The organism is Ensifer sp. B1-9, assembly GCF_050474445.1.
Classification (GTDB): Bacteria; Pseudomonadota; Alphaproteobacteria; order Rhizobiales; family Rhizobiaceae; genus Ensifer.
This window is the reverse complement of sequence record NZ_JBCHVG010000018.1, coordinates 1-115,343: the sequence shown is the minus strand read 5'-3', so window position 1 is coordinate 115,343 and position 115,343 is coordinate 1. Positions and strand designations below refer to the sequence as shown.

General features: G+C 62.7%; 97 protein-coding genes (1 of these 97 running past the window's edge). 48 read left to right on the top strand and 49 right to left on the bottom strand.

The window, feature by feature from the left end; genetic code table 11:
• Positions 1-708, top strand: the 3' portion of a protein-coding gene (locus ACQ5BM_RS29330; protein WP_429818875.1) for a lytic murein transglycosylase. Its footprint begins 114 nt before the window's first position; only the last 708 of its 822 coding nucleotides appear in the window; its start codon lies off the left edge, out of view; it ends in the stop codon at positions 706-708.
• Between the two features lie 69 nt (positions 709-777).
• Here the strand turns inward: ACQ5BM_RS29330 and ACQ5BM_RS29325 are convergent, their stop codons facing one another.
• Together ACQ5BM_RS29325 and pdxY are read right to left on the bottom strand one after the other, a co-directional pair.
• Positions 778-1,431: a carbonic anhydrase gene (locus ACQ5BM_RS29325; protein ID WP_429818893.1), complete on the bottom strand. Its 654-nt coding sequence runs from the start codon at positions 1,429-1,431 to the stop codon at positions 778-780.
• 129 nt (positions 1,432-1,560) lie between these two features.
• On the bottom strand, positions 1,561-2,442 hold the full coding sequence (gene pdxY, locus ACQ5BM_RS29320) for a pyridoxal kinase PdxY (protein WP_429818872.1): 882 nt from the start codon (positions 2,440-2,442) through the stop codon (positions 1,561-1,563).
• A 285-nt stretch (positions 2,443-2,727) separates the two neighbouring features.
• Between pdxY and ACQ5BM_RS29315 the strand changes: the two genes are divergently transcribed.
• Both ACQ5BM_RS29315 and ACQ5BM_RS29310 read left to right on the top strand, forming a co-directional pair.
• On the top strand, positions 2,728-7,521 hold the full coding sequence (locus ACQ5BM_RS29315) for an NAD-glutamate dehydrogenase (protein ID WP_429818891.1): 4,794 nt from the start codon (positions 2,728-2,730) through the stop codon (positions 7,519-7,521).
• Between the two features lie 185 nt (positions 7,522-7,706).
• Positions 7,707-9,134 (top strand): MFS transporter, encoded by a 1,428-nt coding sequence (locus ACQ5BM_RS29310; RefSeq protein ID WP_429818870.1) that lies wholly within the window; start codon positions 7,707-7,709, stop codon positions 9,132-9,134.
• Positions 9,135-9,191: 57 nt separating this feature from the next.
• Here the strand turns inward: ACQ5BM_RS29310 and purH are convergent, their stop codons facing one another.
• The 4 genes from purH to htpX all read right to left on the bottom strand — a co-directional run bounded on the left by purH (position 9,192) and on the right by htpX (position 15,194).
• Positions 9,192-10,802 carry a bifunctional phosphoribosylaminoimidazolecarboxamide formyltransferase/IMP cyclohydrolase gene (gene purH, locus ACQ5BM_RS29305; protein WP_429818868.1) on the bottom strand — a complete coding sequence of 537 codons (1,611 nt, stop codon included), beginning with the start codon at positions 10,800-10,802 and terminating at the stop codon, positions 9,192-9,194.
• 125 nt (positions 10,803-10,927) lie between these two features.
• Positions 10,928-12,634, bottom strand: coding sequence for a heparinase II/III family protein (locus ACQ5BM_RS29300; protein WP_429818865.1), 1,707 nt, complete (start codon positions 12,632-12,634; stop codon positions 10,928-10,930).
• 191 nt (positions 12,635-12,825) lie between these two features.
• Positions 12,826-14,235, bottom strand: a complete 1,410-nt coding sequence (locus ACQ5BM_RS29295; protein ID WP_429818863.1) for an RsmB/NOP family class I SAM-dependent RNA methyltransferase — start codon at positions 14,233-14,235, stop codon at positions 12,826-12,828.
• Positions 14,235-15,194 carry a zinc metalloprotease HtpX gene (gene htpX / locus ACQ5BM_RS29290; protein WP_429818861.1) on the bottom strand — a complete coding sequence of 320 codons (960 nt, stop codon included), beginning with the start codon at positions 15,192-15,194 and terminating at the stop codon, positions 14,235-14,237. Before htpX ends, ACQ5BM_RS29295 begins: the two co-directional genes overlap by 1 nt.
• Positions 15,195-15,318: 124 nt before the next feature.
• On the opposite strand from htpX, the gene ACQ5BM_RS29285 reads away from it, so the two are divergent.
• Positions 15,319-15,519, top strand: coding sequence for a DUF1674 domain-containing protein (locus ACQ5BM_RS29285; protein WP_429818858.1), 201 nt, complete (start codon positions 15,319-15,321; stop codon positions 15,517-15,519).
• A gap of 168 nt (positions 15,520-15,687) precedes the next feature.
• On the opposite strand, the gene acs is transcribed toward ACQ5BM_RS29285, so the two are convergent.
• The gene (gene acs, locus ACQ5BM_RS29280; RefSeq protein WP_429818855.1) at positions 15,688-17,637 is read right to left on the bottom strand and encodes an acetate--CoA ligase; all 1,950 of its coding nucleotides are present in this window, start codon (positions 17,635-17,637) and stop codon (positions 15,688-15,690) included.
• A gap of 226 nt (positions 17,638-17,863) precedes the next feature.
• On the opposite strand from acs, the gene ACQ5BM_RS29275 reads away from it, so the two are divergent.
• The gene (locus ACQ5BM_RS29275) at positions 17,864-18,565 is read left to right on the top strand and encodes a DUF1013 domain-containing protein (RefSeq protein WP_429818853.1); all 702 of its coding nucleotides are present in this window, start codon (positions 17,864-17,866) and stop codon (positions 18,563-18,565) included.
• Between the two features lie 75 nt (positions 18,566-18,640).
• Here the strand turns inward: ACQ5BM_RS29275 and ACQ5BM_RS29270 are convergent, their stop codons facing one another.
• The gene (locus tag ACQ5BM_RS29270) at positions 18,641-19,027 is read right to left on the bottom strand and encodes an ectoine synthase (protein WP_429818851.1); all 387 of its coding nucleotides are present in this window, start codon (positions 19,025-19,027) and stop codon (positions 18,641-18,643) included.
• Between the two features lie 138 nt (positions 19,028-19,165).
• Between ACQ5BM_RS29270 and ACQ5BM_RS29265 the strand changes: the two genes are divergently transcribed.
• Positions 19,166-20,035, top strand: coding sequence for a LysR substrate-binding domain-containing protein (locus tag ACQ5BM_RS29265; protein WP_429818849.1), 870 nt, complete (start codon positions 19,166-19,168; stop codon positions 20,033-20,035).
• Positions 20,036-20,080: 45 nt separating this feature from the next.
• On the opposite strand, the gene ACQ5BM_RS29260 is transcribed toward ACQ5BM_RS29265, so the two are convergent.
• A complete protein-coding gene (locus ACQ5BM_RS29260; RefSeq protein ID WP_429818847.1) occupies positions 20,081-21,988 on the bottom strand; it encodes a propionyl-CoA synthetase in 1,908 nt (635 codons plus the stop codon).
• 190 nt (positions 21,989-22,178) lie between these two features.
• The gene (locus ACQ5BM_RS29255) at positions 22,179-22,838 is read right to left on the bottom strand and encodes a YggS family pyridoxal phosphate-dependent enzyme (RefSeq protein WP_429818845.1); all 660 of its coding nucleotides are present in this window, start codon (positions 22,836-22,838) and stop codon (positions 22,179-22,181) included.
• 225 nt (positions 22,839-23,063) lie between these two features.
• Between ACQ5BM_RS29255 and leuS the strand changes: the two genes are divergently transcribed.
• Genes leuS through holA form a run of 3 tightly spaced genes read left to right on the top strand, consistent with a single transcriptional unit; the run spans position 23,064 to position 27,257 of the window.
• Positions 23,064-25,691, top strand: coding sequence for a leucine--tRNA ligase (gene leuS, locus ACQ5BM_RS29250; RefSeq protein ID WP_429818842.1), 2,628 nt, complete (start codon positions 23,064-23,066; stop codon positions 25,689-25,691).
• Positions 25,678-26,211, top strand: coding sequence for an LPS assembly lipoprotein LptE (gene lptE / locus ACQ5BM_RS29245; protein ID WP_429818840.1), 534 nt, complete (start codon positions 25,678-25,680; stop codon positions 26,209-26,211). Before leuS ends, lptE begins: the two co-directional genes overlap by 14 nt.
• An 11-nt stretch (positions 26,212-26,222) precedes the next feature.
• Positions 26,223-27,257: a DNA polymerase III subunit delta gene (holA, locus tag ACQ5BM_RS29240; protein ID WP_429818838.1), complete on the top strand. Its 1,035-nt coding sequence runs from the start codon at positions 26,223-26,225 to the stop codon at positions 27,255-27,257.
• 196 nt (positions 27,258-27,453) lie between these two features.
• Here the strand turns inward: holA and ACQ5BM_RS29235 are convergent, their stop codons facing one another.
• The 8 genes from ACQ5BM_RS29235 to hemE all read right to left on the bottom strand — a co-directional run bounded on the left by ACQ5BM_RS29235 (position 27,454) and on the right by hemE (position 36,543).
• Positions 27,454-28,344, bottom strand: a complete 891-nt coding sequence (locus tag ACQ5BM_RS29235; RefSeq protein WP_429818836.1) for a ParB/RepB/Spo0J family partition protein — start codon at positions 28,342-28,344, stop codon at positions 27,454-27,456.
• A gap of 35 nt (positions 28,345-28,379) precedes the next feature.
• Positions 28,380-29,174, bottom strand: coding sequence for a ParA family protein (locus ACQ5BM_RS29230; protein WP_429818834.1), 795 nt, complete (start codon positions 29,172-29,174; stop codon positions 28,380-28,382).
• A 15-nt stretch (positions 29,175-29,189) separates the two neighbouring features.
• Complete coding sequence (gene rsmG / locus ACQ5BM_RS29225) at positions 29,190-29,831, bottom strand: 16S rRNA (guanine(527)-N(7))-methyltransferase RsmG (RefSeq protein WP_429818832.1); 642 nt, start codon at positions 29,829-29,831, stop codon at positions 29,190-29,192.
• Entirely contained in the window at positions 29,828-31,711 is a 1,884-nt protein-coding gene (gene mnmG, locus ACQ5BM_RS29220; protein WP_429818830.1) for a tRNA uridine-5-carboxymethylaminomethyl(34) synthesis enzyme MnmG, read from the bottom strand. The genes rsmG and mnmG overlap by 4 nt, the downstream gene beginning before the upstream one ends.
• A 100-nt stretch (positions 31,712-31,811) precedes the next feature.
• Complete coding sequence (gene mnmE, locus ACQ5BM_RS29215) at positions 31,812-33,140, bottom strand: tRNA uridine-5-carboxymethylaminomethyl(34) synthesis GTPase MnmE (RefSeq protein WP_429818828.1); 1,329 nt, start codon at positions 33,138-33,140, stop codon at positions 31,812-31,814.
• A gap of 372 nt (positions 33,141-33,512) precedes the next feature.
• Positions 33,513-34,778, bottom strand: coding sequence for a transcription termination factor Rho (gene rho / locus ACQ5BM_RS29210; protein WP_089044254.1), 1,266 nt, complete (start codon positions 34,776-34,778; stop codon positions 33,513-33,515).
• A 194-nt stretch (positions 34,779-34,972) separates the two neighbouring features.
• A complete protein-coding gene (hemJ, locus tag ACQ5BM_RS29205) occupies positions 34,973-35,515 on the bottom strand; it encodes a protoporphyrinogen oxidase HemJ (protein ID WP_429818826.1) in 543 nt (180 codons plus the stop codon).
• Positions 35,512-36,543, bottom strand: a complete 1,032-nt coding sequence (gene hemE, locus ACQ5BM_RS29200; RefSeq protein WP_429818824.1) for a uroporphyrinogen decarboxylase — start codon at positions 36,541-36,543, stop codon at positions 35,512-35,514. The genes hemJ and hemE overlap by 4 nt, the downstream gene beginning before the upstream one ends.
• A 407-nt stretch (positions 36,544-36,950) precedes the next feature.
• Here hemE and ACQ5BM_RS29195 point away from each other — a divergent pair, with 407 nt between their 5' ends.
• The 5 genes from ACQ5BM_RS29195 to dnaQ all read left to right on the top strand — a co-directional run bounded on the left by ACQ5BM_RS29195 (position 36,951) and on the right by dnaQ (position 40,658).
• Positions 36,951-37,772 carry a pyruvate, water dikinase regulatory protein gene (locus ACQ5BM_RS29195; RefSeq protein WP_429818822.1) on the top strand — a complete coding sequence of 274 codons (822 nt, stop codon included), beginning with the start codon at positions 36,951-36,953 and terminating at the stop codon, positions 37,770-37,772.
• 143 nt (positions 37,773-37,915) lie between these two features.
• Positions 37,916-38,515: a Maf-like protein gene (locus ACQ5BM_RS29190; protein WP_429818819.1), complete on the top strand. Its 600-nt coding sequence runs from the start codon at positions 37,916-37,918 to the stop codon at positions 38,513-38,515.
• On the top strand, positions 38,508-39,365 hold the full coding sequence (locus ACQ5BM_RS29185) for a shikimate dehydrogenase (protein WP_429818817.1): 858 nt from the start codon (positions 38,508-38,510) through the stop codon (positions 39,363-39,365). The genes ACQ5BM_RS29190 and ACQ5BM_RS29185 overlap by 8 nt, the downstream gene beginning before the upstream one ends.
• Positions 39,365-39,961, top strand: coding sequence for a dephospho-CoA kinase (gene coaE / locus ACQ5BM_RS29180; protein ID WP_429818815.1), 597 nt, complete (start codon positions 39,365-39,367; stop codon positions 39,959-39,961). The genes ACQ5BM_RS29185 and coaE overlap by 1 nt, the downstream gene beginning before the upstream one ends.
• Complete coding sequence (gene dnaQ, locus ACQ5BM_RS29175; protein WP_429818813.1) at positions 39,954-40,658, top strand: DNA polymerase III subunit epsilon; 705 nt, start codon at positions 39,954-39,956, stop codon at positions 40,656-40,658. The genes coaE and dnaQ overlap by 8 nt, the downstream gene beginning before the upstream one ends.
• A gap of 62 nt (positions 40,659-40,720) precedes the next feature.
• Here the strand turns inward: dnaQ and secB are convergent, their stop codons facing one another.
• Together secB and ACQ5BM_RS29165 are read right to left on the bottom strand one after the other, a co-directional pair.
• The gene (gene secB, locus ACQ5BM_RS29170) at positions 40,721-41,224 is read right to left on the bottom strand and encodes a protein-export chaperone SecB (RefSeq protein WP_429818811.1); all 504 of its coding nucleotides are present in this window, start codon (positions 41,222-41,224) and stop codon (positions 40,721-40,723) included.
• A 170-nt stretch (positions 41,225-41,394) separates the two neighbouring features.
• Positions 41,395-41,901: an FxsA family protein gene (locus ACQ5BM_RS29165; protein ID WP_429818809.1), complete on the bottom strand. Its 507-nt coding sequence runs from the start codon at positions 41,899-41,901 to the stop codon at positions 41,395-41,397.
• Between the two features lie 235 nt (positions 41,902-42,136).
• On the opposite strand from ACQ5BM_RS29165, the gene ACQ5BM_RS29160 reads away from it, so the two are divergent.
• The 5 genes from ACQ5BM_RS29160 (at position 42,137) to gyrB (ending at position 47,464) form a co-directional block, all read left to right on the top strand.
• Positions 42,137-42,841, top strand: coding sequence for a Tim44/TimA family putative adaptor protein (locus tag ACQ5BM_RS29160; protein ID WP_429818888.1), 705 nt, complete (start codon positions 42,137-42,139; stop codon positions 42,839-42,841).
• 15 nt (positions 42,842-42,856) lie between these two features.
• Positions 42,857-43,960, top strand: coding sequence for a murein transglycosylase A (gene mltA, locus ACQ5BM_RS29155; protein WP_429818807.1), 1,104 nt, complete (start codon positions 42,857-42,859; stop codon positions 43,958-43,960).
• Positions 43,953-44,519: a Smr/MutS family protein gene (locus ACQ5BM_RS29150; RefSeq protein ID WP_429818805.1), complete on the top strand. Its 567-nt coding sequence runs from the start codon at positions 43,953-43,955 to the stop codon at positions 44,517-44,519. Before mltA ends, ACQ5BM_RS29150 begins: the two co-directional genes overlap by 8 nt.
• The gene (locus ACQ5BM_RS29145) at positions 44,516-44,893 is read left to right on the top strand and encodes a helix-turn-helix domain-containing protein (protein ID WP_429818803.1); all 378 of its coding nucleotides are present in this window, start codon (positions 44,516-44,518) and stop codon (positions 44,891-44,893) included. The genes ACQ5BM_RS29150 and ACQ5BM_RS29145 overlap by 4 nt, the downstream gene beginning before the upstream one ends.
• Before the next feature lie 135 nt (positions 44,894-45,028).
• Complete coding sequence (gyrB, locus tag ACQ5BM_RS29140) at positions 45,029-47,464, top strand: DNA topoisomerase (ATP-hydrolyzing) subunit B (protein ID WP_429818801.1); 2,436 nt, start codon at positions 45,029-45,031, stop codon at positions 47,462-47,464.
• A 59-nt stretch (positions 47,465-47,523) separates the two neighbouring features.
• Here gyrB and ACQ5BM_RS29135 read toward each other — a convergent pair whose 3' ends face one another.
• The gene (locus tag ACQ5BM_RS29135; RefSeq protein WP_429818799.1) at positions 47,524-48,120 is read right to left on the bottom strand and encodes a nitroreductase family protein; all 597 of its coding nucleotides are present in this window, start codon (positions 48,118-48,120) and stop codon (positions 47,524-47,526) included.
• A gap of 259 nt (positions 48,121-48,379) precedes the next feature.
• Between ACQ5BM_RS29135 and gabD the strand changes: the two genes are divergently transcribed.
• Together gabD and hpaI are read left to right on the top strand one after the other, a co-directional pair.
• The gene (gene gabD, locus ACQ5BM_RS29130; RefSeq protein WP_429818797.1) at positions 48,380-49,834 is read left to right on the top strand and encodes an NADP-dependent succinate-semialdehyde dehydrogenase; all 1,455 of its coding nucleotides are present in this window, start codon (positions 48,380-48,382) and stop codon (positions 49,832-49,834) included.
• Between the two features lie 247 nt (positions 49,835-50,081).
• Complete coding sequence (hpaI, locus tag ACQ5BM_RS29125) at positions 50,082-50,888, top strand: 4-hydroxy-2-oxoheptanedioate aldolase (RefSeq protein ID WP_429818794.1); 807 nt, start codon at positions 50,082-50,084, stop codon at positions 50,886-50,888.
• On the opposite strand, the gene ACQ5BM_RS29120 is transcribed toward hpaI, so the two are convergent.
• Entirely contained in the window at positions 50,882-51,970 is a 1,089-nt protein-coding gene (locus tag ACQ5BM_RS29120) for a mannitol dehydrogenase family protein (protein WP_429818792.1), read from the bottom strand. The two genes, hpaI and ACQ5BM_RS29120, sit on opposite strands and share 7 nt — an antisense overlap.
• Positions 51,971-51,989: 19 nt before the next feature.
• Positions 51,990-52,868, bottom strand: a complete 879-nt coding sequence (locus tag ACQ5BM_RS29115) for an FCD domain-containing protein (RefSeq protein WP_429818790.1) — start codon at positions 52,866-52,868, stop codon at positions 51,990-51,992.
• Between the two features lie 224 nt (positions 52,869-53,092).
• On the opposite strand from ACQ5BM_RS29115, the gene ACQ5BM_RS29110 reads away from it, so the two are divergent.
• The 9 genes from ACQ5BM_RS29110 to ACQ5BM_RS29070 all read left to right on the top strand — a co-directional run bounded on the left by ACQ5BM_RS29110 (position 53,093) and on the right by ACQ5BM_RS29070 (position 63,665).
• Positions 53,093-54,598, top strand: coding sequence for a UxaA family hydrolase (locus ACQ5BM_RS29110; protein ID WP_429818788.1), 1,506 nt, complete (start codon positions 53,093-53,095; stop codon positions 54,596-54,598).
• 39 nt (positions 54,599-54,637) lie between these two features.
• Positions 54,638-55,657 carry an aldo/keto reductase gene (locus ACQ5BM_RS29105; protein ID WP_429818786.1) on the top strand — a complete coding sequence of 340 codons (1,020 nt, stop codon included), beginning with the start codon at positions 54,638-54,640 and terminating at the stop codon, positions 55,655-55,657.
• A 165-nt stretch (positions 55,658-55,822) separates the two neighbouring features.
• Positions 55,823-56,812: an ABC transporter substrate-binding protein gene (locus tag ACQ5BM_RS29100; protein ID WP_247959324.1), complete on the top strand. Its 990-nt coding sequence runs from the start codon at positions 55,823-55,825 to the stop codon at positions 56,810-56,812.
• A 94-nt stretch (positions 56,813-56,906) separates the two neighbouring features.
• Positions 56,907-58,460 (top strand): sugar ABC transporter ATP-binding protein, encoded by a 1,554-nt coding sequence (locus tag ACQ5BM_RS29095; protein ID WP_429818783.1) that lies wholly within the window; start codon positions 56,907-56,909, stop codon positions 58,458-58,460.
• Between the two features lie 136 nt (positions 58,461-58,596).
• Positions 58,597-59,574, top strand: coding sequence for an ABC transporter permease (locus ACQ5BM_RS29090; RefSeq protein ID WP_429818781.1), 978 nt, complete (start codon positions 58,597-58,599; stop codon positions 59,572-59,574).
• A gap of 32 nt (positions 59,575-59,606) precedes the next feature.
• The gene (locus ACQ5BM_RS29085) at positions 59,607-60,629 is read left to right on the top strand and encodes a zinc-binding alcohol dehydrogenase family protein (protein WP_429818779.1); all 1,023 of its coding nucleotides are present in this window, start codon (positions 59,607-59,609) and stop codon (positions 60,627-60,629) included.
• A gap of 343 nt (positions 60,630-60,972) precedes the next feature.
• On the top strand, positions 60,973-62,247 hold the full coding sequence (gene phaZ, locus ACQ5BM_RS29080; protein WP_429818777.1) for a polyhydroxyalkanoate depolymerase: 1,275 nt from the start codon (positions 60,973-60,975) through the stop codon (positions 62,245-62,247).
• A gap of 145 nt (positions 62,248-62,392) precedes the next feature.
• Complete coding sequence (locus ACQ5BM_RS29075; protein ID WP_429818775.1) at positions 62,393-62,812, top strand: DUF2852 domain-containing protein; 420 nt, start codon at positions 62,393-62,395, stop codon at positions 62,810-62,812.
• A gap of 100 nt (positions 62,813-62,912) precedes the next feature.
• Entirely contained in the window at positions 62,913-63,665 is a 753-nt protein-coding gene (locus tag ACQ5BM_RS29070) for a M48 family metallopeptidase (protein WP_429818773.1), read from the top strand.
• Between the two features lie 16 nt (positions 63,666-63,681).
• Here the strand turns inward: ACQ5BM_RS29070 and ACQ5BM_RS29065 are convergent, their stop codons facing one another.
• Positions 63,682-63,876, bottom strand: a complete 195-nt coding sequence (locus tag ACQ5BM_RS29065; RefSeq protein WP_429818771.1) for a YqaE/Pmp3 family membrane protein — start codon at positions 63,874-63,876, stop codon at positions 63,682-63,684.
• Between the two features lie 157 nt (positions 63,877-64,033).
• Here ACQ5BM_RS29065 and ACQ5BM_RS29060 point away from each other — a divergent pair, with 157 nt between their 5' ends.
• The 5 genes from ACQ5BM_RS29060 to ACQ5BM_RS29040 all read left to right on the top strand — a co-directional run bounded on the left by ACQ5BM_RS29060 (position 64,034) and on the right by ACQ5BM_RS29040 (position 69,171).
• Positions 64,034-64,708 (top strand): phosphoribosylanthranilate isomerase, encoded by a 675-nt coding sequence (locus ACQ5BM_RS29060; RefSeq protein WP_429818768.1) that lies wholly within the window; start codon positions 64,034-64,036, stop codon positions 64,706-64,708.
• The gene (gene trpB / locus ACQ5BM_RS29055) at positions 64,705-65,925 is read left to right on the top strand and encodes a tryptophan synthase subunit beta (protein ID WP_173517972.1); all 1,221 of its coding nucleotides are present in this window, start codon (positions 64,705-64,707) and stop codon (positions 65,923-65,925) included. The genes ACQ5BM_RS29060 and trpB overlap by 4 nt, the downstream gene beginning before the upstream one ends.
• A 4-nt stretch (positions 65,926-65,929) precedes the next feature.
• A complete protein-coding gene (trpA, locus tag ACQ5BM_RS29050) occupies positions 65,930-66,769 on the top strand; it encodes a tryptophan synthase subunit alpha (RefSeq protein ID WP_429818766.1) in 840 nt (279 codons plus the stop codon).
• A 50-nt stretch (positions 66,770-66,819) separates the two neighbouring features.
• On the top strand, positions 66,820-67,734 hold the full coding sequence (accD, locus tag ACQ5BM_RS29045) for an acetyl-CoA carboxylase, carboxyltransferase subunit beta (RefSeq protein ID WP_429818763.1): 915 nt from the start codon (positions 66,820-66,822) through the stop codon (positions 67,732-67,734).
• A gap of 93 nt (positions 67,735-67,827) precedes the next feature.
• Complete coding sequence (locus ACQ5BM_RS29040) at positions 67,828-69,171, top strand: bifunctional folylpolyglutamate synthase/dihydrofolate synthase (protein WP_429818761.1); 1,344 nt, start codon at positions 67,828-67,830, stop codon at positions 69,169-69,171.
• A 92-nt stretch (positions 69,172-69,263) separates the two neighbouring features.
• Here ACQ5BM_RS29040 and trxA read toward each other — a convergent pair whose 3' ends face one another.
• The 12 genes from trxA to chvI form a co-directional block, all read right to left on the bottom strand.
• A complete protein-coding gene (gene trxA, locus ACQ5BM_RS29035; RefSeq protein ID WP_057252049.1) occupies positions 69,264-69,587 on the bottom strand; it encodes a thioredoxin in 324 nt (107 codons plus the stop codon).
• A gap of 86 nt (positions 69,588-69,673) precedes the next feature.
• Positions 69,674-73,240 carry a double-strand break repair helicase AddA gene (gene addA, locus ACQ5BM_RS29030; protein WP_429818758.1) on the bottom strand — a complete coding sequence of 1,189 codons (3,567 nt, stop codon included), beginning with the start codon at positions 73,238-73,240 and terminating at the stop codon, positions 69,674-69,676.
• Entirely contained in the window at positions 73,230-76,418 is a 3,189-nt protein-coding gene (addB, locus tag ACQ5BM_RS29025) for a double-strand break repair protein AddB (RefSeq protein ID WP_429818756.1), read from the bottom strand. Before addB ends, addA begins: the two co-directional genes overlap by 11 nt.
• A complete protein-coding gene (locus ACQ5BM_RS29020; protein WP_429818754.1) occupies positions 76,415-77,146 on the bottom strand; it encodes a nucleotidyltransferase family protein in 732 nt (243 codons plus the stop codon). Before ACQ5BM_RS29020 ends, addB begins: the two co-directional genes overlap by 4 nt.
• A gap of 10 nt (positions 77,147-77,156) precedes the next feature.
• Entirely contained in the window at positions 77,157-78,668 is a 1,512-nt protein-coding gene (gene tsaE, locus ACQ5BM_RS29015; RefSeq protein WP_429818885.1) for a tRNA (adenosine(37)-N6)-threonylcarbamoyltransferase complex ATPase subunit type 1 TsaE, read from the bottom strand.
• Positions 78,668-81,148: an ATP-binding protein gene (locus ACQ5BM_RS29010; RefSeq protein WP_429818751.1), complete on the bottom strand. Its 2,481-nt coding sequence runs from the start codon at positions 81,146-81,148 to the stop codon at positions 78,668-78,670. Before ACQ5BM_RS29010 ends, tsaE begins: the two co-directional genes overlap by 1 nt.
• A gap of 305 nt (positions 81,149-81,453) precedes the next feature.
• Positions 81,454-82,854 (bottom strand): adenosylhomocysteinase, encoded by a 1,401-nt coding sequence (gene ahcY, locus ACQ5BM_RS29005; protein ID WP_429818749.1) that lies wholly within the window; start codon positions 82,852-82,854, stop codon positions 81,454-81,456.
• Positions 82,855-83,020: 166 nt separating this feature from the next.
• Positions 83,021-83,311, bottom strand: coding sequence for an HPr family phosphocarrier protein (locus tag ACQ5BM_RS29000; RefSeq protein ID WP_336171437.1), 291 nt, complete (start codon positions 83,309-83,311; stop codon positions 83,021-83,023).
• On the bottom strand, positions 83,311-83,712 hold the full coding sequence (locus tag ACQ5BM_RS28995) for a PTS sugar transporter subunit IIA (protein WP_065774303.1): 402 nt from the start codon (positions 83,710-83,712) through the stop codon (positions 83,311-83,313). Before ACQ5BM_RS28995 ends, ACQ5BM_RS29000 begins: the two co-directional genes overlap by 1 nt.
• A 156-nt stretch (positions 83,713-83,868) precedes the next feature.
• Positions 83,869-84,327 (bottom strand): HPr kinase/phosphorylase, encoded by a 459-nt coding sequence (locus ACQ5BM_RS28990; RefSeq protein ID WP_429818746.1) that lies wholly within the window; start codon positions 84,325-84,327, stop codon positions 83,869-83,871.
• Positions 84,324-86,111 carry a stimulus-sensing domain-containing protein gene (locus ACQ5BM_RS28985; RefSeq protein WP_429818743.1) on the bottom strand — a complete coding sequence of 596 codons (1,788 nt, stop codon included), beginning with the start codon at positions 86,109-86,111 and terminating at the stop codon, positions 84,324-84,326. Before ACQ5BM_RS28985 ends, ACQ5BM_RS28990 begins: the two co-directional genes overlap by 4 nt.
• A 205-nt stretch (positions 86,112-86,316) precedes the next feature.
• Positions 86,317-87,042: a two-component system response regulator ChvI gene (gene chvI / locus ACQ5BM_RS28980; protein ID WP_429818741.1), complete on the bottom strand. Its 726-nt coding sequence runs from the start codon at positions 87,040-87,042 to the stop codon at positions 86,317-86,319.
• Between the two features lie 324 nt (positions 87,043-87,366).
• Here chvI and ACQ5BM_RS28975 point away from each other — a divergent pair, with 324 nt between their 5' ends.
• The 5 genes from ACQ5BM_RS28975 to ACQ5BM_RS28955 all read left to right on the top strand — a co-directional run bounded on the left by ACQ5BM_RS28975 (position 87,367) and on the right by ACQ5BM_RS28955 (position 91,250).
• Positions 87,367-88,977, top strand: a complete 1,611-nt coding sequence (locus tag ACQ5BM_RS28975; RefSeq protein ID WP_429818739.1) for a phosphoenolpyruvate carboxykinase — start codon at positions 87,367-87,369, stop codon at positions 88,975-88,977.
• A gap of 114 nt (positions 88,978-89,091) precedes the next feature.
• Positions 89,092-89,526: an alternative ribosome rescue aminoacyl-tRNA hydrolase ArfB gene (gene arfB / locus ACQ5BM_RS28970; RefSeq protein WP_173517987.1), complete on the top strand. Its 435-nt coding sequence runs from the start codon at positions 89,092-89,094 to the stop codon at positions 89,524-89,526.
• Between the two features lie 77 nt (positions 89,527-89,603).
• Positions 89,604-90,077, top strand: coding sequence for a peptidoglycan-binding protein LysM (gene lysM / locus ACQ5BM_RS28965; protein WP_429818737.1), 474 nt, complete (start codon positions 89,604-89,606; stop codon positions 90,075-90,077).
• A 2-nt stretch (positions 90,078-90,079) separates the two neighbouring features.
• Positions 90,080-90,535, top strand: coding sequence for a hypothetical protein (locus ACQ5BM_RS28960; protein ID WP_429818883.1), 456 nt, complete (start codon positions 90,080-90,082; stop codon positions 90,533-90,535).
• A 103-nt stretch (positions 90,536-90,638) separates the two neighbouring features.
• Positions 90,639-91,250: an alpha-ketoglutarate-dependent dioxygenase AlkB gene (locus ACQ5BM_RS28955; RefSeq protein WP_429818735.1), complete on the top strand. Its 612-nt coding sequence runs from the start codon at positions 90,639-90,641 to the stop codon at positions 91,248-91,250.
• Positions 91,251-91,327: 77 nt separating this feature from the next.
• Here the strand turns inward: ACQ5BM_RS28955 and coaA are convergent, their stop codons facing one another.
• The 7 genes from coaA to hisB form a co-directional block, all read right to left on the bottom strand.
• The gene (gene coaA / locus ACQ5BM_RS28950) at positions 91,328-92,323 is read right to left on the bottom strand and encodes a type I pantothenate kinase (RefSeq protein WP_247959311.1); all 996 of its coding nucleotides are present in this window, start codon (positions 92,321-92,323) and stop codon (positions 91,328-91,330) included.
• The gene (locus tag ACQ5BM_RS28945; RefSeq protein ID WP_429818731.1) at positions 92,320-92,643 is read right to left on the bottom strand and encodes a phosphoribosyl-ATP diphosphatase; all 324 of its coding nucleotides are present in this window, start codon (positions 92,641-92,643) and stop codon (positions 92,320-92,322) included. The genes coaA and ACQ5BM_RS28945 overlap by 4 nt, the downstream gene beginning before the upstream one ends.
• A gap of 15 nt (positions 92,644-92,658) precedes the next feature.
• A complete protein-coding gene (hisF, locus tag ACQ5BM_RS28940; RefSeq protein WP_429818729.1) occupies positions 92,659-93,435 on the bottom strand; it encodes an imidazole glycerol phosphate synthase subunit HisF in 777 nt (258 codons plus the stop codon).
• A gap of 4 nt (positions 93,436-93,439) precedes the next feature.
• Complete coding sequence (gene hisA, locus ACQ5BM_RS28935) at positions 93,440-94,177, bottom strand: 1-(5-phosphoribosyl)-5-[(5-phosphoribosylamino)methylideneamino]imidazole-4-carboxamide isomerase (RefSeq protein ID WP_429818727.1); 738 nt, start codon at positions 94,175-94,177, stop codon at positions 93,440-93,442.
• Between the two features lie 28 nt (positions 94,178-94,205).
• Positions 94,206-94,856 (bottom strand): imidazole glycerol phosphate synthase subunit HisH, encoded by a 651-nt coding sequence (hisH, locus tag ACQ5BM_RS28930; protein WP_429818725.1) that lies wholly within the window; start codon positions 94,854-94,856, stop codon positions 94,206-94,208.
• Positions 94,856-95,326, bottom strand: coding sequence for a DUF2628 domain-containing protein (locus ACQ5BM_RS28925; protein WP_429818723.1), 471 nt, complete (start codon positions 95,324-95,326; stop codon positions 94,856-94,858). Before ACQ5BM_RS28925 ends, hisH begins: the two co-directional genes overlap by 1 nt.
• A 136-nt stretch (positions 95,327-95,462) precedes the next feature.
• Complete coding sequence (gene hisB, locus ACQ5BM_RS28920; protein ID WP_429818721.1) at positions 95,463-96,071, bottom strand: imidazoleglycerol-phosphate dehydratase HisB; 609 nt, start codon at positions 96,069-96,071, stop codon at positions 95,463-95,465.
• A gap of 293 nt (positions 96,072-96,364) precedes the next feature.
• Here hisB and hslV point away from each other — a divergent pair, with 293 nt between their 5' ends.
• The 5 genes from hslV (at position 96,365) to ACQ5BM_RS28895 (ending at position 101,342) form a co-directional block, all read left to right on the top strand.
• Entirely contained in the window at positions 96,365-96,922 is a 558-nt protein-coding gene (hslV, locus tag ACQ5BM_RS28915; protein ID WP_429818719.1) for an ATP-dependent protease subunit HslV, read from the top strand.
• On the top strand, positions 96,912-97,433 hold the full coding sequence (locus ACQ5BM_RS28910) for a GNAT family N-acetyltransferase (RefSeq protein WP_429818717.1): 522 nt from the start codon (positions 96,912-96,914) through the stop codon (positions 97,431-97,433). The genes hslV and ACQ5BM_RS28910 overlap by 11 nt, the downstream gene beginning before the upstream one ends.
• Complete coding sequence (gene hslU, locus ACQ5BM_RS28905; RefSeq protein WP_429818715.1) at positions 97,430-98,734, top strand: ATP-dependent protease ATPase subunit HslU; 1,305 nt, start codon at positions 97,430-97,432, stop codon at positions 98,732-98,734. Before ACQ5BM_RS28910 ends, hslU begins: the two co-directional genes overlap by 4 nt.
• A 194-nt stretch (positions 98,735-98,928) precedes the next feature.
• Positions 98,929-99,873, top strand: a complete 945-nt coding sequence (locus ACQ5BM_RS28900) for a DUF1402 family protein (protein ID WP_429818713.1) — start codon at positions 98,929-98,931, stop codon at positions 99,871-99,873.
• A gap of 74 nt (positions 99,874-99,947) precedes the next feature.
• Positions 99,948-101,342: a cytochrome P450 gene (locus ACQ5BM_RS28895; protein ID WP_429818711.1), complete on the top strand. Its 1,395-nt coding sequence runs from the start codon at positions 99,948-99,950 to the stop codon at positions 101,340-101,342.
• Here ACQ5BM_RS28895 and ACQ5BM_RS28890 read toward each other — a convergent pair.
• The gene (locus tag ACQ5BM_RS28890; RefSeq protein WP_429818709.1) at positions 101,296-101,925 is read right to left on the bottom strand and encodes a hypothetical protein; all 630 of its coding nucleotides are present in this window, start codon (positions 101,923-101,925) and stop codon (positions 101,296-101,298) included. The two genes, ACQ5BM_RS28895 and ACQ5BM_RS28890, sit on opposite strands and share 47 nt — an antisense overlap.
• A gap of 151 nt (positions 101,926-102,076) precedes the next feature.
• Between ACQ5BM_RS28890 and ACQ5BM_RS28885 the strand changes: the two genes are divergently transcribed.
• Positions 102,077-104,080 carry a hydantoinase/oxoprolinase N-terminal domain-containing protein gene (locus ACQ5BM_RS28885; protein ID WP_429818707.1) on the top strand — a complete coding sequence of 668 codons (2,004 nt, stop codon included), beginning with the start codon at positions 102,077-102,079 and terminating at the stop codon, positions 104,078-104,080.
• Between the two features lie 205 nt (positions 104,081-104,285).
• Positions 104,286-106,457 (top strand): malate synthase G, encoded by a 2,172-nt coding sequence (locus ACQ5BM_RS28880; RefSeq protein WP_429818705.1) that lies wholly within the window; start codon positions 104,286-104,288, stop codon positions 106,455-106,457.
• Between the two features lie 115 nt (positions 106,458-106,572).
• Here ACQ5BM_RS28880 and ACQ5BM_RS28875 read toward each other — a convergent pair whose 3' ends face one another.
• Together ACQ5BM_RS28875 and ACQ5BM_RS28870 are read right to left on the bottom strand one after the other, a co-directional pair.
• Positions 106,573-108,507, bottom strand: a complete 1,935-nt coding sequence (locus ACQ5BM_RS28875; RefSeq protein WP_429818703.1) for a HAMP domain-containing methyl-accepting chemotaxis protein — start codon at positions 108,505-108,507, stop codon at positions 106,573-106,575.
• A gap of 275 nt (positions 108,508-108,782) precedes the next feature.
• Positions 108,783-109,472 carry a L,D-transpeptidase gene (locus ACQ5BM_RS28870; protein WP_429818701.1) on the bottom strand — a complete coding sequence of 230 codons (690 nt, stop codon included), beginning with the start codon at positions 109,470-109,472 and terminating at the stop codon, positions 108,783-108,785.
• A 181-nt stretch (positions 109,473-109,653) separates the two neighbouring features.
• Here ACQ5BM_RS28870 and ACQ5BM_RS28865 point away from each other — a divergent pair, with 181 nt between their 5' ends.
• Entirely contained in the window at positions 109,654-110,178 is a 525-nt protein-coding gene (locus ACQ5BM_RS28865; protein ID WP_429818699.1) for an MmcB family DNA repair protein, read from the top strand.
• Between the two features lie 119 nt (positions 110,179-110,297).
• Here the strand turns inward: ACQ5BM_RS28865 and ACQ5BM_RS28860 are convergent, their stop codons facing one another.
• The 3 genes from ACQ5BM_RS28860 to hrpB all read right to left on the bottom strand — a co-directional run bounded on the left by ACQ5BM_RS28860 (position 110,298) and on the right by hrpB (position 114,865).
• Entirely contained in the window at positions 110,298-110,882 is a 585-nt protein-coding gene (locus tag ACQ5BM_RS28860) for an ActR/PrrA/RegA family redox response regulator transcription factor (protein ID WP_057252080.1), read from the bottom strand.
• Positions 110,883-111,066: 184 nt separating this feature from the next.
• Entirely contained in the window at positions 111,067-112,374 is a 1,308-nt protein-coding gene (locus ACQ5BM_RS28855; protein ID WP_429818696.1) for an ActS/PrrB/RegB family redox-sensitive histidine kinase, read from the bottom strand.
• 34 nt (positions 112,375-112,408) lie between these two features.
• Entirely contained in the window at positions 112,409-114,865 is a 2,457-nt protein-coding gene (gene hrpB, locus ACQ5BM_RS28850) for an ATP-dependent helicase HrpB (RefSeq protein ID WP_429818694.1), read from the bottom strand.
• Positions 114,866-115,343: the final 478 nt, after the last annotated feature.

Here is a 115,343-nt window from a genome sequence, read left to right as displayed (position 1 = left end):
TGGGTGCAGAACTTCAAGCAGGAAGCCTCCGGCAACGGGATCAGCCCTGCAGTCCTCGATCGCGCCCTGTCGAGCGTCTCCTACAACAAGGCGACGATCCGCGCCGACCGCGGCCAGAAGAGCTTCAAGCTGTCGCTTGACCAGTTCATGCAGAAGCGCGGTGGCCAGGCGATCATTTCCCGCGGCAAGAAGATGAAGCAGCAGAACGCCGCGCTGTTCACCAGCATCGAGCAGCGTTTCGGCGTGCCGGCCGGGCCGTTGATCGCCATCTGGGGCATGGAGACCGGCTTTGGCGGCTTCATGGGCAAGGAGCATACGCTCTCGGCCGTGTCGACACTTGCCTATGACTGCCGCCGCTCGGATTACTTCACCGACCAGCTCTATGCGGCGCTGCAACTCGTGCAGCGGGGCGATCTGAGCCCGGATGCGCACGGTGCTGCCCACGGCGAGATCGGCCAGACCCAGTTCCTGCCGGCCAACGTCTTGAAGTACGGCGTCGATGGCGATGGCAATGGCCACATCGACATGGTGCGTTCCAAGGCCGACGCGCTGGCTTCGACCGCCAACTTCCTGCGCGGCCACGGCTGGCAGCCGGGTGCGGGCTATCAGCCCGGCCAGGCGAACTTCGCTGCGATCCAGGGCTGGAACGCGGCAAGCGTCTACCAGCAGGCAATCGCCATCATCGGCGCGGAGATCGACGGCCTCTGATCTTTCGGATGTCCGACCTTTTCTGAGAAAGTCTCAAGCCCGGTTCGAATGGACCGGGCTTTTTGCTGGCTACATGCCCGGACGGGAGAAGTCGCCGGTCGCCGGGTCCATCACCCAGAGTTCGCCGGTCGAGATGTCGAACCAGGCGCCATGCAGATGCAGCTTGCCCTTGGCCTCAAGAATCTGAACGCAGGGAAAGGTGCGCAGGTTTGCAAGCGAGTTGCGGATCGAGACCCGCTCGAGCGCACGCTGGCGCTCCGCCTGGGTCATGATGTCGTTGCTCTGGATCTGCTCGGCTGCCGGCTTCAGGAGGTGCATCCAGCGACCGATGAAATCACCGGGCGACAAGGGCTCGGCATCCGGATCGAGTGCCGCCTTGATGCCGCCACAGCGGCCATGCCCCATCACGACGATATCGCTGACGCGCAGCGACTGCACGGCGAACTCCAGGGCGGCCGACGTCGAGTGATAATGACCGTCGGGTTCATAGGGCGGCATCAGATTGGCAACGTTGCGTACGACGAAGAGTTCGCCCGGGCCGCTGTCGAAGATCGTTTCCGGCGCCGCACGCGAATCGCAACAGGCGACGACCATTGTCTTCGGCTTCTGGCCGGTTTCCGCGAGCGCCTTGTAGCGTTTCTGCTGTTCGTTGAAGCGGCCATTCATGAAGTTGCGGTAGCCGTTCAGAAGGTGATCCGGAAAACGCTGCTGCTGCTTGTCCATCGGTTTCTCCGCTGCTGCTTCGAGCCAGACGCGGGCCTTCGCCCGCATCACGCTCCAAGTCATGAAAATCATCATGATCTAAAGTTCAACCCACGATGTCTTCCAGGCATCGTCGATGAACAGCTTCTTCTATTTTCGCCGTATCTGATTCGGATGCACCAGACGGCGCATCTGCACCATCGCCATCGGCGTCGAAAGGCTCGAGGCATCCTGCTCGATCGTCAGTTCATCGGCACCGCGCTTGACGCTGCGCGCGATGATCTCGAACACGCTCGCCGTCGCCATCTGCAATGCGCGCTCTTCCGACAGTCCTTCGAGAAGTCGCGCAAGGAACACGGCAGTCAGCAAGTCGCCTGTGCCATTCGGCGGATTCTCGACCAGCCGATGCTCGGCGAGCAGCGCATGATTGCCCGAAAGGAAGAGGTTACCCGTGCCGCCGCTCATCATCGGCACTGCCGAGGTCACCAGCACGCGGGCCGGGCCGAGGCCGAGAGCAGCATCGAGGATTGCCGTATTCGTTTCCAGCGTGGCGCCGGAGAGCCAGGCAAGCTCGAAGCGGTTCGGCGTCGCCAGATTGGCAAGCGGCAGCAGCCGGTCACGAATAGCCGTCGCGGTCGCCTCCGGAACATAGAGCCCGCCGGCATCGCCGATGACGGGATCGCAGGCATAGATGAGCTTGGGATTGCGCTCCCTCAGGGCTGCCACCAGGCGCGCGACACCTTCGGCCTGATCGGTCGAGCCGAGATAGCCCGAAAGCACGGCGCGCACCTCGCCCACCCAGGGCGCGGCAATGAGATCGTCGATCACCGACTGGAAATCCGCATCCGGAATGGTGACCCGCGTCGAGCGCCCATGCCCGGGATGCCAGGGAAGGATGACCGTCGGCAGTGCCCAGACCGGATTCCCCAGCGTCTCCAACGCGAAGACTGCGGCCCGGTTGCCGACCTTGCCACGCACGACATGGCTCGAGATGACGATGACGGCGCCGGGCAGGGAGGGCATTTCGGGCATCGACGAGTCCAATCCTTCAGTCTAGAAACTCTGATCACCCGACTGTCACCGCCCTGTCAACAGCCGATGGCAGATAGGTTCCGCAGAAGCCGCTGGCGTTTTCGTGCTTTTTCATCGATTTTCGAGCAATTTTCGCGAAATTGCCTTCGATTTAAATGGATTTAAGCTGTTTTCACGTGAAATTCTCCGATTTTGGGCTCGATTTTGCCGAAATCGGCGTAAAAAGCGGTCGCCATTAGCCATGGTTCTGATAGGGTTTGGCCTATCATGAGTGGGAGAGACTTCATGGGCGTGAAATACAATCCGAAGCGGGACAGACACATCGACGCAGCAAAGGCGGCCGCCATCAAACTGGGCGTCGACGGGCTGGCGCCGGAAATCCTCTTCGGTGGGGCCAGCAACGACGACCTCGATCTCTATTCGGCGGACATGCTGGCGCTGATTGCAGCCCATGCGCACCGTGAACTCGCCCGCTGGGACGGCGGCAAGCCACAGGTTTCGGTCGAGAACGTCGCCGGCGTCGCACCTGGCGGCACCGAGGTTTCAATCATCGCGATCACCGAACGCAACATGCCGTTCCTCTATGATTCGATCATGGGAGAGATCACCAGCACGCACCGCGACATTCACCTCGCCATCCACCCCATTCTGGTTCAGGAACCGGGCAAGCCGGCGAAGCTCTTCGATCCGGAAGAGGCAAGCGATCCGGCGCATCGCGTCAGCCACATTCAGATCCATCTGACCAAGCTCGCGCCCGTCGAGGCCGAACACCTCAGCAACCGCATTCGCGACGTGCTGGAGCAGGTGCATCAGACCGTGCACGACTGGCCGGCGATGACGGCGCTGCTCGACCAGGCCATGCAGGAGCTCGAGGCCTACAATGCGTCGCGCAAGAAGAGCGACCGCGACGAGGCGCTCGCCTTCCTTCGCTGGCTGCGCGACAACAACTTCACCTTCCTCGGCATGCGCGAGTACACCTATTCGGGCAAGGGCGAGAAGGCAGCCGTCGAACGCGGCAAGGGCAGGGGCCTCGGCATTCTTTCCAACCCGGACGTACGCGTCCTGCGCCAGGGCAAGGACGCGGTGCTGACCACGCCGGAAATCCTCGCCTTCCTTGACGGCCCGGATTTCCTGATTGTCACCAAGGCCAACGTCAAGTCGGTCGTGCATCGCCGCGCCTATATGGACTATGTCGGCGTCAAGCGTTTCGATGCCGACGGCAATGTCACCGGGGAACTGCGCATCGTCGGCCTGTTCACCTCCACGGCCTACACCCGCCAGGCATCCGAGATCCCGCTGCTGCGCCACAAGATCGAGAAGATCGTCGATCACTTCGGCTACGACCCGCAGAGCCATTCCGGCAAGATGCTGGCGAACACGCTGGAATCCTACCCGCGTGACGACCTGTTCCAGATCGACGTCGGCCTGCTTGCCGCCTTCTGCGAGCAGATCAACGAACTCGGCGACCGGCCGCGCATCCGCGTGCTGCCGCGCATCGACCATTTCGACCGTTTCGTCTCTGTCATCGTCTTCGTGCCGCGCGAACAGTATGATTCGGACGTTCGCGAGAAGATCGGCGACTACCTGAAGACGGTCTATGACGGCCGCGTCTCGGCTTATTACCCGGCCTTCCCGGAAGGCGGCCTGGCCCGCGTCCACTTCATCATCGGCCGTTCCGCCGGCAAGACCCCGCGCATTCCGCAGGCCAAGCTCGAGGAAGCCGTTCGCGAAATCGTGACGCGCTGGATCGACCGGTTCGATCTGCTCGCGCGCAAGGACGGCATCGGACTCAACGTCGACGAGGCCTATCAGTCGTTCTTCACGCCGGCGGAAGCCTATGCGGACCTCGCGGATATCGCCGCCTGCAAGACGGAAGACCCGATCCGGATCTCCTTCTATCACTACCCGCGCGCCGTCACGCGCGCTGATACGGCGGAGCTGAAGATCTTCCATGCCGGCGAGCCCGTATCGCTGTCGCGCCGCGTGCCGCTGCTCGAAAACCTCGGCTTCCGGGTGATCAGCGAGCAGACCTACGACATCGGCGTCGAGGCTCATGGCGAAGACGAGCGCAAGGTCGTGCTGCACGACATGGAGCTGATCCACCGCGACGGGCACACGCTGAACCTCGACAAGACGGGCCCGGCCCTGGAAGAGGCCTTCCTCGCCGCCTGGAACGGCACGATCGAGGACGACAACTTCAACCGGCTGATTCTGCTTGCTGGCCTCAATGCCCGCGAAGTCACGGTGCTTCGCGCCTATGCCCGCTATCTGCGCCAGGCCGGCATCACCTATTCGCAGGGCTATATCGCCGACACGCTGAACAAGTATCCGGCGATCGCAGCCGATATCTTCAAGCTGTTCGTGACCCGCATGGATCCGAAGCTCGAGGAAAAGCCGCGTGCCAAGAAGTGCAGCGCCCTGCTTTCCGCGATCGAAGACGCGCTGTCAGCCGTTCCGAGCCTCGACGAAGACCGCATCCTGCGCCGCTACGTCAACGCGATCGAAGCGACGCTGCGGACCAACTACTTCCAGCATGACGCAGAGGGCAAGCCGCGCGCGGTTCTCGCCTTCAAGCTCGATCCGAAGCAGCTCGACGGCCTGCCGGAACCGCGCCCGTTCCGCGAAATCTTCGTCTACGGCACCGAGGTCGAGGGCGTGCATCTGCGCTTCGGCAAGGTCGCCCGTGGCGGCCTGCGCTGGTCGGACCGCGCTCAGGACTACCGCACGGAAGTGCTTGGCCTCGTCAAGGCGCAGCAGGTCAAGAACGCCGTCATCGTGCCGGTTGGCGCCAAGGGCGGCTTCTATCCGAAGCAGCTCCCGGTCGGCGGCACCCGTGACGAGGTCTTCAAGGCCGGTACCGAAGCCTACAAGACCTACATCCGCACCCTGCTTTCGGTGACCGACAACATCGTCGGCCAGGATATCGTGCCGCCGGCCGATACGCTGCGCCGCGACGGCGACGACCCCTATTTCGTCGTTGCCGCCGACAAGGGCACCGCGACCTTCTCCGACACCGCCAACGGCCTTGCGCAGGAAGCGGGCTTCTGGCTCGATGACGCCTTCGCTTCCGGCGGTTCCGCCGGCTACGACCACAAGAAGATGGGCATCACCGCCCGCGGCGCCTGGGAGACCGTCAAGCGGCACTTCCGCGAGATGGACATCGACATCCAGACGACGCCCTTCACCGTCGCCGGTGTCGGTGACATGTCGGGCGACGTCTTCGGCAACGGCATGCTGCTCTCGGAGAAGATCCGCCTGATCGCGGCCTTCGACCACCGCGACATCTTCATCGATCCGAATCCGGATATCGAAGCCTCCTTTGCCGAGCGCAAACGCATGTTCGCCCTGCCGCGTTCGAGCTGGCAGGACTATGACCGCAAGACGCTTTCCGAGGGCGCGATGATCATCTCGCGTGCCGAGAAATCGGTGACGCTGACGCCGCAGGCGATGGCGGCCATCGGCCTCGACAAGCAGAAGGCCACCCCCTTCGAGATCATGAACGCGATCCTGAAGAGCCAGGTCGACCTGCTCTGGTTCGGCGGCATCGGCACCTATGTGCGCGGCAGCAACGAAACGGATGCGGAAGTCGGCGACCGTGCCAACGATGCCATCCGCGTCACGGCCGAAGAGGTCCGCGCCCGCGTCATCGGCGAGGGCGCCAACCTCGGCGTCACCCAGAAGGGCCGCATCGGCTTCGGCCTCAATGGCGGCCGCTGCAATTCGGATGCCATCGACAACTCGGCGGGCGTCAACTCCTCGGACGTCGAGGTCAACATCAAGATCGCGCTTGCTTCCGCCATGCGCGACGGTCGCCTGACCCGTGCGAAGCGCAACACGCTGCTCGCCTCGATGACCGAGGAAGTGGGCCATCTGGTGCTGCGCAACAACTACGAGCAATCGCTGGCAATCTCGCTGACTGCGATGCAGGGCCTCGGCAACCGCACGACGCTTGGCCGGCTCATGACACGCCTCGAGGCCGACGGCCATCTCAACCGCAAGGTCGAGACACTGCCGACCGACCAGGCGATGACCGAGCGCTATCAGGCGGGCAAGCCTCTGACCCGCGCGGAAATCGGCGTGCTGCTGTCTTACTCCAAGCTCGTTCTCTTCGATGAGCTGATCGCGAGCGAACTGCCTGACGATCCGTACTTCACGGCGACGCTGGAGCGTTACTTCCCGGCGAAGATGCGCAAGGCCTATGCGGGCGACATCCGCGGGCATCGCCTGCGCCGCGAAATCATCGCGACGATCCTCGCCAATGAGGTGATCAACCGCGGCGGTCCCGCCTTCGTCTCGACCCTGACGGACGCCACCGGCTTCCTCTCGGCCGACGTCGTCAAGGCCGCAGTGCTGGCACTCGACGGCTTCGACCTGCCGCGCATCTATGACGAGATCGACGCGCTCGACAACAAGATCGGTGGCGGCCTGCAGAACATCCTCTACCAGGAAGTCGGCCGCATCTTCACGCTCGTCACCGAGCGGGCCTTGCGTACTCATGCAGCGACCGGCTCCGTCTCCGAGGCCGTATCGCGCCTGCGTGACGGCCTGCAGAAGCTGCGCGGCACGATGCGGACCGCGGTTTCCGGCGAGAGCGCCGAAGAAGCACGGCTGAAGACGGCGGCCTTCGTCGAAGGCGGCGTACCGGCCAAGCTCGCCGAGGAGATCTCGGAACTGGCGCTGATGACGCTCGTGCCGGAGATCATGCAGATTGCGGCTGAAACCGGCGAGACGCTGAGCCGCACGGCACAAGGCTACTTCGCCGTCACCGATACGCTTCGGATCAACCGGCTGCTGGCGGCCTCCGATCGCGTTCCGGCGACGGAGCAGTTCGAGGCCATGGCTCTGTCGCGGGCCGTGTCCGATATCGCCGCGGCCCGGCGGGAGATCACCGCAGCAGCGTTGCGCGAGCAGAAGAAGGAACGCAACCCGGTTGCTGCCTGGGAGGAGAGCGCACGTGTCCGTGTCGCCCAGGCGACCGGCCAGCTGCAGCTCCTGACCGAGAAGGGCGAAACGACGCTCGCCAAGATCACGGTTGCTGCAGGCCTCCTCAACGACCTGGCGCGCGGACGGGCGAAGTGAGACGGTTCGCCCCGTCTTGATCGGCGCGGATCGGATTGAACCGGTCCGCCTGAACAGGAGGAACGGGGGCGCGGGCAGTTTTTTCGCCCGGATCCTGCTCTGGACCTTTTGGAATCGGTCCGATTGAAGATAGGCTGCGCCGCGCGTTCCAGGGACGCGCGGCGCAGTCGTTTCGGGAGGGGACCTTGCAGATTTTGGCCGAGAGGACTGAAGAACAGCCGCGGACATCGCGCGCAGGCATCGCCGGCTGGATGCTGTTCGACTGGGCGGCGCAACCCTTCTTCACCGTCGTCACCACCTTCATCTTCGGCCCCTACTTCGTCTCCCGATTGACCGAGGATCACGCCGTCGGCCAGGCGATGTGGGGCTATACACTGACCGTTTCCGGCATCATCATCGCGGTCCTTTCGCCAGTGCTGGGTGCCATCGCGGACGCGACCGGCCCGCGAAAGCCCTGGATCGCCTTCTTCGCCGTCATCAAGATCATATCGCTGGCTATGCTCTGGTTTGCGGCCCCGGGCTCGCCGATCCTCTTCCCGGCGATCTTCATGGTGCTCGCGACGGTCGCCGCCGAATTCTCGATCGTCTTCAATGATTCGATGATGACCCGGCTGGTCGACGAGAAGAATGTCGGCCGCATCTCCAACATCGCCTGGGGTCTCGGCTATCTCGGCGGCATGATCGTGCTGATCGCCGTCGTCGCACTGCTTGCCGGCAACCCCGAAACCGGCAAGACGGCAGCCGGCATCGATCCGTTGTTCGGGCTGGATCCGGCAACGGGCGAGGACGCGCGCATCACCGGACCGATTTCAGCGCTTTGGTATTTCGTCTTCATCCTGCCGATGTTCCTGTTTACGCCCGATGCGACCAAGGCGACCATGTCGCTCGGCAAGGCGACCGTGACCGGCCTCAGAGAGCTCAAGGGCACGCTCGGCGAACTCAGGGAAAGAGCCGGCATTCTGCGCTTCCTGATCGCGCGCATGATCTTCCAGGACGGCGTCAACGGCCTTCTGGCACTCGGCGGCACCTTCGCGGCGGCCATGTTCGGCTGGCGGACACTGGAACTCGGCATCTACGGCATCATTCTCAACGTCGTCGCCATCGGCGGCTGCCTCTACGCAAGTAGGCTCGACGCCCGGCTCGGTTCCAAGGCCATCGTCACCGCCAGCCTCATCTGCCTCATCATTGCAACGATAGGCATCGTCTCGACCGGCCCCGGCTTTACCGCCTTTGGCTTGATACCGCTATCGACCGACGACTCCGGTGCGCTCTTCGGCACTGCCGCCGAGAAAGCCTATATCCTCTACGGACTGCTGGTCGGCATCGCCTTCGGTCCCGTGCAGGCCTCCTCACGCTCCTATCTCGCCCGCAGCGTCAGCCCGGACGAGGCAGGCCGCTACTTCGGCCTCTATGCGCTCTCCGGCCGCGCCACCTCATTCCTCGCCCCTGCGGCGGTTGCCACGATCACACTTGCCACCGACTCGGCCCGCACCGGCATGATGGCGCTCATCGCCTTCCTTGTGGTCGGTTTCCTGATCCTGCTGCGCACGCCGTATCCAGCCGACACCAGACACAAGAAAGCCGCCGAGTCCTGGGGACGCGACGGCCTCTGACTGTTGATTGTACAGGCAACTCCGGGACAAGCATCAAACGCCGATCCCGGCGTCGTCTCAGTGACGGAAGTGGCGCATGCCGGTGAAGACCATGGCAACGCCATGTTCGTCGGCGGCGGCAATCACCTCTTCGTCGCGCATCGAACCACCCGGCTGGATGACGGCGGTCGCACCCGCGGCGATTGCCGAAAGCAGACCGTCGGCAAACGGCAGGAAGGCTTCGGACGCGACCGCGGAGCCCTTGGTGAGCGGCGTTGCCAGGCCCAGGGCCTTGGCCGCTTCCTCGGCCTTGATTGCCGCGATGCGCGCGGAATCGACGCGGCTCATCTGGCCGGCGCCGATGCCGGCGGTCTGGCCATCCTTCGCATAGACGATCGCGTTCGACTTGACGTGCTTCGCCACCTTGAAGGCGAACTTCATGTCCTCGAGTTCCTGGGCGGTCGGCGCACGCTTGGTCACGACCTTGAGCTCGAGATCTTCGACCATGCCGTTGTCACGCGTCTGCACCAGCAGGCCGCCCGAGACAGTTTTGGCCGCAAGGCCCGGGATGCGCGGGTCCGGCAGGCCGCCGGTCGAAAGCAGCCGCAGGTTCGGCTTGCGGGCGATCACGGCCTTGGCCGCCTCACTGACGGACGGAGCGATGATCACTTCGGTGAACAGCTTGACGATTTCTTCCGCCGTTTCCGCATCGAGTTCCTGGTTGAGCGCGATGATGCCGCCGAAAGCCGAGGTGGAATCGCAGGCAAGCGCCCGGCGATAGGCTTCGGCAAGCGTCGGCGCGGTGGCGACGCCGCACGGATTGGCATGCTTGATGATGGCGCAGGCCGGCGCCTTCTCCGGCAGGAATTCGCCGACGAGTTCGAAGGCGGCATCCGTATCGTTGATGTTGTTGTAGGAAAGCTGCTTGCCCTGCAGCAGCGTCGCGGTGGCGACGCCCGGGCGGTTCTCACCGGTAAGATAAAAGCCCGCCTTCTGGTGCGGGTTCTCGCCGTAACGCATTTCTTCCTTGAGCACGCCACCGATGACCCGGTGGCGCGGCATCGGCGTATCGAGCGCCTCGGCAAACCAGTTGGAGATGGCTGCATCATAAGCCGCGGTCCGGGCATAGGCCTTGGCTGCCATCTTCTGACGGAACGCATAGGTCGTCTTGCCGCCAGCAAGCTCGTCCAGCAGCACCGGATAATCGGCCGGATCCGTGACGATCGTCACATAGGCATGGTTCTTGGCCGAGGCGCGGATCATCGCCGGGCCGCCGATGTCGATGTTCTCGACGGTCGTCGGGTAGTCGCCGCCCTTGGCCCGGACTTCTTCGAAGGGATAGAGGTTGATGATCGCGAGATCGATCGCGGTAATGCCGTGCGTCGACATGGCAGCGACGTGGTCGGCATCGTCGCGGATCGCCAGCAAGCCGCCATGCACGCCCGGATGCAGCGTCTTCACGCGGCCATCCATGACTTCAGGAAAGCCGGTCAGTTCGGAAACATCGCTCACCGGCAGGCCGGCCTCCGAAAGTGCTTTGTGCGTGCCGCCGGTCGATACGAGCCGGATCCCCTTCTCGTGAAGGGAACGCGCCAGATCGACGACGCCGGTCTTGTCGGAGACGGAGAGGAGGGCGGTGCGAACCGTGACCTCGTTCGGGGCGGGGATTTTCTTGGAGGCGACAGCCATCAACCATGCTCCTTTGGCGGCGCCGGACGCCCGGGAGGATGCTCCGGCGGTTGGGATGGCTGCCCGTTAGCATAGCTTGCCGGTCGAAGAAACCTCCACGAGACGGCAGCGCTAAAATAAGCACCTCAGTTCGCGCGCGAGAAGGTCCACTGGATCTCCGGCTGGCGGGCGACGGCGAAAGTTACGGTCAGTTGCGATGATGCGCGGATGCCGGAAGGATCGGCAAAGAAGATATCCTCTTCGACCGCAAGCTCTCCGTCCTGGCAGGCAAAGAGCCAGATCTCGCCATCCGGCGCGGTCAGAAAGATCTCGCGCGCATTGTTCTGGCGGATGCCGACCGCCGGATGAATATGGAAGCGAGCGACCGCGGTGGCCGTATCGCCTTCGTCCGGATCACTGCCGTCGGCACGCGACAGCCGGTCGCGACCGCGGATCATGCGGCCGCCGTTCAGGACGCCGATGTCACGCTCGTGCACCAGGCCGAAGGCGGCAAGATAACCGTCATGACTTGCCGTCACCGACTCCAGCCTACCCGGCTCGTCCTTACGCGCCACCGCGACCTTGGAAACGCCAGTCGTCATGATCGGCCCGAGAAAGCGCGACTGCGAGAAGCGTGACGACGACGTGTCGTTGACGGTCACCGTCGAATGCGCGGCGGTCGTGCGCGCCATCTGCCTGAAACGATCGCCGGCAAATTTCGGTGCGCCCGAATTGACGACGAAGCGCGTCTTGCCCGAGGACATCTCGAAGGACAGGCAGCCGGCATGGGCACTGCGCGAAAGATCGACGGACAGCGGCCGACCGGTATCCATGATGACGACCGTGTTCTCGATCGCCAGGCGCTCGTAATGCGCATGGGGCAGAGACCGGAACGGTTCGCCCGCCGTCTCGTCGTAACGCAGCACGGAGGCCAGTTCGTGCGCCAGGACCGAGGTTGCGCCGTTGAACAGCGCGAGTTCCCCGCCCTGATGCCGGAAGAAGCGCAGGGCCGGATACATCCGGTCGATGCAGGGGATCAGCCGCGACGGCACGTCATGACCGAGATTGACGTAGGTCTGCCGGAGCGGCAGCAGATCGAGCAGCAGTTCGAGCCCGGCCCGCGGGCTGCGCGAGCAATGGCTGCCATCCGGCAGGATCTGGCGGTCGAGTTCGAGGTCGAGATGGCGCGAGGCTTTGCGAATGGCGCTCGGCGAAGCCGGCATCGCAACCGACGCCATCGCAAGTGCAAGCCGCACCCGAAGCCGCGCCTCGCCGTCGCGCACCGTATCGGCGATATGGCGAAGATAACGCACCTGAAGCGCGAGGCTCTTCAGGAAACGGCGATAGAAACCGTGTTCCGCGTTGCGCAGAACCACAGGCGAATGGGAAAGCCAGGCAATGATGCGCTGGGCGATGATGTCCGGATCCCAGGCAATGCCGCCGAGATCGCGGCCATGGGTGGCGATCCAGTCGTCGACGATCTGGCGTAAGCGCACGTAGCCGGCGTCCTCGCGGATCGCACGCAGATGTCTCAGCCAGCCAAAGGAGTGGAGACGCGCCGCAAATTCGCGCGACGGAAGATCGATCTCGAACGGCGAGTCGCCTTCCGTATCGAGAACGCGGCCGGCAAGCGGGAAACGCCCGGCGAGGATTTCCTCGGCGACAAAGGGATCGACGGCCCGGAGGTCGGTCGGCGCGACGATCAGGCGGTTCGGCGTCGAGCCGGTGAAACGCAGGGTGGAGACGCGACCGATCGATAGCCGGCGCGACACGCGGCGCCAGCCTTCACGCACATACAGGTAAGAAAGCCTCCGCCTGCCGGAAAACAACCTCAACGCCGCCGGTTTCCTCATTTCTGGCACGACCGCTCAAACACCTGAACGGGCGATGGTCTCGCGCCAGCCGCCGCATGGTGCCAGAGAGACCGTTAAACTTTTATCAATCTTGCCATCTTTGATAGGCCTCCGGCGCGAAAGCGTCAAATGACACGGCAAAACAGGGCCTTGAGCCCCGTCCTGACCGGCCTGACGGCGAGCCGGCGGTGTTATTTGCGGCGAATCACTGCCGCGTAGAAGCCATCGACGCCGCTGGCAAAGGGCGCATCGAGCGGCAGCATGGCCGGCGTGGTGCGCATCTCGCCGAGCGGCGTGATTGCATCCTCCAGCCCGGGCCAATCCGCAGCCGCGATCGCAACCCGCTCATAGGCAGCGCCGGAACCGACCACTCTCGCGACGACCTCTTCGCCTTCGAGCGGATCGAGGGAGCAATTGGAGAAGACGACAATGCCGCCGGGCTTGACCACGGTGAGCGCATGGCGAAGCAGCCGCTCCTGCAAGGCGGCGAGCTTGGCGATATCTTCCGGCCCCTTGGTCCACAGCACGTCGGGGTGACGGCGCGTCGTGCCGGTGGACGAACAGGGCGCGTCGAGCAAGGCCGCATCGAACAGCGTTTCCGGCTGGAAGTCGGCCATGTTGACTTCCTTCGTCTCCGCCTCCAGGCCGAGCCGCTTCAGATTGCCCTTCAGCCGGCGCAAGCGGCTGCCGGACTGATCAAGCGCCGTCACTTCAGCCCCGGCGAGGATGAGCTGGGCGGTCTTGCCGCCCGGTGCGGCACAGAGATCGACGACCCGCTTGCCGCCGAGGTCGCCGAACAGTCGCGCCGGTATCGACGCGGCAGCGTCCTGAACCCACCAGGCGCCCTCTTCGAATCCGGCTAAGGAAGGAATGGCGCCGGAAAATGCGCCGAGACGAACCGAGCCCGTCGGCAAGACGGTGCCACCGAGACGTTCGGCCCAGCTTGCCGGTTCCGATTTGACCGAGAGGTCGATTGCCGCCGGTGTGAGCTGCGCTTCGGCGATCTGCTGGGCTGGTCCAGCGCCATAGCGGGCGACCAGTCGCTCGAAGAACCACTCCGGCATCGCCGGCACATCCCGCATGCTCTCGAGAATGGCATCCTTCTCACGTGACAGGCGCCGAAGAACCGCATTCACGAGATTGGCGAAACGCCGATTGCGCGGATCCGCCTGCGCCTGCTCGACGGCGAGGTCGACGGCGGAATGGTCAGGCACATCGAGATAGAGGATCTGCGCGGCCGCCACGGCAAGCACGTGCTCGAGCGCGCGTGCGCCCTCCGGCAAAGGCGTCTGCAGCAGCGAATTGATGGCGGCCTGGATGCGTGGCAGATGGCGAAGGGCGGAGTTCAGGATTGCCCGAACCAGAGCGCGGTCGGCCTCGTTGAGCTCGCGGTAGGCCGGATTGCCGTGCTCGCTGTCGAGCATGCCGTCCAGCGACGTTTTGCGGTCGATGACCGCGGCCAGAATTTTCGCGGCGGCCTGGCGTGCTCTGAGACCCGGTTTTTCCGGACCGCGCGGCGCGGCGGGCGTCTTCGATTTCGCCGCGGCGCCGTTTCGGTGTGATCGTTTCGGACGAGAATCGTTTTTGTTTTCTGCGGACATCAGGACCAGGGACCTTTGGGCGGTTCGGAACCACCGCGACCCCAACCGGTAGAGGGCACAGAGCGCGATTTGCGCACGGGATTATCAGCACGAACCGGCGGCGTCGAGACCGAAGACATTTCCTGGGCCATCTGCTGAAGAGCCGCAATCCGGTTTTCCGTGTTCGGATGGGTCGAGAACAGATTGTCCATGCGTTCGCCGGAGAGCGGATTGATGATGAACATATGCGCCGTCGCCGGATTGCGCTCGGCATCGTCATTGTGAATCTGATGGGCGGCGCCGGCGATCTTCTCCAGCGCGGAGGCCAGCGCCAGGGGCTTGCCGCAGATCTCGGCGCCGCGCCGGTCTGCCGAGTATTCACGGGTGCGGCTGATCGCCATCTGCACCAGCATCGCCGCCATCGGTGCCACGATCATGGCGACCAGCGTGCCGATGAAACCCAGCGGGTTATTGTTTTCGCGGTTGCCACTGAAGAAGAAGGCAAAGTTGCCGAGCATCGAGATCGCACCCGCAAGCGTCGCCGTCAGCGTCATCGTGAGGGTGTCACGGTTTTGGACATGCGCCAGTTCATGCGCCATCACGCCCGCGACTTCATCATAGCTCAGCGCATGCAGCAGGCCGGTCGAGGCGGCGACCGCGGCATTTTCCGGGTTACGGCCGGTGGCGAACGCATTCGGCTGCGGGCTGTCGATGACATAGACGCGCGGCATCGGCAGCCCGGCATTTCGGGCGAGGTCACGGACGATGCCGTAATATTCCGGTGCGCTGCGTTCATCGACTTCCTGGGCGCGATACATGCGCAGCACCATCTTGTCGGAGTTCCAGTAGGAGAAGAAGTTCATGCCTGCAGCGATGACAAAGGCGATCATCATGCCGCCACGTCCACCGATGACGAAGCCCACCGCCATGAACAGGGCGGTCATGACTGCAAGCAGCATGGCGGTGCGGACAAGGTTCATCAAAGTCTCCGGATCGTCGATGTTTCACGTGAATCAGGGTTCCCGTATTGGGAACGGCATCCTATATGATGGGTGCAAATCCCCCGTTCTTCAATATTGATGCTCGAATCCGGATACCGTTCAGATGCAGAACGACAATGATAATGCTCCCGATCGTCCGAGGCGACCACTGTCGCCTGCAGCCATGCGCGCGCTGAAGGAAGCCGAAGAGCGACGTCGGGTGGAGATCAAGAAGGAACTGCCGCCGGAAATCGGCGGACGCGGCGGTGAAGATCCTGCCCGCTACGGCGATTGGGAGATCAAGGGTCGGGCGATCGATTTCTGAATTTGGCTGCAAGCTGTCAGCCTTTGGCCGCGATCTGAATCCGGCTCACAAAGTCGCAGCGGGCGCAAAACGGTGCACGTCGCGACCCAGCACTTCTCTTGCGAAGCGTGTTTGTCTCGATCGAAACGGCCGCTGCCACCCCAACAGGATGGACAGCGGCCGGGAGCGTCAGGCCTTGTTCTGGCGGTTGGCGATCAGATCGTCGACGACTGCCGGATCGGCGAGCGTTGACGTATCGCCGAGCGCGCCGAAATCGTCTTCGGCGATCTTGCGCAGGATGCGCCGCATGATTTTGCCCGAGCGGGTCTTCGGCAGGCCGGGCGCAAACTGGATCTTGTCAGGCGTGGCGATCGGTCCAATCTCCGAACGAACATGCTTCACCAGAGCTGCGCGAAGATCATCATTGCCGGTCTCGCCGGCCATCAGCGAGACATAGCAGTAGATGCCCTGTCCCTTGATCGGATGCGGATAGCCGACGACGGCGGCTTCCGAGACCAAATGATGCGATACCAGCGCGGATTCGACTTCAGCCGTGCCGAGACGATGGCCGGAAACGTTCAAGACGTCGTCGACACGACCGGTGATCCAGTAATAGCCGTCCTCATCGCGACGGCAGCCATCACCGGTGAAATACTTGCCCTTGTAGGTGGCGAAGTAGGTCTGGCCGAAACGCGCGTGATCGCCATAGATCGTGCGCATCTGCCCCGGCCAGCTATCAATGATGCAGAGGTTGCCGTCGGCAGGGCCCTCGAGCACGTTGCCCTCATTGTCGACGAGTTGCGGCTGCACGCCGAAGAACGGCCGGGTGGCGGAACCGGGCTTGAGGTCGGTCGCGCCCGGCAGCGGCGTGATCAGAATGCCGCCGGTCTCCGTCTGCCACCAGGTATCGACGATCGGCGACTTCTGCTCGCCGACGACATTGTAATACCACTCCCAGGCTTCCGGGTTGATGGGCTCACCGACCGAACCGAGCAGGCGCAGCGACGAGCGCGACGAGCGCTTGACGAACTCGTCGCCAGCCCCCATCAGCGAGCGGATCGCCGTCGGTGCCGTGTAGAAGACATTGACCTTGTGCTTGTCGACCACTTCCCAGAAGCGTCCGGCGTCCGGGAAATTCGGAACACCTTCAAACATCACGGTCGTCGCCGCATTCGCGAGCGGACCATAGACGATATAGGAGTGGCCGGTGACCCAGCCGACGTCGGCCGTGCACCAGTAGATATCGCCATCACGGTAGTCGAAGACATATTCATGCGTCATCGATGCGTAGACGAGGTAACCGCCGGTCGTGTGCAGCACGCCCTTCGGCTTGCCGGTCGAGCCCGAGGTGTAGAGAATGAACAGCGGGTCTTCCGCCTTCATCTTCGCCGGCTCGCAATGCGGCTTCACGGTCGCGATTTCCTGGTGATACCAGAGGTCGCGGCCAGGTGCCCATGCGGTCTTGCCGCCGGTGCGGCGGACCACCAGCACCTTGTTGACGATGACATGCTGCTTGGCCGCGATATCGATCGCCGTGTCGGTGTTTTCCTTGAGCGGCACCGGCCTGCCGCCGCGCACGCCCTCATCGCAGGTGATGACGAAGGTGGATTCGCAGTCGACGATACGGCCGGCGAGCGCGTCCGGCGAGAAGCCGCCAAAGACGACGGAATGGATCGCACCGATGCGGGCGCAGGCGAGCATCGCATAGGCGGCTTCCGGGATCATCGGCATATAGATGGTGACGCGGTCGCCCTTCTTGACGCCGTGCTTCTTCAGCACATTGGCGAGGCGACAAACCTGCTCGTAGAGCTGGTTGTAGGTGATTTTCTTGTCGATATAGGGATTGTCGCCTTCCCAGATGATCGCGGTCTTCTCACCATGCGTCTTCAGGTGGCGGTCAATGCAGTTATAGGAGACGTTGGTCAGGCCGTCTTCGTACCACTTGATCGAAACCTTGCCCTTGAACGAGGTGTTCTTGACCTTGGTATAGGGCTTGAACCAATCGATCCGTTTGCCGTGTTTGCCCCAGAACTTCGCCGGGTCCGAAACGCTCTCCTCATACCACTTCAGGTAAGTGGCGTTGTCGAGCAGCGTCCGGCTCTTGGCAGACTTCAACACCGGATAGATCTTGGCGGACATTTTTTCCTCCCTGCGCATTTCGATGCCGGGCGACCCTCCCCGGGGCGCCCGCCTCGCGCACATTCATAGCAGGTCAAATCCCCGCCGCAATTAGACAAAAGGACATTTGGAACTGAAGAATTGCAATTTTGAGACAAGGACGGTATAGAGGCCCACATTTCCCGGAAATCAGTGGTAGACTCCACGGCCCGCGACACCGGCGCGGACGGACAAAAGGACTATATCCATGGCTCAGCAACTGCTTATGCCCAAGGCAACAGCCGTCTGGCTCGTTGACAATACCGCGCTGTCCTTCGACCAGATCGCGCAGTTTTGCAAGCTGCACCCGCTTGAAGTAAAGGCGATCGCCGATGGTGAATCCGCGCAGGGCATCAAGGGCCTCGACCCGATTGCCACCGGTCAGCTTTCGCGTGACGAGATCGCGCGCGCAGAAGGAAACCCCAACCACAAGCTGAAGCTTTCGGAGCCGAAGGTCCGCGTTCCCGATTCCAAGCGCAAGGGTCCGCGCTACACGCCGGTCTCCAAGCGCCAGGATCGCCCCAACGCCATTCTCTGGCTCGTACGCAACCATCCCGAGTTGAAGGACGCGCAGATTTCGCGCCTCGTCGGCACGACCAAGTCGACGATCGAGCAGATCCGCGAACGCACCCACTGGAACTCCGCCAACCTGACGCCGATGGATCCGGTGACCCTCGGCCTGTGCTCGCAGATCGACCTCGACCTGGAAGTCGAACGCGCCTCCAAGGGTCGTCCGCTGCCGACGGCTGCCGAACTCGGCCAGACGCTGGAATCGGCTCAGGAAACCGAAAAGCTCGGCTTCAGCTACGAGCGCGAAGAGGAGAAGGAAATCGATGCCGATGCCGTCTTCGCCAAGCTCAAGTCGCTGAAGTCGGACCGCAAGGACGAGGACGACGACGATCAGTACTGATCGCCGTCCAGTTCGATCAAAAAAGCCCGGATCGTCGATCCGGGCTTTTTTGTTGGCCTGTGCTCAAGAAAGTGTTCAGTAAGCCGAACCGGATGGATCGTTGAGGTTGTGGCGCTCGGTCCCCTTAAGCGGCGGATTGAAGATGCTGACGAGGATCAGATCCTCGTCCTTGCCGCCGCGCAGATAGTGCTTGTCGTGCTGGTCCAGCACGTAGATGTCGCCCTTGTTGATCGGAAAGATCTTGCCCTGCATGTCCTCGACCTCACCGTGGCCGGCGATGCAGTAACACGCCTCCAGATGGTTGCGGTACTCGAGCAGCGATACGGTGCCAGCACGCACGACCGTGTGGCATACGGTGAAACCCATGCCATCCTTCTCGGTAAGCAAGCGGTGGCTGGTGCCGCTGCCCCATTCGACGAAATGATTGGTTGCTTCGACCTGCTGCAGGCTACGCACGAACATGGGTCTCTCCATCTGTAAAGATTTCTAATGTTTCCGGGTAAGGCTTCCCGCTTATTCCCGCGATGAAACCAGTATCCGTTGACATCGGCAGCCGATCAAACGACGATTCCTCACGGAATAGATGAGGAAATCTTACAGATGACACTGCCGCCACTTGGCATGCTGCGCGCCTTCGAAGCCGCGGCGCGTTTGGCAAGTTTCTCCCGCGCAGGGGACGAACTGCACGTGACGCATGCGGCCGTCAGCCACCAGATCCGCCTGCTGGAGGAGTGGTTCGGCCGGCCGCTCTTCGTGCGGGAGAAGCGTGGTGTGCGGCTGGCGGCGGAGGCTGAGAGCCTCGCAGCAACGCTGACATCGGCATTCGAGCGCATCACCGCGGAAACGGAGTTGCTGCGGCTGAATGCCAAGGCGCAAGTGAGCGTCGCCTGTATTCCGTCGATCGCCACGCGCTGGCTGATACCGGCACTTGGAGCGTTTCTCCGCGATTACCCGGAAGTCGACGTCAAGGTCGTCTACGCCATGGCCGAGCAACAATTGCGCGAAACCGGCTGCGACATCCTCATTACCCTCGGCGCCGATACAAGCGAAGGGACGCGCTCAGACCGGCTGTTTTCACGAATCAACCGGCCGGTTGCCAGCCCACGCTACATCGAACGGAAAGGGGCGTTGAAGACAGCGCAGGCGATCGCTTCCGCCGATCTGCTGCATGACGAGACAATCTCGCGCTGGCGCGATTGGTTCGCCAAAGCAGAGGTGACGGCGGGACAAACCTTGCGGGGTCCAATCTTCCAGGACTTCAACCTGCTCGCGACGGCCGTCGTCGCCGGCCACGGGGTGGCACTTTGCCCGGTCGAAGTCTTCCGGCGCGAAATCGAGAGCGGCGATCTCGTGATCCTCTCCGATATCGCCACGCTCGAAAACGAAAGCTATTTTCTCATCACCAAGACCGCACGCTCAAGGGCGGTATCGGCCTTCAGCGACTGGTTCGCGATGGTTGCCAGGTCTTGATGCGGGCGCCGCGGCGCTCACATCATAAGCCGGCTCAGAAAGCCTCTAGATACCGATTCCCCGGCCATGCAAGGCCACGGTAATCTCGTCGAGAATAAGCGGATCGTCGATCGTCGCCGGCATTTTCCAGGGTTGCCGATCGGCGATCTTCTGGATCGTTGACCGCAGGATCTTGCCCGAGCGCGTCTTCGGCAGCCGCTTGACGCAGATCGCCATCCGGAACGCCGCCACCGGCCCGATACGCTCGCGCACAAGGCTGATCACCTCGCGCTCGATCTCCGACGTTTCACGGGAAACATTGGAGTTGATCACCAGAAAGCCCGCCGGCACCTGGCCTTTCAGATCGTCGGCGATGCCGATGACGGCGCATTCGGCGACGTCGGGATGGCTGGCGCAGACTTCCTCCATCGCTCCGGTCGAGAGGCGATGACCGGCAACATTGATGATGTCGTCGGTGCGCGCCATGATGAAGATATAACCGTCTTCGTCCAGATAACCGGCGTCAGCGGTCTTGTAGTAACCGGGGAACTCGTCGAGATAGGCCGCGCGGAAGCGATGGTCGGCGTTCCAGAGCGTCGGCAGGCAGCCGGGCGGCAGCGGCAATTTCACGACGACATTGCCGAGTGTCCCCGGGCCGACCGGATGCCCCGCATCGTCGAGGATCTGGACATCATATCCCGGCAGCGGAACGGACGGAGAACCGTATTTGATCGGCAACAGGCCGAGACCCATGGGGTTGCCGGCCACGGGCCAGCCGGTCTCCGTCTGCCACCAGTGATCGATAACGGGCACGCCAAGCGCCTTCTCGGCCCAGCGAATCGTGTCAGGGTCCGCCCGCTCTCCGGCAAGGAACAGCGCACGGAACCGCGACAGGTCATAGCGACCGACATGGGAAGCGTCGGGATCCTCCTTGCGGATCGCCCGCAGCGCCGTCGGCGCCGTGAACATCACCACGACGCCGTGCTCGGCAATAATCCGCCAATAGGTTCCGGGATCGGGTGTTCCGACCGGTTTGCCTTCGAAGAGGATCGAGGTGCTGCCATTCAGGAGCGGCCCATAGACGATATAGGAGTGGCCGACGACCCAGCCGATATCGGAGGCGGCCCAGAACACTTCGCCCGGCTGCACGCCGAAGAAATTCTCCATCGACCATTTGAGCGCGACCATATGGCCACCATTGTCGCGCACCACGCCCTTGGGCTGGCCGGTCGTGCCTGAGGTGTAAAGCACATAGAGCGGATCGGTGGAGGCAACGGGTGTGCATTCGACCTCTTCGCCCGCCTGCTTTGCCGCGGCCAGCGCCGCAGCGAAGTCGATGTCGCGTCCCTCCGTCATGGCGGCTTCCGCCATTTCGCGCTGGAAGACGAGGCAATGCGCCGGCTTGTGGGTGGCGATCTCCAGCGCCGCATCGAGCAACGGCTTATAGGCGACGGTCCGGCCGGGTTCGATGCCGCAGCTTGCGGAAACCACGAGCTTCGCCTGGCAATCGTCGATGCGCACCGCCAGTTCGTTGGCGGCAAAACCGCCGAAGACCACGGAATGGACGGCGCCAATCCGGGCGGCAGCAAGCATGGCAACCGCCGCCTGCGGGATCATCGGCATATAGATGATGATACGGTCGCCCTTGCCAACACCGAGCTTGCGATAGACGGCGGCCAGCGCCTTCACGTCGGCGAGCAGTGCCGCATAGGAAATGCGCTCGACCCGACCGGCGACCGGACTGTCGTAGATGAAGGCAATCTGTTCTCCGCGCCCTGCTTCGACATGACGGTCGAGACAGTTGTAGCAGGTATTCGTCAGGCCATCGGCATACCAGTGACCATAGGTGCCACGCTCGGCATCAAAGGTCCGCTGCGGACGTTCGAACCAATCGATGGCGTCGGCGGCACCAGACCAGAAACCCTGCGGATCCGCCTTCCAGGCGGCGTACACTTCGGAATAGCGACTCGCCATTTCCGTTCCTCCCTATGCATGTTGCCGGACATGTCCGGCCTCCTCGTGCACAAGGATAGGCTAATGAGTGGGCAGGGGAACCCCGACGAAAGCGGTATGCGTCGCGCTCAAGCAATTCCGGCGACAGCGTAAAGCGTTTCGCGTCCGGAATTGTGCAAAACAACGAGATGGAACGTTCAACTCGCTGTCGTCAGCGCGTGCCGAAAATGGCCGAACCGACGCGAACGCTGGTGGCGCCGAACTGGATGGCCGTCTCGAAATCGCCGGACATGCCCATCGACAGCTTGCCGAGCTTGCAGGCGGCGGCGAGCTTCGCAAGCAGCGCAAAATGCGGGCCGGGGTTTTCCTCGACCGGCGGAATGCACATCAGCCCCTCGATCTGAAGACCAAGCTCGCGGCGGCAAAGATCGACGAAAGCGACCGTCTCTTCCGGTGCGATGCCGGCTTTCTGCGGCTCGAGCCCGGTGTTGACCTGAACGTAGAACCTGAGGTTCCGGCCCTGCTTCTGAGTCTCTGAAGCAAGCGCGCGGGCAATCTTCTCGCGATCGACGGTCTCGATGACGTCGAACAGGGCCACGGCCTCGGCCGCCTTGTTCGATTGCAGCGGGCCGATCAGGTGGAGTTCGAGGTCGGATGTCTCCGCCTTCAGCTCCGGCCACTTGCCCTGCGCTTCCTGCACCCGGTTTTCGCCAAAGACCCGCTGGCCCGCCGCGATCACCGGCCGGATGGCGTCGGCGTCGAAGGTCTTGGAAACCGCGACCAGCATAACGGCGCCCTTGGCGCGATCGGCAGACTTCTCCGCCGCCCGAATCCGGCTCACGACTTCCTGCAACCGCTCTTGGACTTCCATCGACCCGTTCTCCGACAAGGAACTATCAAACCACTGACCGAGCGGCTTAGGCAAACTTGGCCGACTTGCCAAGGCCACGGCCACACCGGCAGGCTCAAATCCGCCAAAGTGTCGCGGCAAACCCTTCAAAAACTTGACCGTCAGGCGGTTTCGTGGTGAAGGTCACCCCAACTATCATGAGGCGCGCGCCGATGCGCCGCAGAACTTCCGGAACATCAAAAAGACATGTCTAGCGAACGATACAATCCGCGTGATGCCGAGCCCCGTTGGCAGCAGGAATGGGAAAAGAACGCGGTCTTCCAGACCGAGAACGACGATCCGCGCGAAAAGTACTACGTGCTCGAGATGTTCCCCTATCCGTCGGGCCGCATCCACATGGGCCACGTGCGCAACTACACCATGGGTGACGTGGTGGCGCGCTACAAGCGTGCCCGCGGCTTCAACGTGCTGCATCCGATGGGCTGGGACGCCTTCGGCATGCCGGCCGAAAATGCCGCCATGGAACGTGGCGTGCATCCGGCAAGCTGGACCTACCAGAACATCGCCTCGATGAAGGCGCAGCTCAAGGTCATGGGCCTGTCGCTCGACTGGAACCGCGAATTTGCGACCTGCGACCCCGCCTACTACCAGCGCCAACAGCACCTGTTCCTGGACTTCCTGGAGAAGGGCCTCGTCTACCGCAAGCAGTCGAAGGTCAACTGGGACCCGGTCGACAATACCGTGCTTGCCAACGAGCAGGTGATCGACGGCCGCGGCTGGCGGTCGGGCGCACTGGTCGAACAGCGCGAACTGACGCAATGGTTCTTCCGCATCACCGACTTCAGCCAGGAACTGCTCGACGCGCTGGACACGCTGGATCAGTGGCCCGAGAAGGTGCGCCTGATGCAGAAGAACTGGATCGGCCGTTCAGAAGGCCTGTCGCTGCGTTGGGAACTCGTGAACGGTACCGCTGGTGACGCGACCGAGCTCACCGTCTACACCACTCGTCCGGATACGCTCTTCGGCGCCTCCTTCCTGGCGATCGCAGCCGACCATCCGCTGGCAAGGCAGGTGGCAGCCACCAATCCGGAGGTCGAGGCATTCTGCGAGGAATGCCGCCGCGCCGGCACGTCGCTTGCCGCGCTGGAAACGGCAGAAAAGAAGGGCATGGATACCGGCATTCGCGCCAAGCACCCGCTCGATCCGAGCTGGGAGCTGCCGGTCTACGTCGCCAACTTCGTGCTGATGGATTACGGCACGGGCGCCATCTTCGGCTGCCCCTCCGGCGACCAGCGCGACCTTGATTTCGCCCGCAAATACGACCTGCCGGTCGTCCCTGTCGTCATGCCGAAAGACGGCGATGCCGCGACCTTTGCGATCGGCGACGAGGCCTATATCGGCGACGGCGTAATGATCAACTCGCGCTTTCTTGACGGCCTGTCGACGGAAGAAGCCTTCGAGACGGTCGCCTCGAAGCTGGAAAAGGAAACGTTCAACGGCACGCCGCGCGCCGAGCGCAAGGTGAACTTCCGGCTGCGCGACTGGGGCATTTCGCGCCAGCGCTATTGGGGCTGCCCGATCCCGGTCATCCATTGCGACGACTGTGGCGTCGTGCCGGTTCCGAAGGCCGATCTGCCTGTCGTGCTGCCGCCGGACGTCACCTTCGACAAGCCGGGCAATCCGCTCGACCGTCACCCGACCTGGCGCCACGTCGCCTGCCCGCACTGCGGCAAGGATGCCCGGCGCGAGACGGACACGATGGACACTTTCGTCGACTCGTCCTGGTATTTCACGCGCTTCACCGCACCCTGGGAAGACAATCCGACCGATCCCAAGGCCGCCAACCACTGGCTGCCGGTCGATCAATACATCGGCGGCATCGAACACGCGATCCTTCACCTGCTCTATTCGCGCTTCTTCACCCGCGCCATGAAGGCGACCGGCCACGTCGCCCTCGATGAGCCGTTCAAGGGTCTGTTCACCCAGGGCATGGTCGTGCACGAAACCTATAGCCGCGGCGAGGGCGCCCAGCGCGAATGGGTTACGCCGGCTGAGATCCGCATCGAAGAGATCGACGGACGCCGCCGCGCCGTGCTGCTGGAGACCGGTGAGGAAATTGCCATCGGCTCGATCGAGAAGATGTCGAAGTCGAAGAAGAACGTCGTCGATCCCGACGACATCATCGCTTCCTACGGCGCCGATACGGCCCGCTTCTTCGTTCTCTCCGATTCGCCCCCGGATCGGGACGTCATCTGGTCGGAAGCCGGTGTCGAGGGATCGCATCGCTTCGTCCAACGCGTGTGGCGTCTGATAAGCGAGGCGGCCGAAAATCTGCGCGTGATCGACGCCGCACCGGCGTCTGAAGGAGAAGCGCTTGCCGTTTCGCAGGCCGCTCACAAGACGCTGCGCGCCGTCGAGGCGGATTATGACAAGCTTGCCTTCAACAAGGCCGTGGCGCGCATCTATGAACTGGTGAACACGCTTGCCGCGCCGCTGACCCAGGTTGCCGCCGGCAAGGCGGATGCTGCACTCGCTGGTGCCGTAAAGGACGCCACGACGATCCTGATCAACCTGATCGCGCCGATGACACCGCACCTTGCCGAGGAATGCTGGCGCGAAATCGGCGGCGAGGGGCTGATTGCGGAACGCGGCTGGCCGGCTTTCAGCCCGGCGCTGGTCGTCGAGAACGAAATCACCCTTCCGGTGCAGATCAACGGCAAGAAGCGCGCCGATTTGACAATCGCCCGCGATGCGGATCAGAGTGCGATCGAAAGCGCCGTCCTGGCGCTTGATGCCGTCAAGACTGCGCTCAACGGCAGCAGCCCCAAGAAAATCATCGTCGTGCCCCAGAGGATCGTCAATGTCGTTGTCTGATAGAGCTGGCTCCCGCATTCGGTCGATCCCGGTGCTGGCAGGTGTTCTTTTGCTGACCGCGCTCGCCGGCTGCCAGGTCAGGCCGCTTTATTCCGATCCTGTCGGCACGTCGACGGCATTGGCGGCCATCGAGATCTCCGATGCCGACGACCGCGTAGAACAGGAAGTTCGCAACGCCCTGATCTTCCTTGTGGCGGGCGGGCAGGGCGAACCGGTAAACCCGCAGTATCACCTGGCACTTGAGGTCACGACCCGCGCCATGGGCGTGCTCTATGACCAGGACAAGGACCGAGTAGACCGGGCCAGCGCCGGCCGCATCGTCGTCAAGGCGGACTATAACCTGACGAAGATCGGCACGGGCGAGACAATCAAGTCCGGCAATCGTACGGCAGTCGCGCTCGTCGACTTCCCGGTCCAGGAATTTGCCAAGTTGCGCGCCGTCCGCGACGGCGAAAACCGCGCAGCAAAGGAACTGGCCGAGCTGATCCGGGCTGATATCGCCGCGGCCCTCAGCCGCTAGTCGGTGTCGGGATGAGCGAAGTCAAGTCGCACGAATTCGACTCCTTCCTCCAGAAGTCCGCCGGGGTCTACCGGCTGTTCATTCTCTACGGGCCCGATCGCGGGCTCGTCTCAGAGCGCGCCTCCGCGCTCGCCGCGCGTAGCGGCGTGCCGCTGGATGATCCCTTCGCCGTCCTGAAACTCGATGTCAGCGAACTGACGCAATCGCCGGGCCGGCTGCTCGATGAGGTCAATTCCATCGGCCTCTTCGGTGGTGATAAGCTCATCTGGGTACGGGGTGCCGCCAACGAGAAATCGCTCGTCGACGCGATGCAGCTTCTGGCCGCCGAACCGCCGTCCGGAAGCTACGTGATCGTCGAGGCCGGTGACCTGAAGAAAGGTGCCGCACTCCGCAAGATCGGCGAAACGGCCCGCTCTGTCGCCTGCATCGCCTGTTACAGCGACGACATTCGCGGCCTCCAGGCCTTGATCGACAAGGAACTCGGCGACGAGAAACTGGGAATCACGCCGGCCGCCCGTGGGCGCCTGCTGGAGGCACTTGGCGGTGATCGTCTGGCGTCACGCAACGAACTGCGCAAGCTCGCCCTCTATTGCCGCGGCAAGACGGTGGTCGACGAGGAGGACGTGCTCGACATCGTCGGCGACGCCAGCGCCATTTCCGTTGACGACGCGGTCGACGCCGTGCTGAAGGGCGATCTCGACGGCCTGCTGCACGCGATGCAGAAGATCACCACGTCGAAAACACCGGCGTTTCTGGTGCTGCAGGCCTGCCTAAGACAGTTCCAGCAGCTCGACGTGATGCGCGCCGAAATGGATGCCAGTCGCCAGCAAGCAGGGCAGGTGATTGCCACGCTCGGCCGCGGTCTGCATTTCCGGCGCAAGCCGATCGTCGAAGCCGCCTTGAAGCAATGGACGGCGCCGGCGATACGCCGTGAACTCAATCGTCTTCAGACGACGATCTTTCAAAGCCGCAGCCGCGCCAGCCTGGAAGAAAGCCTGGTCTTGCAGAATCTCATGGCGATCGCCGTGCAATCCGCACGGCGCTGATGCGGTTGACGCAAAGGGAACTGAGCCCTGACGCAGTCGCTCGGTTCCATAACTTCCTAACCGGCAATTATGCCCCCACGGAAGCTCCCGACGAAGCCGAGTAAGACAGAAAGATTAAGTGAATCAATAGATTAAGGCGCGCCTTTATGTACAGGGCGCGCCTTTTTGGTAGTTCTGAAAGTGCCGCTTGAAGCGCTCACCGGCGCTCGAGCAGGCGGCAAATTTCCTCAAGCTGATCGAGCGTCTTGTAAGCGATGCGAAGATGGCCGCCAGACGCCTTGTGGTTGACGGTGACCTCGAGCCCGAGGCTATCCGACAGGGTGCGTTCCAACGCCAGCGTATCCGCATCCTTTTCGTCGCGGCGCGCTGTCTTGCCGAAATTCGGATCGTTCTGCGCGCGGATATCGTTCTGGGCCATGCGCTCGGCATCACGCACCGAAAGCCCCTTGGCGACGATTGTCCGGGCCAGCGTCGCCGGATCCGACGTGGGAATGAGCGCCCGCGCATGACCCGCGGAAAGCGTACCCTCAGACAGCATGTCGCGTACCGGTTCCGGCAGTTTCAGCAGCCGCAGGCTGTTGGCGACGTGACTGCGGCTCTTGCCGATGATTTCGCCGAGATCGTTCTGCGTATAACCATGCTCGGCAATCAATTGCTCATACCCAAGCGCCTCATCAAGCGGGTTGAGGTCCGAGCGCTGAATGTTTTCGACGATGGCGATCTCCAGCGCCGTCCGATCATCGACGTCGCGAATGATAACCGGAATCTCGGTGAATCCGGCTAACTGTGCGGCCCGCCAGCGGCGTTCGCCGGCGATGATTTCGTATCGGTCGACACCAATGGTGCGGGCGACAACGGGCTGAACGATGCCGTGCTGGCGAATCGAATTGGCGAGATCCTGGAGTTCGGCCTCATCGAATTGACGGCGCGGGTTGCGCGGGTTGCGCGCCACGAACTCAATCGGTACCCGCCGATCCGGGTTGACCGGGGCAGGGGCTGCGCCGCCACTTTGCAGCGGCTGATCCATCTCACCGATCAACGCCGCCAGTCCGCGCCCAAGCCGTCTCTTCGAGCTATCGTCGTTCATATTGTCACCCGATTTAAATTACGCCACCGAAATGATTATGCCGCCTTGCGCTGGCGCTCGCGCTGAATCACTTCCGATGCCAACTGCAGATAGGCCTGGCTTCCGGCACATTTCAGATCGTAGAGGATCGCAGGCTTGCCGTAGGATGGCGCCTCCGAAACGCGAACATTGCGCGGGATGAGCGTGTGATAGACCTTGTCGCCAAGATGGGTTCTGACATCGCTGACGACCTGCTGGGCGAGGTTGTTGCGCGAGTCGAACATCGTCAGCACGATGCCCTGGATATCCAATGACGGGTTTACGGATCGGCGAACCTGGTCCACGGTTTCCAGCAATTGGCTGAGACCTTCCAATGCGAAGAACTCGCATTGCAGCGGCACCAGCACGGAATGCGCGGCCGCCATGGCATTCATCGTCAGCAGATTGAACGACGGCGGGCAATCGACGAGCACATAGGAATACTCCATCGCCGCCGGGCTGACCAAAGCCTTGCGCAGCCGGAAAACCCGATCCGCCTGCTGCGAGATCTCCATCTCGACGCCGAGAAGATCCATCGTCGAAGGCACGATCGAGAGGTTCGGGACGGCGGTTTGCTGCGCAATCTCGCCGATCCCATGGGATCCCATCATCAGCTCGTAGGACGAGAGGTTTCGATCCCGCCGCTGAATACCCAAACCGGTGCTGGCATTGCCCTGCGGATCCAGATCGACGATGAGGACGCGCTCGCCGATCGCCGCCAAAGCGGTAGCCAGATTGATGGCGGTCGTCGTTTTACCGACTCCACCCTTCTGATTTGCGATTGTGATGATCCGATTTCTTGCGCCAAACATATTTCCGCTCGCCGATCACTGAACCTTGCGTGACAGATTTGCGATCTCGAGCACAACAGAATCCGGCTCGACGACGCTTGGATGTTTTACCAGATCGAATTGATAGCGGCCAACGGCTTTGTCGATTTCACGCTGGTAATCCCGCCCTTTGTGGAAGTAGGCGACCGTTTTGCACTCATCGGCCAGCAACCACGGCGCCGAATAGTCGAGTAACAGCGTCAAATCGGCCAATGCGCGCGCTGAAACTGCGTCTGCCTGCGGAATCACCTTTCCAGCTTCTTCGATCCGAATCGGATGAACGGAACCACGTGCGCCCGTTTCGGCCAAAGCGACTCGTAAAAATGCGGCCTTCTTGTTGTTGCTTTCGACGAGATGCACCCAGCCGTCAGCGAACTCCGAGAGATAGATCGCCGTAATGACACCCGGAAAGCCGCCACCGCTGCCCAGATCGACCCAGGTCTTTGGCTCGGGCGACAGTTGCGCAAGCTGCAGGCTGTCAACGATATGACGGCGCCACAGATCCTCGATCGTGGAGGGCGCCACGAGATTGATCGACTTCGCCCATTTCTGAAAGAGGCGGGCAAAATGCTCCAGGCGTTCATTCGTTTCACGTGAAACACGCAGTCCGTTCAACACATCGACGGGACTCGTTTTCATTGTGCACTTGCCTTTTCTTCGCGTTCTACGGTTCCGTTCTGGCGCTTCAACCAGGCGAGAATCAGCGACGCCGCGGCCGGGGTCATGCCGTCGACTTTCATCACCTGCGCCAGATTTCGCGGCACCTGCTGCTTCAGCTTCTGCTTCAGCTCATTGGACAAGCCCGACAGTTTGTCGAAGTCAAAGCCGTCGGGAATGACCAGGTCTTCCTCCCGACGAATGCCGGCTATGTCCGCCGCCTGACGGTCCATATAGACGGCGTAGGCAGCATCAATCTCCAGCGCCTCGACTACCCGCGGGCCAATCGACGACAGTTCCGGCCAGATCGGCAGCAGGGCAGCGATCGATTGCTCCGGATAGGAGAGGATCTCAAAGGCAGTGCGCCGCTGGCCATCCTGGTTCAGCTTGAGGCCATGGCGATTGCCTTCCGCCGGTGTCACCGAAAGGCTCTTCAACAGCTCCCGGCCGTCATCGAACTGAGCGCGCCAGTCGACAAACCGATCACGGCGCGCGTCGGAGATGCAACCGAGCTCCATCGCCAACGGTGTCAGACGCGCATCGGCATTGTCGGCGCGGAGCGACAAACGATACTCCGCGCGAGACGTAAACATGCGATAGGGCTCAGTGATGCCGCGCGACGTCAGATCGTCGATCATGACGCCGATATAGGAATTCGTGCGGCTGAAGATCACCTCTGGCCGACCGGTCGCAAGCAAAGCAGCATTCAAACCTGCGACCAATCCTTGCGCGCCAGCTTCCTCGTAGCCGGTCGTTCCGTTGATCTGCCCCGCCAGGAACAGACCAGGCATCTTGCGCACCGCCAGTGTCGCATTCAATTCACGCGGATCTACATGGTCATACTCAATGGCATAGCCGGGCTGCAGGATCGTCACATTCTCCAACCCGGGAATCGTTCGAATGAACGCCTCTTGGATATCGGCAGGCAGCGACGTCGAAATCCCGTTCGGATAGATGGTGTCATCGTCGAGGCCCTCCGGCTCCAGGAAGATCTGATGACCGTCACGCTCGCCAAAGCGAACGATCTTGTCTTCGATCGACGGGCAATAGCGCGGACCGACACCTTCGATTTGACCCGAATACATGGCCGACTTGCCGATATTGTCGGCGATGATCTTGTGCGTCGCCTCCGTCGTGCGCGTCACACCGCAATCAATCTGGCGGTTCGATATGTGGTCGGTCATGAAGGAGAAGGGCACAGGATCCTCGTCCGGCCCCTGCCTCCCGACACGATCCCAGTCGATCGTGCGTCCATCGAGACGTGCCGGCGTGCCGGTCTTCAAACGGCCGAGCTTCAGACCATAGCGCAGCAGGGTCCCGGAAAGACCAACCGATGGTTCTTCGCCAACGCGGCCGGCCGGGATCTTTTGATCGCCAATGTGGATCAGACCCTTCAGGAAAGTGCCAGTCGTCAAGACCACGGACTTTGATACAAACGAGCGCCCGTCCTTCATCACGACGCCGCTGACTTTTCCGCCGGCCTCGACGAGGTCGAACGCATCGCCCTCGATAACACTGAGATTGGCGATGGCGGCGATCTCGCGTTGCATGGCTTCGCGATAGAGGCGCCGGTCAGCCTGGGTGCGCGGACCTCGAACAGCGGGGCCCTTGCGCCGGTTGAGGAGGCGAAACTGAATGCCGCCAGCGTCGGCGACGCGGCCCATCAGGCCATCCATCGCGTCGATCTCTCGCACCAGATGACCCTTGCCCAATCCACCGATCGCCGGGTTGCAGGACATTACGCCGATGGTCGACGCCTTGTGGGTAATCAATGCAGTATTGGCGCCGAGACGCGCAGCCGCTGCTGCCGCCTCGCAGCCCGCGTGGCCGCCGCCAATGACGATGACGTCATACTGGATCATTGTTCATATCTCCAAGCCAGCAGCGCTTCGCGCCGGCACGAATCGTTTCACGTGAAACACAACGAAGGACTCGCAAACGTTGCATCGTTGTTTCCACAGACTATTTTCCGATACAGAATTCGGAAAATATCACATCCAAAAGGTTCTCGACATCCACCCGGCCGGTAATTCGCCCGATGGCATCCCCTGCAAGACGAAGCTGTTCAGCTCGGATGTCGAGACCATAATGCTCCCCCGCCAAGCTCGCTTCGATCGCCCGCAGCGCTTGCCGCAGGCTATCGACATGGCGGCGCCGCGACGGCAAAGCGAGTGCGGTCCGGCCGCTGAGGTCGGGTAGATGTCTGGCGATCGCATCCAATAGGCGATCCATGCCTTCACCCGTCCTGGTCGAGATGAAAACGTCGGCCGCATCGGGAGACCACCGCCGGTCCGGCTGATCGATCTTTGTTGCCACTCGCAAGACGGGCATGCCGTCAGCGGCAATTTCGGACAAAGACTCAAAACCGCCCACGGACTCCGACAGGAGGAGGATCAGATCCGCCCGCTCGATAACTTCTCGTGCGCGACGGATACCCTCTTGCTCGACGCGTTCGTCGGTTTCACGCAACCCCGCGGTGTCATAGAGTTTGACGGAGAATCCGGCTAATGAAAGGTCGACCGAGAGCACGTCGCGCGTGGTCCCGGCGATCTCCGTGACGATGGCGATATCCCGCTGCGCCAGTGCGTTGAGCAAACTCGACTTGCCGGCGTTCGGCTCGCCCGCGATGACGATCTTCAACCCGTCGCGGATGATCTCGGCGAGCGGCGCATCAGCGATGTGGGCAGCGATCTCCTGTGCCAGTATCTGCATGTCCTGCCAGATGCGGTCGCTCACCGAACCCGGCACATCATCCTCGTCGGCAAAATCGAGTTCGGCCTCAATCATCGCCCGCGCATGCGTGAGGCGTTTCGCCCAGGCCGCGTACACCTTCGATTGCCCGCCGCCCGAATGTTCGATCGCCAGGCGGCGCTGCATTTCGGTCTCGGCAACGATCAGGTCGGCGAGGCCCTCGACTTCCACCAAGTCCAGCTTGCCGTTCTGGAAGGCGCGCCGCGAAAACTCGCCCGCTTCGGCGTGGCGCAAGCCCTCGAATTGGGAGAGCTCTTCGAGCAAGGCGTTCACCGCGGCGCGGCCGCCATGGATCTGAAACTCGGCGCAATCCTCGCCGGTGAAGGAGGCAGGTCCGCGAAAATAGAGAACAAGGCCGCTATCGATCACAAGACCGTTGCGGGTCCGAATCGATTTGAGTGTCGCTGTTCGCGGCAGCGGCACGTCGCCGCACAATGCCTGTAGGACCGCCGCAGTGTGCTGGCCGCTGACACGCACGACCGCGACGCCAGCGGGCAGGGCCCCGCTGGAAAGCGCATATATCGTGTGCATCGCTGTCATTGGCTCACCTGAAATACCACGAAAGCCGCCTATGCGCTTCGCTGGTCGAAACAATAGGGATCATCGAAGTTCGGGACCGGATCGTTTCACTTCGCGGAGCAGGCTCACGCGGAACGAAAACTGTATCTCAACGGGTCGGGGGGAGCTTATGCCGAAACGGCGTTGAAATATCAAGGTGCTGCTACGCGCGTGTTGCATGGCATCGGCATGTTTCACGTGAATCAGCCGGAAACAATCGCGGCATCGAGATCCAGATGATCCGGATTGTTGCGAAGCCGAATCGATATCTGTCGTGAATCCGGCTAAGCTTTTCGGAAAACAAAACCGGCCGAGTAGGTCGGCCGGTCTCTGATATCGGATATCGACCGCGTCTTAGGTGTTCATCGAGTCGAAGAAGTCGCCGTTGTTCTTCGTCTGCTTGAGCTTGTCGATAAGGAATTCGATCGCGTCGGTCGTACCCATCGGCGCCAGAATGCGGCGGAGTACGAAGATCTTCTGCAGATCCTGGCGCGGCACCAGCAGGTCTTCCTTACGCGTACCGGACTTGAGGATGTCCATCGCCGGGAAGATGCGTTTGTCGGCGACCTTGCGGTCGAGCACGATTTCCGAGTTACCGGTACCCTTGAATTCTTCGAAGATGACTTCGTCCATGCGGCTGCCGGTATCGATCAGCGCGGTCGCGATGATCGTCAGCGAGCCGCCTTCTTCGATGTTACGGGCAGCACCGAAGAAGCGCTTCGGACGCTGCAGGGCATTGGCGTCGACACCGCCGGTCAGGACTTTGCCCGATGACGGAACAACCGTGTTGTAGGCGCGGCCGAGGCGGGTGATCGAGTCGAGCAGGATGACGACGTCGCGGCCATGTTCGACAAGGCGCTTCGCCTTTTCGATGACCATTTCGGCAACCTGGACGTGGCGGGTTGCCGGCTCGTCGAAGGTCGATGAAACGACTTCGCCCTTTACCGAGCGCTGCATGTCCGTCACTTCTTCCGGACGCTCATCGATCAGGAGAACGATCAGATAGCATTCCGGATGGTTGGCGGTGATCGAATGGGCGATGTTCTGCAGGAGAACAGTCTTACCGGTGCGCGGCGGTGCGACGATCAGGCCACGCTGGCCCTTGCCGAGCGGCGCCACCAGGTCGATGACGCGGGCCGAGAGGTCCTTCGACGTCGGAACGTCGAGTTCCATCTTGAAGCGCTCGTTCGGATAGAGCGGTGTCAGGTTGTCGAAGTGAACCTTGTGACGGATCTTTTCCGGATCGTCGAAATTGATGGTGTTGACTTTGAGCAGGGCGAAGTAGCGTTCGCCTTCCTTCGGTCCTCGGATCGGACCCTCGACGGTGTCGCCGGTCTTCAAGGAGAAGCGGCGGATCTGGGAAGGCGAGATATAGATGTCGTCGGGACCGGGAAGGTAGTTTGCATTCGCGGAACGGAGAAAGCCGAACCCATCCTGCAGGACTTCAACGACGCCTTCACCGATGATTTCGATGTCCTGTGCGGCAAGCATCTTGAGGATCGCGAACATCAGCTCCTGCTTGCGCATCGTGCTGGCGTTTTCGACCTCGAGCTCCTCGGCAAAGGCGAGCAGATCGGTCGGCGTCTTGTTCTTGAGTTCTTGTAGCTTCATTTCAGCCATGAAGGATCCATGTTTGGTATGGGTAATGGAGAGATGGCGAGTATTCGTTGGGGAGCTGCGGCTGGAAGAGGCAGGCTCTTGTCTTTGTCACAAGCCATGAAGAGGAGATGGCAGAAAATAGCGATTCACGTGAAACCCCGCAAGGGGCTGTCGCAAATTAGAAACGACTATTGCAAACCACAAATCGATTAAATTCAGAACGGCTTCACCACGACCATGATCACGATGAGAATCATCAGCAGTGTCGGGGCCTCGTTCATCAGCCGCCAATAGCGCGCATCGTGCTTGTTTTCGTCACGCTGGAACTCGCGAACGGCTCGGCTGAAGCGCATGTGGACACCCGTCAGCAGCACCACGAACAGGAGCTTGGCATGCAGCCAACCGCCCTGGAAGCCGTAGACGCTCCAGGCGAGGTAGAGCCCGAGCACCCAGGAGATCATCATCGCCGGGTTCATGATGACCTTCAGGAGCCGCATCTCCATCATCTTGAAGGTTTCCGACTGCGCCGAGCCCGGCTCGGCGTCCGTGTGATAGATGAAGAGGCGTGGCATGTAGAGAAGGGCCGCCATCCAGGACATGACTGCGATGACGTGCAGCGCCTTGATCCAGAGATAGAGATCATCCGGCTGCCAGACGAACAGACCGACAAGGAGCGCCGCGAAAGCGCTGAGCGCAATTGCTGCCCTTAGCCGAGCCCTGTTGCCGGGCGCCTGATCGGTCTGCTTCTCCGCCATCATTTCGCTCCGCGGACCCGGGCAACCAGCGCCGACACGTGATCCGGATCGGCCTGCGGCGTGATGCCGTGGCCGAGGTTGAAGATCAGTGGTCCATGGCCAAGCGCATCGAGAATACGGTCGATGCCTTCCTCGAGCGCCGTGCTGCCCGCAACGACCCGCATCGGATCGAGGTTGCCCTGCACCGGCCCCTCCTTCTGCAGATCTTTCGCGAAGGAAAGCGGCACGGTCCAGTCGAGGCCGATGGCATCGGCGCCCGTCGCCTGGCGATAGGTCTTCAGCAACTGACCGGCGCCTTTCGCAAAGGCGATGATCTTCGCGTTCGGCCGTTGCGCCCGGACCGAAGCGATCATCCGCCGAACCGGCTTGACGGCATAACGGGCGAATTCCGCCTCGCCGAGAACCCCCGCCCAGGAATCGAAGATCTGCACCGCATCGGCGCCGGCGTCGATCTGCCGTACGAGATAATCGGCCGAGACATCCGCAAGGAAAGACAGCAGATGATCGAAGGCTTCCGGGTTGCGGTAGGCAAAGAGACGAGCAGGAGCCTGGTCCGGTGTTCCGTGTCCGGCGATCATATAGGTCGCAACCGTCCAGGGAGCGCCACAGAAGCCGAGCAGCGTCGTTTCTCCGGGGAGTTCGGCCCGCAACCGCGATACCGTCTCGAAGACGGGCTGGAGGTGCTCAGCGATGCCCTCAGGCTTCAGGCGAAGGATGCCGTCGACATCGATCGGATCCATTCGCGGCCCATGACCTTCCTCGAAGCGCACATTGCGTTTCAGAGCATCCGGGATGACCAGGATATCGGAGAAGAGAATGGCGGCATCGAAAGCATATCGACGGATCGGCTGCAGCGTCACCTCGACTGCGAGATCCGGCGTGTAACAGAGATCGAGGAAGCTTCCGGCCTTAGCCCGCGTTGCCCTGTACTCCGGCAGGTAGCGGCCGGCCTGGCGCATGAGCCAGATCGGAGGAGGAGACACCGTCTTCCCTGCCAAAACCTCCAGAACCTTTCTGCGCGTTTCGGTCACGGATCATCTCTCCCAATCTAAAATCAAAGATATTTAGAAGGTTTCTATTTCTTAGAGTCGGTGGGTATCAAGGATTAAAACAACCCACCAACTTGTCCACGGTTGCGGATCGGGATGACGTGCGCCGGGACAACAACCGTGCCATCTGAAGAAACAGTGCAGATAGGCGAATAAAGGCCTTTTGATTCAGTCGATTAGCGGAACAGAGATTTTGGCCAGGCTTGTGGACAAACGGTTGATACGCGTGACACTTTGTCATCGCCGCGAGTCTTTTCCACATTTGCCGCGGAGCATTTTCCGCGGCTGCACCAATTGTGAATAAGTCGGCTGTTTTCCACTTGCCTGGATCGGCACCGCGTCGTTAGCTGTCCTTCATCCCGGCTTATCAACAGCACCAGGAGAATTGCGTGGAGAACAAGAAAAACTACTTCCACCTTCACCTGATTTCGGACTCGACCGGCGAGACTCTGATCGCCGCTGGGCGCGCCGCCGCCGCTCAATTTCAGAGCTCTCATGCGCTGGAACATGTCTATCCGCTGATCCGCAACCGCAAACAGTTGATGCAGGTTCTCGACGCGATCGATGGCGCGCCCGGCATCGTGCTCTACACGATTGTCGACCGGGAACTCGCCGATGTCATCGACCGGCGTTGCCGCGATATGGGCGTCCCCTGTGTCTCGGTGCTCGACCCGATCATCGACCTCTTCCAGTCCTATCTGGGATCGCCCTCGCGCCGGCGCTCCGGCGCCCAGCATGTGATGGATGCGGAATATTTCGCCCGTATCGATGCGCTCAACTTTACGATGGACCACGACGACGGTCAGCTGCCTGCCGATTTCGACGAGGCCGATGTCGTTCTCGTCGGCATCAGCCGGACATCGAAGACGCCGACCAGCATCTATCTCGCCAACCGCGGCATCAAGACCGCCAACATTCCGATCGTCCCGGGCGTGCCGTTGCCTGACAGATTGATGGAGGCGACGAAGCCGCTCGTCGTCGGTCTGATCGCCACCGCCGACCGCATCTCACAAGTGCGCCAGCACCGGGTGCTCGGAACGACGCAAGGGTTCCACGGCGATCAATATACGGACAAGGCCTCGATTACCGAGGAACTGAAATATGCCCGGTCACTCTGCGCCCGCAACAATTGGCCGGTCATCGATGTTACCCGCCGTTCGATCGAGGAAACAGCGGCCGCTATCGTTGCCCTGCGTCCGCGTCTGCGTTAGAGCGGGATGAGGAAAAGTGTTTGCGGTCTTCCGCCCGCCATCCCGCTCTCACTTTTAAAAATCGATCACGTTTATGATTTTGGGTCGAGCCGACCCCAAAATCACGTGATCTACCCGAATCGAACAATACGGGAACCTGCTTGATGAATCCTTTGCTCGTCCTGGCCTCGGCAAGCCCGTTTCGCCGTGCGCTCCTGGAAAATGCCGGCCTCGTTTTCGAGGCGAAGGCAGCCAAGATCGATGAGCGTGCGCTGGAAAAGCCGCTCGAAGATGCCGGTGCTGCGCCCGAAACCGTGGCGCTCGCGCTGGCGGAGGCAAAGGCGCGCGACGTTATCAGGCATTTTGACGACGCGCTGGTGATCGGCTCGGACCAGACCATGTCCTTGGAAGCGCGGGTCTATCACAAGCCGAGGGACATGGCGGAGGCGGCGCAGCATCTGCTCTCGCTGTCGGGCAAGACCCATCGCCTGAACAGCGCCATCGTGCTTTTACGCGGCGAGGAGGTTGTCTGGCGGCACGTCTCTTCCGCTCATATGACCGTGCGGCCGCTGACGGCAGACTTCGTCAGGCGCCACCTGGAGCGTGTCGGCGAAAAGGTACTTTCGAGCGTCGGCGCCTATCAGCTGGAAGGCGAGGGGATCCAGCTCTTCGAAAAGATCGAGGGCGACTATTTCACCATCCTCGGTCTTCCGATGCTGCCGCTGCTCGCCAAACTTCGTGAACTGGGAACGATCGATGCGTGATTCACGTGAAACATTTGTTAACCACGCCTTCGTCACCGGCTACCCGATCAAGCATTCCCGGTCGCCTCTCATCCACGGCTATTGGCTGAAACAGCTCGGTCTGCCCGGCAGCTACCGCGCCTACGAGGTCAAGCCGGACGATTTCGCCGCCTTCATTGCAAGCCTCAAGGACGGAACATCCGGTTTCTGCGGCGGCAATGTCACCATCCCGCACAAGGAACTCGCCTGTCGCCTGGCGGATAGACCCGATGAGCTGAGCCAGGAGCTCGGCGCCGCCAATACGCTATGGGTTGAAGATGGAGAGGTTCGCGCCACCAACACCGATGGCCGCGGCTTCGTTGCCAATCTCGATGAGCGGGCCGTCGGCTGGGACAAGACGTCGACCGCCGTTGTCCTCGGCGCCGGCGGCGCCAGCCGCGCGATCATCCAGGCGGTCCGTGATCGCGGCATCAAGACGGTCCATGTCGTCAATCGGACGATCGAGCGGGCGAAGGAGCTCGCCGATCGTTTCGGACCGTCGGTCGAAGCGCATCCTATGGGTGCGCTCAAGGAGGTGATGGCGGGCGCAGGCCTGTTCATCAACACCACTTCCCTTGGCATGGATGGCAGCGAAGCGCCGGCGATCGATTTCGGCGTCATGGCTTCCAGCGCCGTCGTGACGGATATTGTCTATGTTCCGCTGAAGACGCCGATCCTGGCCCAGGCGGAGGCGCAAGGTTTCGCGATCGTCGACGGCCTGGGCATGCTTCTGCATCAGGCCGTGCCCGGCTTCGAGCTCTGGTTTGGCTGTCGGCCGACGGTCGATGCCGCGCTTCGACAACTCATCATCGATGACATGGAAAGGCACTGATGATTATCCTCGGTCTGACAGGATCGATCGCCATGGGCAAGTCGACGACGGCCCAGATGTTCCGTGATTTCGGCGTTCCGGTGAACGATGCCGACGAGGTCGTGCACGAACTTTATCGCGGCGAGGCGGCTGCGCCGGTCGAGGCGGCCTTTCCCGGAACGACGAAAGACGGCGAGGTCGATCGCGCCGAACTGTCGCGCCAGCTCATGGAGGCGCCTGGACGGCTGCCCGAACTTGAGGCCATCGTCCATCCGCTCGTGCGCAAAAAGGAGCAGGAGTTCCTAACGAAGAACGCGGCCGCGCCTTTTGTCGTCCTGGATATTCCGCTGCTGTTTGAAACGGGCGCGGAAAAGCGGGTCGACCGCGTGGTGGTGGTCACCTGCTCGGCCGAACTCCAGCGCGAAAGAGCGTTGAAGCGCCCGGGAATGACCGAGGAAAAACTCGCGATGATCCTTGCACGGCAGGTGCCGGACAGCGAAAAGCGTAAACGCGCCGACTACATCATCGATACCAGCGACAGTTTCGACGTCACCCGCGGCCAGGTGAAGGCCGTCGTCGACGAACTCGCAGCCAACAACGGAGACACGGATGCGTGAGATCATCTTCGATACGGAAACGACGGGCCTCGACAATCGCGAGGACCGCGTGATCGAAATCGGCGGTGTCGAACTCGAAAATCAGTTTCCGACCGGCCGCACGCTGCACATCTACATCAATCCCGGCAGCCGCAAGGTTCACCCGGATGCGCTCGCCATCCACGGCATCACCGACGAATTCCTGAAGGACAAACCGCCCTTTGCCGATGTCGTCGACGAGATCCTCGATTTCTTCGGAGATGCGCGTTGGGTCGCGCACAACGCCACCTTCGACATGGGTTTCGTCAACGCCGAGTTCGCCCGTCTGGGATTGCCACCAATCGCCGTCGATCGGGTGACGGACACCTTGGCGCTTGCTCGCCGCAAGCACCCGATGGGGCCGAACTCGCTCGATGCGCTTTGCCGTCGTTACGGCATCGACAATTCACACCGCGCGAAACACGGCGCTCTTCTCGACTCCGAACTGCTTGCCGAAGTCTATATCGAGATGATCGGCGGTCGGCAGGCTGCGCTCGGCCTTGTCTCGACGAAATCGGCGGGGCAGTCGATCGAACTCGACGATGCGCCGATCGTCATCAGTCAGCGTCCGCGTCCGCTGCCGAGCCGGCTGTCGGAGGACGATCTTGCGGCGCACGCTGCGCTGATTGCGAAGATCGGCGCCAAGGCGATCTGGGCAAAATACGAACCCCAGGAATAACAGGCATCAAAAAAGCCCGGCGTGAGAGCCGGGCTTCTTTGTTCCAGCGTTCTGGAATTCGATCAGTTCGCGGTTTCGTTCGAGTTCGAAACCTGGGCACGGACCTTTTCTTCGGCCATGCGCTGCGCGAACATCTGCGCGAAGTCGATCGGGTCGATCATCAGCGGCGGGAAGCCACCGTTGCGGGTCGCGTCGGCAACGATCTGGCGCGCGAACGGGAACAGCAGGCGCGGGCACTCGATGAAGAGCAGCGGCAGCATGTGCTCCTGCGGGAAACCGGCAACGCGGAAGACGCCGCCATAGGCCAGCTCGACGTTGAAGAGAACACGTTCGCCGTCCTTGGCTTCGGCATTCAGCGACAGAACGACGTCGAAATCGTTCTCTGCGAGCGGGTTGGCGTTGACATTGACGTTGATGTTGATCGACGGCGCCTTGTCACGAGCCTGCAGCGAACGCGGAGCGCCCGGGTTTTCGAAGGAAAGGTCCTTGATATACTGGGCGAGGATGTTCAGCGACGGGCTCTGCTGCGCGCTGCCGTTGCCGTTGGATGCGGTATCAGTCGTCATAAGGGTTCCTCGACATCAATTCGGTGAGGCCATCTAGCATTTCGGCCTAGGGCTTACAACCCTGCGGACCCGGCGCGTTCGGCCGGAAGCGTGTGCCTATGCTCCAAACCGAGAAGCCGGGAATATGCTCCAGAATGTGGGCGACGGAGTGCCGTTTGCGCATTTTTTGGTTAGGGGCGATGGCGATCGCCATTTTGCGGCGGATCCTCGTCGTCCGTCCGCGAGAATTCGCCTTCGTCGAGGTCGATCACGCGTGGCGAGGGCCGTGGCTCGCGCGGGTCGTTTTGTGGGTACCAGTTCGCCCCGGATGCCGCGGTCACGATCGTCATCCGCTTGCGCAGGTAGGCGGCCACGCCGTTCCGGACAAAGGGCAGAAACAGGAGGAGCCCGATCACGTCGCTGACGAAGCCCGGCACGATGAGCAGGATCGCTGCGACGAACAGCAAGGCGCCGCCGATCACCTCCCGGCCCGGATCGCTGCCGGTGCGGGTGGCATCCTGCATCCTGCGGATGACAGTAAATCCCTGGACTCTGAGCAGGATCACACCCACAAATGCGCTTGCAAGCACCAGAAGCAGCGTCATCAAAAGCCCGATCTCTCGGCCGACGACGACGAAACCGGCGATCTCGGCGAGCGGGAGCCCGAGGATGAGGAGGGGAATAAGAAATGATCGCATCAATGCTGCCCGAAAATGAAACCTGGTATCACATCCCCTTCTACCGCATGTTTCCTCAAATCGTCTCCGATATCAGGCAAAAGCATGCAGCAACTCTGAAGTACCACAGCGATCTTTGTGCATCTTAAAAGACGCGCGGCGCCGTAAGAGTGCGGACATCGCCATTTGAATGATCTATTCTTGCGGACTATATGGAAATAGCCACGAGAAAATCTAACAGCGGTTCCGGGTGGAAATGGGCTCCTTCGACTTCATCACGTTTTTTTTCCTGATCGCCGCGGTGGTCATTTTCCTGCAGCTGCGCAGCGTCTTGGGCCGCCGGACAGGGAACGAGCGGCCGCCGTTCGATCCCTACTCGCCGCGTGACATGAGCCAGGGGCCGGAAAGCGGCGACAAGGGCAAAGTCGTACAGTTGCCGCGACGCGAGAACGCGGACGAAGAAGCGGGGCGATACGAATCGATCGATACCTTCGCCAAGGCGGGTACGACACTGAATACCCAGCTTCGATCGCTGAGCGACGCTGATCCGAGCTTCGATCCCAAGGAATTCGTCCACGGCGCCAAGATGGCCTACGAGATGATCGTCATGGCTTTTGCTGACGGCGACCGCAAGACGCTGAAGAACCTGCTTTCCCGCGAGGTCTATGAAGGCTTCGACGCGGCGATCACCGACCGCGAGCGCAAGGGCGAAGTCGTCAAGTCCACCTTTGTCGGCATCGACAAGGCGGACATCATTCACGCCGAAGTGAAGGACAGCGAAGAAAACATCACGGTGCGCATCGTCAGCCAGCTGATTTCGGCGACCTATGACAAGCAGGGTGGCCTGATCGACGGCGATGCCGAGTCGGTTGCCGAGGTCAACGATCTCTGGACCTTTGCGCGCGACATCCGTTCGCGGGATCCAAACTGGAAGCTAATCGCCACCGAATCCGAAAACTGAGCGGGCGGGGCTGCCATGTCCTTTCGACTTGAACCCGTCAGTTTCGACGATCTTCCCGGCTGGCGGGACGACGACCCGACCAAGGTGATCGAGGCGATGCGCCGCTGTCAGAAGTACGTCTCGACGGTCAAGCCCTATCGCACCGGTTCGCTCGGGATCTCGGTCGATGATCTGATGCCGGCTCTCTCAGCCTCGTCGGCGGACATCGATACGGCTGAAGGCGCGCGGGCATTTTTCGAGAAGCACTTCGTGCCGTTTCTGATCGGCCCGGACGCCGGTTCCGGATTCGTGACCGCGTTCTACGAACCGGAAATCGAAGTCCGTGCTGAAGCGAACGAAACCTATCGTTATCCGCTTTATCGCCGGCCGGACGACCTGGTCGATATCGATGACAGCAACCGACCCGATGGCATGGATCCCTATTTCGCCTTTGGCCTTTCTGACGGTGACCGGATCAGCGAGTATCCGGACAGGCGGGCCATCGAACAGGGCTATTTGATTGGCCGCGGCCTGGAAATTGCCTATGCAAAATCCAAGGTCGATGTATTTTTCGTGCATGTGCAGGGTGCTGCGCGGCTCGTTTTCCCGGACGGTTCGCGCCGTCGCGTGACCTATGCTGCCAAGACCGGACACTATTTCTCGCCGGTCGGCAAATTGCTAATCGAGCGCGGCAAGATCGATGCCGCGACCGTCTCGATGATGAGCATCCGTGCCTGGCTGGAGGCGCACCCGGACGACGTCGATGAAGTGCTCTGGCACAACCGGTCGTTCATCTTCTTCCGTGAGGCCGCGGTCGAGGACGAGCACCTGGGTCCGATCGCCGCCGCCAAGGTCTCACTCGAGCCGGGGCGTTCCTTGGCAGTGGATCGCCTGATCCACACTTTCGGCGTGCCCTTCTATATCGCGAGCGAGAGCCTGACGCGCCTCGACGACGGAAAGCCCTTCCAGCGCCTGATGCTGGCGCTCGACACGGGTTCGGCGATCGTTGGGCCGGCGCGCGGTGACATCTTCACCGGTTCCGGCTTCGAGGCTGGCGAACGGGCGGGCGCAGTCCGCAATGCGGCGGATTTTTATGTCTTTGTTCCCAGGGCTGCCGCGGCACGATACGGCCATGCCTAAGGAAAAGAAGCTTTCGTCCGAAGATCGCATTCTCTGGGGCAAGGTTGCCCGCTCGACGAGACCGATGCCGGGCCGGCTCGACGACCTGATGGAGATGTTGGCCGAGGACGAACAGCCAAAACCGCAGGAAGAACCGAAAGCCAAGCAGCAACAGAAACCGACCGGTACCGTCGAGCCGCCGGGCATCACGCTGACGAAAAGGCCGGGCGAGAAAGTGCATCATCCGCTTGAGCAGCCGGTCAAGCGCAAGCTTGCCAAGGGGCGCCTGACACTCGAGGCGCGGATCGACCTGCACGGCATGATCCAGAGCGAAGCGCATGGCTTGCTGCTGCAGTTTCTTCTGAGGGCGCATGAGCGGGGGCTGCGCCATGTGCTCGTCATTACCGGTAAGGGCACCTCGTTCGGTAGCGACGGCGCTTTGAAACGGGCTGTGCCGCTTTGGTTCTCCCTGCCTGAGTTCCGGCCGCTGATCTCCTCCTATGAGCAGGCTGCCCGCAATCATGGCGGAGAAGGCGCTCTCTACGTTCGATTGGCCCGTACCCGCGGGAGCGCGATATGACGCCCTTCGGCGAGGCGCTGCGCGAACTCAGGCGCAGGAAGGGCGTGTCGCAGAAACAGATGGCGGCGGCGCTCAACGTTTCTGCCGCCTATCTTTCAGCCCTTGAACACGGAAAGCGCGGTGCGCCGAGTTTCGATTTTCTCCAGCGGGTGGCAGGCTACTTCAACGTCATATGGGATGAGGCGGAGGAACTGTTCCGTATCGCCAACGTCTCCGCCCCGAAAGTCGTGCTGGACACGTCGGGCCTGACGCCCGAGCACACGGCATTTGCCAACCGGCTCAGCGAGCAAATCCGCGCTTTGTCGCCAGAGACGATCCGCGCCCTGGAAGATGTTTTGGAAAAAGCCACATTTCCTGATAATGACAGGGGATGAATGCCTGTTTCCGGCCGCTGCCTGGCGGTCCGGGATTTGGAACCGTGGACAAATTTTCTATAGTCCACGAGGCGTCCGAGACGTGATTCGCAACGAATCACCATGTCCGAAGAACCTGGAAAGACCCGTAGCTGAATGACCGATATTCCTGAGACCGAAACCGGCGCCAGCGCCGAATATGGTGCCGATTCCATCAAGGTGCTGAAGGGCCTGGATGCCGTGCGCAAGCGGCCTGGCATGTATATCGGCGACACGGACGACGGCTCCGGTCTGCATCACATGGTCTACGAAGTCGTCGACAACGCGATCGACGAGGCGCTCGCCGGTCATGCCGACATCGTTACGGTGTCGCTCAATCCGGACGGATCGGTGACGGTGACCGACAACGGCCGCGGTATCCCGACCGCCATCCACAAGGAGGAAGGCGTCTCGGCGGCCGAGGTCATCATGACCCAGTTGCACGCCGGCGGTAAGTTCGACCAGAACTCCTACAAGGTCTCGGGCGGTCTGCACGGCGTCGGCGTGTCGGTGGTCAACGCGCTGTCGGTTTCGCTGAAGTTGAAGATCCGCCGTTCCGGCAAGATCCACGAGATGAGCTTTACTCACGGTGTCGCCGATGCTCCGCTTGCGGTCACCGGGGACGCAGGCGACGCGACCGGCACCGAAGTAACCTTCCTGCCGAGCGCTGAGACCTTCTCCAAGACCGAGTTCGACTACTCGATCCTTGAACACCGTCTGCGCGAACTCGCCTTCCTGAACTCCGGCGTCCGCATCATGTTGACGGACAAGCGCCATTCCGACATTCGCCAGGACGAGATGATGTACGATGGCGGCCTTGAAGCCTTCGTCGCCTATCTCGACCGTGCCAAGAAGCCGCTGGTGCATAAGCCGGTTGCCATTCGTGGCGAGAAGGACGGCATCACCGTCGAAGTCGCCATGTGGTGGAACGACAGCTACCACGAAAACGTGCTCTGCTTCACCAACAACATCCCGCAGCGCGACGGCGGCACCCACATGGCCGGTTTCCGCGCGGCGCTGACGCGGCAGGTTACCTCCTACGCGGATTCCTCGGGCATCACGAAAAAGGAAAAGGTCACGCTCCAGGGCGAGGACTGCCGCGAGGGCCTGACGGCCGTTCTTTCGGTCAAGGTTCCGGACCCGAAGTTCTCGTCGCAGACGAAGGACAAGCTGGTATCGTCGGAAGTGCGTCCGGTGGTCGAAAGCCTCGTCAACGAAGCGCTCAGCACCTGGTTCGAGGAACATCCGAGCGAAGCCAAGATCCTCGTCGGCAAGGTGGTCGAAGCGGCTGCTGCCCGCGAGGCCGCCCGCAAGGCCCGCGAACTGACGCGCCGCAAGGGTGCGCTCGACATCTCGTCGCTGCCCGGAAAGCTTGCCGACTGCTCCGAGCGCGATCCGGCCAAGTCCGAGCTCTTCCTGGTGGAAGGGGACTCGGCAGGCGGCTCCGCCAAACAGGGCCGTTCGCGCGAAAACCAGGCGATCTTGCCGCTTCGCGGCAAGATCCTCAACGTCGAACGCGCCCGCTTCGACAAGATGCTGTCGAGCCAGGAAATCGGCACGCTGATCACCGCGCTCGGCACCTCGATCGGCAAGGACGAGTTCAACGCCGACAAGCTGCGCTACCACAAGATCATCATCATGACGGACGCCGACGTCGACGGCGCCCATATCCGCACCCTGCTGCTCACCTTCTTCTTCCGTCAGATGCCGGAGCTGATCGAGCGCGGCCATCTCTATATCGCCCAGCCGCCGCTCTATAAGGTGACGCGCGGCAAGTCGGCCCAGTACCTCAAGAACGAGCAGGCGCTGGAAGACTACCTGATCACGATGGGCCTGGAAGAAGCGACGCTAGAGCTGGAATCGGGCGAAGTTCGCGCCGGCCAGGATCTGCGCGAAGTCATTAACGACGCGCTCCGCCTGCGCAATCTGATGAACGGGCTGCACTCGCGCTACAACCGCTCCATCGTCGAGCAGGCAGCGATTGCCGGAGCACTGAATGTCGAGCTCAACGGCCAGCGCGACGCCTACGAGGCGGTCGCCGCGGAGGTTGCCCGTCGCCTCGACGTGATCGCCGAGGAAACCGAACGCGGCTGGACCGGTGCGGTCACGGCCGAAGGCGGTCTCCGCCTCGAGCGCATGGTTCGCGGTGTCAAGGAAGTCGCCGTGCTCGACATGGCGCTGATCGGCTCGTCCGATGCCCGCTACATCGACCAGCTCACCGCCAAGCTCAAGGAAGTCTATGCCGCCCCGCCGGTCCTGCGTCGCCGCGACGGCACGCAGGAGATCAGCGGACCGCGTGCGCTTCTCGACGCCATTTTCGCGGCTGGCCGCAAGGGCCTGTCGATGCAGCGCTACAAGGGCCTTGGTGAAATGAACGCCGAGCAGCTCTGGGAAACGACGCTCGACCCGAACGTCCGCTCGTTGCTGCAGGTCCGGGTCGCCGATGCGACCGATGCTGACGGCTTGTTCTCGCGCCTGATGGGCGACGAGGTCGAGCCGCGCCGCGATTTCATCCAGGAAAACGCGCTGAGCGTCGCCAACCTCGACATCTGATCTTTCCGAAAATCATTGCCGATTGGGATCCCGGTGCCGCGCGGCACCGGGATTTTTCGTTATTCGCCCTTGAACTGGCCTTCGAAGGCGAACTCGCTGACCGGCTTGCGTTGGCTTGGGATTTCCCGCGCGCGCAGATCGTCAGGCAGCGTCGAGGGATCGGCCAGCCGGCCGATCGCAACGGCGGCCTCGACCCGGTAATGTTCGGGAACGTTCAGAACGCGCATGGCCTTGTCGCGGTCGATGCCCGCCATGCCATGGGCGTGCCAGCCGGAAAGCGAAACCTGCAAGGCAAGGCTGTACCAGGCGGCGCCCGTGTCGAAGGCATGGGTGTAGGCCGAGCGCATTTCTCCATTCTGTGCCTGGTTATGGGTTCTCGAAATGACGATCAGGAGCGCTGCCGCATTCTTCGCCCAGCGCTGGTTGCCCTCGTCGAGAATGTCGAGCAGCACCGGGAAATGTTCCGTTCCGCGGCGGGCGTAGACGAAACGCCAGGGCTGTCGGTTGCTTGCCGAAGGTGCCCAGCGGGCCGCTTCGAAGAAGGAAAGCAACTCGCGTTCCGCGATCTCCTCGTGGGTGAAGGCGCGGGGCGACCAGCGCTCAAGGAACATGGCATCGATGGGATAGTCGGCTTTTCTATTGTCGGTCGCCGTCATGGACATGCCTCTTCTATGTGTTCTCTAAATCCTCAGCAGCTTTTCAGCGCCTGATCTGTCCCCGGCGCCTATGGCTCGATTCGTTTCGGACGCTACATGAGGACGGGTGCGGATGAAACCGGGTTGGGCGGCGCACGCAAACGTGCATGCGATCTGTAGGCTGCGCGCGTCAGGAAAGTGCAGAAACGGTCGCGTGGGTCATTGCCGTTTCCAGTAAAAAAGTTGTATAAGTTCTGTAGATTTTGAGAGAGGACGGATCATGTCGTTTAAAGACCCATCATTGTTTCGCCAGGCAGCCCTCGTCGGCGGCGAGTGGATCGAGGCAGACGCGGCGAACGCGATCGAGGTGAACAACCCCGCGACCGGCGAGATCATCGGCCGAGTGCCGAAGCTTGGCGCCAAGGAAACCAAGGCAGCGATCGAGGCGGCGCGTCTGGCCCAGAAGGGCTGGGCGGCGCGCACGGCCAAGGAGCGCGCCGGCATCCTGCGCAAATGGTTCGAGCTGATGATCGAGAACAAGGAGGATCTCGGCCGCATCCTGACGCTGGAACAGGGCAAGCCGCTGGCGGAAGCCACCGGCGAAATCGTCTATGGCGCAAGCTTCGTCGAGTGGTTCGCCGAAGAAGCGCGCCGCATCTATGGTGACCTGATCCCCGGCCATCAGCCCGACAAGCGCATCCTGGTGATGAAGCAGCCGATCGGCGTCGTCGCGGCCATCACGCCGTGGAACTTCCCCAATGCGATGATCACCCGCAAGGCCGGCCCGGCCTTCGCCGCCGGCTGTGCCATGGTGCTGAAGCCAGCAGCGCAGACACCATTCTCGGCGATAGCGATCGCGATCCTTGCCGAACGCGCCGGGCTGCCGAAGGGCCTCTTCAGCGTCATCACCGGCTCCGCCCGCGAGATCGGCGCCGAGATGACCTCCAACCCTGTCGTGCGCAAGCTCACCTTCACCGGTTCGACCGAAGTCGGCGCCGAGCTCTATCGCCAGAGTGCCGGCACGATCAAGAAGCTCGGTCTCGAACTCGGCGGCAATGCGCCGTTCATCGTTTTCGACGATGCCGATCTCGATGCCGCAGTTGAAGGCGCGCTGATCGCCAAGTTCCGCAACAACGGCCAGACCTGCGTCTGCGCCAACCGCATCTATGTGCAGGACAAGGTCTACGACGCCTTCTCCGACAAGCTCGCCAAGGCGGTCGCCAAGCTGAAGATCGGCAACGGCCTCGATGAGGGCGTGATCTTGGGCCCGCTGATCGACAAGGCGGCGCTGGAGAAGGTGGAGGAGCACATCGCTGACGCCACCTCCAAGGGCGCACGCGTGATCCAGGGCGGCAAGCGCCACACACTCGGCGGCACTTTCTATGAGGCGACGGTCCTGGCCGATGTCACCCAGGCGATGGCAGTTGCGCGCGAGGAAACCTTCGGGCCGGTCGCGCCGCTCTTCCGCTTCAAGGACGAGTCCGATGTGGTCGAGCAGGCAAACGATACCGAATTTGGTCTCGCATCCTACTTCTATGCCAAGGATCTGGCCCGCGTGTTTCGTGTCGCCGAAGCACTGGAATACGGCATGGTCGGCGTCAACACCGGGCTGATCTCGACGGCGGAAGCGCCGTTCGGCGGCGTGAAACTCTCCGGTCTCGGCCGTGAGGGTTCCAGGTACGGCATCGAGGAGTTCACCGAGATCAAATACGTCTGCCTTGGCGGCGTTGCCTGAAACAGGCGAAAACCCGACTTGCAGAAAACCGGCCAGTGTTTTGGCCGGTTTTCTTTTGCCAGCAAGGCGTTAGTCTTCGCAGTCGAATCTATCGATGGCGTGAGGTCGGCCCTCACACCCCAGCCCTCTCGGCGCGAGCGGAGAAAAGGGATTTCAAGGCGGCGCGGTCTTGTCTCCGTTTACGGGGAGCGGAACCGGCAAGCGGGTGAGGGGGCGAAGTTCCACGCTGCGTTTAAGGAGAACAGACATGCCGGCACCGAAGAACCCCTTTAAGGCAGCTCTGCGCGAAAACCGCTTCCAGCTTGGACTATGGGTGGCGCTTGCCAGCCCCTATGCGGCGGAAGTGGTGGCCGGCAGCGGCTATGACTGGCTGCTGATCGACGGCGAGCATGCGCCGAACGATATCCCGCTGCTGTCGGCACAGTTTCGCGCGGTCTCGACATCAGCCAGCCATCCGATGGTCCGTCTGCCGGTCGGCGATACCGTGTTGATCAAGCAGATCCTCGACACCGGGGTGCAGACCCTGCTGATCCCGATGGTCGAAAGCCTGGCGCAGGCGCAGCAACTGGTGCGCGCCACGCGCTATCCGCCCCATGGCGTTCGTGGCGTCGGTGCCGCCCTCGGCCGCGCGTCTCAGTTCGGCCGTATCGGCGACTATCTCCAAACCGCCGGCGACGAGATCTGCCTGATCCTGCAGATCGAAAGCCGTGCAGGGCTTGCCGCGATCGACGAGATTGCCGCACTCGACGGCGTCGATGGCCTCTTCATCGGTCCGTCCGACCTGGCGGCGGACATGGGTTATCTCGGCAAACCGGGCCATCCGGAGGTGCGCGCGGCGATTGCCGACGCGTTTGAGCGCATCAAGAAGGCCGGCAAGGCGAGGGGCATCATGACGCTCGACCTCGAGCAGGCGCGCGACTACCGCGAGCTCGGCGCCGATTTCATGGCGATCGGCACGGACGTCACGTCGCTCGTTCGCGCGACGACGGCGCTGCGCCAGGAGTTTCAAGGCGAGGTCGCTTCGGCACCAAGGAAGCAGGAATCCGGCTACTGATCCGAGATCGCGGCGAGTTCGGGCATCGAAACGCCCGGGCTCCAGCGCTGGAGGTCGACGATCCGGCGCTCGATCTTTTCGCGGTGATGGTTGGCGATATCGCCAAGGCGGTGGTTGAGGAACGGGTTTCCGAAGCGCTCCAGCGTCGCTGCAGCATAGGTGATCGCCTCGTTCTCCATACCCTTGGCGGCGAAGGCGGGAATGACTTCGGATCGATAGATGTGGTCCAGCCGGGCTGCCACGCGTGCGTCGGCGAGGATCTCCCGGACGGTCTCGTTCGGGTCACGGCCTTCCTTGAGCCAAAGATCCGCAAGCACCGTGTGACCGAGGTTGAGGATGTGAAGCTTCAGCTTCTCATAGGGCGTCAGGTCGTCCACGAGTTTCACGGACGGATGGGCACAGGGCGAGCGTAGACCGGGCTGATTTTCGATTGCCCACAGCGCATAGGGCTCGGCAATCGCGCCGGCGGGCTCCAGCGGTTCGGAGACGATGCGGTCGACCAGGGTGTTTGCCCAGACGACGTTCTTGTCCAGCCACATGGTGAAAGCGTTGCCTTTGACCCGCTCGGCCGCAAGCCGCAGCATCAGCGCTTTCAGCACATCGCCGTTGCGCGACACGAGCTCGCAAGGAAGGATCGTCAGGGGAAGCGCACCCGAATCGAAGCGCGCCTTCAAGAGCAGAAGCAGCTTGCCGGGAAAAGAACGCGGAATCTCCGTCACCAGGTCGTCGTCGCCGACCTGGTAGCCCGTATCGCCGGTATTGGAGATCAGGATCTCGGCCTCGTCGGCAACGATCTCCCGGATCTCGTTCCAATTTTCGGCGGTCGAGAGCGCCCGCGTTACACTGGTGACCTGTTCTGTTCGGTCGATCCGCTCGCCGCCCTGGATGCCGCGGATGACGACCGGAAAGCCTTCGGGGCGGGCAAGTGCCGCAAGCCGCCCGGCGCGTTCCCGGGATCCGGTTGTCTGGACGATGGTGATCGGCCCGGGCGCCTGACCGGATTTCAGCGCCTCGCTGACGAAGAGATCGGCATGGGCTTGAAGGAAACGGCTGGTCCCGAATTGCACGATCGGTGTCGTCATGTGTGGCTCCGGTAGCTGGCTATGGAATGGATTGAAGCAAGGTCTCGCGCGCGGATTGGAGATGGCGCCGGCAGGCCTGTTCGGCCTTTGCCGGGTCATGCGAGCGCAACGCCTCGATATAGGCAAGGTGTTCTTCCAGCGCGCGCGCGTTGCGCTGGCGGGCATTCGTCTTGTTCCACTGGTAGTGATAGTGGAAGACGATCGCGATGATGTCATAGAAATCGACGATGAAGCGATTGCTGGACGCCTTGTGCACCAGCAAGTGGAACTGCTCGTCCAGTTCGGAGAATTCCCGATAGCGGTTGTCGATATCGGCCAGGATTTCCCGGTGCAGGGCCTCGATTTTCTTGAGCTCCTCCCACGCGGGGTGATCGTGCGGCAAGGAGACGAAGCGCGCGGCCGAACGCAATTCGAACATCTCGCGCACTTCCGTCAGCTCCAGCGCAAACTCCCGCGTGAAGCCCTTGAGGATCCAGTGGCTATTCGGCCGCTTCTCGATCAGGCCGAAGCGGCTGAAGCGGATCAGGAACTCGCGTACGCTGGTCGTCCCGGTGCCGATCTCGCGTGCCAGTTCGAGCTCGTTGATCTGCATGCCGGGCTCGGCGCCGCCAGCGAGAATCCGGCGCATGAAACTGCGCTCGATGATCTCGGCAAGCGAATCTGTTTCTTCCGTCGGAAAATAGTCGTCGGGGCGAGGCTGCCGCAGCACGTTCTTCTTGCGCTTGTCCCAGGCGATCAGCTGCAGTTCTTCGAAGCGGCCGAGGATTGCGCGCACCGTCGTGCGGCTGACGCCGAGCACCTGCCCAAGCTCCGGCTCGGAGGGCAGCGAGGATGTTTCCGCCAGAAGCTTCAAGCAGCGGTTATAGGCATCCTTGAAGACGGTGTTCTGTTTTGCCATGGCAAGATCCGGCCGGTTCGAAATTCTCTGCGTTTATCAGGAACGCTCCTCTATCGCGGCGATCCGGTTTTGTCTCCGTCTGTCATCAACATCTGTTCCTCCCGTTCACCCGGTCATTGGCCCGACGGCGTCAGCGACGTTTTTGCTATAATACCCATTGACGACGATCTGTCTATTGTAGATAAAAGACAGAAGAACAGGCCTTAACAATAACGGAGAAATCGGTGTCTGCGCCGTCCACCATCCTGCTCGCACCGGAGGACAACGTCGTCGTGGCGACTTTGGCGATTGCCGCCGGCGACGCACTGCCAAATGGTGCGCGCGCGGCAGCAAAGGTCGATGCCGGCCACAAGATCGCGATCCGCGCCATCCGCGCCGGCGAACCGGTCATCAAATACGCCCAGGCGATCGGACGGGCGACTGCCGATATTGCGCCGGGCGACCATGTGCACTCCCACAACCTCGCCTTTGACCGGGATCGCCTGGCGATCGGCCCGCAGGGAACGCCGGAAGCAGCAAGTGATGCCGACAAGGCGCGCACATTCATGGGCTATCGCCGTGGCGACGGGCGGGCGGCGACGCGAAACTATATCGGTGTCGTCGCCAGCGTGAACTGTTCCACCACTGTCTGTCGGGCCATCGCCGAGGAGGCGAACAGGCGCATCCTCCCGAAATACGACGGCATCGATGGGTTCGTGCCGATCGTGCATGACCAGGGTTGCGGCATGTCGTCGACCGGCGACGGCATGGCCAATCTGCACCGAACGCTCGCCGGCTACGCCCGCCACGCCAATTTCGGCGGCGTGCTGATGGTGGGCCTCGGCTGCGAGGTCAACCAGTTGACGCTTTATGGCCAGAGCGGCGCCGGCGGCGAAAAGCGTCACTTCAACATTCAGGAAGCCGGCGGGTCGCGGCGTTCGGTGGAAAAGGCCCTCGGTATTCTCGAGGAAATTGCTGCCGAAGTCGGCAAAGCGCGTCGCGTTGCCATTCCGGTGAGCGAGATCGTCGTCGGCCTGCAATGCGGCGGATCCGATGGGCTATCAGGTATTACCGCCAACCCGGCGCTTGGCGCCGCGGTCGATATCCTTGCGGCGGCTGGCGGTACGGCAATCCTCTCCGAGACCTCGGAGATCTACGGCGCCGAACATCTGCTGCGCAGCCGGGCTGTCAACGAAACCGTGGCGATGAAGCTCGATGGACTGATCGCCTGGTGGGAGAGCTATGTGGCGATGCACGGCGCCTCGCTCGACAACAATCCATCGCCGGGCAACAAGCGTGGCGGCTTGACGACCATTCTCGAAAAATCGCTCGGTGCCGTGGCCAAAGGAGGCCGGTCACCGCTGAATGCGGTCTATCGCTACGCCGAACGGGTGACCGAGCACGGGCTCGTCTTCATGGATACGCCCGGCTACGATCCGGTATCGGCGACCGGCCAGGTTGCTGGCGGCGCCAATGTCATCGCCTTTACCACCGGCCGCGGCAGTTGTTTCGGCTGTCGGCCGGCGCCATCGATCAAGCTCACCAGCAACACGGCGCTGTTCAAGGCGATGGAAGAGGACATGGACATCGATTGCGGCGTGATCGCTTCGGGCGAGGCGAGCATCGCAGGGCTTGGCCGCGAGATCTTCGACCTGATCGTCGAGACCGCCTCGGGGCGCAAGACCAAGAGCGAGCTCTTCGGCTATGGCGACAACGAGTTCGTACCCTGGCATCTGGGGGCGACGCTCTAAATACGGAACGACTGGCATCCTTGGAGGAGGAGACGGGGAATGCAGACGAGACGGATCGGTCGAACCGAACTGGCGGTGACCGAATATAGCTTCGGCGCTGCCGGGCTTGGCGGGCTCTACCGGGAGTGCACCCGTGAGGCGGCAATCGCGACGCTGGAGACCGCCTGGTCCGCCGGCCTGCGCTATTTCGACGTTGCGCCTTATTATGGCCTGGGCCTTGCCGAGCGCCGGGTCGGCGACTTCTTGCGCGACAAGCCGCGCGATGATTTCGTCCTCTCCACCAAGGTTGGCCGGCTCCTTCATCCGGTGCCGGAAGGCAAGGTGCCCGACTATTCCTATGTGAAGCCGCTCAATTTCGACGTCAGCTACGACTACAGCTACGACGGCATCATGCGCTCCGTCGAGTTCAGCTATGCCCGGCTGGGGCTCAATCGCATCGACATTCTCTATGTGCACGATATCGGCGTCTATACCCATGGCGCCGCCCGAAACGCCGTCTATATGAGGCAGTTGCTGGAGGGCGGCCTGAAGGCGCTGGAGGAGCTGAAATCCTCAGGAACCATCGCCGCCTTTGGTCTCGGCGTGAACGAGGTACCGGTTTGCCTTGAGGTCATGCGCCGCGCCGATATCGACTGCATCCTTCTGGCCGGCCGCTATACCTTGCTCGATCGCTCGGCCGTCGCCGAACTCTTGCCGCTCTGTGAAAAGAAGCAGACCTCGCTTGTCGTCGGCGGGGTCTTCAATTCGGGCATCCTGGCCACAGGTCCGGTCGAAGGCGCGCATTTCGATTACATGCCGGCAACGGAAGATATCCGGCAAAAGGTCGGCGCCATGGAGGCGGTTGCTCGCGGCATGAATGTGCCGCTCGCGGCACCAGCCATGCAGTTTCCCCTCGGTCACCCCATGGTTGCCTCCGTGCTGCTCGGGACCGCCAAGCCGGAGAGCCTGACCCGCAACATGGCACTCACCGAACACCGGTTTTCCGCGGCGGATTTCGCGGCTTTTGAACCGTTCACGCTGGTCGCGCCGGAGCTCGGAGACGAGCCGGTTCGGGTCTAGCGGAACGCGGCCGCCTTGCGGCTTGAAATGCTGTTCCGGCAGCTTGCCAAGCCGGAATTGTCGTACTAGCATTCAGATATGTTTTTTATCGATAAAAGGTCGATAGCCGGCACCTGCGATCGACCTCCAAGAAGTGGAACACGGTGCACTGAGAGGAAACCTGGGATGAGCATTCTGAAAAGCAGTCTTACCCGTCGCGCCTTCACCGCCCTGGCCGGTGCTGCGATGATCGCCGGCATGTCGCCGGTCGCGTCCTTCGCGCAGGACGTGACGATCCCGATCATCGTCAAGGACACCACGTCCTTCTACTGGCAGATCGTGCTGGCCGGCGCGCGCGCCGCCGGCAAGGACCTGGGCGTCAATGTACCTGAACTCGGGGCCCAATCCGAGTCCGACATCAACGGCCAGATCAGCATTCTCGAGAACGCGGTTGCCGGCGCTCCGGCTGCTGTCGTCATCTCGCCAACGGAATTCAAGGCGCTCGGCAAGCCGATCGATGAGGCGGCGAAGGCTGTTCCGATCATCGGCATCGACTCCGGCGCGGACTCGAAGGCCTTCTCCTCGTTCCTCACCACCGACAACGTCCAGGGCGGCCGCATCGCTGCCGACGGTCTTGCTGCGGCGGTCAAGGAAATGACCGGCAAGGAAGAGGGCGAAATCGCCATCATCACCAGCCTTCCGGGCGTCGGCTCGCTCGACCAGCGCCGCGAGGGCTTCCTCGATCAGGTCAAGACGAAGTATCCGGGCTTCAAGGTCGTGGCCGACAAATATGCCGACGGCCAGGCGACCACCGGCCTCAACATCATGACCGACCTGATCACCGCCAATCCCAATCTTGTTGGCGTCTTCGCCTCCAACCTGATCATGGCGCAGGGCGTCGGCCAGGCGATCGCCGAAAACAAGCTCGGCGACAAGATCAAGGTGATCGGCTTCGACAGCGACGACAAGACGGTCGGCTTCCTCAAGGAAGGCGTTCTGGCCGGTCTCGTCGTTCAGGATCCCTACCGCATGGGCTATGATGGCGTGAAGACGGCGCTGGCCGTTTCCAAGGGTGAAAAGGTCGAAAAGAATGTCGATACCGGTGCCAATCTGGTGACCAAGGCCAATATGGCCGAACCGAAGATCGACGCTCTTTTGAACCCGAAGGTCAAGTGACGACGGCCGCGGCGGGCCGCTTGCCCGCCGCACCCGCTTGCGACCGGAACGAGGACCGGTCGCAAGCGATCTCTGCGATGGGAGGAATGCGCGGATGACCGAGTTGCAAGAGGCGCGCGACATCAGGACTGAAGGCCTGCACGTGGCAACGCGCCATCCGGTTCCGAAGGGCGAACCGATCCTGGAACTGCGCGCCCTGCAGAAGAAATACGGTGCCGTGGAAGCCTTGAAACCGGCGTCGCTGACCTTTCTGTCCGGTGAGATTCACGCAATCGTCGGCGAGAACGGTGCCGGCAAGTCGACGCTGATCAAGCTTCTGACCGGCGTCATCAACCGCACATCCGGTGAGATCTTCTGGTGCGGCAAACCGGTCCAGCTCGACACGCCGCACGAGGCGATCGAACGCGGCATCAACGCCGTGCACCAGGAGGTCGTGCTCTGCGCCCACCTGACGGTGGCGGCCAACATGTTTCTCGGCGACGAGATCAACCGCAACGGACTGATGCGCAAGCGCGCCATGACCGATGCGGCCCAGCGCGTACTCGACGATCTCGGCTTCAACCTGCCCGCCGCTGCCGTGCTTGGCAGTCTGACGATCGGCCAGCAGCAGCTCGTCGCCACCGCGCGCGCCGCGATGCGCGGCACGCAGTTCCTGATCTTCGACGAGCCGACGGCCTATCTGACCCGGCAGGAATCGGCCCAGCTCTTCCGGCTGATCCGCAGGCTCCAGGCCGAAGGCGTGACCATCGTCTATATCAGCCACCGCATGGAAGAAGTCTTCGAGCTTGCCGATCGCGTCTCGGTGCTGCGTGACGGCACCCATGTCGGTACCCGCAAGATCGGCGAAACGAACGAGGCGGAACTGATCGCGTTGATGATCAACCGCACGATCGAGCAGATCTATCACAAGGAGCATTTTCCGCTCGGCGAAGTCATCGTCGAAACGCGAGACTTGAGCGGTCCCGGATTCCAGGATGTATCGCTGACCGTTCGCGCCGGCGAGATCGTCGGCCTCTACGGGTTGATCGGAGCGGGGCGCAGCGAGTTTGCGCTCGGCCTCTATGGACGCCATCGCCCGAGCGCCGGCGAGGTCTATTGGAAGGGGCGCAAGGTGGATATCGCCAGTGAGCGTGTCGCCATGGATCTCGGTATCGCGCTGGCGCCGGAAAGCCGTCGCGACCAGGGCCTGTGCCTCAATCTGCCGATCGGCCTCAACATCAACCTGCCGGTTTTTAGCCGGCTGACGCGTGGGCTGACGATCAACGGCCAGCAGGAGCGGGAGAATGCCGACCGGCAGATCCGCGACCTGAAGATCAAGACGCCTTCGCGCCGGGTCTTGGCGTCCGCCATGTCCGGCGGCAACCAGCAGAAGATTGTCATTGGCAAATGGCTGAGCCACGGTGCCAAGCTCTTCATTTTCGACGAGCCGACCGTCGGCGTCGACGTTGGCACCAAGGCGGAAATCTACCGCCTGTTCGCGCGGCTTCTGGAGAACGGGGCGGGCATCATCCTGATCTCGTCCTATCTGCCTGAAGTCTACGAGCTCGCGGATCGGCTGCACGTGTTCCGGCGCGGCCGGCTGGTTGCCAGCCATGATTACCGCGCCGCAAGCCATGAGGAAGTGCTGACGCAGGCGATCGGTGTTTGAACGCTTAGAGCGGGATGAGGTGAGCGGTTTTCCGCCCGCATCCCGCTCCAGCTGATGAAGACGATCATGATGTCTTGGTCGGATAGACCAAGATCATCATGATCTAAGAAACTTGAGGGATGCAGGGAGGAAGATCATGAGTGCGGAAACGGTGGAGAGCAGCGCCAGCGCGGCGCCACGCAAGGGCGTGAGCATTCTGTTCGGCCTCACCCTCTTGGGGCTGCTTCTGTTCCTGTGGCTGCTGCTGGGCTTCGCCACCAACAGTTTCTGGACGCCCAACAACATCAGCAACCTGCTGCGCCAGGGCGCGATGACGGCGATCCTTGCGGTCGGCCAAACCTTCGTCATCATCACCGCCGGCATCGATCTTTCGGTGGGCGCGGTGGTCGGCTTCACCAGCGTCATCGTCGCCTGGCTGCTTGCGGCCGGCATGCCGCTTTGGGCCGCCATCCTGCTCACGCTTGCCTTCGGAGTGCTGATCGGCGCCTTCCACGCCTTCGGCATCGTACGCATGGGCCTGCCGCCCTTCATCATCACGCTTGCGACCCTCACCTCGCTCCGTGGCATCGGCCTGCTGATCACCAACGGCTCGACGATCTCGATCACCAATGAAGCCTTCACCAACTTCTCGCGGGCGGATTTCCTCGGCGTGCCCAGCCTGTTCTGGATGGTGATCGTGGTGGCGATCCCGGCCTATGTCTTCCTGCATTTGAGCCGCTTCGGGCGCTACCTCTTCGCCGTCGGGTCGAACAGCGAGGCCGCACGCCTCTCCGGCGTCAATGTCCACCGCACCATCTATCTCGCCTATATCCTCTCCTCGACTTGCGCTGCCTTCGTCGGCCTGCTGCTCGCCTCGCGCATCGGCATCGGCAACGCCACGCAAGCCGAAGGCTGGGAACTGCAGGCGATCGCCTCGTCGGTCATCGGCGGTACCAGCTTGTTCGGCGCGGTCGGTTCGGTGCACGGGCCGCTGCTCGGCGCCTTCATCCTCGCGACGATCAACAACGGCGCCAATCTCCTGAACGTCAACTCGTTCTGGCAGCGCATCATCACCGGCGTTCTGATCATCGTCATCGTCTATTTCGACCAACTCCGGCGCCGCAGCGCCCGCTAGGCGCAGGCTCCGAACATTCCGTGGGAAATGCCATGAAAGCCGTGCTCTGCCTCGAACCCGGCCGCCTGGAGGTCGTCGACCGTCCGCCGGCGGACAACGTGCCTGACGGTTGGGTGCGTCTTGCCGTCAGCCATGTCGGCATCTGCGGCACCGATTATCATATCTTCGCCGGCAAGCATCCGTTCCTTGAATATCCCAGGGTCATGGGCCACGAGATATCGGCAACGGTCATCTCCGGTGGTCGCGGCACGTCGATTGCGCCCGGCACGCCGGTCGTGGTGAACCCCTATCTTTCCTGCGGCAACTGCGTTGCCTGTCGAAAGGGCAAACCGAACTGCTGCACGGCCATCAGGGTACTCGGCGTCCATACCGATGGTGCCTTCTGCGAAGAGATTGTCGTGCCGGAGGGTAATCTTTATCCGGCGCAGGACCTGTCCCCCGAAGCGGCGGCCACCGTCGAGTTTCTGGCGATCGGCGCCCATGCGGTGCGGCGCGCGGCGATGGCGACAGGCGCGCGATCATTGGTCATCGGGGCAGGGCCGATTGGTCTCGGCACCGCGATCTTCTCGCGCATTGCCGGCCATCAGGTGACGCTGATCGACACCAGCGCCGAACGGCTGGACTTTGCCGCGCGGAAGCTCGGCCTTGCCAATGGCATTGTCGCGGATGCGGACGTGGCGGCGCGCGTTGCCGAGGCTACGGGTGGCGACGGTTTCGACGTCGTCTTCGATGCCACGGGTCATGGTGGCTCGATGCAGGCGGCCTTTTCCTACGTCGCCCATGGCGGCACGCTGGTCTTCGTCAGCGTCGTCAAGGACGAGATCCGCTTTTCCGACCCGGAGTTCCACAAGCGTGAGATGACGCTGATCGGAAGCCGCAATGCGACCCGCCAGGACTTTGACCATGTGGTCGCGTCGATCGCTTCCGGCCTTGTACCAGTCGAGGCCCTGATCACTCACCGCACAACACTTGACAGAGCCGTCGTCGATCTCCCGCGCTGGGCGGAAGAAAAGACGGGTCTGGTCAAGGCAATCGTCAAGGTGGCTGTCGCGTGAGAGATCGCTGATTGCTGCGTCGCCACAGAGTCGCCATAGAGAGTGGAGCTGCCATTCGCTCTTCGGAGCCGCCGTTTTTTCCTGAAATTGCCCGGCATCCGGTTCTCAGCGCACGAAAATAGCGGAAAACCGGCAGTTTCAGACAAGCTTGTTTGCAAATCGTCAGGAATCCGGATTCATTCTGGCCTCAGGCCTTGTATCGCGGTGACACGGGTATACATGTTGCACTGCACAAGAAAAATGGTAGTCTGGCAGCGATTGCGGACACCAAGACAAACAATCGCAAGCTTGCGTCCGACCGGGAGCGGCGTTGTCGTTGATTGAACCAAGGGGTACGCTTCCCATGTTCTACCAGCTCTATGAATTGAACCATGCAATGATGGCGCCGTGGCGTACGGCCGCCGATGCCATGCGACTTGCCTTCAGCAACCCGATGAATCCCATCTCGCACACCTATTTCGGTCGTGCGGCTGCCGCCGGGCTCGAAGTGTTCGAGCGCTCCACCCGCCGCTATGGCAAGCCCGAGTTCGGACTTCCCGCGACCGAGGTCGACGGCACGTCCGTCTCCGTTTACGAGCGCATCGTCTGGCGCGCTCCCTTCTGCAACCTCATCCATTTCGAGCGCGCCTTGCCCAAGGGGCGTGCCGCCGATCCGAAGGTTCTGGTGGTGGCGCCGATGTCCGGCCACTACGCGACGCTGCTGCGCGGCACCGTGGAAGCTTTGCTGCCGCATTCCGACATTTACATCACCGACTGGATCGACGCCCGCATGGTGCCGCTCAGCGAAGGCACTTTCGATCTTGATGACTACATCGATTACGTCATTCAGATGCTGCACTTCCTGGGCCCGAACACCCATGTGATCGGCGTCTGTCAGCCGGCAGTGCCGGTACTCGCCGCCGTCGCCCTGATGGAAGCGGCCGACGATCCGCTGTCGCCGGCGACGATGACGCTGATGGGCGGACCGATCGACACGCGCATCAATCCGACCGGCGTCAACCAACTCGCCGAACAGCGGCCGATCGAATGGTTCCGCGACAATGTCATCATGCCGGTGCCGTGGCCGCAGCCAGGCTTCATGCGCATGGTCTATCCGGGCTTCCTGCAGCTCTCCGGCTTCATGTCGATGAACCTCGACCGTCACCTGATCGCCCACAAGGAGTTCTTCGCGCATCTGGTGAAGAACGACGGCGATGCCGCCGAGAAACATCGCGACTTCTACGACGAGTATCTCGCGGTCATGGACCTGACCGCTGAATTCTACCTGCAGACCGTGCAGGTGGTCTTCATGCAGCATGCGCTCCCGAAGGGTGAGATGATGCATCGCGGCAAGCGCGTCGATACGACGGCGATCAGGAAGGTCGCGCTGCTGACTGTCGAGGGCGAGAACGACGATATTTCCGGCGTCGGCCAGACGAAGGCGGCGCAGACGATCTGCACCAATATCCCTGATCATATGCGCATGCATTACATGCAGCCGGATGTCGGCCACTACGGCGTCTTCAACGGTTCGCGCTTCCGCCGCGAAATCGCCCCGCGCATCGTCGCCTTCCACCGCGAGCATTCGCGGCACGTGAAGCCGGTGAAGCAGCTTATCAAGGGCGGCAAGTCGGCCTGACCTCGCCGTCGGGCCGTTTTGACCGCGTAGAGTCAAGGGTTTGTCCGATTCCGGGGGAGGGCGTCTTGCACAGTCAGGGGCGCCTTCCCACATCGTTTTCATCGGGCCGCATGGGCAGCCCGGATGATTGCGAGGAATCCTGAAGATGAACCAATCTGCAATGATCCGTCCGGATTGGACGCCCGCGACCATCGCCCTGATGGTGCTCGGCTTCGTGGTCTTTTGGCCACTTGGCCTGGCCATGCTCGCCTACATCCTGTTCGGCGAAAAACTCAAGACGTTCAAGAAAGATGCCAACGATACGGTGGGTGGCATGTGCTCCGCATTCAAGCGCGGCGGTCGCCGCTCCAACTGGACGCATCGCACCGGCAACGTCGCCTTCGACGACTGGCGCGAAGCCGAACTTGCGCGCCTCGACGAGGAGCGCCGCAAGCTCGACGAAATGCGCGAAGAATTCGACACCTATGTGCGCGAGCTTCGCCGTGCCAAGGACCAGGAAGAGTTTGACCGCTTCATGCGCGACCGCAAGAACGGCGGCTCCGGCCCGGTTGTCGAAGCTCACTGACCCGATGATGCTTTCCGGCGTTTCACATGAAACGCCGGATATCCGTTCGCGTCTCGCGGCACCGTAGGCGAAAGCCCCGCGAATCGGTTAGAAAGCCTGCATGTTCCCTTCCTTCAAGCGGCGCATCCAACCTGCACCACCCGCCACGACGCGGCAGATCGAGGTCGCCGGCAAGTCCCTGCCGCTGACGATCAAGCAGAACGCGCGCGCGACCCGCATGACGCTTCGCATCGAGCCCGGCGGTCGGGCACTGAAGATGACGATCCCTCAGGGTCTGCCGGAGCGCGAGGTCAATGCCTTTCTCAGCCGCCATCAGGGCTGGCTGATGACGAAGCTTGCTCGCTTCTCCGGCGAAAGCCAGATCGAGGAAGGCGGCTCCATCCTCATCCGCGGCATCTCCCATCGCATCGAGCGCACCGGCAAGATCCGCGGCCTGACGGAAGCGATCGTGCTTGATGACGAGCCGGTGTTGCGCGTCAGCGGCGGCGAGGAGCATCTGAACCGGCGCATCGTCGATTTTCTCAAGAAAGAGGCCCGCCAGGATCTCGATCGTCTGGTGGCGATCTACACCGGTCGCATCGGCCGGCGAGCGAAGTCGCTGTCGCTCAAGGACACGCGCAGCCGCTGGGGATCCTGTTCTGCAGATGGGGCGCTGAGTTTTTCCTGGCGCATCGTCATGGCGCCGCCGAAGGTCATCGCCTATCTCGCGGCGCACGAGGTCGCGCATTTGCAGGAGATGAATCACGGGCCTGATTTTTGGGCGCTGTGTGGGAAATTGTGCCCGGATACCGACGATGCCAAGCGCTGGCTCCGCCGCAACGGCACGATGCTTCACGCAATCGACTTCGACTGAGCCGGCCAGCCGGAGATCACGCGCGGTGGCGTAGAGCTTCGCGGATCTTCTCATCGGTCTTGTATTGGCTGAGCGCATAGACCGACCAGATCGCCGCCGGAACCCAACCGATGAGTGTGAGCTGCAGGATCAGGCAGGTGAGGCCGGCAAAGGGACGGCCGATCGTGAAAAACTGCAGCCAGGGCAGGATAAGCGCGAGCAACAGGCGCATCTGTCTCTCCGTTATGGTAAAATGCATATGGTGAAAGCCCGTCGGTCGCGCAAGGGGCGCACACCCGTGGGGGCTTGGGCGCCGGGGGCGCTGGCTGGTAGGCCGCGCGTCGGTTTTTGGCTCGACTCGCGCGACATTTCATGCAAGGTCGCTTCTCATGAAAACCGAAGTGAAGATATGCGGGCTGAGCACCGCGGAAGCGGTTGAGCGCGCTGTCGCGCTCGGGGCGTCCCATACCGGCTTCATCTTTTTCCCGAAGAGCCCCAGGAACATCGAGCCTGACGATGCCGGCCGGTTGGCGGATCGGATTCGCGGTCGGGCGAAGATCGTTGCCGTCACGGTCAATGCCGACAACGACGAGCTCGACGAGATCGTCTCGGCGCTCAATCCGGATATCCTGCAGCTCCACGGCAGCGAGGGCCCGGAACGGTTGCTGACGGTCAAGGCGATGTACGGCCTCCCCGTCATGAAGGCGCTTTCGGTGCGCGAGGCCTCGGACCTCGAAAAGATCGACGCCTATATCGGCATCGCCGATCGCTTCCTGTTCGATGCCAAACCGCCTGCAGGTTCCGATTTGCCCGGCGGCAACGGCGTTTCCTTTGACTGGAAGCTGCTCGACGCGCTTGACGGAAGCGTCGATTACATGCTTTCCGGTGGTCTTAACGCCAGTAACATTGGCGAGGCCATGGCGCAGACCCGCGCCCGCGCCATTGATATCTCCTCCGGCGTCGAGAGCGCGCCGGGCGTCAAGGATTTGAAGCTCATGGAATCGTTTTTCAATGCCGTTCGCCAGGCGGAGGCGGGCATGCCACGGTCAGGGAGCAGGACGTGAACCAGGCGCCAAAGTTGAATTCCTACCGGGGCGGCCCGGATGAAGACGGTCGTTTCGGTATTTTTGGCGGCCGCTTCGTAGCCGAGACGCTGATGCCGTTGATCCTCGACCTGCAGGACGAGTGGAACAAGGCGAAGGACGATCCGGCTTTCAAGGCGGAGCTGGCACATCTCGGCGCCCATTATATCGGCCGGCCGAGCCCGCTCTATTTCGCCGAACGGCTGACGGCCGAACTCGGCGGCGCCAAGATCTATTTCAAGCGCGAAGAGCTGAACCACACCGGCTCGCACAAGATCAACAATTGCATCGGCCAGATTCTGCTTGCCAAGCGCATGGGTAAGACGCGCATCATTGCCGAGACCGGCGCCGGCCAGCACGGTGTGGCTTCGGCGACCGTCGCGGCCCGCTTCGGTCTTCCCTGCGTCGTCTACATGGGCGCGACCGATGTCGAGCGCCAGGCGCCCAACGTTTTCCGCATGAAGCTGCTCGGTGCCGAGGTGAAGCCGGTAACCGCCGGTAGCGGCACGCTCAAGGACGCGATGAACGAGGCGTTGCGTGACTGGGTCACCAATGTCGACAGCACCTACTACCTGATCGGCACCGCTGCCGGCCCGCATCCCTATCCGGAAATGGTCCGCGATTTCCAGGCCGTCATCGGCCAGGAAGCCAAGGAGCAGATGCTCGCCGCCGAAGGCCGGCTGCCGGATCTCGTCGTTGCCGCCGTCGGCGGTGGCTCCAACGCAATCGGCATCTTCCATCCGTTCCTCGATGATGAAAGCGTCAAGATCGTCGGCGTCGAAGCTGGCGGCAAGGGCATCGAGGGCGACGAGCATTGCGCGTCGATCACCGCCGGTTCGCCCGGCGTGTTGCACGGCAACCGCACCTATCTGCTGCAGGACGGCGACGGCCAAATCAAGGAAGGCCACTCGATTTCGGCCGGTCTCGACTATCCCGGCATCGGCCCGGAACATGCCTGGCTGAACGATGTCGGCCGTGTCGAATACGTGCCGATCATGGATCACGAAGCGCTCGAAGCGTTCCAGACGCTGACCCGCCTCGAAGGCATCATCCCGGCGCTCGAGCCTTCGCATGCGCTTGCCGAAGTCATCAAGCGCGCACCGAAGATGGGCAAGGACGAGATCATCCTGATGAACCTCTCCGGCCGCGGCGACAAGGACATCTTCACCGTCGGTAAGATTTTGGGAATGGGGCAGTAAGATCATGACCGCACGCATGGACAAGAGATTTGCCGATGTTGCGGCCGAGGGACGTCCGGTCCTCGTCACCTATTTCATGGGCGGCGACCCTGACTTCGAGACGTCGGTCTCGATCATGAAGGCGCTGCCGAAGGCCGGCGCCGACGTCATCGAGCTGGGCATGCCCTTTTCGGATCCGATGGCCGATGGTCCGGCGATCCAGCTTGCCGGTCAGCGCTCGCTGAAAGGCGGTCAGACGCTCGCCAAGACGCTCGAGATCGCGCGCCGCTTCCGCGAGGAGGACCAGCGCACGCCGATCGTGCTGATGGGATACTACAACCCGATCTACATCTACGGCGTCGACCGCTTCCTGACGGATGCGCTTGCCGCCGGCATCGACGGCCTGATCGTCGTCGATCTGCCGCCGGAGATGGACGACGAGCTCTGCGTTCCGGCGCTTGAGACGGGCATCAACTTCATTCGCCTGGCGACGCCGACCACGGACGACCGCCGCCTGCCGAAGGTGCTCGAAAACACCTCGGGTTTCGTCTACTACGTGTCGATGAACGGCATCACCGGTTCGGCTCTGCCCGATCCGTCGTTGATTGCCGGTGCCGTCGGCCGTATCAAGGCGCACACCAACTTGCCGGTTTGCGTCGGTTTCGGCGTCAAGACGGCAGAACATGCAAGGGCCATCGGAGCATCCGCCGATGGCGTGGTCGTCGGTACGGCGATCGTCAACCAGATCGCGTCGAGCCTGACCGAAGAGGGCAAGGCGACCGATGCGACGGTTCCGGGTGTTGAAGCGCTGGTCAGAGGGCTCTCGGCAGGCGTGCGGTCCGCACGCCTCGCAGCAGCCGAATAATTGCCTATATTGGCGCGCACAACCCGAAGGAAATCTTCAGGAGTTACTAAGTGAACTGGATCACAAACTACGTTCGGCCGAAGATCAACTCGATGCTGGGCCGCCGGGAAGTTCCGGAAAATCTCTGGATCAAGTGCCCGGAAACCGGCGAGATGGTGTTCCACCGCGATCTCGAGGAAAACAAGTGGGTCATCCCGCAGTCCGGTTTCCACATGAAGATGCCGGCCAAGGCGCGGTTGAAGGACCTGTTCGACGGCGGCATCTATGAGGCGTTTCCGCAGCCCAAGGTTGCCCAGGACCCGCTGAAATTCCGCGATTCCAAGAAGTATGTCGACCGTCTGCGCGACAGCCGCACAAAGACCGAACTCGAAGACACGATCGTCGCCGGCCTCGGCCGCGTCCAGGGCGTCAAACTCGTCGCCGTCGTGCACGAGTTCAACTTCATCGGTGGTTCGCTCGGCATGGCTGCCGGCGAGGCGATCATCAAGGCTTTCGAAAGGGCGATCGCCGAGAAGTGCCCGCTGGTCATCTTCCCGGCATCGGGCGGCGCCCGCATGCAGGAAGGCATCCTGTCGCTGATGCAGCTGCCGCGCACCACTGTTGCCGTCAACATGCTGAAGGAAGCCGGCCTTCCCTATATCGTCGTGCTCACCAACCCGACGACCGGTGGCGTCACCGCCTCCTATGCGATGCTTGGCGATATCCACATGGCCGAGCCTGGTGCCGAAATCGGCTTTGCCGGCAAGCGCGTGATCGAGCAGACGCTGCGCGAGAAGCTGCCGGAAGGCTTCCAGACCTCCGAATATCTGCTGGAGCACGGCATGGTCGACATGGTCGTCAAGCGTCATGATCTGCCGGCAACGCTCGCCCGGGTTCTGAAGATCCTGATGAAGAAGCCGGCGGAAGCCTCGAAACTCAACGGCGGCACACAGCCGGCTGCCTTGCCGGTTGCGGCAAGCGCTTGAAAAAGCTCGGGTAACCGGAGCTACATAGAACAAAATGAAGCATCTCCACGCGGAGATGCTTTGGCAGTCGAGCTTGTCGGGGCGGGGTAAGAGATGGCAGCGGTGGAAGCCAGCGAAGCGGGCTATGAGATCGAAAAACTCCTTGCCCTCCACCCCAAGGGCTTCGACCTGTCGCTGGACAGGATCACCCGGCTTCTTGCCGCACTCGGCAATCCGCAGGACCGCCTGCCGCCGGTGATCCACGTCGCCGGCACCAATGGCAAGGGCTCGGCAACCGCGTTCTCGCGGGCGATCCTGGAGGCGGCCGGTCTCAGCGTCCACGTCCACACGTCGCCGCATCTCGTCAATTGGCACGAACGCTACCGCCTGGGCGTCAAGGGCGGCAGGGGACGGCTCGTCAGCGATCCCGTTCTGGCCGATGCCGTGCGCCGCGTCGCCGAAGCCAATGGCGGCGAGAAGATCACCGTCTTCGAAATCCTGACCGCTGTCACCTTCCTGCTCTTCGCCGAGCATCCGGCGGATGTCGCGATCATCGAGGTAGGCCTCGGCGGTCGCTTCGACGCGACGAATGTCATTGTCCGCCCCGCAGCCTCGGTCATCATGCCGATCTCGCTCGACCACCAGTCCTATCTCGGCGACCGGGTCGAGCTGATCGCCGCGGAGAAGGCCGGAATCATGAAGCGCGGCTGCCCGGTGGTGATCGGCCAACAGGAAGAGGAAACGGCGCGCGAGGTGCTGATCTCAACGGCCGAGCGGCTCGGTTGCCCGATCTTCGTCTACGGCCAGGACTTCATGGCGCATGAAGAATTCGGCCGCCTTGTCTATCAGGACGAGAGCGGACTTGCCGATCTGCCGCTGCCAAAGCTTCCGGGACGCCATCAATATGCGAATGCCGCCGCGGCTATTCGTGCGGTGCGGGCCGCAGGCTTCGACGTTTCCGAAGCGGCGATCGAGAGAGGTCTTTCCGGGGTCGAGTGGCCCGGACGCCTGCAGCGCCTGACCAGTGGCAAGCTGACGCATTATGGCCCGGCCGACGCGGAAATCTGGGTCGACGGTGGCCATAATCCGGGTGCCGGCCAGGTGATCGCCGAGGCGATGGCGACGTTCGAAGAACGCGAATCGCGGCCCCTCTTCCTGATCATCGGCATGATCAATACCAAGGATCCGGTCGGCTATTTCCGGGCGTTTCTCGATCTTGCCGAACAGGTCTTCACCGTTCCGATCCGGGGGTCCGACGCAGGCCTTGATCCGGTGGCGCTTGCAAGCGATGCGGCTGCCGTCGGGTTTGAGGCCTCTGCCGTCTCTTCCGTTGCCGAAGCGCTGACGATCATTGCCAATCTGGTCGACGAGGACCCAGCGCCGCCACGCATCCTGATCGGCGGCTCGCTCTATCTGGTGGGCGACGTTCTCGCCGACAACGGCACGCCGCCGAAGTGATCCGAAGGCGGCGCCGCCATCCCGGTACCAGATGCAAGACAAGAAAAAAGCCCGGCATGCCGGGCTTTCTGCTGCGGTAGTCAGCGAAGGTCTTAGGCGACCGCCGTGGAGATCCACGAGGAAAGGGCCGTCTTCGGTGCGGCGCCAACCTTGATGTCGGCCACTTCGCCGGCCTTGAACATGGCGAGCGTCGGGATCGAGCGAACGCCGTACTGGGCAGCCAGTTCCGGATTTTCGTCGATGTTGAGCTTAACAACCTTGACCTTGCCGGCGAGCTCGTTGGAGATTTCCTCGAGGCTCGGTGCGATCATCTTGCACGGGCCGCACCATTCAGCCCAGAAATCGACAACCACCGGCTCGGCGGAGTTCAGCACTTCCTGCTGAAAATTGGACGTATCGACCTTTACAGTAGCCATAGGCTGCTCCTTGCGTTCGGAATGGCAGTATCCAGATGTTGTGCCTCATGTGAGAGGGCGCCGCTGGATTTTCAATATCCGGTATCTCACTTTGTCGCGAGGTCTTCAAGGCTCCTGTCGAGCGCCTGATCGGTAACGACGTGGATTGCCGGCCCTTCGGTGAAGATCAGCACGCATCGGAATCTGTGTCCGGGATAGAGTGGCCGCAAGAGTTCGCGATAGATCGCCAGCTGTGCCTTGTAGGCGAAGGGAATATCCTCCTGCGAAGTCGGCACCTGCCGGTTCGTCTTGAAATCCGCAATGGTCACGATCCCGTTGCTGATGGCGAGCCGGTCGATGCGCCCGGATACCGCGTGGTCGCGCGTGCCGAGCGTGAGCGTGCCCATGACCGAGACTTCGGCGCGGCTGCCGGCCGAGAAGAGCGCGTTAAGATCGGGGTGGTCGAGCACATTCTCGACACCGGCAATCAGCGCGGCGCGCTGCTCGGGCGACCAACGGGGCACGGAACGCACGAGATAGCGCTCGGCTGCGGCGCGGCGATCATCGCCCGCAATGGAGGGCAGGACCTGCAGCAGGCGGTGCAGGATGGCGCCGCGCAACATCGAGAGATTTGCCGGTGCTTTTTCCGAAAACAGGGCGGACCCGACGAGCCCATCGCCGTCGTCTTCGTCGATAGCGATACCGACGCCCGAAGGGCTGAGCGGGCGTGGCAGGCGTTTCTGCGGTGGCAACGGTGTCGAAAGCGCCTTCGGCAGGCCGGCCGCCGGGCGGTTCGCATCCGGCAAGGGCGCTTCCTTCGAGGGAAGGTCGCGCTCAAGCTGCCTCTCGCGCCAGGCATGACCGGACCATTCCTCGCCGCCGGCATGGAAGGTCGTCGGATGGCCGCGGCCGCTTTCGTCCCCGGCAAGGCTCGCCTGAACCATAGCATGCCATGTATCGGCGACGGCCCGCTGTCCGCGGTAGCCGCAGACAACCAGACGGTCGGCGGCCCGGGTCATGCCGACATAGAGCAGGCGCCGATATTCTTCCTCGGCGAGCGTCTTCAGACGTTCGCTGTCGGCGGTGATGAGTGAGTTTGACTCCGAGCCCGGCGCCCGCCACACCGGCAAGGACAAGGCTGCGCCATCTGCTCGAGGAAGCTCGAGGAAGCGGAGCGAAGGGACATGCTGGTTGCTGAAAGGTGCGCCGCCGCCATCGACGAGGAAGACGACGGGCGCTTCAAGACCCTTGGCAGCGTGCACGGTCATGATCCGGACTTCGTCGCGTTCCTTGTCCTGTTCGCGCTTGACCGTCGGCGCTTCCATTTCCAGCGTCGAAACAAAGGCCTGCAGCCCGGGGAGGCCGCTTCTTTCCTGGTCGAGCGCGAAGGTGAGGAACTCGTCGAGAATGTCGCTGACCTCGGTGCCGAGCCGCGCCAGGAAGGCCGCCCGGCCGCCATGCACGCCAAGAATGCGGGCATAGAAATCGTGCGGTGCAAGCTGGTTGGCGAGCGCCACGTAGCTTTTGAGCGATTTTTCTGCCTGGTGGAACAGGATCCCCTCGGCCGCCTCGGCCTGCAGACGCTGCCAGAGGCTTTCGCCTACTTTGCGGCGCGCCGCGAGTTCGAACAGCGCGTCTTCCCCGAGGTTGAACAACGGGCTTTTCAAGAGCGCGGCAAGCGAAAGGTCGTCCTGCGGCAGGAGGACGAAGCGCCCGAGGGCAAGCAGGTCCTGAACCGCAATATGTTTGGTGAGCACCAGCCGGTCAGCGCCGGCGACCGGAATGTTGTTGCGGCGCTTGAGCGCCCGGGTCAGCGCGTTGACGAAGGCGTCGCGTTTGCGGACCAGCACGATCACGTCGCCCGGACGCATCGGCCGGCGAACACCCTTCTCGACGATGGTCTCCTTCTCGATCCAGCTCTCCAACACGCCTGCGATCCGCCGTGCGAGGATATTGACCGGCGCGCTCTCAGGCGTCGCATCGAAGGCGGCCGTCCATTCCTCGTCCGTATCCATCGGTTCGGCGGCAATCACATCCCAGATATCGACCGCACCGGGATGGCCGATGCGGTTCGAAGCATGAACGACCGGTTCGCTGCGGGCGCTGAGGCCCCGTGCATGCGCCGGATTGGCAAAGACGGTATCGACGGCGGAAAGCACGTCAACGGTCGAGCGGAAGGAGAGTTGCAGGCGGATGGGCTCGAAGGCCTTGCCGCCGTCGCGCACCCGCCGTTCGGTTTCCTGGCTTTCATGCGAAAACCGCTCTGGCCGTGCGCCCTGGAAGGAATAGATCGACTGTTTCTCGTCGCCAACGGCAAACATCGTGCGGTTGGCGCCGCGGGCACTTTCGCCGGAAAAGAAGTCGGCGGCCAGCGCCTGGATAATGGTCCATTGCGCCGGGCTGGTATCCTGCGCCTCGTCGACGAGGATGTGATCGATGCCCTGGTCGAGCTTGTAATGCACCCAGGCGCTGACGTCGCCGCGGGCAAAGAGCGCTGCCGTGCGATTGATCAGGTCCTCGAAATCGAGCTGGCTGCGTCGTCGCTTGAGCTCCTCGTAGTCAACGTTGAGCCTTTCGGCGAGCGTCAGCGCTGCAAGCGTCGCCTCGAACATCTTGAGAATGCTGATGTGATCGATACAGGCGACGACATGGCGGTAGGCTTCGTCCACCAGGTCTACGAGATCCGGTGCGGCCTGCTGCATCGCCTTGTTGAGGAAGGTGGATTGTGCCCGGGCTTTACCGGTATTGGTGAAGAACAGGTGCCGAAGGCCGTCATAGCGCTCGGTCACGTCGGTGAGCTTGGAGACGGTTCGGAGCCCTTCCGCGAAGTCGAGCACCTTTGTTCCCCCGACGCTTGCGGCAAGCGAGAAATATCGTTCCAGGGCCGCGCCGTTCAGTCCCGCCAACGGCCAGATCGCGGCCATGGCGCTGTCGACGCTTTCATCCGGCGCCAGCTTCAGGGCCCTGCGCAGCTCAGCCTCTGTGCCGCCGAGCGCGGCGGCATGTTCGAGAAATGTCTGGATCGAAGTCCGGTTCTCGACGATCGCCGCGAGCAGCTTTTCAAGCCCGGTGTCGTCGGCGAGGTCCAGTACGGTGGTAAAGGCGCGCGCCAGTTCCGGATCGTCCTTGGCTGCCGTCGCCGTCAGCAGCATGCGGCGCGCATCGGCAAGCAGCACCGCGGCCGCGCGGTCGTCGAGGACCGAGAAATGTCCGGCGACGTTGGCTTCCAACGGAAACTGATGCAACAGCGCCTCGCAGAAGGCGTGGATCGTCTGGATCTTCAGGCCGCCGGGCGTCTCCAGCGCACGGGCGAAGAGACGGCGCGCCTCCTGCAGCTTCAGGAGGCCTGGCCGCTCGCCCTCGATCGCCTCAATCCGCTTTTCAAGCGTCGCGTCGTCGAGCGTGACCCACTCGGCTAGCCGTTCGAAGACGCGGTTCGACATTTCGGACGCCGCCGCCTTGGTATAGGTCAGGCAGAGGATGGCTGACGGCCGGCAGCCGGCAAGCAGCAGCCGGATCACGCGCTGGGTCAGCACGTGCGTCTTGCCGGATCCGGCATTGGCCGAAACCCAGGCGGAACGCGCGGGGTCGGAGGCAAGCGACTGCCGGCGCGAGGTCCAGTCGAGCCAGGCTTGCGGCGTCGCCTGCTCGGGGCCGAGGCTGTCATCCCTCATCGCCGTTCTCCTCCTCGCTGTCGGCTGTCGACCATTCGGCTACACGTGCCAAATGGTCATACTCGCCGCCGTAATCGCGCTCTTTCTGAACAATCAGCCGGGATGCAAAACCGTGTTTTCCCGAAAGAAGGGCGCTGAGCAGTTTTTTGAGCTCGGCAAGGGACTCGTCGGCAAGCTGGTCCGCGGATCTGGTCTCCTTCGACCTGCTGCCTTCGTTGTTGACCGCATCCGGCTTGAAGCGTGAGCCGGGCTTGAGCCGGACATAGAGCAGCGACTGCGGATGGCTCGGCGGTATGTCCTTGAAGGCGCCGGCCTTGAGGGCCGCTGCCTCCAGGGCGAGCTGCGGGTCAAGCAGCACGCGGGCTTCCGTCGCCGATGGGCTGGAGCCGGTCTTGTAGTCGATGATCTCGACGCTGCCGTCTGTCAGCGTATCGAGCCGGTCGGCGATTCCGGTCAGCCGCATGTCGGCGACGCCCAGTTCCATTGATGCCGGAACCTCGGTGCGCGAGCGGCGGATGAAGCGCACGCGTTCCCGCTCCCATTTGATGAAAGCCGCGCCGACGGCGGCGAAGCGTGGCCGCCAGATCGTGTCGATATGCGTCGGCAGCCGCGCCTCGTCGAAAGCCTCGTTCAGCAGTCGATGCATCCGCTCTTCGGCCGCAGGCGACATCAGATCGACGCCGGAGCGCACGAAACGCTCGACGATCTGGTGATAAAGCGTGCCGCGTTCGGCCGGACCGGGGTCGCTGTTGAACGGCAGCAGCGGATGCAGGCGAAGGATGCGCCGAGCATAGACCGCGTAAGGGTCGCGCCTCAGCCGCGAGACCTCGCTGAAGGAATATTTGCGCGGCTGCAGGTCCGCCGGCGGCTTGGGCGCGGGGCGTTCGGCAAGCGGCTGCCGTCCCCCATCGTCGAGCATCCGGGCCCAGGTCAGATAGTCCGCGCCATTGGCCTGCAAGGCCTCGACCAGCCGGTTGCCGCCAAGCGCCAGCAGGCGCTGCAGCCAGCGCGAGGCGACGGTGGGTGCTGCGCCCTGGCGCATCGAGCGGGTGAAGATCAGCCGCCGTGTGCCGCAGGCCATCTGGAAGTCATGCGCGAGCTGGCCGACGCGTCGCTCCGGCGGTTCGAGACCGATGCCCGTTTTCATCGTGCGCGACAGGAACGGATCGTTGGCGGTCTGGCCGGGCCAATTGCCTTCGTTCATGGCGCCAAGCACCACCAGATCCATGCTCTGCAGGCGTGATTCCAGCGCGCCGAAGATGAAGACCCGCGGATGGCGCATGGAACGCGGCTTGACCGCTGCGCCGGCGGCGAGCGCCTCCATGACATCGCACCACTGCGGCCCATCCGCCGTCATCTGACCATCGGTTTCGATGATGCCGCGAAGCAGGGTCGCCAACGTATCCGCCGCCTCGCCGGACCAGAGCCCGCTGAGATCGCCGCGCTCGTCGGCCGAGGCCGCCTCCAGCGCCTGGCCGGTCCGGGCCGCCCAGTCGGCAAAGGTGAATTCCTCCGAGAAAACACGGCTACCGTCCTTGCTGCGGCTCAGCGCGGAAGCGAGCGGCGCCACTGCGAGGCCGATCTTCATCGCCAGGTCGCGGGCTGCCTGAAGCTCCTCGGCGCCGATGCCGACGCGCCATTCCGGCGGGTGGCGATCGATCTTGTGCCCGGCAATGGCCGCGTCGAGCAAGGGCGCCAGGGCGAGGATATCGACGGTTGCGGTGCTGCCGCGCAGCGCCATGCGTTCGAGCGCGTCGGCGCCCTGGCGCATCGTCTCACGCGATAGTCCGAAGCGCGCTAGCGGGTGCTTGAGCAGCGCCACGAAGGGCACGGGATCGCCGGGCCGCAGGCTAGCCTCCAGAAGCAGGCGCATGAAGCTGCCCTGAGGCGTCGAAGACAGAGGCGTGCCGGCGGAATCGTCGGCCTCGATACCGAAGCGGGCAAGCTCGGCGCCGACCCGTCGCGCGAGATTTCGGTCCGGCGTGATCAGTGCCGCCTGGCTATCCTCGCTGCCTTCGAGCGCCAGCCGCAGCGCAACGGCAATGACAGCGGCCTCCTCGCGTTCGTTGGCGGTTTCGATGAGGGCCGCATCCCTGAAGGCGGCGTGCAGCGATTCGCCATCGAGTTCGCTGCGCCTTTCGGTCCAGGCATTGGTCGCCTTCGCCGGCAGAAGGGCGTGCGAGAGGATCTCGGTGCGGAAGGCGAGGTCCGTCTCGGCGTCGGCCAGGGTGGTCACGTCCGACCGGATGACGCCCATGCGTTTCAGCAGCCGGTAGAAGCCGTATTGCGGATGGCTGCGGCTTGCCGGGTTCGGCCTGCCGTCAAAGGCTGAGTCGGCGACGATCATGTCCCATTCGGCATCGCTCATCGTCTGGTCGAGACCGGGCAGCACGATCGTGCCGTTTGGAAGCTTCTGCACGCCGGCAATCAGTGCGGCGGTCGCGGGAATCGAGCCGGTCGAACCGGCGATGATGATCGGGCCCTCGATCTTGCCGCCGGCGATGCGCTGCGTCTCGGCCTGCAGGATGGCGTTGCGGTGGCGGGCGGGCGAGGATTGCTTGAGCTCTTCCAGCCGCTCCGGCCAGTAGCTGCGGGCAATCTTCAGGAATTCGAGCGTCAGCTGCCACCACAGCGCATGCTCGCCGGCATCGAGCCGGTCGAGTTCGTCCCAATCGAGCTCTTCCGTCTCCACCGCATCGATGAGTTCGGCGAGATTGCGCGCGAGCCAGATCGCATCCGCCGGGCTTGCCGGCGCGATCAGCGGGCTCTCCGCATGAATGTCGAGCACCACCTTCGGCAGCCGGTTGCGCCAGGCAAGGATCAGCCGTCCAAGCTCGATCAGGCGCGCCGTGCCGGGCAGGGGCGGGGCCAGGTCGAGGATCGCCGGGACCTCTGCATCGAAGAAGCCGCTGTCGTCGTCGGTCTCGCCGAGCGCCTTGATGGTGGGCAGGATGGTGGAGCGGCCGCCGAGCAGGTCGACGAATTCGGATCTGAGCACACGGGCCGAGCGCCGCGTCGGCACGAAGATCGTCACGCCTGCAAGCGGCAGGGGATCGGCCGGATCGTAGCGGAAGTCCGGGGTCAGGCTACCGTCGCAAAGCCTTTCGGCGAGCGTCTTCAGGAAAGGGAGGCCGGGCGGGATCGTGAAGACGTTGGACCGGCGGCCGCTCACGCTCATCCTCCCGGCTGGTGGCGGCGGATCGCTGCTTCCGCTTCGCCGATCGCTTCGGGCGTGCCGACCGTCATCCAGTGACCCTGGAGCAGGATGCCGTGGAGGCGCCCCTTCTCGGCCGCACGGTCGAAGTAGATGTTGAGGTTGAAGGCCTCATCCGGCGCATCGGCAAAAAGCCGGGAGTGAAGCGCGATCGCGCCGGCATAGACCACCGGGTTCGGCAGGCCTTCCTTGTACCGCGTCAGCTTCCCGTCGGCGCCGAGCGAAAAGTCCTTCTTGCCGTTGTGCCCGGTCGTGTCCTCGTCGCGCACGCAGAGCAGCAACATGTCCATGCGATCAGCGTCGAAGGCTGCGGCGAGCCGCGTCAGATTACTCGGTACCCCAGAGGGTTCGCCGACCCAGAAGAGGTCGGCGTTCATCACCAGAACCGGGCCATCCGGCAGAAGTTTCAGCCCCTTCGCCAGGCCGCCGCCGGAATTCATCAGCGCATCGCGCTCGTCCGAGATCAGGATCTCGGGCGCGCTCCGCCGGCTGAGATGCCCTTCCATCTGATCGGCGAAATGGTGCACGTTGACCGCGGCCCTGGTAATGCCGGCCTCCACCAGCAGGTCCAGCACATAGTCGATCATCGGCTTGCCCGCGATTTCCACGAGCGGCTTCGGCATGGTGTTGGTGATCGGGCGGAGCCGGGTCCCGAGGCCCGCGGCGAGCACCATCGCATTGCTGATCGACATTGCTTCTCTGTCAGTTCGCTGATTCGGAAACGAGGATTCCGGTCTTCATACACCAGTCGTACAAGGGTTTCAGCGATTCATGTGCGAGCGCCGCCTGAAGATAGGCGAAAGTGCGTGGCATGTGTTTCATATAGCCGGGTTTGCCGTCCCGCTGCATCAGCCGTACCCAGATGCCGACGAGCTTGCAATTGCGTTGGGCCGACATCAGGTGCCAGTCGCGCAGGAAAGTCTCCTCGTCGAAGCTACCGCTTGCGCGCCGTTCCGCGAGATAGGTTTCCATCATGTGGCTGGCGAGCGGAGGCGCGATGGTCACGCGCGCATCCTGCACCAGCGATGCCACGTCATAGGCGGTCGGACCGATCATCGCGTCCTGGAAATCGATGAGGCCGATCCGGGCGAGACCCTGGCGGTCCCCACGCCAGATGATGTTCGGCGAGTGGAAGTCGCGCAAGAGCAGGTTGGTCTCGGAGGTCTGCAGGAGATCGATCAGGCCATCCCAGATGTCGGCATATTCGCGCTTCTCGTCGTCGCTTGCCGGCTCGCCGCGTTTCCAGGGCAGGTACCAGTCGGTCAAGAGCCGGGTCTCGATCTTCATCGCCGTCCGGTCGAAGTCGGGAATGCGGTGGCTGACCGCCGGATCGACGATGATCTCCTTGTCGGTCTGTTTGGCATGGAGGCGGGCGAGCAGTCGCGCGCTTTCGATATAGCGCTCGGCGATCGGCTCTCCCGCCGCATCGAGCACGCCATCCGACCCCAGGTCCTCGATCAGCAGGATGCCCTGGCCGAGATCGCGGGCGTAGATCGCCGGCGCCGCAAAGCCGCGTGCAATGAGCAACTGGTCGATGGCGACGAAGGGAACGACGTCTTCGGCGATATGCGCGAGCTGCTGGTAGTATTTGCCGTCCTGCAGGATGGGACCGGGCTTGTGCCGCGGCGAGTCCATCAGAATCCGGCTAACGGAACCGTCCGCCGGGTAAATTCGCTCATAGGCCCGGATCGAGGCGTCACCGCTCAGGTGCCGGCGCCGTGCGTTCGGGTGACCGTTGTGGTCGAGAAAGTCACGGATTGCGAGCGTGCGGGCGATGCGCTGCAGCTTTTCGTCCGGACCGGAGATTTCGACGCGGCGCCCATCGCCTTCATGGGCGATCGTCAGCGTGATGCGGCCGGCGGGGAGAGCGTCGTCCGCCCGTTCCGGCCATTCGACGAGACAGATGCCTTGCGATAGCGCCTCGTCGAAGCCGAGCTCGTCCAGTTCGCTGGAATCAGCCAGCCGGTAGAGATCGAAATGCGCGACCGGAATGCGAAGGTCATAGGTCTGGACCAGGGTGAACGTCGGGCTCGGGACCTCCAGGTCGTCGTCATCGGCAAGCGCCCGAAGGAATGCGCGCGCCAAGGTCGACTTGCCCGCCCCGAGATCGCCTGAGAGCGCGACGCAGTCGCCGGGCTTCAGGGCCAGCGCCAGATCTTCGCCGAGCTCGATCGTTGCCGCCTCGCCCGTCAGGAAGCGCTCGATCGTCGACATCATTCGGCCGCGACGATCGTCGGCACTTCGGCCGAGGGAATGCGGCAGGTCACTTCCGTGCCTTCACCTTCCTTGCTGCGGATCGAGACGGTGCCGTGGTGCAGGCTGACGAAGCTCTCGACGATCGAAAGCCCGAGACCTGCGCCGCCGCGCTGGCCGTAGCTTTCGAAGCGATTGAACACGGTGTCGAGCACGTCCTGCGGGATTCCGGGGCCGCTGTCCGAGACCGAGAAGATGAAGTCGCTGCCCTCGCGGCGGCACTTCAGCTCGATGGCGCTGCCATCCGGCGCGAAGTTTGCGGCATTGGTGAGCAGCTTCACGAAAATCTGCTTCAGCCGCTGCTGGTCTGCAACCATGCGGCCGAGATTGTCAGGGGCGGTAATCCTGAGCGTCACGCCGCTTTCGAGCAGCCGGTCGTCCATCTGGTGGGCGATGTCATCGAGGAAGTCGGTGAGACTGATGTCGGACATGTCGAGCTGGACGATGCCGGCATCGACGGTCGCCAGATCCAGGATGTCGTTGACGATCGTCAGCAGCAGCGACGAGGACGTGGCGATGTGGTCGACATATTCCGCCTGCCGCTCGTTGAGGTCGCCGAAGGCCGGCGTCTTCAACAGGTCGGCGAAGCCGATGATGTTGGTGAGCGGCGAGCGCAGCTCATAGGAAACGTGGTGCACGAAATCGTTCTTCAGCGCATCCGCCTTGCGCAGCGCCTCGTTCTTTTCGGTGAGCGCCCGCTCGACCCGGACGCTGTCGGTGATGTTGACGAAGGTCAGCATCGTCTGCGCGTTCGGCAGCGGGATGACGGCGTAGTCGAGGATCAGCCCGGTTCGAAGCTCGAGAATGCCGCGGCTCGAGGGCCGTTCATCGTCGAAGCTGGTGATGATGTGGGTGAAGCGCTTCCACCCGTCCGGCTGGTCGTAGGAGATGAGGCAGGCCTGCTCGATCGCCCGGATATGGGTTCCGGGCTTGGCTTCCGCCTCGCTGATGCCCCAGATCGCGCGGAAGGCCGGGTTCGAAAGGCGAATGCGACCGTCGGGGCCGAACACCGCCACGCCTTCGGCAAGATGGTCGATGGTCTCGCCCTGGACCTGAACCAGCGTGTTGTAGCGCGTTTCGAGATCGACCTTCTCGGTCAGGTTCTCGAACACCCAGGTGGCGCCGCCCTGCGGGCGGGCGGTGGCGAAGACGCGCAGCGTCTGGCCGTTCGGCAGGTGCCAAAGGTCGCTCTGCGTGTCGAGCGCCTGATAGACGGAAAGCGCGTTCGCCTTCCATTGTTTCCAGTTGAGCTGTTCCGGAAGCTGGCCGCCGGCCCGCAGCCGGTCGAGCACTTCGCCGTTGTCCGGCTTGCGCTCCAGGAAGCCGATGTCGAGGTTCCACAGGCGCTGGAAAGCTTGATTGTAGAACTGCAGGCGCTGATTGCCGTCGAAGATCGCGACTGGGGTCGCAAGATGATCGAGCGTTTCGGCATGGCTCTTGAGCGTGCGGTTGAGTTCCTCGCGCACGGCCTCGATGCCGGAGACGTCGATGGCGACGCCGGCCGAACCGGCAGGGCTGCGGGCATCGACGACGTCGAAGAAGGTGCGGTTGCCTCTGACGACGGTCGAAACCTTGTCGCGGAACGGCGTGTCGAAAGTGGAGACGGCGCGGATCTTCTCGCGCGCGACGGTCGCAAGCAGCTCGCGCCCTTCGGCGACCGCAATCGCGACGTCAGGAGCCTCGACCGCATCGGCATAGGCTTCGTTGACCCAGGTGAGCGCGCCATCCGTGCCGCGCTGCCAGACCGGCAGATCGATCGCGTCGAGTAGGGTGCGGAAGGAGACGAGCGCTGAATTGAGCCGGTCGTGCTCAAGTTTCAGCTCGGCGAGTTCCGCACGCATGTTGTTGAGCGCGATGAAGCGTACGAACGCCCGCCCGCCCGAAACCCGTCCCTGGGCCTCCAGGACTTCGTTGCGCTGCGTTTCGAGCACCAGGTCGAAGCTGCGTGCCTCGGTGCGCAGCGCATCGATCGCCTTTTCCAGTTCCCCGGCGGATTGCGCCTTGATCCAGCGGCCGAAGGCCAGGAACTCGCGGTCGTCTGCCGGCGCGCCGGTTTCGGGCGGCAGCTGGCCGAGCAGTTCGGCCCGCTCGAGCAGTCCGTCCCAGACGACGATCCGGCGGTTCTTGTCGGCCACGAGCGCCTGATAGCGTGAAAGGCGCTGGTTCGCGTCCGACAGATCGGAGCGCAATTCGCGGTTTTCCGCTTCGATGTTGCCGCGTTGGCGGATCAGCCAGATGGCCGAGATCATCGCTGCGGAAATGACGCCGATGAGCACGGAGAAAGTTACGACTTCCGAGGAGCCGAAGATGTTGGCCTTCTGCGGCGCGACCTGGGCGAGGGCATCCGTTGCTGCAAAAAGAGCGGTGCCGGCCAAAAGGTGGCGCAGGAACTTCGGGCCCTTGCGGCGGGTGCCCGGAATAGCTGTTTGGTCTCTGTTCATGGCGCTGCCATCCCCGTCTGCCCGAAGGGTGCTGCCGGCCTTGTTGCGCCTTGCACAGTTCCACCGAGGCCCTGGTCAAGGGCCTGCGTCAGTTCCGATTGCATCCCCGGTCTGTCTCCGTCTGTTTGCCGCTTATCGACAAGACATCCCATCCGCGATGCCCAAGGTCCGCACCGGCATCACGAATCAATGGGTTAGAGCATACTTCCTAGTCGAATCGTCGGGAAGGGAGAGGCCCAAAAAAGCGGCCGCGCTCTCTTGTCAAGAACGCGGCCACAAGATGTTGTGGATTGCCCGGGTAACGATTAGTACCGGTAGTGCTCAGCCTTGAACGGGCCCTGCGTCTTCACGCCGATGTAGCTGGCCTGCTCTTCGGAAAGCTCGGTGAGCTTGGCGCCGAGCTTCTTCAGGTGCAGGCGAGCGACCTTCTCGTCGAGCTGCTTCGGCAGGACGTAGACTTCGTTCTTGTACTTCTCGCCCTTGGTGAAGAGCTCGATCTGCGCCAGGACCTGGTTGGAGAACGAGGCCGACATGACGAAGGACGGGTGGCCGGTGGCGTTGCCGAGGTTCAGGAGGCGACCTTCCGACAGCAGGATCATGCGGTTGCCCTTCGGGAACTCGATCATGTCGACCTGCGGCTTGATGTTCGTCCACTTCAGGTTACGCAGCGCCGAGACCTGAATCTCGTTGTCGAAGTGGCCGATGTTGCCGACGATCGCCATGTCCTTCATCTCGCGCATGTGGTCCATGCGGATGACGTCCTTGTTGCCGGTGGTCGTGATGAAGATGTCGGCGCTCGAGACGACGTCTTCGAGCTGAACGACTTCATAGCCGTCCATGGCGGCCTGCAGCGCGCAGATCGGGTCGACCTCGGTGACCTTAACGCGGGCGCCGGCGCCGGCGAGCGACGCTGCCGAGCCCTTGCCGACGTCGCCGTAACCGCAGACGACGGCGACCTTGCCGGCCATCATCACGTCGGTGCCGCGGCGGATGCCGTCGACCAGCGATTCCTTGCAGCCGTACTTGTTGTCGAACTTCGACTTGGTGACCGAGTCGTTGACGTTGATCGCCGGGAAGGGCAGCAGGCCCTTGGCCTGGAGCTGGTAGAGGCGGTTGACGCCGGTGGTGGTTTCTTCGGTCACGCCCTTGATGGCGTCGCGCTGTTTGGTGAACCAGCCCGGCGAAGCCTCAAGGCGCTTCTTGATCTGCGCGAAGAGGATTTCCTCTTCCTCGGAACCGGGGTTCGAGAGCACGTTCTCGCCGGCTTCGGCGCGGGCGCCGAGCAGGATGTACATGGTGGCGTCGCCACCGTCGTCGAGGATCATGTTCGAAACGCCGCCGTCGGCCCACTGGAAGATCTTGTCCGTGTAGGTCCAGTATTCCTCGAGCGTTTCACCCTTGACGGCGAAGACCGGAACGCCGCTTGCGGCAATCGCGGCGGCTGCGTGATCCTGGGTCGAGAAGATGTTGCAGGACGCCCAGCGCACGTCGGCGCCGAGGGCAACCAGCGTCTCGATCAGGACGGCGGTCTGGATGGTCATGTGCAGCGAGCCGGTGATGCGCGCGCCCTTCAGCGGCTTCGCAGCGCCGAACTCTTCGCGGCAGGCCATCAGGCCCGGCATTTCCGTTTCGGCGATCGCAATTTCCTTGCGTCCGAAATCGGCGAGACCGATGTCGGCGACGATATAGTCCTGAGTGGTGGTCATGGAATTCTCCGGGCTGATCTCTTCAAGCCGCATGGCTTCAACCGAACTGCGGCGCGATTATGCCTCCCGCGCCTGTGCGACGCGGTGAGAGTGCGATCGATCTATCAGGAATCAGGAGAGAGGGCAATATCGATATAAAGAAGTCTTTATATCTTTATATTGTCAGTCACATCTCTTCGCCGAACTTGTCCGCGACCAATGCGTCGAGCGCGTTCAGCGCCTCTTCGGCCTGCGCGCCACTTGCGGTCACGCATACGCTGCAGCCGGTGCTGGCAGCCAGCATCATCAATCCCATGATCGATGTTCCGCCGACCGTCATGCCGTCCTTTGACACCGTAATCTCGGCGTCATAGGCCTCGACCGTCTGCACGAACTTCGCCGATGCCCGCGCATGCAGGCCTCGCTTGTTGATGATCAGCAGTTCGCGCGTCAGCGACATGTCGGGGCGATGATCCATTACTTACCACTCAGGACGCGGCTGGCGACGTTGATGTATTTCCGTCCGGCTTCCGAGGCTTCGACCAGCGCCTTGTCCATGTCGCTCTCGCCGCGTACGCCGGCGAGCTTGATCAGCATCGGCAGGTTGACGCCGGCAATCACTTCGACGGTACCGCTGCGCATCACCGAGATGGCGAGGTTGGAGGGGGTTCCGCCGAACATGTCGGTCAGGATGATGACACCGTTGCCTTCGTCGACATTGGTAACCGCATCGAGGATATCCTGTCGACGCTGGTCCATGTCGTCCTCGGGGCCGATGCAGACGGTCTCTATAGCTTTTTGCGGACCGACGACATGCTCGAGCGCAAGTCGAAATTCCTCAGCCAGCTTGCCATGGGTGACAAGCACAAGTCCGATCATGGGTATCTTCGCTCCAACTGCACACGCAATTCACTGATGGCCAGATATCGCAATGCAGCAATTTCGTCCACCTGTTGGGGCGGCCATCTTGGCAAGGAAAAGGGGAAGTGCAAGCCAAAAATGCTGAAAAACCAGCCGCACTGACGGTAAATCGGGCTAGAAACCCAAATTTTCGGCGATCAGCATGCGCAGAATATTGAGAACCTGCGCCCCCTCTTCAACGGGAACGCGAACAATCGGCAGCGCTCGCCCGAGTGGCAAAGGCAGCATCTCGTCTTCCGGCGCTAGGCGCGGGTCGAAAGGCGCATTGACCGGCAGCAGGGCCCAATCCATCACCGCGGCAGGCACAGTTTCGATCTTGCCGATGCCGGCGCCGCGGATTTCGATCAGGCCGTGAATGGAAGGCGGACAGCGTGCGACGATCCTGTCGTGTTCCAGGCTCAGATCCACCCGATCGTCGGCAACGAGAGCCGCGAAGTGGCCGGCCTGTCGTGCGGCAGTGATGCATGCAAGCGCCAGCCTGGACTTGCCGATGCCGGAAGGGCCCGTGATCAGGAAGCCGCGCGTCCCGAGCACGATGGCGGTGCCGTGGACATTGGCGCGGGCGGCCGTCATGCGTGCGGCTCGGCGGGAAGTGACAGGATGAAGCGCGCGCCGCTGACATGGCCATCCTGCGCGATGATGTTCTCCGCCTTCAGCGTACCGCCATGCGCTTCGGCGATCTGTCTGGAGATCGACAGGCCGAGGCCGGAGTTCTGGCCGAAATCCTCGCCTTCCGGCCGATCGGTGTAGAAGCGCTCGAAGATGCGGTCGATGTCTTCCGCCTGGATGCCGGGGCCGTTGTCCTCGACATAGACGAGGCAGCGCGATCGCGACCGTGTGAGGCGCACGACGATCCGCCCGCCGTCTTCGGGAACGAAGGATCGGGCGTTCTCGATCAGGTTGGTGATGATCTGCCCGATGCGCAGCTCATAGCCACTGACGGCAAAGCGGGCCTTCGGGCTATCCTTGCGGTCGATGACGAAGTCGAGCAGCACCGTCTTCTTCTTGCTGCGGACCTGGCGCGAAATGTCCACGAGGTCGCCCAGAAGTTTTTCGAGGTCGATGGTCTTGGCATCGCTGCGGGCGAGTTCGGCGTCGAGCCGCGAGGCGTCCGAGATGTCGCTGATCAGGCGATCGAGGCGGCGGACGTCATGCTGGATGACGTCCATCAAGCGCTTCTTCGATTCGTCGGTGCGTGCCAAAGGCAGGGTTTCGACGGCGCTGCGCAGCGAGGTGAGGGGGTTTTTCAGCTCGTGGCTGACGTCGGCGGCGAAATTCTCGATCGCCGCGATCCGATCGTAGAGCGCGGTCGTCATCTCGCGGAGCGCGACGGAAAGGTTGCCGATCTCGTCCTGGCGCGAGGAGAAATCGGGGATTTCCTCGCGCTCCTTGGCGCCGCCGCGGCGCACACGCACGGCCGCCGCTGCCAGGCGCCGCAGCGGGTTTGCGATCGTCGAGGACAGAAGCAGCGACAGGATGATGTTGACGAGGGCAGCGACGCCGAAGACGCGGATGATGGCGAGGCGCTCCGCCTGGACGATCTTGTCGATGTCGCCGGCTTGCGTCGACAGCAGCAGCACGCCGAGCACGGCGCGGAAACGTTGGACGGGAACGGCCACCGAAACGATGAGTTCGCCCTTCTCGGTCACGCGCTCGACATAGCCGCGCACGCCGGTCAGCGCGTTGGTGACCTCAGGATAGATCGAGCCGTTGCCACCCGGCGGTTCCTTGTAGAGCGGCAGATTGCCCGGCTGCAGCAGCTTGTTCAGCCAGCTGTTGAGCTTTTCGCCGATGCCAGTCGATTCCGGTTCGATCGGCGGCAGGTCGAAGCGCAGCACCTGGCCGCCGCTATAGAGATGTCGGGAATCGAGCAGCAGGTCGGCATCGGCATCGAACAGGCGGGCGCGGGTGCGCGTCGGCGAGATCAGGCGGCGCAGAACCGGAGCGACGCGTTCCTGGATGATCGGGAAGTCGAGATCCTCGTCGCTCGGAAGCGGCGTGATGCTCTGGCCCGCCTGCAGCTCCAGAAGCTTTTCGGGGTCGATGGTGATCGAGTTGGTGTCGACCGAGGCGGAAGCTGAGATCGCGCCGGCGATGATTTCACCCTGGGTCAGCAGGCTTTCGACACGTGCGTCGATCAGCCCCTCGCGGAACTGGTTGAGATACATGATGCCGCCGACGAGGACGACGAGTGCCACGAGGTTGAAGAAGACGATGCGGCGGGTGAGGCTCGAGAAGACGGCGTTACCGAACAGCCGACGAATCAGCGTGAAGGGATGTGCCCAGCGGCGTTGGCCGTTCTGCGCCTGCGCACGCCCGTCGCTGTCTTCGATGTCGCCTTGCAAGACTTCTACCAAATGTCCCGCTCCCGCGCGGACTGCCTTCACGTTCGTTCGATGACGACATCGCTGCCGGCCGGGGCCGGTCGCATCGTCGCTGTCTTCTATGGTCCGGTCCAAAGACGGCGGAGATCGCTGCGAGCTTCAAAGGAGGCCGTCGGCCATGCTCCCATAGCGCCGCCTTGAATGCGCCACTCTGGGAGCGATGGCAAGCCCCTGTGGCTCAGGCGGTCTCCCGGAAACGGTAACCGACACCGTAGAGCGTCTCGATCATATCAAAGTCGTTGTCGACCATCTTGAACTTCTTGCGCAGCCGCTTGATGTGGCTGTCGATGGTGCGGTCGTCGACATAAACCTGCTCGTCATAGGCCGCGTCCATCAGCGCGTCGCGGCTCTTCACCACGCCCGGGCGCTGGGCAAGCGAATGCAGGATGAGAAATTCCGTCACCGTCAGCGTGACCGGCTCGCTCTTCCACGTGCAGGTGTGGCGTTCCTGGTCCATCACCAACTGACCGCGCTCGAGCGAGCGCGACGGCGCGTCGGATGCCTTGACGGTGGTCGTCGAGTTGCCGGCCGCAGCCTCGCGATTTGCGGCCCGGCGCAGGATCGCCTTGACGCGTTCGACCAGCAGGCGCTGCGAGAACGGCTTGGTAATGAAGTCGTCGGCACCCATTTTCAGACCGAAGAGTTCGTCGATCTCTTCGTCCTTAGAAGTGAGGAAGATCACCGGCAGGTCGGACTTCTGTCTCAGGCGGCGCAGCAACTCCATGCCGTCCATGCGCGGCATCTTGATGTCGAAGATCGCCAGTTGCGGCGGCCGGGCGAGCAGGCCCTCGAGCGCGGAAGCACCGTCGGTATAGGTCTCGACCTTGTAGCCCTCTGCCTCAAGGGCGATGGATACGGACGTCAGAATATTCCGGTCATCATCGACAAGCGCGATGGTCTGCATCGTGTTCAACTCCGTCTTTTGAGGTGCCGGTCTCGTCCCCGAAAACTCCGGCATTCGCGAGTCACGGGTGCGTTAGTGAGTATAAAGGTGGAACAAATTGTGGCGAAGGGCAAAAAGCACCTGTCGTGACGATAGGATAGGCCCTGTCACATTGGTGTTTGGCAGGTCCAATTCAACCGATTAAAAAAACGATAATTTTCTTTAAATCGATTAATATACTGAAATCATTATTCTTTTTTTGACGCCGCCTTGTTTTTGAGCGAGCATGCAAGTATGGTCCGGCGAAATTCAACGCCAATGGCCAAACACGAAGGAAGCTTGACCATGGAGCAACTCGGCACTCGCAATCTCGCGAACGGCTTGGAAAAACTCGGCTTTATCGACCTGGAAAAGGTTCGGTACAACCTCGAAGCCGCAGAGCTTTATGAGGAGGCTCTTCGTCGCGGCGAGGCTGAGCTGACGGCACACGGCGCCCTCGTCGCCCGTACCGGGCAGCACACCGGCCGTTCGCCGAAGGACAAGTTCGTCGTTCGCGATGCGAACACCGACGATCAGATCTGGTGGGACAACAACAAGCCGATGTCTCCCGAGCATTTTGCCCTGCTGCGCCAGGACATGCTCGATCACGCCAAGGGCATGTCGCTCTATGTGCAGGACCTCGTCGGCGGCGCCGATGCCGACAACGCCCTTCCGACCCGCGTCGTCACCGAATATGCTTGGCATTCGCTGTTCATCCGCAATCTCTTGATCCGTCCGGCCCGCGAGGCACTCGCCTCCTTCCTGCCGAAGCTGACGATCATCGATCTGCCGAGCTTCAAGGCTGACCCGGAGCGCCACGGCTGCCGTACGGAGACGGTCATTGCCTGCGACTTCACCAACGGCCTGATCCTCATCGGCGGTACCTCCTATGCCGGCGAAATGAAAAAGTCGGTCTTCACCGTTCTCAACTACCTGCTGCCCAAGAAGGGCGTCATGCCGATGCACTGCTCGGCCAATGTCGGCCCGGCCGGTGACACGGCAATCTTCTTCGGCCTCTCCGGCACCGGCAAGACAACGCTTTCGGCCGACCCGACCCGCACGCTGATCGGCGACGACGAGCATGGCTGGGGCGAACAGGGCGTTTTCAACTTCGAAGGCGGCTGCTACGCCAAGGCGATCCGTCTGTCGGAAGCTGCCGAGCCGGAGATCTACGCGACCACTCGCCGCTTCGGCACCGTGATGGAAAACGTCGTGCTCGATGAGCGCCGCGTTCCGGACTTCGACGATGGCTCGCTGACGGAAAACACCCGTATCGCCTATCCGCTCGACTATATCCCGAACGCCAGCGCCACCGGCACTGCGCCGCAGCCGCGCACCATCATCATGCTGACGGCCGACGCCTTCGGCGTGATGCCGCCGATCGCCAAGCTGACGCCGGAACAGGCGATGTATCACTTCCTCTCCGGTTATACTGCCAAGGTCGCCGGTACGGAAAAAGGTGTCACCGAGCCGGAAGCCACGTTCTCGACCTGCTTCGGCGCGCCCTTCATGCCGCGTCATCCGTCGGAATACGGCAACCTCCTGAAGGACCTGATCGCCAAGAACGGCGTCACCTGCTGGCTGGTCAACACCGGTTGGACCGGCGGCGCCTACGGCACCGGCAGCCGCATGCCGATCAAGGTGACGCGCGCTCTGCTCGCCGCCGCTCTCGACGGCTCGCTGAATGCTGCCGAGCTCCGCACCGACGCCAACTTCGGCTTCGCCGTTCCGGTCTCGGTCCCCGGTGTCGAAGACGGCATTCTTGATCCGCGCTCGACCTGGGCCGACGGTGCAGCCTACGACGCGCAGGCACGCCGCCTCGTCGACATGTTCATCGCGAACTTCGCCAAGTTCGAGGGCCATGTGGACGGCAGCGTTCGCGACGCGGCTCCCGGCACGAAAATCGCCGCCGAATAAAGATCGTCGGCTATGATTCACGTGAAACCCGGCCTCTCACGGCCGGGTTTTTCGTTTTCGCGCTAATATTTTCAAGAGGTTCGCTCTGTGCCATAGATCGGGGTGAGGTGAACCATGGCCAGTGACCCGCTTTACATAAACGACAACATCGTGATTGCCGGCTGGGAGCTGACGGAGCAATTCGTGCTGGCCGGCGGGCCGGGCGGGCAGAACGTCAACAAGGTGTCGACGGCCGTCCAGTTGTTCTTCAACGTGTTGGCCTCGCCGGCTCTCTCCGATCGCATCAAGGCCAATGCGCTGAAGATCGCCGGTCGTCGCGCCTCGAAAGAGGGCGTTCTGATGATCGAAGCCAGCCGTTTTCGCAGCCAGGAGCGCAACCGCGAGGATGCGCGCGAGCGGCTGAAGGAACTGATTCTCAAGGCCGCGGAGCCGCCGCCGCCGCCGCGCAAGAAGACGAAACCGACCCGTGGCTCCGTCGAGCGGCGCCTCAAGGAGAAGTCCGGGCGCGGTGAGATCAAGAAGCTTCGGGGGCGGCCGGCCGGAGACTGATTTCTTTTTTGCCGCTCCTTGCCTTTGGCAGGCGGCGCCCTCTCTTATCGGCAGTGTTTTGGCAAAAGGAGATATTCATGGGTCTTTTCAGCTTTATCAAGAATGCCGGCAAGAAGCTCGGCATCGGCGGTGACGATGATGCTCCGGATGCCGAAAGCGTTCAGAAGGAGCTTGCGTCCCACGATCTCGGCACCAAGGACGTGCAGGTCGAAGTGGCCGGTGACAAGGTCGTGCTGAAAGGTGTCGTGAAGGACCAGAGCGTCTTCGAAAAGGCCGTCGTTGCCGTCGGCAATACGCTCGGTGTCTCGGCGGTTGAGGCCTCGGAGCTCAAGGTCGCCGATGCCGGCGCTGCGCCTGCTCCGGCCAAGCAGCCGGTTTTCTATACCGTCAAGAAGGGCGATAACCTCTGGAAGATCGCCGAAGCGCAATACGGCAAGGGCAGGGGGGCCAAGCACACGGCCATTTTCGAAGCCAACAAGCCGATGCTGACGCATCCGGACAAGATCTACCCCGGCCAGGTTCTGCGCATCCCGGATCTGGATGCCGCTTGAGCGTGTCGGTCTGGCGCTCCCTGTCAATCGCCGCGCTGGCGAGCCTCTGGCTTGCCGGCGCTTCAATGGCGCAGCCTGTCCGTGAGCCCGCCAAGGGCAGTGCCGAACGTGCCGCGATCCTCGACGCGATCCGCCCGGCGGTCGAGGCGGAGATGCGCGGCCCTGTCGAATTCGTCGTGACGACGATGCGCGCCTCGCCCAACTGGGCCTTCATGCAGGTGGAGCCGCAGCGTCCCGGCGGCGGCGCGATCGATCTTGCGCAAACCGGGTTGCGCGTCGAGGCCGAGATGATGGATGGTCGGACGGTGTTTGCACAAGATCACGATGATTTGGGTCGGAGCGACCCAATCATAAACGTGATCGGTTCTTTTAAGTTAGAGCGGGATACGGGCGGAAAACCGCGCACACTTTTCCTTATCCCGCTCTGGTCTGTTTCCAGAACGGCCGCTGGAACCTGATCGACCACGTCGTCGGGCCGACGGATGTCGCCTATGCCGGCTGGCCGCTTCGCTATGGCGTACCGGCAGCGCTTCTCGGCCTCGAATAAGAGGACTGTCACCCATGCAGGTGCTCCCGAAAGGGATCAGACATATTCCGGGTTTTCTTGATCGAACCCGGCAGGAGCAGCTCGTCGAGGCGATCCGCCTCGTCGTTGCCGAAGCGCCGTTGTTCGTGCCGGAAATGCCGAAGACGGGCAAACCCATGTCGGTGCGCATGACCAATTGCGGTTCGCTCGGCTGGGTCACGGATCGCGATCGCGGCTATCGCTACCAGGCTCAGCATCCGGTGACCGGCCGGCCTTGGCCGTCGATGCCGGATATACTGCTCGAGATCTGGCGAGCGGTCTCCGCCAGCAACAAGACGCCGGAAGCCTGCCTGGTCAACTTCTATTCCGAGGAGGCCCGCATGGGCCTGCACCAGGACCGCGACGAGCGCGATCTCGAAACGGCCGTCGTATCGATCTCGCTCGGCGATAGCTGCCTCTTTCGCGTCGGCGGCAACCAGCGCGGCGGGCAGACCATGTCTTTCCGGCTCGAAAGCGGCGACGTCGTGGTGCTGGGCGGGGAAGGCCGGCTCGCCTTCCATGGCGTCGACCGGATCTACCCGAACACGTCGACGCTGCTGAAGAATGGCGGCCGGGTCAATCTGACGCTGCGGCGCGTCAATTCTTGACCATCGGTCGAACGCTCAGAGCAATTCCAGGAAAAGTGCGTGGCGGGCTTTCCGTTCGGAATTGCGTAATTTATGGCCTACAGCTTCCTGAGTGCTACCTTTTCCGTCAGGTGGTTCGGCCCCTTCTGCAGGATCAGGTCGGCGCGCGGGCGCGTCGGCAGGATGTTCTGGTGCAGGTTTTTCAGATTGATGTTGTGCCACAGGCCCTCGGCAATCGCACGGGCTGCATCCTCGCTGATCGTGGCGTAGCGATGGAAGTAGGATTCCGGGTTCTTGAAGGCGGTTTCACGCAGCCGCATGAAGCGGTTGACGTACCAGCTGTGGATCAGGCTCTCTTCGGCATCGATGTAGATCGAGAAGTCGAAGAAATCCGAGACCATCGGCACGATCTTGCCGTCGGCCGGCAGGTTGCGCGACTGGAGTACGTTGATGCCTTCGAAGATCAGGATATCCGGGCGGTCGATGACCGTGAACTGATCCGGCAGCACGTCATAGGTCAGGTGCGAATAGCTGGGCGCCTTGACGTTGGGCTGTCCCGCCTTGATCGCCGACAGGAAGCGCAGGAGCGCCCCGACGTCGTAGCTCTCCGGAAAGCCCTTGCGATCCATCATGTTTTCGCGCTGAAGCACGGCATTCGGATAGAGGAAGCCGTCCGTCGTCACCAGATCGACTTTCGGGCTCGATGGCCAGCGCGACAGGAGCTGCGCGAGGATACGCGCCGTGGTCGACTTGCCGACGGCAACCGACCCGGCGATGCCGATGACGAAGGGCGTCTTGGTTTCGTCCGACATGCTGAGGAAGCGCTTGCGCTGCTCGAAGAGCATCTGCGACGATTCCACATGGGTCGAGAGCAGGCGCGACAGCGACAGATAGATCTGCCGGACTTCGCCGAGATCGACCGGATCGTTCAGCGAGCGCAGCCGCTGCACTTCGTCGGCCGTCAGCGTCAGGGGCGTGTCGGCGCGAAAGCGCGACCATTCCTCGGCGGTGAAGAAATGATAGGGCGAATAATCCCGCTTCTGCGGGTTGTCGGGCAGGTCGGCCGCTTCGATGTCTTTCGCCGCTATCGTCATGGATTCTGCCGATTTGCCTTTTCCTGCAGGCCGGATTGCTTCGTCCGCCGCGCAAGTTCGTTCAGCACATCCTGCAACGGAACGTCGGCGATCTTCAATACGACCATTAGATGATAGATGAGATCGGCGCTTTCGGCGATGAGATTCGCGCGGTCGTTGCTGATGGCGGCGATCACCGTCTCGACCGCCTCTTCCCCGAGTTTCTTGGCCGCCTTCGGCTGGCCGCTCGCCACCAGTTTTGCCGTCCAGGATTCGTCCGGCGCGGCCTTCGCGCGTGTCGCGACGATGGCTTCGAGATCGGAAAGTGTGAAATCAGCCATGGAAGATCCTGAAGCTCAGTCGAGGCGCATGGCGATGCCATGCTCCGCCATATAGCGCTTGGTTTCGCCAATGCTATAGGTGCCGAAGTGGAAGATGGAGGCGGCGAGCACGGCGGTCGCGTGGCCATCGCGGATGCCCGCGACCATGTGGTCGAGGGTCCCGACGCCGCCGGACGCGATGACCGGCGCACGAACGGCGTCGGCGACCGCGCGGGTGAGCGCGATGTCGTAGCCGCTCTTCGTGCCGTCGCGATCCATCGAGGTCAAAAGGATCTCGCCGGCGCCGAGGTCGACGACGCGGCGGGCGAACTCGATCGCGTCGATGCCGGTCGGTTGCCGCCCGCCATGGGTGAAGATCTCCCAGCGGTCCGCTTCGCCGTCCTTCGATACCTTCTTGGCGTCGATCGCGACGACGATGCACTGGTTGCCGAACTTGTCGGCCGCTTCCGCGACGAATTCCGGATTCTTCACGGCGGCGGTGTTGATCGACACCTTGTCGGCGCCAGCGAGCAGCAGCTTGCGGATATCGGCCACCTGACGCACGCCGCCGCCGACCGTCAGCGGCATGAAGCACTGCTCGGCCGTGCGGGCGACGACGTCGAAGATCGTCTCGCGATTGTCCGAGGAGGCGGTGATGTCGAGGAAGCAGAGCTCATCGGCGCCGGCGGCGTCATAGGCGCGTGCCGCTTCCACCGGATCGCCGGCATCGATCAGGTCGACGAAGTTGACGCCCTTGACCACACGGCCGTCCTTGACGTCGAGGCAGGGAATAACGCGGGCTTTGAGGGTCATGGTTTCACGCCTTTCTCGCGGCGCGGATCAAGTCCAGCGCCTTCTGCGGGTCGATGCGGCCGTCGTAGAGCGCGCGGCCGGAAATGGCGCCTTCGAGCTTGCGTGCTTCCGGCGCGACCATGCGGCGGATGTCGTCCATCGAGGCGAGACCGCCCGACGCAATCACCGGGATGGAAACCGCGTCCGCGAGTTCCAAGGTCGAGGCCCAGTTGATACCGGTCAGGATGCCGTCGCGGTCGATGTCCGTATAGATGATCGCGGAGACGCCGGCGCCTTCGAACTTCTTCGCAAGCTCGATGACACCGAGCTCGGAGGCCTCCGCCCAGCCTTCGACGGCGACCTTGCCGCCCTTGGCGTCGATGCCGACGGCGACCCTTCCCGGGAACTTGCGGCAGGCTTCGATCACGAGCGCCGGGTCGCGCACGGCGACGGTGCCGAGTATGACGCGGGCGAGCCCGCGCGACAGCCAGTTTTCGATATGCTCGAGCGTGCGGATGCCGCCGCCGAGTTGCACCGGATTGCGGGTCGCCTTGAGGATCGCGTCAACGGCAGCCCCGTTGACCGTCTCGCCGGCAAAGGCACCGTTCAGGTCCACCACGTGCAGCCACTCGAAGCCCTGCTCTTCAAAGGCGCGGGCCTGGGCTGCCGGGTCGGGGTTGTAAACCGTCGCCTGGTCCATGTCGCCGAGCTTGAGGCGCACGCATTGCCCGTCTTTCAGGTCGATCGCGGGAAAAAGGATCATGGGTCTGTCCAATCAGTCGTGCGAAAGCTCAGGGCTTCCAGCGCAGGAAATTCGAGACGAGGGCGAGGCCGAGCGCCTGGCTCTTTTCCGGGTGGAACTGCGAGCCCGCCTTGTTGCCGTTGGCGACGAAGGCCGTGACCGGACCGCCGTAGTCCGCCTCGGCCACCACGTCGTCGGCGTTCTCGGCCGCCAGGTGGTACGAATGCACGAAATAGGCATGCAGACCGGTTTCGCCAACCCGGATGCCGTCAAACAGCGGGTGCTCGCGCTTGAGCTTCAGCGTGTTCCAGCCGATCTGCGGGATCTTCAGCGACGCGTCGGAAGGCGTCATTTCGACGACGTCGCCGGGAATCCAGCCGAAGCCGTGCGTGATGGTTTTTTCCAGCCCGCGCGAGGACATCAGCTGCATGCCGACGCAGATGCCGAGGAACGGCCGTCCCGCCTGTTCCACCGCCTCGGTCAGTGCCTGCTCCATCCCGTCGACGGCGGCAAGGCCGCGGCGGCAATCGGCATAGGCGCCGACACCCGGAAGCACGACGCGGTCGGCGCTCGCCACTCGTTCCGGTTTGTCGGTAAGGTCGATCTCGGCCGAAATGCCGGCTTCGCGAGCGGCCCGTTCGAAGGCTTTGGTGGCCGAGCGCAGGTTGCCCGAGCCGTAGTCGATAATGGCGACGCGCATCAGCGTTCTCCGTAGGTATCAAAAAGGCCGAGACCGGGTCCGCCGTTCGAAGGCTTGCGTGCGGTCCAGTCGGCCGGGGAGGGTGGGGCCGGCTTCTTCTCGCTCGAAGCCACGCTCGTGAAGTAGATCTCTTCGGCCGCCGCCAGGTTCGGAGCAGGAACGATGGAACGCAGCGTCCAGTCGCGGGCCGTCAGGCTGCGCGCCACCAGAACCGGTCCTTCGAGCGCGACGAGCAGCCGCAGCGCGAACTGTACCAGCACCGATGCGAGGAAACCGCCTGCGACGTTCGAGAGCGAGATTAACGAAATCTGCAGAACGGCAACTGCGATTCCGATTACCCATTGCCGCTTGGCGAGAAGCCAGAGCGCCGGAAACAGAAAGGCCGTCCAGGAAAAACCATCGGCGACGAAGCGCGCACGCTCGTCATTGGCGCGTGCACCCGGCGGGGTCAGGATCATGTAAGAAGCCATGAGTTCAGCCACTGACTAGATCACGATGATCTTGAGTCGACTCGACCCAAGATCATAAACGTGGTCGCTTCTAACAGGTTAGAGCGGGATGCGGGCGGAAAACCGCACACACTTTTCCTCATCCCGCTCTGGCCGCTTAGGCAAGGGTCCCCTTGGTCGAGGGGACGCGGCCGGCCTGGCGCGGGTCGATTTCGGTTGCCGTGCGAAGCACGCGGGCGACGGACTTGAAGCAGGTCTCGGCGATATGATGGTTGTTGGCGCCGTAGATGTTCTGGATGTGCAGCGTGATCCCGGCGTGCTGGGCGAGCGCCTGGAAGAATTCGCGCACGAGTTCCGTATCGAAGGTGCCGATCTTCGGCGAGGTGAAGGTCACGTTCCAGACGAGGAACGGCCGGCCGGAAACGTCGACCGCTGCGCGCGTCATCGTCTCGTCCATGGCAAGGTCGAGCGAGGCGTAGCGGGTGATGCCGCGCCGGTCTCCGAGCGCCTTGGCAATGGCCTGGCCGATGGCGATGCCGGTGTCTTCGACCGTATGGTGGTCGTCGACATGCAGGTCGCCGTCCGTCTTGATCTCCATGTCGATCAGGGAATGGCGGGCGAGCTGGTCCAGCATATGGTCGAAGAAGCCGACGCCGGTCGAAATCTTGGCGATTCCGGTGCCGTCGACGTTGACCGATACGGATACCGCGGTTTCGTTGGTCTTTCGCGAAACCTGTGCGGTGCGGCTGGACGTGGCTTCTGCCATCAGGCTCTCCTGTATGCGCCAGTGCGATGAGGAAAGTCCGTGCGGTCTCCTCGTCTCGCGCTCGCTTGCGATCTGGGCCGCTCCTTATCAGGCAAATGCTCAAATATCCAGAACTTGAGCGCCCGATTCGAATCATCCGACACCGGGCCCCGAACGAAGATTGCGCCTGCGGCAGTTGCCATTTGCAAATGTGTCTGCCGTACTTACATAGGCCTCAAGCAACCAGGCTCGTGTCACGAGCCGCAACGCCCCCAAGTAAACGCCCTAAATGTCTGGGGCCGACAGGTATCTTCATGAGTGAACACAATCCCTACGGAACGATGCATGCGACGACCATCATCACGGTACGCAAGGATGGCAAGGTGGTGATGGCCGGCGACGGCCAGGTGAGCCTCGGCCAGACCGTGATGAAGAGCAACGCCCGCAAGGTGCGGCGCCTCGCCAAGGGCGACGTCATTGCCGGCTTTGCTGGCGCGACCGCCGATGCCTTCACGCTGCTCGAAAGGCTTGAGGCCAAGCTTGAGCAATATCCGGACCAGCTCATGCGCGCGGCCGTCGAGCTAGCCAAGGACTGGCGCACCAACAAGTATCTGCGCAACCTCGAAGCGATGATGCTGGTTGCCGACAGGTCGATAACGTTGGCGATCACCGGCAACGGTGACGTTCTCGAACCCGAGCATGGCACGATCGCCATCGGTTCCGGCGGCAATTACGCCTTGGCCGCGGCGCGCGCCCTGATGGACAGCGACAAGTCGGCCGAGGATATCGCCCGGCGGGCGCTGCAGATCGCCGGTGACATCTGCGTCTATACCAACCACAATATCGTGGTGGAGACGCTGGATGCCGAATGACCAGCCGCATGTCAGCTTCGTGCCGGTGGCCGATGGTCACCTCTCGATGCTGCATGCCTGGCTGAGCGAACCGCATGTGCGGCAATGGTGGGGCGACCCGGACAAAGAAGTGGAGCTGATCCGCGAAGGCTGCGCGACCGGAGAAGTGGAAGGCTTCATCTTCCACCTGGCCGATAAGCCGGCCGGTTACATCCAGTCCTGGACCCCCTCGCAATATGACGAGGAGCCCTGGGCAAGGGATCTGCCGGCCGATGTGCCCGGCGTCGACATCTTCATTGGCCCGCCGGAGATGACGGGCAGGGGTGTCGCGTCGCTCGTCCTGAAAGCCTTCGCCGGAAGGCTCTTTGCCGCCGGCGCTTCGCGAATCGTGATCGACCCCGATGCAGGCAACCGCAGAGCTGTCAGTGCCTACGCCAAGGCCGGCTTCGTGCCCTACGCAGAATGGATAGATGCGTCCGGTCGCACGCTCCTGATGGAGCTGACACGGACCGAGTTTGAGAGGACTAGATGAGTACGTTTTCACCCAGAGAGATCGTGTCCGAGCTCGATCGCTACATTATCGGCCAGAAGGACGCCAAGCGCGCCGTGGCCATTGCGCTTCGCAATCGCTGGCGCCGTCAGCAGCTCGGCGACGAGCTGCGCGACGAGGTGATGCCGAAGAACATCCTGATGATCGGCCCCACCGGCGTCGGCAAGACCGAGATTTCAAGGCGCCTGGCCAAACTCGCCGGCGCGCCCTTCGTCAAGGTCGAGGCGACCAAGTTCACCGAGGTCGGCTATGTCGGCCGCGATGTCGAGCAGATCGTGCGTGACCTCGTCGAGGTCGGCATTGGTCTCGTGCGCGAGAAGCGCCGCGCCGAAGTCAAGGCCAAGGCCCACCAGAACGCCGAAGAGCGCGTGCTGGACGCGCTGGTCGGCGCGACGGCCTCGCCGGCGACGCGCGATTCCTTCCGCAAGAAGCTGCGCGCCAACGAGCTCGACGACAAGGAGATCGAGGTCGACCTTGCCGACACCGCTACCCCCGGCGGTTTCGAGATCCCGGGCATGCCCGGCGCCAACATCGGCGTGCTGAACCTCTCCGAGATGTTCGGCAAGGCCATGGGCGGCCGCACGAAAAAGGTCAAGACGACGGTCAAGGCTTCCTATGAGCTGCTGATCAATGACGAGTCGGACAAGTTGCTCGACAATGAGCAGATCCAGCGCGAGGCGGTCCGGGCAGTCGAGGACGACGGCATCGTCTTTCTCGACGAGATCGACAAGATCGCCTCACGAGAGGGTGGCATGGGGGCGGGCGTGTCACGCGAAGGCGTGCAGCGGGACTTGCTGCCGCTCGTCGAAGGCACGACGGTTGCGACCAAGTACGGGCCGGTCAAGACCGACCACATCCTCTTCATCGCGTCCGGCGCCTTCCACGTGGCCAAGCCCTCGGATCTCCTGCCGGAATTGCAGGGCCGACTGCCGATCCGCGTCGAGCTTCGTGCGCTGACCAAGGAAGACTTCCGCCGCATCCTGACGGAAACGGAAGCCAGCCTCATCCGCCAGTACAAGGCGCTCCTGGACACGGAAGAGGTCAAGCTCGACTTCACCGACGACGCGATCGACGCGCTCGCCGACGTGGCCGTGCAGTTGAACGCCACAGTCGAGAATATCGGCGCCCGCCGATTGCAGACGGTGATGGAGCGCGTGCTGGACGAGATCTCGTTCAACGCGCCCGACCGCGGCGGCCAGGAGGTGACGATCGACGCCGAGTATGTGCGCAAGCATGTCGGCGATCTCGCCGCCAACACCGATCTGTCACGCTACATCCTGTGACATTTGGGTCGAACGCGCGGGCAAACGCCCGCAACCCTGAATATGCAGGCGCCTGTCTCTCGACAGGCGCCTGCATTTTTTCTAACACGGACGTGCATATTGATCGTGGTCCGGGCATTTTTCCGACATGATCTTGGCGTAGGAGCCGCGCCGCCGACCGAGGCCGTCTCCACCATTCACAGGAAGAAGAGATCGTGCGTTTCACCGCCTGCATGCTCGCTATCGCCACGTTTTGCCTGACCGCAAGCCAGACAATCGCAGCGACCGCCGTTCCGCCGGGAAACCGCAATGTCGAGCAGCCCGGCATCCCCGGCGCTTCCGTGCGCCGCACCAAGGCCGGCCGCACCTCCTTCGATGCCAAGTTCGAGAAAGTCCGCGATCTCTTGGCGACCGACAAGCAACTGATCAGCAAGATCAAGTCCGTGTCGCGCGCCTATGGCATCGCGCCGATCCATATGGTCGGCGCCATCGTGGGCGAGCACACCTATAATGTCGACGCCTACGACCGGCTGCAGTCCTATTACGTCAAGGCGGCCGCTTACGCCGGCAACAGCTTCCAGTTCGGTTATGACGGCGAGACGGTCGCGGAATTCGTAACCCGGCCGCAATTTTCCGAGTGTGGCGCCAAGAAGGGCGCCTATGCGCTCTGGAGCTGCCGCGAGCGCGTCTGGGACAATGACTTCCGCGGCAAATCGGTCGGCGGCAAGTCCTTCCCGAACAACCGCTTCAGCGCCGTTTTCTTCCAGCCCTTCTTCGCCGGCCAGACCTTCGGCCTCGGCCAGATCAACCCGCTGACGGCGCTGATGCTGACCGACATGGTCGCGAAGACCTCGGGCTACGACCGTCTCGACGAGAACAATGCCGCCGGCGTCTATGAGGCGATCATGGATCCGGACGTCTCGCTCGCCTATATGGCGGCTTCGATCCGCCATTCGATCGATGCCTACAAGTCGATCGCCGGCCTCGATATTTCCGGCAATCCCGGCATCACCGCGACGCTCTACAATGTCGGCAATCCGGACGACCGCGCTGCGGCCCTCGCCGCCAAGATCCAGAGCGGCCAGGCGCAATGGCCAGAGGAAAACTATTACGGCTGGCTCGTCAACGACAAGCTTGCGGAGCTTGAAAACCTGCTGTGATTCACGTGAAGCACTTTCCTTGATTGCGCCGTAAAAACCTGAAATCATTGGCGCAATCGAGAAAGGCAATCACCATGGACATGCGTCCGGAGCCCTTCGAACCGCCGGCTCCCGTTCCTCGAGTGGGCATCCCTTCCTACCTGAAGATCATCAGGACGGTCTTACGCAATCCACTCGAATTGTGGGGTGAGCCGTCCTACACCTTGCCCTGGATCGAGACGAAGTTCGTCACCCAGCGCACGCTGATCGTCAACGATCCCGGCCTCATCCGCCACATCCTCGTCGACAATGTCGGCAACTACGAGATGTCGAAGGTTCGCCGGCTGATCCTCAGGCCGATCCTGCGCGACGGCCTGCTGACGGCCGAAGGCGAGGTCTGGAAGCGTTCGCGCAAGGCCATGGCGCCAGTCTTCACCCCGCGCCACGCCAAGGGTTTCGCCGGCCAGATGTTGCGAAGCGCCGAAGCATTCGTCGAGCGCTATGCCGGCGCCAAGACGGCTCCGTTCACGACCAACATCGCCAACGACATGACGGAGCTGACCTTCGACATTCTTGCCGAGACCTTGTTTTCCGGCGAAGTCGCCGTCGAGCGGGACGGGTTCGTCCAGAGCGTCGAGGAACTCCTGCACCGCATGGGACGCGTCGATCCGATGGATATTCTGTTGGCGCCGGAATGGGTGCCACGCCCGACGCGGATCGGCGGCAAGCGGGTGATGAACCGTTTTCGCTCGATCGTATCCGAGACCATGGCGCTTCGGCGCCGCAAGATGGCGGAGGACCCCGAAGGCACGCCGAAGGATTTTCTGACCCTGCTGCTGGAGATCGAGGGCAGCCAGGGCCTTTCGACCGCCGAGATCGAGGACAATATCCTGACCTTCATCGGTGCCGGGCACGAGACGACCGCCCGCGCGCTCGCCTGGACGCTCTATTGCGTCGCCAACACGCCCGCCTATCGCGAGACGATGGAGGCGGAAATCGACGCCGCGATCGCGAGCGGTGCCGATCCGGTCGAATGGCTCGGCCTGATGCCGCATGTGCTTGCCGCCTTCGAGGAAGCGATGCGGCTCTATCCGCCGGCGCCGTCGATCAACCGCGCTGCGATCGAGGAAGACGAGTGGACTTCTCCGTCAGGCGAGCGGGTGCGTATACCCAAGGGCATCGCGGTGCTGATCATGCCGTGGACCTTGCATCGCCACGTGCTCTACTGGGACAAACCGCGCGCGTTCATGCCCGAGCGTTTCCTGCCGGAAAACCGTGAGAAGCTTCATCGTTACCAGTATCTGCCCTTCGGCGCCGGCCCCCGCGTCTGCATCGGCGCCACTTTCGCCCTGCAGGAGGCAGTGATCGCGCTCGCGGTGCTGATGCACCGCTACCGCTTCGACCCGACCGAGGAGACGAACCCCTGGCCGGTGCAGCGGCTCACTACTCAACCGCGGGGCGGGTTGCCGATGAGGGTGTCGGCTCGCTGAAGGTCTTGCCCGGGATCGGCGCCTGGACCGAGCGCACCGGCGAATCGGCCGGCTTGGGTTGTTGCAGTTGTTTCGACGGTTTCTTGATCGTCTTGATTTGGGCGCAAGTAGCGTCGCCGACATTGTCGCACGGCTTGTAAACGACGATCTCGCTTCCAGCGCCATCATCCCATACCGCCTGGATCGTCAGCGACTTCGCGGTATCCGCCGGCAACGAGATATAGACATACTCCGCCGTCTCGTCGGCCGGCAGGTTGAAGGGGATCTGCGGATTGCACTTCGCCAGCGGGAAGCGCCGGTCGAGCGCGTCCGAATTGATCGAATAGCGGATTTCCGATAGCCGGCAATGCATCGTCTGCAAGGCGGTGAAATAGATGAGCTGCCGGTCGTCATAGTTGCGGAACTGCACCCAGCCGGTCTGCTTGTTGGCGTCGAGCATCGCCTTGTAGATCGCGACGTCGGGAAGCTGCGGCTTGTATTCTTCTTCCTCCGCGTCTTGCGCCTGGGCGAGGCTCAGCGGAAGCCAGATGGAAGCGGCCGACAGGAGCCAGGCGAAAACAGACGGACGGCGGCCTTTGAGCATGCGCAGGTGTCCCGATCTTTTGATCCGTGTCGCCCAGTTGATCATCGATGTCTGCGGCACGATGGTTTTCTCTTGAAATATGTCATATCACCGCATCGATCCCCATTGAACCCGGGGCCTTGCGCCCCGCGCGAATTCCGGACTGCGCCAATTGACCTCTCATTTTCTTCTCGGCATCGACACCGGCGGCACCTATACCGACGCCGCTCTCTTCTCGGAGACGCAAGGGGTCGTCGCCAAGGCCAAGGCACTCACCACCCGCCACGATCTAGCGGTTGGAATTTCCGGCGCGGTCGAGGCGGTTCTCGATCAGGCGAAAATGCCGGTTTCCGCGATCAGCATGGTCTCGCTGTCGACCACGCTTGCCACCAATGCGCTCGTCGAAGGGCAGGGTGGCCGCGCCGGATTGGTGATGATCGGCTTTGGCCCTGACGATCTGAAGCGCGACGGCCTGCTGGAGGCGCTCGGCTCCGATCCGGTGATCTTCCTGCCCGGAGGGCACAATGTGCACGGCGGCGAAACCCCGCTTGACATGAGTGAGCTCGACGCTGCCCTGCCGGTGCTCGCCGCACAGGTTTCTTCCTTCGCCATTGCCGGCTATTTCGCCGTCCGGAATCCGGATCACGAAAAGCGCGTCCGCGACCGTATTCGCGACGTTTCGCATCTGCCGGTGACCTGCAGCCATGAACTGTCTTCGAAGCTCGGGGGCCCGCGCCGTGCCTTGACGACGCTGCTCAATGCCCGGCTGGTGTCGATGATCGACCGGCTGATTGGCTCCTGCGAAGGTTTCCTGAAGGCGCGCGGCATTGACGTGCCAATGATGGTGGTGCGCGGTGACGGCGCCCTGATCTCGGCGGAAGAAGCGCGGCTGCGCCCGATCGAAACGATCCTTTCCGGCCCGGCCGCGAGCCTCGTCGGCGCAAGGCACCTGACCGGCCTCGACAACGCCGTGGTTTCCGATATCGGCGGCACGACGACCGACGTCGCGGTTCTCGAAGGCGGTCGGCCGCGGCTTGACGCCGAGGGCGCCGTTGTCGGCGGCTTCCGCACCATGGTCGAGGCGGTGGCGATGCGGACCTACGGCCTCGGCGGCGATTCGGAAGTGCGCATCAACGACCGCGGCCTGAAGGCGAAGATCGACCTCGGTCCGCGCCGGCTGATGCCGCTCAGCCTGGCGGCCGCCCTGCATGGCGACGCTGTCATCTCGGTGCTCGAAAAACAGATGCGCGCCCAGCATAGCGGGCGCCACAATGGCCGATTTGCGGTTCGCACCGGCCTGCCGGACTATCTCGCGAGCGGCCTGCAGCCGCAGGAGCAGGCGCTTTATGAGCGAATCGGCGCCGTGCCCGTTGCACTGGAGACCCTGCTGGTTTCGACCCCGCAGAAGGCGACGCTCGATCGCCTGGTGGGGCGCGGCCTCGTCCATATCTGTGGTCTCACGCCGTCGGACGCCATGCACGTGCTTGGCCGGCAATCGCAATGGAACCTCGAGGCGGCGGACCTTGGCATTCAGCTTGCGGCGCGCACCCGCGACGGCTCCGGCCAACCGATCGCGTCCTCGCCGGAAGCGATGGCGCAGATGATCGTCGACCGGCTGACGCGGCAATCCTCCGAAGTCATCCTGCAGGCCTGCCTTGGCGAAGATGGCGCCGGTGCCATCGATCCCGCCGTCTCGCAGGCTGTCGACCGCGCGCTTACCCGCACGCCGGGCATCGTCCGTTTCTCGCTCGGTCTCGACCGTCCGCTCGTCGGCCTCGGTGCTTCGGCGCCAGTCTATTACCCGGATATCGCCGAGATGCTCGGAACGGAAGCCGCCATTCCCGAGGAGGCCGGCGTCGCCAATGCCGTTGGCGCCGTGGTCGGCCAGGTCAGCGCTACGGTCACGGTCTTCGTGACGATGCCGGAGGAAGGCATCTTCGTCGTCAACGGCGCCGGGACCAGCGAACGCTTTATCGATCAGGAGCAGGCTTTCGGTGCCGCTCGTCGGCGGGCCGAGACGGTGGCGCTGGAGACGGCGCGCACCAATGGAGCGGACGATCCCGCATCGCTGCTGCGCGAGGAAATCGACGCACCGGAAGTCGAGGGCAGCCGCAAGCTGATCGAGGCCCGGTTCATCGCGTCCGCCAGCGGTCGACCCCGCATCGCCCACGGCTGATCTTTTCCATTCCGGAAACAATTCTTCGCATCCTTGCAGAATTGACAGGGAATGAATTGGTGAGAAACTGCCGCCGTTTCACGCGCGCAATGTGTCTGGGCTGGTCCGCGATCGGCTTCAGGCGCAAGATCGACACATGTCGGGGCGTTCATCGCATCCGTTGGGAGCGGTGGCGCTCCTCTCGTCTATTTCAAGGAGTTGGCAGATGGACCGCATTGAGAAGTTTGGGTTGAAGATAGATGCGGGTCTCCATCGCTTTCTGGTGGAAGAGGCGATGCCGGGCACCGGCATCGATGCCGAGCATTTCTTCGAGCAGTTTTCCGCTCTCGTGCACGACCTGGCCCCGAAGAACCGGGCGCTGCTTGCCAAGCGTGACGATCTCCAGGCCAAGCTCGATGCCTGGTACAAGCAGAACGGCGCACCCAGCGACATCGAAACCTATCAGGCCTTCCTTCGGGATATCGGCTACCTGCTGCCGGAAGGCGGCGATTTCAGCGTTTCGACCGCCGATGTCGATCCGGAGATCGCGACGATCGCCGGCCCGCAGCTCGTGGTTCCCGTCATGAACGCGCGCTATGCGCTCAATGCCGCCAATGCGCGCTGGGGCTCGCTCTATGATGCGCTTTACGGCACGGACGCGATTTCGGACGCCGATGGCGCGGAAAAGGGCCGCGGCTACAATCCCAAGCGCGGCGCCAAGGTTATCGCCTGGGCGCGCGATTTCCTCGATGCCAGCGCCCCGCTGGCGAAGGGAAGTTGGGCCGACGTCACCTCGCTCAAGGTTGCGGGCGGCGCGCTGACGATCGGGCTCAAGGACGGCTCGGACACGGCGCTGCGCAATGCGGCCCAGTTCGCGGGCCATTCCGGTTCGGAAGGCGCGCGGTCGGAGATCGTTCTCCGGCACAACAATCTGCATGCGATCGTTGTTCTCGACACCTCCACGCCGATCGGCAAGGAGGATCCGGCCGGCATCTCCGATGTCATTCTCGAATCGGCGATCACCACGATCATGGACTGCGAAGACTCGATCGCCGCCGTTGACGCCGAGGACAAGGTCGTCGTCTACAGCAACTGGCTCGGCCTCATGAAGGGCGACCTCGAGGAGGAAGTTGCCAAGGGCGGCAAGACCTTCATCCGCCGCCTCAATGCCGACCGTACCTATGAGGCAGCAGGCGGCGGTACGCTGTCGCTCCCCGGCCGCTCGCTGATGCTGGTCCGCAATGTCGGCCACCTCATGACGAATCCGGCTATCCTTGATCGCGACGGCAAGGAAGTGCCCGAGGGCATCATGGATGCCATGGTCACGGCTCTGATCGCCCTGCACGATATCGGTCAGGGCGGCCGGCGCATGAACTCCCGCAAAGGGTCGATGTATGTCGTCAAGCCGAAGATGCATGGGCCGGAAGAAGTCGCCTTCGCCTGCGAGATCTTCGCGCGCGTCGAAAAGGCCCTCGGCATGCCCGCCAACACCATGAAGATGGGCATCATGGACGAGGAGCGCCGCACGACGGTCAACCTCAAGGAATGCATCCGCGCCGCCCGTGAGCGTGTCGTCTTCATCAACACCGGCTTCCTCGACCGCACCGGTGACGAGATCCACACCTCGATGGAAGCAGGCCCGATGATCCGCAAGGGCGACATGAAGCAGGCCGCCTGGATCGCGGCTTACGAAAACTGGAATGTCGACATCGGTCTGGAATGCGGCCTCTCCGGCCATGCCCAGATCGGCAAGGGCATGTGGGCCATGCCTGACCTGATGGCGGCGATGCTCGAGCAGAAGATCGCCCACCCGAAGGCCGGCGCCAACACCGCCTGGGTTCCGTCGCCGACCGCGGCGACGCTGCATGCGACCCACTACCATCGTGTCAACGTTGCCGAAGTTCAGGCAAGCCTGAAGAGCCGCAGCCGCGCCAAGCTCTCGGACATCCTGTCGGTGCCGGTCGCGGTTCGCCCGAACTGGACGCCGGAGGAAATCCAGCGCGAACTCGACAACAACGCGCAAGGCATCCTCGGATACGTCGTGCGCTGGGTCGACCAGGGCGTCGGCTGCTCGAAGGTTCCCGACATCAACAATGTCGGCCTGATGGAAGACCGCGCGACCTTGCGCATTTCCGCTCAGCACATGGCCAACTGGCTGCATCATGGCGTCGTCACCGAGGGCCAGGTCGTCGATACGATGAAGCGTATGGCCGCCGTCGTCGACGGCCAGAATGCCGACGACCCGCAATATGTGGCGATGGCCGGCAATTTCGACGGCTCGATCGCCTTTCAGGCGGCGCTCGACCTCGTTCTCAAGGGGCGCGAGCAGCCGAACGGCTACACCGAACCGGTCCTGCATCGCCGCCGGCTGGAGTTGAAGGCGCGCAACGCCGCCTGATTCGCCACTGACGTCTAAATATCGGACCAGGGCCGTGTGTTCGTGCGAACGCACGGCTCTTTTTTCAAGCGCGGTCCCGGCTTAGATACGCCCGCCCAGTCGTCTCCGCCGGGGTCTAAAATTCGGCCCAGCCGTCTGTGGCGAGCGCGGCGTTGCCCTGTGTTGCATAGGCGGCTGGCCGACGGGCCGCCTGGGCAACGGGCCGAGCCTGGTTGCGGATTGCGGCTGGAGCGGCTACCGGGGCAGAGGGCCTCGATCCGGCCTTTGCCTGCGTCTCGTCGGTGAGGATAAAGCGTCCGATCAGGTTGCGCAGATTGGTGCCCTCCTGCGCCAGGGTGGCGGAGGCGGCATTGGCTTCTTCGACCATCGCTGCGTTCCGTTGCGTCACCTGATCCATCTGGTTGACGGCGGTGTTGACCTCACTCAACCCCACAGATTGTTCCCGGGCGGACGTGGCGATCGCGGCCATATGTTCGTTGATGGTGATCACATGCGCCTCGATCGTCTGCAGCGCCTCGCCGGTGTCGCGCACCAGACGCACGCCGTTTTCGACCTCCTGGCTCGATGTGCGAATGAGATCCTTGATTTCCTTTGCCGCCTTGGCCGAGCGCTGGGCGAGTTCGCGTACTTCCTGGGCAACAACGGCAAAGCCCTTGCCCGCTTCGCCGGCCCGTGCCGCTTCGACGCCGGCGTTCAGCGCCAGAAGATTCGTCTGGAAGGCGATCTCGTCGATCACGCCGATGATGCTGGAGATCTGGCTCGACGATTCTTCGATCCGCCGCATTGCTTCCACGGCATTGGCGACAACGACGGCGGATTGGGCCGCACTGGCTTTCGCTTCGCCGGCGACATCGCGCGCCTCTTCCGTCCGTCTGGAGGAGTTGCTGACATTGGCGGTGATCTCGTCCAGTGCCGCGGCCGTCTCTTCGAGCGACGCGGCCTGCTGTTCGGTCCGTTTGGATAGGTCGTCGGCACTCTGGCTGATCTCGCGCGTACCCATGCCGATGTTCCCGGCGCTGTCGGCGACGGCCAGCAACGCGTCGTTCAACTGTTCGGCTGCCTTGTTGAGGTCATGCCGCAACTGCTCGAACTCGGCGGCGAAGGGCTCATGCAGTCGGACGGCGAGATCACCATTGGCAAGCCGCTGCAGCCCGCCGGCGAGACCGGCGGTCGCTTGCGTCAGCCGCTGCTGCGCGTCCTGTTCCGCCTGTCTTTGTACGCGAATGCGCTCGGTCTCGCTGGTGCGGCGAGTTTCTTCCGCCTCCGCCTGCAGTCGCAGATTCGATCGCGCGGCCTCACGGAAGGACTGGATGGCGCGGGCCATGTCGGCGACCTCGTCCTTGCCGTTCACCGGCTCGTCGGCATCTTCCACGTGGCCGTCGATCAGCCGGCGCATGGCGGCGATCTGCCGGCCGAGCGGTCCGACGACACCGCGCAGCACGACAAGGAAGGTGGCGGCGGCAAGCGCCATGACGAGAACGATGATGGCAATGCTGAGCGTTTGCACCGTCTCGAACTCGCGATGCTTGGCTTCAAAGGCCGTGCCGGAAAGTTCGACCTGCAGGTCCGAGATCTTGGAGATCGTCGCCGTCAACGGATCGATCGTCGCGTAGAGCTTGTCGCGCACGAACGTATCGAGTGCCTTCTGGTCCTTGCTGGACAGAATTTGAGTGAGCGCCGTGATCGAATCCATTGCAACGATCATCTGGCTCCGTGCATTGTCGACGAGTCTCCGTTCCTCGTCAGTCATCGAAGTCGCCGCATAGGCATCCCAGTTGGACTTGATCGTTTCCCGTGCGGCATTGACCGAGGCAAGCCCGCTCTCCATCGATTCGTTGCCGTTGCGAACCTTATGGGCGGCATCGACGATCGAGACTGCAAAGGCGTCGGAAGTCGCCTTGAGGTTCTTTAGCGGCACGATGCGATCAGCATAGACCGCATCCATCATGCCGCTGGTTTTCGACAGCGTGCTCTGGCTGTAGGTGGCGATGCCGATGGCAATGGATGATAGAAGCGCAATCGCGCCGATAAGCTTGGTCTTGATCAGCATGCCAGTCCCTCCCGAGCGGAATTTCTTGGGCACACTGTTTCTATTGTTTAGATAACGCTTACTTAATAAGGGACTGAATTCAGGTCGAAATTGAACTTTTCCGCGTCACGTCGGCCAGTCTTCGCGACCCTGATTTGAGGGCGTTTTCGAACGGCAACTGTGCGTGGCTGACGCGCTTCGTTGCAGCATCGCAATGCCGGCAAATGGTGGTTGAGTGCCGACGAAAAAAGCCGCCGACGGCTGTCGGCGGCTTCGGATGCGCTGGTGTGATTCGGTTACTGCTGGACGACCACCCGGGCGTTCTTGCCGGGGCGAACGCGCGAGTAAAGATCGATGATGTCCTGGTTGATCAGGCGGATGCAGCCCGACGATGCGGCGGTGCCGATCGAGGACCATTCCGGCGTGCCGTGCAGACGGAACAGCGTGTCCTTGCCTTCATCGTTGAAGAGGTAGAGCGCGCGGGCGCCGAGCGGGTTCTTGAGACCCGGACCCATGCCTTCCTCGACATATTTGGCGACTTCCGGCTTGCGCTCGGCCATTTCCTTCGGCGGATGCCACATCGGCCATTCCTGCTTCCAGGCGACGTAGGCTTCGCCTTCCCATGCAAAGCCGGCCTTGCCGACGCCGATGCCGTAGCGCACGGCCTTGCCGCCGGGCAGCACGTAGTACAGGAAGCGATTCGGCGTGTTGACGACGATCGTTCCGGGGCGTTCGCTGGTGGTGTAGTCGACGATCTGGCGATGGTAACGGCTGTCGACCTTGTTGATCGGAATGGCCGGCAGCGCATAGCCGTGATCCTCAACTGCGCCATATTCGCCGTTAAAGATCTGATTCGTAGCGATCTTTTCCGCTACGGGAGCAGGTTCGTTGGCAGCAGTCTCGGGCTTGGACGATGTCGTCGAGCAGCCGGCAACGGCCAGTGTCGCCGCGAGGCTGCACAAGAGGAAGGCATTGCGGAAGCGCATGGGGGTCTCTTAAAAAGAAGCGAAGTAAACTGGGTCGCCGCGACCAACAGTGAGACCGGTTATTTTCGATTAGTTTGTGCTATGCAAGAGATTGCGCGGCCACAATTTGGCTAGAAAGTGCAAATTCCATGACGCTTGCTTTTTTGCAACAAAATGGCCGGCTCAAAGGGAGCCCGGACAGATGACAATCCTCTCCATCCATGGCGACAACCCCCTGATTGACGGTCGTCAATCGAATCGCGCGATGATGGTGCGCCGCGGTGTGCAGCGGCTTTTTGCCGAACTCCGCCATTCGGTGCTGCCCGAGTTGACGCTCGCGAGCGGAAGGCGCGCCGACCTGATCTCGCTGTCGGCCAAGGGCGAGATCTGGATCGTCGAGATCAAGACCTCGATCGAGGATTTTCGAGTCGACCGCAAATGGCCGGAGTACCGGCAGCATTGCGACCGGCTGTTTTTCGCGACCCATGCCGGCGTGCCGCTGGATATCTTCCCGGAGGATTGTGGCCTGCTGCTTTCCGACGGTTACGACGGACACATCGTTCGCGAGGCGCCCGAGCACAAGCTGCCGCCGGCCACACGCAAATCCGTCCTGCAGCTCTTTGCCCGCACGGCGGCGCAGCGGCTGATGCTGGCCGAATGGGCGGCCGAACGCAACGGCGAGCTCGGCGATTCGATCGGCGACATTCTCTCCGGCGGACGCGACTGATCCCGGAGCAATTGAGGAAACGTGTAGAGCGGCTTTCCGACCAGGATTGCTCCACCTAATCAAGAGCAATCCCAGAAGTGTGAAGCGGTTTTAGCCCCGAATCGGTTGAGGCGATTCGCTTACTTCGGCGCGCGCTTGGCGAGAATGCGCTGCAGTGTGCGGCGATGCATGTTGAGCCGGCGTGCCGTCTCCGACACGTTGCGCTCGCACATCTCATAGACGCGCTGAATGTGCTCCCAACGCACCCGGTCGGCCGACATCGGGTTCTCCGGCGGCTCGACGCGCTCGCCCTGGCGCTGAACGAGCGCCGCGAAGATGTCGTCGGCATCGGCCGGCTTGGCGAGATAGTCGACAGCGCCGAGCTTCACAGCGTTTACGGCGGTGGCAATGTTGCCGTAGCCGGTCAACATGATCATGCGCGTGTCGTCGCGCCGCCCGCGGATCGCTTCGATCACGTCGAGGCCGCTGCCATCGCCGAGCCTCAGGTCGATGACGGCATATTTCGGCGGGTTGCCCTTGGCCTTGGCGATGCCTTCTGCGACCGATTCGGCAATGTCGACCGAAAAGCCGCGGGCTTCCATGGCGCGGGCCAGGCGCCTGAGGAAGGGCGCGTCGTCGTCGACGAGCAGCAGGGTGCGGTCCGGTCCGATCAGTTCGGCGTCCTGTGCGGGTGTGCTGGGCGAAGCTGTCGATTTGTCAGTCATTCTGGCAATCCTTGAGCGAAAACCTGCGCTTTCGCCGAGATCATAGGTTTCTTCTACAGCGCCGCGCGTCTTAAAAGACGCGCAAAGGTCACTGTAGCACTTTGAATTACTGCATAATTTTGCCCCTAAATCGATTCCGATCTAAAAAATTATGCGGTAGCCTCGTTCAATAAACTGCGAAATGTCATTTCGCCAGTTTCGTATCCATCAGGGCGCGCGGCCATTCGACGCTGACCCGGGCGCCCGGCCTGTCCGGTCCGCCGTTTTCGAAGCGCAGTCGCGCGCCCGAACGTTCGAGCAGCGTCTTCGCGATGAAGAGGCCGAGCCCGAGGCCGCCGGCGCTGTCGTCCTTCTGGCGCCGCGTCACATAGGGTTCGCCGATGCGTTGCAGGATATCCGGGGCGAAGCCGTCGCCATCGTCCTCGATCGTCACTTTCACGCGGTCGGCCGTATGTTCCACGGTCACCGTCACTTCCTTCTTGGCATAGTCGACCGCATTTTCGAGCAGGTTGCCGAGCCCGTAGAGAATGCCGGCATTGCGGTTGCCGACCGGCTCAGTGGTGCGGTCGCCTTTCTCGATGAGGTTGATGTGGATGCCGAACTCGCGATGCGGCGCCATCACCTCTTCGATCAGAGAGGACAGAGGCAGCAGCCGCATGTGTTCCTCGCTCTCGGAGGAGAGCGTCGTCAGCCTTTTGAGAATATCGCGGCAGCGCTCGCTCTGGCTGCGCAGCAGATGTACGTCCTCGCCGAAACGCGGGTCGTTGCCGAGTTCGCGCTCCATTTCCTTGGCGACGACGCTGATCGTCGCAAGCGGCGTGCCGAGCTCATGTGCCGCCGCCGCCGCCAGCCCGTCGAGCTGCGACAGGTGCTTTTCCCGCTGCAGCACCAGTTCGGTTGCCGTCAGGGCTTCCGAAAGTTCGCTCGCTTCCAGCGAGACGCGGTAGGTATAGAAGGCGGCAAAGGCGGTCATCGAGACGATCGCGAACCAGATGCCGGCGGTCAAAACCCGCGGCATCAGGAGAACCGTGCCGGGATACCAGGGCAGTGGGAAGGGCGAGAAGGCAAGCGCGGTGATCGCGATCACCGCGAGGCCGGCAAGGATGATGCTGTGCGATTTCGGCTGCGACGCCGAGGAGATGATGACGGGAACGCACAGAAGCGGTGCGAAGGGATTGGTCAGCCCGCCGGTGATGAACAGCAGCCCGGTGATCTGCGCGAGATCGAGGCCCAGCAGCGCGAAGGCGGCCGGGGGCTGCAGTCGGTGCGTCGGCGGATAGCGCAGCGTTACATAGGCATTGACCAGTGCGAGGCTCGCGATCAGCACCAGGCAGGAAATCAGCGGCAGCGGAAACTGCAGCCAGAAAGCCGTGATGAGGACGGCGATTGACTGGCCTCCGACGGCAAGCCAGCGCAGGCGAACGAGCGTCTGCAGGCGCAGGCTTCGGTTGCTGGTCTGATCGTTGTTATGTTCGAGCGAAACTGTGGTCATTCGTTCCTGCATTCCGGTCGTCGATCGTGCTGCTTCATGTACCACGCGGCTTTGCCCGTGTCGTCGGCATCGCATTGGCCGGATCTTCGGGCCATGGATGTTTCGGATAGCGGCCGCGCATGTCGGCGCGCACGTCGCGCCAGGAGCCCGCCCAGAAGCCGGGCAGGTCGCGCGTCGTCTGGATTGGGCGATGTCCGGGCGAAATCAGTTCGAGCAGCAGCGGTAGGCGGCCGTCGCCGATCGCCGGGTGGGTTTTGAGGCCGAAGAGCTCCTGCACGCGAATCGACAGAAGCGGCTCGTCGCCGTCATAGTGGATCGGGTGCCTTTGCCCGGTCGGTGCCTCGAAATGCGTCGGCGCAAGCCTGGCGAGTTCCCGCTGCCGCTCGTGCGGAATGAGAGAGAGCAGGCCGTCCGACAGGTTGGACGCCTTGATGTCGGCGATCGCGGTGACGCCATGCTGGAAGGGCACGAACCAATCGTCGAGGCGGTCGAGCAAGGCCTGATCGGAGACATCCGGCCAGGGGTCGCCGATCGAGCGGTTGAGGAAGCCGATGCGGTCGCGCATCTGCATCGCCTCCTTTGAGAAGGGCAGAACCGCGAGGCCGAGCTGGCGCACGCCATCGGCAAGCGCCCGCGCGGCGGCTTCGCCGGTCGGCCTGGCGAGAGGCGCCTCCTCGAAGATGATCGCGCCAAGCCGCGTCACACGGCGTGCGCGCACCTGCCGGCTCTGTCGGTCGAAGAAGCTCTGGTCTTCGCGGGTGATCGCCTCGGGCATATGCGCCTCGACCTCGGCACGTGTCAGTTCGGCGGCTGCCAGCACCCGCTGGCCGCCGGCCCGGCCGGTCAAGTCGGCGACAACAAGCATCGGCGCGGCCGCCAGCCGTTCCGTCTCCGGGATTTCCGCGCCGCGTCCGTTCGCCATCACGTATCGGCCGCGGCCACCGCGCTGAAGCGCAATGCGATCGGGGAAGGCGTGCATCAGCAGGGCGCCCGGCTGGATCGGTTCGCTCGACCTTGGTGCGCCCTTCAACTCGGCCGCCATGCGGCGCGCGAGATTGCGCGAGGCTTCGGCGCGGTCGCCGCGCTCCTGGCGGAACCGGCGCAGCCGATCCTCGAGGTCGATGCCGTTGCCGCCGAGGCCCTGTTCGGTAAGCATGACCGCGAGCAGGCACGCGGCCTCGGCCTGGCCCTCTTCGGCCGCGGCGACCGCCATCGCCGCCAGGCGTGGGGGCAGGGCCAGATCACGAATCTTGCGACCTTTCGCCGTCAGTGCGCCGGCCTCGTCCAGTGCCCCGAGTGCGCTCAGCAGTTTCCGTGCTTCCGCAAGCGTCGTTTCCGGCGGTGGATCGATGAAGGCAAGCGTCGTCGGATCGCTGACGCCCCAATGGGCGCAGTCGAGCAGCAGGCCCGAGAGGTCGCTGGCCAGAACCTGCGGCGGCGTGAAGGCGGCAAGTGCCGCCGTCTGGCCGCTGTGCCAGAGACGGATCGCGATGCCGGGCTCGGTTCGTCCGGCACGGCCGGCGCGCTGGTCGGCGGAGGCGCGCGAAACCCGCACCGTTTCCAGCCGGGTAATCCCGGTCGCCGCCTCGAACACCGGCAGGCGCTGCAGGCCGCTGTCGATGACGATGCGCACGCCGTCGATGGTGATCGAGGTTTCGGCGATCGAGGTGGCGAGCACGATCTTGCGGGTACCATTTGGCGCCGGACGGATCGCCGCATCCTGCTCTTTCTGGGTCAGGTTGCCGTAAAGCGGGACGATCGCGGTGCCGGCATCGAAGCGATCCTGGAGGCGCGTGGCGACACGGGTGATCTCGGCCTGGCCGGGCAGGAAGGCGAGGATGGAGCCGTCTTCCGTGCGATGCGCCTCGACAATGGCACGCACCATGGCATCTTCGACACTCTCACCGCCGCGATCCTGGTAGCGAATGTCGATCGGATAGCTGCGGCCCCGGCTCTCGATGACAGGTGCGCCGCCGAGCAGCCCGGCGACGCGTTCGACATCGAGCGTCGCCGACATGACGATGAGCTTGAGGTCGTCCCGCAGTGCCGCCTGAACGTCGAGTGCCAGTGCGAGGCCGAAATCCGCGTCGAGCGAGCGCTCGTGGAATTCGTCGAACAGCACGGCCGCGACGCCCTTGAGTTCCGGGTCGTCAAGGATCATGCGGGCGAACACGCCTTCGGTCACCACCTCGATGCGAGTCTTGGCCGAGATGCGATTGTCGAGGCGCATGCGATAGCCGACGGTTTCGCCGACTTTCTCGCCGAGAAGCTCCGCCATGCGGCCGGCCGCCGCGCGCGCCGCCAGCCGCCGCGGTTCGAGCAGGATGATCTTGCCGCCTTTTGCCCAGTCCTGTTCAAGCAGGAAGAGAGGAACAAGCGTCGTCTTGCCGGCGCCGGGCGGGGCCGAGAGCACCGCGGAGGGGCCGGCGGTCAGTGCATGTGCCAGTGCGGGCAGCACCTCGCGAACCGGAAGCGCAGGAAGCTGTGTCATCACGTCTGGATCTCCGCCCCTCTATGAATGATGGCGCCGCATGCGGTCGGCCGCATTCGCCGGCACGTGCATAACCATATTTGTTGATCTGCCCCGCTGCATGGATCGTCATGTCGGGCAGGGCGAACATTTCGCAACTACGGCAATAGCCCAGCCAAGGGCAAGGCATGGCGCGTCTGTGGGCGGCTCGCGTGGCGCTTGCCGGCCAGAGGGATCAATCTCTGACGACCGAGAGACCCATGCTGTCTATATGTAGAGAAGGTCACTCTTAGGGGCGATTTTGATGATGTGAAGCGGCCCTCAGGTTTTTGACCATTCGATCAAAGATTCGCGCTGCGGATTCGGTGCTCTAAATCTCCCGAGTTTATCAACAGTGGAATTTATTGTTTAGAATCAAGTAGTTGTCGAATTTTGAAGTTTTTTTGAAAATGTCTGTTGACGTGTTGGAGGTGTGGGGTCTATAAGCCCGATCACTGAC

Bases quoted from the DNA above. Each gene is read 5' to 3' on its own strand.
- ACQ5BM_RS29040 (WP_429818761.1), top strand. From the start codon at position 67,828: ATGGCAGCGGTGGAAGCCAGCGAAGCGGGCTATGAGATCGAAAAACTC.
- ACQ5BM_RS28870 (WP_429818701.1), bottom strand. From the start codon at position 109,472: ATGCGCTTCCGCAATGCCTTCCTCTTGTGCAGCCTCGCGGCGACACTG.
- ACQ5BM_RS28855 (WP_429818696.1), bottom strand. From the start codon at position 112,374: ATGACCACAGTTTCGCTCGAACATAACAACGATCAGACCAGCAACCGA.
- ACQ5BM_RS29065 (WP_429818771.1), bottom strand. From the start codon at position 63,876: ATGCGCCTGTTGCTCGCGCTTATCCTGCCCTGGCTGCAGTTTTTCACG.
- secB (WP_429818811.1), bottom strand. From the start codon at position 41,224: ATGACGACTGATACCGCATCCAACGGCAACGGCAGCGCGCAGCAGAGC.
- ACQ5BM_RS29265 (WP_429818849.1), top strand. From the start codon at position 19,166: ATGACACTGCCGCCACTTGGCATGCTGCGCGCCTTCGAAGCCGCGGCG.
- hemJ (WP_429818826.1), bottom strand. From the start codon at position 35,515: ATGATGGCGGAGAAGCAGACCGATCAGGCGCCCGGCAACAGGGCTCGG.
- pdxY (WP_429818872.1), bottom strand. From the start codon at position 2,442: ATGCCCGAAATGCCCTCCCTGCCCGGCGCCGTCATCGTCATCTCGAGC.
- trpA (WP_429818766.1), top strand. From the start codon at position 65,930: ATGACCGCACGCATGGACAAGAGATTTGCCGATGTTGCGGCCGAGGGA.
- rsmG (WP_429818832.1), bottom strand. From the start codon at position 29,831: ATGAAAACGAGTCCCGTCGATGTGTTGAACGGACTGCGTGTTTCACGT.
- ACQ5BM_RS29085 (WP_429818779.1), top strand. From the start codon at position 59,607: ATGAAAGCCGTGCTCTGCCTCGAACCCGGCCGCCTGGAGGTCGTCGAC.
- ACQ5BM_RS29315 (WP_429818891.1), top strand. From the start codon at position 2,728: ATGGGCGTGAAATACAATCCGAAGCGGGACAGACACATCGACGCAGCA.
- ACQ5BM_RS29095 (WP_429818783.1), top strand. From the start codon at position 56,907: ATGACCGAGTTGCAAGAGGCGCGCGACATCAGGACTGAAGGCCTGCAC.
- ACQ5BM_RS29150 (WP_429818805.1), top strand. From the start codon at position 43,953: ATGCCTAAGGAAAAGAAGCTTTCGTCCGAAGATCGCATTCTCTGGGGC.
- hrpB (WP_429818694.1), bottom strand. From the start codon at position 114,865: ATGACACAGCTTCCTGCGCTTCCGGTTCGCGAGGTGCTGCCCGCACTG.
- ACQ5BM_RS29115 (WP_429818790.1), bottom strand. From the start codon at position 52,868: ATGGCAAAACAGAACACCGTCTTCAAGGATGCCTATAACCGCTGCTTG.
- ACQ5BM_RS29070 (WP_429818773.1), top strand. From the start codon at position 62,913: ATGTTCCCTTCCTTCAAGCGGCGCATCCAACCTGCACCACCCGCCACG.
- dnaQ (WP_429818813.1), top strand. From the start codon at position 39,954: ATGCGTGAGATCATCTTCGATACGGAAACGACGGGCCTCGACAATCGC.
- ACQ5BM_RS28910 (WP_429818717.1), top strand. From the start codon at position 96,912: ATGCCGAATGACCAGCCGCATGTCAGCTTCGTGCCGGTGGCCGATGGT.
- ACQ5BM_RS28975 (WP_429818739.1), top strand. From the start codon at position 87,367: ATGGAGCAACTCGGCACTCGCAATCTCGCGAACGGCTTGGAAAAACTC.
- ACQ5BM_RS28875 (WP_429818703.1), bottom strand. From the start codon at position 108,507: ATGCTGATCAAGACCAAGCTTATCGGCGCGATTGCGCTTCTATCATCC.
- mnmE (WP_429818828.1), bottom strand. From the start codon at position 33,140: ATGACAGCGATGCACACGATATATGCGCTTTCCAGCGGGGCCCTGCCC.
- ACQ5BM_RS28865 (WP_429818699.1), top strand. From the start codon at position 109,654: ATGACAATCCTCTCCATCCATGGCGACAACCCCCTGATTGACGGTCGT.
- ACQ5BM_RS29090 (WP_429818781.1), top strand. From the start codon at position 58,597: ATGAGTGCGGAAACGGTGGAGAGCAGCGCCAGCGCGGCGCCACGCAAG.
- purH (WP_429818868.1), bottom strand. From the start codon at position 10,802: ATGGCTGTCGCCTCCAAGAAAATCCCCGCCCCGAACGAGGTCACGGTT.
- ACQ5BM_RS29165 (WP_429818809.1), bottom strand. From the start codon at position 41,901: ATGCGATCATTTCTTATTCCCCTCCTCATCCTCGGGCTCCCGCTCGCC.
- hpaI (WP_429818794.1), top strand. From the start codon at position 50,082: ATGCCGGCACCGAAGAACCCCTTTAAGGCAGCTCTGCGCGAAAACCGC.
- leuS (WP_429818842.1), top strand. From the start codon at position 23,064: ATGTCTAGCGAACGATACAATCCGCGTGATGCCGAGCCCCGTTGGCAG.
- ACQ5BM_RS29190 (WP_429818819.1), top strand. From the start codon at position 37,916: ATGAATCCTTTGCTCGTCCTGGCCTCGGCAAGCCCGTTTCGCCGTGCG.
- tsaE (WP_429818885.1), bottom strand. From the start codon at position 78,668: ATGTCGACGATCGAGCGCTTCCTGACGGGCGAGGCGGCAACGATCGAG.
- ACQ5BM_RS29105 (WP_429818786.1), top strand. From the start codon at position 54,638: ATGCAGACGAGACGGATCGGTCGAACCGAACTGGCGGTGACCGAATAT.
- ACQ5BM_RS28890 (WP_429818709.1), bottom strand. From the start codon at position 101,925: ATGCTCAAAGGCCGCCGTCCGTCTGTTTTCGCCTGGCTCCTGTCGGCC.
- coaE (WP_429818815.1), top strand. From the start codon at position 39,365: ATGATTATCCTCGGTCTGACAGGATCGATCGCCATGGGCAAGTCGACG.
- ACQ5BM_RS29120 (WP_429818792.1), bottom strand. From the start codon at position 51,970: ATGACGACACCGATCGTGCAATTCGGGACCAGCCGTTTCCTTCAAGCC.
- acs (WP_429818855.1), bottom strand. From the start codon at position 17,637: ATGTCCGCCAAGATCTATCCGGTGTTGAAGTCTGCCAAGAGCCGGACG.
- ACQ5BM_RS29010 (WP_429818751.1), bottom strand. From the start codon at position 81,148: ATGAACAGAGACCAAACAGCTATTCCGGGCACCCGCCGCAAGGGCCCG.
- hslU (WP_429818715.1), top strand. From the start codon at position 97,430: ATGAGTACGTTTTCACCCAGAGAGATCGTGTCCGAGCTCGATCGCTAC.
- ACQ5BM_RS29255 (WP_429818845.1), bottom strand. From the start codon at position 22,838: ATGGAAGTCCAAGAGCGGTTGCAGGAAGTCGTGAGCCGGATTCGGGCG.
- ACQ5BM_RS29160 (WP_429818888.1), top strand. From the start codon at position 42,137: ATGGGCTCCTTCGACTTCATCACGTTTTTTTTCCTGATCGCCGCGGTG.
- rho (WP_089044254.1), bottom strand. From the start codon at position 34,778: ATGGCTGAAATGAAGCTACAAGAACTCAAGAACAAGACGCCGACCGAT.
- ACQ5BM_RS29270 (WP_429818851.1), bottom strand. From the start codon at position 19,027: ATGTTCGTGCGTAGCCTGCAGCAGGTCGAAGCAACCAATCATTTCGTC.
- ACQ5BM_RS28925 (WP_429818723.1), bottom strand. From the start codon at position 95,326: ATGGCTTCTTACATGATCCTGACCCCGCCGGGTGCACGCGCCAATGAC.
- lysM (WP_429818737.1), top strand. From the start codon at position 89,604: ATGGGTCTTTTCAGCTTTATCAAGAATGCCGGCAAGAAGCTCGGCATC.
- ACQ5BM_RS29285 (WP_429818858.1), top strand. From the start codon at position 15,319: ATGCAGAACGACAATGATAATGCTCCCGATCGTCCGAGGCGACCACTG.
- ACQ5BM_RS29145 (WP_429818803.1), top strand. From the start codon at position 44,516: ATGACGCCCTTCGGCGAGGCGCTGCGCGAACTCAGGCGCAGGAAGGGC.
- htpX (WP_429818861.1), bottom strand. From the start codon at position 15,194: ATGAACCTTGTCCGCACCGCCATGCTGCTTGCAGTCATGACCGCCCTG.
- mnmG (WP_429818830.1), bottom strand. From the start codon at position 31,711: ATGATCCAGTATGACGTCATCGTCATTGGCGGCGGCCACGCGGGCTGC.
- hisA (WP_429818727.1), bottom strand. From the start codon at position 94,177: ATGATCCTTTTTCCCGCGATCGACCTGAAAGACGGGCAATGCGTGCGC.
- gabD (WP_429818797.1), top strand. From the start codon at position 48,380: ATGTCGTTTAAAGACCCATCATTGTTTCGCCAGGCAGCCCTCGTCGGC.
- ACQ5BM_RS28990 (WP_429818746.1), bottom strand. From the start codon at position 84,327: ATGACGGCCGCCCGCGCCAATGTCCACGGCACCGCCATCGTGCTCGGG.
- ahcY (WP_429818749.1), bottom strand. From the start codon at position 82,854: ATGACCACCACTCAGGACTATATCGTCGCCGACATCGGTCTCGCCGAT.
- mltA (WP_429818807.1), top strand. From the start codon at position 42,857: ATGTCCTTTCGACTTGAACCCGTCAGTTTCGACGATCTTCCCGGCTGG.
- phaZ (WP_429818777.1), top strand. From the start codon at position 60,973: ATGTTCTACCAGCTCTATGAATTGAACCATGCAATGATGGCGCCGTGG.
- ACQ5BM_RS29230 (WP_429818834.1), bottom strand. From the start codon at position 29,174: ATGTTTGGCGCAAGAAATCGGATCATCACAATCGCAAATCAGAAGGGT.
- hisH (WP_429818725.1), bottom strand. From the start codon at position 94,856: ATGCGCGTCGCCATTATCGACTACGGCTCGGGCAACCTGCGCTCGGCC.
- hslV (WP_429818719.1), top strand. From the start codon at position 96,365: ATGAGTGAACACAATCCCTACGGAACGATGCATGCGACGACCATCATC.
- ACQ5BM_RS29000 (WP_336171437.1), bottom strand. From the start codon at position 83,311: ATGGATCATCGCCCCGACATGTCGCTGACGCGCGAACTGCTGATCATC.
- gyrB (WP_429818801.1), top strand. From the start codon at position 45,029: ATGACCGATATTCCTGAGACCGAAACCGGCGCCAGCGCCGAATATGGT.
- ACQ5BM_RS28880 (WP_429818705.1), top strand. From the start codon at position 104,286: ATGGACCGCATTGAGAAGTTTGGGTTGAAGATAGATGCGGGTCTCCAT.
- ACQ5BM_RS29135 (WP_429818799.1), bottom strand. From the start codon at position 48,120: ATGACGGCGACCGACAATAGAAAAGCCGACTATCCCATCGATGCCATG.
- ACQ5BM_RS29100 (WP_247959324.1), top strand. From the start codon at position 55,823: ATGAGCATTCTGAAAAGCAGTCTTACCCGTCGCGCCTTCACCGCCCTG.
- ACQ5BM_RS29075 (WP_429818775.1), top strand. From the start codon at position 62,393: ATGAACCAATCTGCAATGATCCGTCCGGATTGGACGCCCGCGACCATC.
- holA (WP_429818838.1), top strand. From the start codon at position 26,223: ATGAGCGAAGTCAAGTCGCACGAATTCGACTCCTTCCTCCAGAAGTCC.
- ACQ5BM_RS28995 (WP_065774303.1), bottom strand. From the start codon at position 83,712: ATGATCGGACTTGTGCTTGTCACCCATGGCAAGCTGGCTGAGGAATTT.
- ACQ5BM_RS29185 (WP_429818817.1), top strand. From the start codon at position 38,508: ATGCGTGATTCACGTGAAACATTTGTTAACCACGCCTTCGTCACCGGC.
- ACQ5BM_RS29275 (WP_429818853.1), top strand. From the start codon at position 17,864: ATGGCTCAGCAACTGCTTATGCCCAAGGCAACAGCCGTCTGGCTCGTT.
- lptE (WP_429818840.1), top strand. From the start codon at position 25,678: ATGTCGTTGTCTGATAGAGCTGGCTCCCGCATTCGGTCGATCCCGGTG.
- addA (WP_429818758.1), bottom strand. From the start codon at position 73,240: ATGAGGGATGACAGCCTCGGCCCCGAGCAGGCGACGCCGCAAGCCTGG.
- chvI (WP_429818741.1), bottom strand. From the start codon at position 87,042: ATGCAGACCATCGCGCTTGTCGATGATGACCGGAATATTCTGACGTCC.
- arfB (WP_173517987.1), top strand. From the start codon at position 89,092: ATGGCCAGTGACCCGCTTTACATAAACGACAACATCGTGATTGCCGGC.
- ACQ5BM_RS29020 (WP_429818754.1), bottom strand. From the start codon at position 77,146: ATGTCGATCAGCAATGCGATGGTGCTCGCCGCGGGCCTCGGGACCCGG.
- ACQ5BM_RS28860 (WP_057252080.1), bottom strand. From the start codon at position 110,882: ATGACTGACAAATCGACAGCTTCGCCCAGCACACCCGCACAGGACGCC.
- ACQ5BM_RS29060 (WP_429818768.1), top strand. From the start codon at position 64,034: ATGAAAACCGAAGTGAAGATATGCGGGCTGAGCACCGCGGAAGCGGTT.
- ACQ5BM_RS29325 (WP_429818893.1), bottom strand. From the start codon at position 1,431: ATGGACAAGCAGCAGCAGCGTTTTCCGGATCACCTTCTGAACGGCTAC.
- ACQ5BM_RS29300 (WP_429818865.1), bottom strand. From the start codon at position 12,634: ATGAGGAAACCGGCGGCGTTGAGGTTGTTTTCCGGCAGGCGGAGGCTT.
- ACQ5BM_RS28945 (WP_429818731.1), bottom strand. From the start codon at position 92,643: ATGGCTGATTTCACACTTTCCGATCTCGAAGCCATCGTCGCGACACGC.
- ACQ5BM_RS29235 (WP_429818836.1), bottom strand. From the start codon at position 28,344: ATGAACGACGATAGCTCGAAGAGACGGCTTGGGCGCGGACTGGCGGCG.
- ACQ5BM_RS29260 (WP_429818847.1), bottom strand. From the start codon at position 21,988: ATGGCGAGTCGCTATTCCGAAGTGTACGCCGCCTGGAAGGCGGATCCG.
- hisB (WP_429818721.1), bottom strand. From the start codon at position 96,071: ATGGCAGAAGCCACGTCCAGCCGCACCGCACAGGTTTCGCGAAAGACC.
- ACQ5BM_RS28895 (WP_429818711.1), top strand. From the start codon at position 99,948: ATGGACATGCGTCCGGAGCCCTTCGAACCGCCGGCTCCCGTTCCTCGA.
- ACQ5BM_RS29295 (WP_429818863.1), bottom strand. From the start codon at position 14,235: ATGTCCGCAGAAAACAAAAACGATTCTCGTCCGAAACGATCACACCGA.
- addB (WP_429818756.1), bottom strand. From the start codon at position 76,418: ATGAGCGTGAGCGGCCGCCGGTCCAACGTCTTCACGATCCCGCCCGGC.
- coaA (WP_247959311.1), bottom strand. From the start codon at position 92,323: ATGACGATAGCGGCGAAAGACATCGAAGCGGCCGACCTGCCCGACAAC.
- ACQ5BM_RS28955 (WP_429818735.1), top strand. From the start codon at position 90,639: ATGCAGGTGCTCCCGAAAGGGATCAGACATATTCCGGGTTTTCTTGAT.
- trxA (WP_057252049.1), bottom strand. From the start codon at position 69,587: ATGGCTACTGTAAAGGTCGATACGTCCAATTTTCAGCAGGAAGTGCTG.
- hisF (WP_429818729.1), bottom strand. From the start codon at position 93,435: ATGACCCTCAAAGCCCGCGTTATTCCCTGCCTCGACGTCAAGGACGGC.